Annotated in this window: 108 protein-coding genes, 1 tRNA gene, 1 other RNA gene and 3 pseudogenes (1 of these 113 cut by a window edge); 56 read left to right on the top strand and 57 right to left on the bottom strand. The window is 68.3% G+C overall.

Translation table 11 applies throughout. The annotated features are described in order from the left end of the window. Positions 1-909, bottom strand: the 5' portion of a protein-coding gene (locus NA8_RS04605) for a helix-turn-helix domain-containing protein (protein WP_245663672.1). Its footprint begins 294 nt before the window's first position; the window shows 909 of its 1,203 coding nt (coding positions 1-909); it begins with the start codon at positions 907-909; its stop codon lies off the left edge, out of view. Positions 910-1,153: 244 nt separating this feature from the next. On the opposite strand from NA8_RS04605, the gene NA8_RS04600 reads away from it, so the two are divergent. Together NA8_RS04600 and NA8_RS04595 are read left to right on the top strand one after the other, a co-directional pair. Then, entirely contained in the window at positions 1,154-1,528 is a 375-nt protein-coding gene (locus NA8_RS04600; protein WP_063049098.1) for a hypothetical protein, read from the top strand. After that, the gene (locus NA8_RS04595; protein ID WP_063049097.1) at positions 1,525-1,752 is read left to right on the top strand and encodes a hypothetical protein; all 228 of its coding nucleotides are present in this window, start codon (positions 1,525-1,527) and stop codon (positions 1,750-1,752) included. The genes NA8_RS04600 and NA8_RS04595 overlap by 4 nt, the downstream gene beginning before the upstream one ends. Before the next feature lie 125 nt (positions 1,753-1,877). Here the strand turns inward: NA8_RS04595 and NA8_RS04590 are convergent, their stop codons facing one another. Then, a complete protein-coding gene (locus tag NA8_RS04590; protein WP_063049096.1) occupies positions 1,878-2,720 on the bottom strand; it encodes a methyltransferase domain-containing protein in 843 nt (280 codons plus the stop codon). Positions 2,721-2,985: 265 nt separating this feature from the next. Between NA8_RS04590 and NA8_RS04585 the strand changes: the two genes are divergently transcribed. Further along, on the top strand, positions 2,986-3,804 hold the full coding sequence (locus NA8_RS04585) for a class I SAM-dependent methyltransferase (RefSeq protein ID WP_063049095.1): 819 nt from the start codon (positions 2,986-2,988) through the stop codon (positions 3,802-3,804). A 131-nt stretch (positions 3,805-3,935) separates the two neighbouring features. On the opposite strand, the gene NA8_RS04580 is transcribed toward NA8_RS04585, so the two are convergent. After that, on the bottom strand, positions 3,936-4,658 hold the full coding sequence (locus tag NA8_RS04580) for a hypothetical protein (RefSeq protein ID WP_063049094.1): 723 nt from the start codon (positions 4,656-4,658) through the stop codon (positions 3,936-3,938). 93 nt (positions 4,659-4,751) lie between these two features. After that, entirely contained in the window at positions 4,752-5,330 is a 579-nt protein-coding gene (locus NA8_RS04575) for a GNAT family N-acetyltransferase (RefSeq protein WP_063049093.1), read from the bottom strand. A 116-nt stretch (positions 5,331-5,446) separates the two neighbouring features. Here NA8_RS04575 and NA8_RS04570 point away from each other — a divergent pair, with 116 nt between their 5' ends. The 3 genes from NA8_RS04570 to NA8_RS04560 all read left to right on the top strand — a co-directional run bounded on the left by NA8_RS04570 (position 5,447) and on the right by NA8_RS04560 (position 7,094). Next, positions 5,447-5,923 (top strand): hypothetical protein, encoded by a 477-nt coding sequence (locus NA8_RS04570; RefSeq protein WP_063049092.1) that lies wholly within the window; start codon positions 5,447-5,449, stop codon positions 5,921-5,923. A gap of 163 nt (positions 5,924-6,086) precedes the next feature. Next, a complete protein-coding gene (locus NA8_RS04565) occupies positions 6,087-6,554 on the top strand; it encodes an allene oxide cyclase barrel-like domain-containing protein (protein ID WP_063049091.1) in 468 nt (155 codons plus the stop codon). Positions 6,555-6,635: 81 nt separating this feature from the next. Then, positions 6,636-7,094, top strand: a complete 459-nt coding sequence (locus NA8_RS04560; RefSeq protein WP_063049090.1) for a hypothetical protein — start codon at positions 6,636-6,638, stop codon at positions 7,092-7,094. 400 nt (positions 7,095-7,494) lie between these two features. On the opposite strand, the gene NA8_RS04555 is transcribed toward NA8_RS04560, so the two are convergent. The 4 genes from NA8_RS04555 to NA8_RS04540 all read right to left on the bottom strand — a co-directional run bounded on the left by NA8_RS04555 (position 7,495) and on the right by NA8_RS04540 (position 9,232). Beyond that, positions 7,495-7,566: transfer RNA gene (locus NA8_RS04555), tRNA-Val, on the bottom strand. A 17-nt stretch (positions 7,567-7,583) separates the two neighbouring features. Then, positions 7,584-8,048, bottom strand: coding sequence for a peroxiredoxin (locus tag NA8_RS04550; RefSeq protein WP_063049244.1), 465 nt, complete (start codon positions 8,046-8,048; stop codon positions 7,584-7,586). Positions 8,049-8,125: 77 nt separating this feature from the next. Then, positions 8,126-8,548: a DUF3052 domain-containing protein gene (locus NA8_RS04545; RefSeq protein WP_063049243.1), complete on the bottom strand. Its 423-nt coding sequence runs from the start codon at positions 8,546-8,548 to the stop codon at positions 8,126-8,128. Positions 8,549-8,674: 126 nt separating this feature from the next. Further along, a complete protein-coding gene (locus NA8_RS04540) occupies positions 8,675-9,232 on the bottom strand; it encodes an Rv2240c family protein (protein ID WP_063049089.1) in 558 nt (185 codons plus the stop codon). Positions 9,233-9,562: 330 nt separating this feature from the next. On the opposite strand from NA8_RS04540, the gene aceE reads away from it, so the two are divergent. From aceE to NA8_RS04505, 7 genes are all read left to right on the top strand, one after another. After that, a complete protein-coding gene (aceE, locus tag NA8_RS04535; RefSeq protein WP_218019404.1) occupies positions 9,563-12,361 on the top strand; it encodes a pyruvate dehydrogenase (acetyl-transferring), homodimeric type in 2,799 nt (932 codons plus the stop codon). 11 nt (positions 12,362-12,372) lie between these two features. Beyond that, positions 12,373-13,707, top strand: coding sequence for a PucR family transcriptional regulator (locus tag NA8_RS04530; protein ID WP_063049087.1), 1,335 nt, complete (start codon positions 12,373-12,375; stop codon positions 13,705-13,707). A gap of 128 nt (positions 13,708-13,835) precedes the next feature. Then, a complete protein-coding gene (locus NA8_RS04525) occupies positions 13,836-14,750 on the top strand; it encodes an ACP S-malonyltransferase (protein ID WP_084466523.1) in 915 nt (304 codons plus the stop codon). Positions 14,751-14,869: 119 nt separating this feature from the next. Then, entirely contained in the window at positions 14,870-15,169 is a 300-nt protein-coding gene (gene acpM, locus NA8_RS04520) for a meromycolate extension acyl carrier protein AcpM (RefSeq protein ID WP_040865735.1), read from the top strand. 10 nt (positions 15,170-15,179) lie between these two features. After that, a complete protein-coding gene (locus NA8_RS04515; RefSeq protein ID WP_063049085.1) occupies positions 15,180-16,430 on the top strand; it encodes a KasA/KasB family beta-ketoacyl-ACP synthase in 1,251 nt (416 codons plus the stop codon). Positions 16,431-16,552: 122 nt separating this feature from the next. Next, a complete protein-coding gene (locus NA8_RS04510; RefSeq protein WP_063049084.1) occupies positions 16,553-17,986 on the top strand; it encodes an acyl-CoA carboxylase subunit beta in 1,434 nt (477 codons plus the stop codon). Positions 17,987-18,174: 188 nt separating this feature from the next. Next, positions 18,175-18,660, top strand: coding sequence for a winged helix-turn-helix transcriptional regulator (locus NA8_RS04505; RefSeq protein ID WP_063049083.1), 486 nt, complete (start codon positions 18,175-18,177; stop codon positions 18,658-18,660). Between the two features lie 82 nt (positions 18,661-18,742). On the opposite strand, the gene NA8_RS04500 is transcribed toward NA8_RS04505, so the two are convergent. Further along, a complete protein-coding gene (locus NA8_RS04500) occupies positions 18,743-19,429 on the bottom strand; it encodes a nitroreductase (RefSeq protein ID WP_063049082.1) in 687 nt (228 codons plus the stop codon). A 174-nt stretch (positions 19,430-19,603) separates the two neighbouring features. On the opposite strand from NA8_RS04500, the gene NA8_RS34880 reads away from it, so the two are divergent. Next, positions 19,604-21,571 carry an Eco57I restriction-modification methylase domain-containing protein gene (locus NA8_RS34880; RefSeq protein WP_084466522.1) on the top strand — a complete coding sequence of 656 codons (1,968 nt, stop codon included), beginning with the start codon at positions 19,604-19,606 and terminating at the stop codon, positions 21,569-21,571. On the opposite strand, the pseudogene NA8_RS34875 reads toward NA8_RS34880, so the two are convergent. Next, positions 21,539-21,895 (bottom strand): annotated as a pseudogene (locus NA8_RS34875) (TetR/AcrR family transcriptional regulator); the annotation flags it as partial. The gene NA8_RS34880 and the pseudogene NA8_RS34875 sit on opposite strands and share 33 nt — an antisense overlap. 342 nt (positions 21,896-22,237) lie before the next feature. On the opposite strand from NA8_RS34875, the gene NA8_RS04485 reads away from it, so the two are divergent. Then, positions 22,238-23,050, top strand: coding sequence for an SDR family NAD(P)-dependent oxidoreductase (locus tag NA8_RS04485; RefSeq protein WP_063049080.1), 813 nt, complete (start codon positions 22,238-22,240; stop codon positions 23,048-23,050). Between the two features lie 70 nt (positions 23,051-23,120). Beyond that, positions 23,121-24,167, top strand: a complete 1,047-nt coding sequence (locus tag NA8_RS04480; protein WP_063049079.1) for a GAF domain-containing protein — start codon at positions 23,121-23,123, stop codon at positions 24,165-24,167. A gap of 25 nt (positions 24,168-24,192) precedes the next feature. Here the strand turns inward: NA8_RS04480 and NA8_RS04475 are convergent, their stop codons facing one another. From NA8_RS04475 to NA8_RS04465, 3 genes are all read right to left on the bottom strand, one after another. Further along, positions 24,193-24,378 (bottom strand): hypothetical protein, encoded by a 186-nt coding sequence (locus NA8_RS04475; protein ID WP_063049242.1) that lies wholly within the window; start codon positions 24,376-24,378, stop codon positions 24,193-24,195. A gap of 166 nt (positions 24,379-24,544) precedes the next feature. After that, the gene (locus NA8_RS04470; RefSeq protein ID WP_063049241.1) at positions 24,545-25,060 is read right to left on the bottom strand and encodes a gamma carbonic anhydrase family protein; all 516 of its coding nucleotides are present in this window, start codon (positions 25,058-25,060) and stop codon (positions 24,545-24,547) included. A 24-nt stretch (positions 25,061-25,084) separates the two neighbouring features. After that, the gene (locus NA8_RS04465) at positions 25,085-26,032 is read right to left on the bottom strand and encodes a GlxA family transcriptional regulator (RefSeq protein WP_063049078.1); all 948 of its coding nucleotides are present in this window, start codon (positions 26,030-26,032) and stop codon (positions 25,085-25,087) included. 71 nt (positions 26,033-26,103) lie between these two features. On the opposite strand from NA8_RS04465, the gene NA8_RS04460 reads away from it, so the two are divergent. Further along, a complete protein-coding gene (locus NA8_RS04460) occupies positions 26,104-26,871 on the top strand; it encodes an MBL fold metallo-hydrolase (RefSeq protein WP_084466521.1) in 768 nt (255 codons plus the stop codon). A 130-nt stretch (positions 26,872-27,001) separates the two neighbouring features. Then, positions 27,002-28,111 (top strand): alanine dehydrogenase, encoded by a 1,110-nt coding sequence (gene ald, locus NA8_RS04455; protein ID WP_063049239.1) that lies wholly within the window; start codon positions 27,002-27,004, stop codon positions 28,109-28,111. Here ald and sigJ read toward each other — a convergent pair whose 3' ends face one another. Next, positions 28,112-29,065 (bottom strand): RNA polymerase sigma factor SigJ, encoded by a 954-nt coding sequence (gene sigJ / locus NA8_RS04450; protein WP_063049077.1) that lies wholly within the window; start codon positions 29,063-29,065, stop codon positions 28,112-28,114. It lies immediately after the preceding gene. A gap of 149 nt (positions 29,066-29,214) precedes the next feature. Between sigJ and NA8_RS04445 the strand changes: the two genes are divergently transcribed. Beyond that, positions 29,215-30,132 (top strand): cobalamin biosynthesis protein, encoded by a 918-nt coding sequence (locus NA8_RS04445; RefSeq protein ID WP_063049076.1) that lies wholly within the window; start codon positions 29,215-29,217, stop codon positions 30,130-30,132. A gap of 124 nt (positions 30,133-30,256) precedes the next feature. Beyond that, positions 30,257-30,640 carry a VOC family protein gene (locus NA8_RS04440; RefSeq protein ID WP_218019402.1) on the top strand — a complete coding sequence of 128 codons (384 nt, stop codon included), beginning with the start codon at positions 30,257-30,259 and terminating at the stop codon, positions 30,638-30,640. Between the two features lie 57 nt (positions 30,641-30,697). Here the strand turns inward: NA8_RS04440 and NA8_RS04435 are convergent, their stop codons facing one another. Together NA8_RS04435 and NA8_RS04430 are read right to left on the bottom strand one after the other, a co-directional pair. Next, entirely contained in the window at positions 30,698-31,591 is an 894-nt protein-coding gene (locus NA8_RS04435) for an SURF1 family cytochrome oxidase biogenesis protein (protein ID WP_063049074.1), read from the bottom strand. Then, positions 31,591-32,109, bottom strand: a complete 519-nt coding sequence (locus tag NA8_RS04430) for a low molecular weight protein-tyrosine-phosphatase (protein ID WP_063049073.1) — start codon at positions 32,107-32,109, stop codon at positions 31,591-31,593. Before NA8_RS04430 ends, NA8_RS04435 begins: the two co-directional genes overlap by 1 nt. A 44-nt stretch (positions 32,110-32,153) precedes the next feature. Between NA8_RS04430 and cobC the strand changes: the two genes are divergently transcribed. The 7 genes from cobC (at position 32,154) to NA8_RS04395 (ending at position 47,550) form a co-directional block, all read left to right on the top strand. Continuing rightward, the gene (gene cobC / locus NA8_RS04425; protein ID WP_063049072.1) at positions 32,154-33,194 is read left to right on the top strand and encodes an Rv2231c family histidinol phosphate aminotransferase CobC; all 1,041 of its coding nucleotides are present in this window, start codon (positions 32,154-32,156) and stop codon (positions 33,192-33,194) included. Positions 33,195-33,437: 243 nt separating this feature from the next. Further along, a complete protein-coding gene (locus tag NA8_RS04420) occupies positions 33,438-34,547 on the top strand; it encodes a Nif3-like dinuclear metal center hexameric protein (RefSeq protein WP_063049071.1) in 1,110 nt (369 codons plus the stop codon). 136 nt (positions 34,548-34,683) lie between these two features. Continuing rightward, positions 34,684-35,328, top strand: a complete 645-nt coding sequence (locus tag NA8_RS04415; RefSeq protein WP_063049070.1) for a hypothetical protein — start codon at positions 34,684-34,686, stop codon at positions 35,326-35,328. Positions 35,329-35,400: 72 nt separating this feature from the next. Beyond that, positions 35,401-36,138 (top strand): zinc ribbon domain-containing protein, encoded by a 738-nt coding sequence (locus NA8_RS04410; RefSeq protein WP_063049238.1) that lies wholly within the window; start codon positions 35,401-35,403, stop codon positions 36,136-36,138. Between the two features lie 37 nt (positions 36,139-36,175). Then, the gene (locus NA8_RS04405) at positions 36,176-37,357 is read left to right on the top strand and encodes a bifunctional RNase H/acid phosphatase (protein ID WP_174550045.1); all 1,182 of its coding nucleotides are present in this window, start codon (positions 36,176-36,178) and stop codon (positions 37,355-37,357) included. Positions 37,358-37,664: 307 nt separating this feature from the next. Then, the gene (locus NA8_RS32445) at positions 37,665-40,136 is read left to right on the top strand and encodes an FAD-dependent monooxygenase (protein ID WP_084466520.1); all 2,472 of its coding nucleotides are present in this window, start codon (positions 37,665-37,667) and stop codon (positions 40,134-40,136) included. Between the two features lie 313 nt (positions 40,137-40,449). After that, on the top strand, positions 40,450-47,550 hold the full coding sequence (locus NA8_RS04395; protein WP_084466543.1) for a non-ribosomal peptide synthetase: 7,101 nt from the start codon (positions 40,450-40,452) through the stop codon (positions 47,548-47,550). 7 nt (positions 47,551-47,557) lie between these two features. Here NA8_RS04395 and NA8_RS04390 read toward each other — a convergent pair whose 3' ends face one another. Then, the gene (locus NA8_RS04390; RefSeq protein WP_063049067.1) at positions 47,558-48,373 is read right to left on the bottom strand and encodes a helix-turn-helix domain-containing protein; all 816 of its coding nucleotides are present in this window, start codon (positions 48,371-48,373) and stop codon (positions 47,558-47,560) included. Positions 48,374-48,500: 127 nt separating this feature from the next. On the opposite strand from NA8_RS04390, the gene NA8_RS04385 reads away from it, so the two are divergent. The 3 genes from NA8_RS04385 to NA8_RS04375 all read left to right on the top strand — a co-directional run bounded on the left by NA8_RS04385 (position 48,501) and on the right by NA8_RS04375 (position 50,579). Then, positions 48,501-48,908: a hypothetical protein gene (locus NA8_RS04385; RefSeq protein ID WP_063049066.1), complete on the top strand. Its 408-nt coding sequence runs from the start codon at positions 48,501-48,503 to the stop codon at positions 48,906-48,908. A gap of 337 nt (positions 48,909-49,245) precedes the next feature. Then, entirely contained in the window at positions 49,246-49,833 is a 588-nt protein-coding gene (locus tag NA8_RS04380) for a GNAT family N-acetyltransferase (protein WP_218019401.1), read from the top strand. Continuing rightward, a complete protein-coding gene (locus NA8_RS04375; RefSeq protein WP_063049065.1) occupies positions 49,830-50,579 on the top strand; it encodes a hypothetical protein in 750 nt (249 codons plus the stop codon). The genes NA8_RS04380 and NA8_RS04375 overlap by 4 nt, the downstream gene beginning before the upstream one ends. Before the next feature lie 6 nt (positions 50,580-50,585). Here the strand turns inward: NA8_RS04375 and NA8_RS04370 are convergent, their stop codons facing one another. The 3 genes from NA8_RS04370 to NA8_RS04360 all read right to left on the bottom strand — a co-directional run bounded on the left by NA8_RS04370 (position 50,586) and on the right by NA8_RS04360 (position 52,476). Further along, complete coding sequence (locus NA8_RS04370) at positions 50,586-51,047, bottom strand: GNAT family N-acetyltransferase (RefSeq protein ID WP_063049064.1); 462 nt, start codon at positions 51,045-51,047, stop codon at positions 50,586-50,588. A 64-nt stretch (positions 51,048-51,111) separates the two neighbouring features. Then, positions 51,112-51,570: an NUDIX hydrolase gene (locus tag NA8_RS04365; RefSeq protein ID WP_063049063.1), complete on the bottom strand. Its 459-nt coding sequence runs from the start codon at positions 51,568-51,570 to the stop codon at positions 51,112-51,114. Between the two features lie 18 nt (positions 51,571-51,588). Next, positions 51,589-52,476: an alpha/beta hydrolase gene (locus NA8_RS04360; protein WP_063049237.1), complete on the bottom strand. Its 888-nt coding sequence runs from the start codon at positions 52,474-52,476 to the stop codon at positions 51,589-51,591. Between the two features lie 36 nt (positions 52,477-52,512). On the opposite strand from NA8_RS04360, the gene rnpB reads away from it, so the two are divergent. Next, an RNA gene (gene rnpB / locus NA8_RS04355) (RNase P RNA component class A) lies at positions 52,513-52,928 on the top strand. A 49-nt stretch (positions 52,929-52,977) separates the two neighbouring features. On the opposite strand, the gene NA8_RS04350 is transcribed toward rnpB, so the two are convergent. Further along, positions 52,978-53,373 (bottom strand): hypothetical protein, encoded by a 396-nt coding sequence (locus tag NA8_RS04350; RefSeq protein ID WP_063049062.1) that lies wholly within the window; start codon positions 53,371-53,373, stop codon positions 52,978-52,980. A gap of 453 nt (positions 53,374-53,826) precedes the next feature. Here NA8_RS04350 and NA8_RS04345 point away from each other — a divergent pair, with 453 nt between their 5' ends. Both NA8_RS04345 and NA8_RS04340 read left to right on the top strand, forming a co-directional pair. Further along, positions 53,827-54,141, top strand: a complete 315-nt coding sequence (locus NA8_RS04345; protein ID WP_245663670.1) for a hypothetical protein — start codon at positions 53,827-53,829, stop codon at positions 54,139-54,141. A 15-nt stretch (positions 54,142-54,156) separates the two neighbouring features. Next, positions 54,157-55,608, top strand: a complete 1,452-nt coding sequence (locus tag NA8_RS04340; protein ID WP_084466517.1) for an RNB domain-containing ribonuclease — start codon at positions 54,157-54,159, stop codon at positions 55,606-55,608. 14 nt (positions 55,609-55,622) lie between these two features. Here NA8_RS04340 and NA8_RS34870 read toward each other — a convergent pair whose 3' ends face one another. The 6 genes and pseudogenes from NA8_RS34870 to panB all read right to left on the bottom strand — a co-directional run bounded on the left by NA8_RS34870 (position 55,623) and on the right by panB (position 59,626). Further along, positions 55,623-56,483: a CHAD domain-containing protein gene (locus tag NA8_RS34870; protein ID WP_169810460.1), complete on the bottom strand. Its 861-nt coding sequence runs from the start codon at positions 56,481-56,483 to the stop codon at positions 55,623-55,625. A 15-nt stretch (positions 56,484-56,498) separates the two neighbouring features. Continuing rightward, a pseudogene (gene pip / locus NA8_RS34865) lies at positions 56,499-57,452 on the bottom strand (prolyl aminopeptidase); the annotation flags it as partial. A gap of 13 nt (positions 57,453-57,465) precedes the next feature. Continuing rightward, entirely contained in the window at positions 57,466-57,915 is a 450-nt protein-coding gene (locus tag NA8_RS04330) for a hypothetical protein (RefSeq protein WP_063049060.1), read from the bottom strand. Positions 57,916-58,093: 178 nt separating this feature from the next. Further along, the gene (locus NA8_RS04325) at positions 58,094-58,495 is read right to left on the bottom strand and encodes a PIN domain nuclease (protein WP_063049059.1); all 402 of its coding nucleotides are present in this window, start codon (positions 58,493-58,495) and stop codon (positions 58,094-58,096) included. Beyond that, positions 58,492-58,710, bottom strand: a complete 219-nt coding sequence (locus NA8_RS04320) for a type II toxin-antitoxin system VapB family antitoxin (protein WP_063049058.1) — start codon at positions 58,708-58,710, stop codon at positions 58,492-58,494. Before NA8_RS04320 ends, NA8_RS04325 begins: the two co-directional genes overlap by 4 nt. A gap of 58 nt (positions 58,711-58,768) precedes the next feature. Further along, entirely contained in the window at positions 58,769-59,626 is an 858-nt protein-coding gene (gene panB / locus NA8_RS04315; RefSeq protein ID WP_063049057.1) for a 3-methyl-2-oxobutanoate hydroxymethyltransferase, read from the bottom strand. Positions 59,627-59,807: 181 nt separating this feature from the next. Here panB and NA8_RS04310 point away from each other — a divergent pair, with 181 nt between their 5' ends. From NA8_RS04310 to NA8_RS04300, 3 genes are all read left to right on the top strand, one after another. Beyond that, the gene (locus NA8_RS04310) at positions 59,808-61,352 is read left to right on the top strand and encodes an alpha/beta hydrolase (protein ID WP_084466516.1); all 1,545 of its coding nucleotides are present in this window, start codon (positions 59,808-59,810) and stop codon (positions 61,350-61,352) included. A 166-nt stretch (positions 61,353-61,518) separates the two neighbouring features. After that, positions 61,519-62,856: a type I glutamate--ammonia ligase gene (gene glnA / locus NA8_RS04305; RefSeq protein WP_063049056.1), complete on the top strand. Its 1,338-nt coding sequence runs from the start codon at positions 61,519-61,521 to the stop codon at positions 62,854-62,856. A gap of 57 nt (positions 62,857-62,913) precedes the next feature. After that, entirely contained in the window at positions 62,914-65,976 is a 3,063-nt protein-coding gene (locus NA8_RS04300; RefSeq protein ID WP_063049055.1) for a bifunctional [glutamine synthetase] adenylyltransferase/[glutamine synthetase]-adenylyl-L-tyrosine phosphorylase, read from the top strand. A 33-nt stretch (positions 65,977-66,009) separates the two neighbouring features. Here NA8_RS04300 and NA8_RS04295 read toward each other — a convergent pair whose 3' ends face one another. Next, positions 66,010-66,345, bottom strand: a complete 336-nt coding sequence (locus tag NA8_RS04295) for a winged helix-turn-helix transcriptional regulator (RefSeq protein WP_063049054.1) — start codon at positions 66,343-66,345, stop codon at positions 66,010-66,012. A 106-nt stretch (positions 66,346-66,451) separates the two neighbouring features. Between NA8_RS04295 and NA8_RS04290 the strand changes: the two genes are divergently transcribed. Both NA8_RS04290 and NA8_RS04285 read left to right on the top strand, forming a co-directional pair. Then, positions 66,452-66,778: a YciI family protein gene (locus NA8_RS04290; RefSeq protein ID WP_040865768.1), complete on the top strand. Its 327-nt coding sequence runs from the start codon at positions 66,452-66,454 to the stop codon at positions 66,776-66,778. A gap of 2 nt (positions 66,779-66,780) precedes the next feature. Next, a complete protein-coding gene (locus NA8_RS04285; protein WP_063049053.1) occupies positions 66,781-67,428 on the top strand; it encodes a cysteine hydrolase family protein in 648 nt (215 codons plus the stop codon). A gap of 111 nt (positions 67,429-67,539) precedes the next feature. Here NA8_RS04285 and NA8_RS04280 read toward each other — a convergent pair whose 3' ends face one another. Next, a complete protein-coding gene (locus NA8_RS04280; protein WP_157106527.1) occupies positions 67,540-67,929 on the bottom strand; it encodes a hypothetical protein in 390 nt (129 codons plus the stop codon). 47 nt (positions 67,930-67,976) lie between these two features. Between NA8_RS04280 and NA8_RS04275 the strand changes: the two genes are divergently transcribed. Next, the gene (locus NA8_RS04275) at positions 67,977-68,921 is read left to right on the top strand and encodes an endonuclease/exonuclease/phosphatase family protein (RefSeq protein WP_084466515.1); all 945 of its coding nucleotides are present in this window, start codon (positions 67,977-67,979) and stop codon (positions 68,919-68,921) included. Positions 68,922-69,072: 151 nt separating this feature from the next. Then, positions 69,073-70,512, top strand: a complete 1,440-nt coding sequence (locus NA8_RS04270; protein WP_063049050.1) for a neutral zinc metallopeptidase — start codon at positions 69,073-69,075, stop codon at positions 70,510-70,512. A 6-nt stretch (positions 70,513-70,518) separates the two neighbouring features. Here NA8_RS04270 and NA8_RS04265 read toward each other — a convergent pair whose 3' ends face one another. From NA8_RS04265 to NA8_RS33460, 5 genes are all read right to left on the bottom strand, one after another. Then, a complete protein-coding gene (locus NA8_RS04265; protein WP_063049049.1) occupies positions 70,519-70,971 on the bottom strand; it encodes a 6,7-dimethyl-8-ribityllumazine synthase in 453 nt (150 codons plus the stop codon). A gap of 9 nt (positions 70,972-70,980) precedes the next feature. Then, positions 70,981-71,868, bottom strand: a complete 888-nt coding sequence (locus NA8_RS04260) for an alpha/beta hydrolase (RefSeq protein ID WP_063049048.1) — start codon at positions 71,866-71,868, stop codon at positions 70,981-70,983. Beyond that, positions 71,865-73,235: a M20 family peptidase gene (locus NA8_RS04255; RefSeq protein ID WP_063049047.1), complete on the bottom strand. Its 1,371-nt coding sequence runs from the start codon at positions 73,233-73,235 to the stop codon at positions 71,865-71,867. Before NA8_RS04255 ends, NA8_RS04260 begins: the two co-directional genes overlap by 4 nt. Further along, positions 73,232-74,899 (bottom strand): CocE/NonD family hydrolase, encoded by a 1,668-nt coding sequence (locus NA8_RS04250; RefSeq protein WP_063049046.1) that lies wholly within the window; start codon positions 74,897-74,899, stop codon positions 73,232-73,234. Before NA8_RS04250 ends, NA8_RS04255 begins: the two co-directional genes overlap by 4 nt. Before the next feature lie 185 nt (positions 74,900-75,084). Beyond that, a complete protein-coding gene (locus NA8_RS33460) occupies positions 75,085-75,324 on the bottom strand; it encodes a hypothetical protein (RefSeq protein ID WP_157106526.1) in 240 nt (79 codons plus the stop codon). A 261-nt stretch (positions 75,325-75,585) separates the two neighbouring features. Between NA8_RS33460 and NA8_RS04240 the strand changes: the two genes are divergently transcribed. Together NA8_RS04240 and NA8_RS04235 are read left to right on the top strand one after the other, a co-directional pair. After that, complete coding sequence (locus NA8_RS04240) at positions 75,586-76,029, top strand: TY-Chap domain-containing protein (RefSeq protein WP_063049044.1); 444 nt, start codon at positions 75,586-75,588, stop codon at positions 76,027-76,029. 61 nt (positions 76,030-76,090) lie between these two features. Then, positions 76,091-76,825, top strand: a complete 735-nt coding sequence (locus NA8_RS04235) for a DUF4191 domain-containing protein (RefSeq protein ID WP_063049043.1) — start codon at positions 76,091-76,093, stop codon at positions 76,823-76,825. A gap of 110 nt (positions 76,826-76,935) precedes the next feature. Here the strand turns inward: NA8_RS04235 and NA8_RS04230 are convergent, their stop codons facing one another. Continuing rightward, positions 76,936-77,391 (bottom strand): RDD family protein, encoded by a 456-nt coding sequence (locus NA8_RS04230; RefSeq protein WP_063049042.1) that lies wholly within the window; start codon positions 77,389-77,391, stop codon positions 76,936-76,938. Positions 77,392-77,643: 252 nt separating this feature from the next. On the opposite strand from NA8_RS04230, the gene glnA (NA8_RS04225) reads away from it, so the two are divergent. Next, positions 77,644-79,080 (top strand): type I glutamate--ammonia ligase, encoded by a 1,437-nt coding sequence (gene glnA, locus NA8_RS04225; RefSeq protein ID WP_063049041.1) that lies wholly within the window; start codon positions 77,644-77,646, stop codon positions 79,078-79,080. A 15-nt stretch (positions 79,081-79,095) separates the two neighbouring features. Here the strand turns inward: glnA (NA8_RS04225) and NA8_RS33455 are convergent, their stop codons facing one another. From NA8_RS33455 to NA8_RS34860, 3 genes are all read right to left on the bottom strand, one after another. Then, entirely contained in the window at positions 79,096-79,353 is a 258-nt protein-coding gene (locus tag NA8_RS33455) for a tyrosine-type recombinase/integrase (protein ID WP_369690245.1), read from the bottom strand. 1,020 nt (positions 79,354-80,373) lie between these two features. Next, positions 80,374-80,790 (bottom strand): M24 family metallopeptidase, encoded by a 417-nt coding sequence (locus NA8_RS04220; RefSeq protein ID WP_063049040.1) that lies wholly within the window; start codon positions 80,788-80,790, stop codon positions 80,374-80,376. A gap of 113 nt (positions 80,791-80,903) precedes the next feature. Then, entirely contained in the window at positions 80,904-81,083 is a 180-nt protein-coding gene (locus NA8_RS34860; protein ID WP_245663669.1) for a hypothetical protein, read from the bottom strand. Positions 81,084-81,714: 631 nt separating this feature from the next. Here NA8_RS34860 and NA8_RS04210 point away from each other — a divergent pair. Further along, positions 81,715-82,071 (top strand): hypothetical protein, encoded by a 357-nt coding sequence (locus tag NA8_RS04210; protein ID WP_063049039.1) that lies wholly within the window; start codon positions 81,715-81,717, stop codon positions 82,069-82,071. A gap of 367 nt (positions 82,072-82,438) precedes the next feature. On the opposite strand, the gene NA8_RS04205 is transcribed toward NA8_RS04210, so the two are convergent. Then, entirely contained in the window at positions 82,439-83,377 is a 939-nt protein-coding gene (locus tag NA8_RS04205; protein ID WP_157106525.1) for a hypothetical protein, read from the bottom strand. 380 nt (positions 83,378-83,757) lie between these two features. On the opposite strand from NA8_RS04205, the gene NA8_RS04200 reads away from it, so the two are divergent. The 3 genes and pseudogenes from NA8_RS04200 to NA8_RS35665 all read left to right on the top strand — a co-directional run. After that, entirely contained in the window at positions 83,758-84,795 is a 1,038-nt protein-coding gene (locus NA8_RS04200; RefSeq protein WP_063049037.1) for a prenyltransferase/squalene oxidase repeat-containing protein, read from the top strand. A gap of 133 nt (positions 84,796-84,928) precedes the next feature. Continuing rightward, positions 84,929-85,195 (top strand): hypothetical protein, encoded by a 267-nt coding sequence (locus NA8_RS34535; RefSeq protein ID WP_174550039.1) that lies wholly within the window; start codon positions 84,929-84,931, stop codon positions 85,193-85,195. A gap of 34 nt (positions 85,196-85,229) precedes the next feature. After that, positions 85,230-85,514, top strand: a pseudogene (locus NA8_RS35665) (type VII secretion target); the annotation flags it as partial. Positions 85,515-85,591: 77 nt separating this feature from the next. Here the strand turns inward: NA8_RS35665 and NA8_RS34855 are convergent. Next, on the bottom strand, positions 85,592-85,840 hold the full coding sequence (locus tag NA8_RS34855; RefSeq protein ID WP_245663668.1) for a hypothetical protein: 249 nt from the start codon (positions 85,838-85,840) through the stop codon (positions 85,592-85,594). 55 nt (positions 85,841-85,895) lie between these two features. On the opposite strand from NA8_RS34855, the gene NA8_RS04190 reads away from it, so the two are divergent. Further along, a complete protein-coding gene (locus tag NA8_RS04190) occupies positions 85,896-87,230 on the top strand; it encodes a hypothetical protein (RefSeq protein WP_245663667.1) in 1,335 nt (444 codons plus the stop codon). Beyond that, positions 87,230-89,296, top strand: a complete 2,067-nt coding sequence (locus NA8_RS34615; RefSeq protein ID WP_063049035.1) for a hypothetical protein — start codon at positions 87,230-87,232, stop codon at positions 89,294-89,296. The genes NA8_RS04190 and NA8_RS34615 overlap by 1 nt, the downstream gene beginning before the upstream one ends. A gap of 5 nt (positions 89,297-89,301) precedes the next feature. On the opposite strand, the gene NA8_RS04180 is transcribed toward NA8_RS34615, so the two are convergent. The 3 genes from NA8_RS04180 to NA8_RS04170 all read right to left on the bottom strand — a co-directional run bounded on the left by NA8_RS04180 (position 89,302) and on the right by NA8_RS04170 (position 93,430). After that, complete coding sequence (locus NA8_RS04180) at positions 89,302-91,497, bottom strand: elongation factor G-like protein EF-G2 (protein WP_063049034.1); 2,196 nt, start codon at positions 91,495-91,497, stop codon at positions 89,302-89,304. 78 nt (positions 91,498-91,575) lie between these two features. Further along, complete coding sequence (locus NA8_RS04175; RefSeq protein ID WP_063049033.1) at positions 91,576-91,893, bottom strand: hypothetical protein; 318 nt, start codon at positions 91,891-91,893, stop codon at positions 91,576-91,578. A gap of 112 nt (positions 91,894-92,005) precedes the next feature. Then, entirely contained in the window at positions 92,006-93,430 is a 1,425-nt protein-coding gene (locus NA8_RS04170; protein WP_063049032.1) for a WGR domain-containing protein, read from the bottom strand. Positions 93,431-93,573: 143 nt separating this feature from the next. On the opposite strand from NA8_RS04170, the gene NA8_RS04165 reads away from it, so the two are divergent. Together NA8_RS04165 and NA8_RS32430 are read left to right on the top strand one after the other, a co-directional pair. Next, positions 93,574-96,018, top strand: a complete 2,445-nt coding sequence (locus NA8_RS04165) for an AAA family ATPase (protein ID WP_063049031.1) — start codon at positions 93,574-93,576, stop codon at positions 96,016-96,018. Further along, positions 95,994-97,022: a phosphotransferase family protein gene (locus NA8_RS32430; RefSeq protein ID WP_169810458.1), complete on the top strand. Its 1,029-nt coding sequence runs from the start codon at positions 95,994-95,996 to the stop codon at positions 97,020-97,022. Before NA8_RS04165 ends, NA8_RS32430 begins: the two co-directional genes overlap by 25 nt. A gap of 15 nt (positions 97,023-97,037) precedes the next feature. On the opposite strand, the gene NA8_RS04160 is transcribed toward NA8_RS32430, so the two are convergent. Further along, on the bottom strand, positions 97,038-97,556 hold the full coding sequence (locus tag NA8_RS04160) for a DUF5666 domain-containing protein (protein ID WP_157106523.1): 519 nt from the start codon (positions 97,554-97,556) through the stop codon (positions 97,038-97,040). A gap of 488 nt (positions 97,557-98,044) precedes the next feature. On the opposite strand from NA8_RS04160, the gene NA8_RS04155 reads away from it, so the two are divergent. The 4 genes from NA8_RS04155 (at position 98,045) to NA8_RS04140 (ending at position 100,811) form a co-directional block, all read left to right on the top strand. Continuing rightward, a complete protein-coding gene (locus tag NA8_RS04155) occupies positions 98,045-98,704 on the top strand; it encodes a YbaB/EbfC family nucleoid-associated protein (protein ID WP_063049029.1) in 660 nt (219 codons plus the stop codon). Between the two features lie 2 nt (positions 98,705-98,706). Next, positions 98,707-99,054, top strand: a complete 348-nt coding sequence (locus tag NA8_RS04150) for a type VII secretion target (protein WP_169810457.1) — start codon at positions 98,707-98,709, stop codon at positions 99,052-99,054. Beyond that, positions 99,051-99,947: a hypothetical protein gene (locus NA8_RS04145; protein WP_063049027.1), complete on the top strand. Its 897-nt coding sequence runs from the start codon at positions 99,051-99,053 to the stop codon at positions 99,945-99,947. The genes NA8_RS04150 and NA8_RS04145 overlap by 4 nt, the downstream gene beginning before the upstream one ends. A 405-nt stretch (positions 99,948-100,352) precedes the next feature. Further along, positions 100,353-100,811 (top strand): hypothetical protein, encoded by a 459-nt coding sequence (locus NA8_RS04140; RefSeq protein ID WP_063049026.1) that lies wholly within the window; start codon positions 100,353-100,355, stop codon positions 100,809-100,811. Positions 100,812-100,995: 184 nt separating this feature from the next. On the opposite strand, the gene NA8_RS04135 is transcribed toward NA8_RS04140, so the two are convergent. The 7 genes from NA8_RS04135 to NA8_RS04105 form a co-directional block, all read right to left on the bottom strand. Continuing rightward, the gene (locus NA8_RS04135) at positions 100,996-101,757 is read right to left on the bottom strand and encodes an ESX secretion-associated protein EspG (protein WP_169810456.1); all 762 of its coding nucleotides are present in this window, start codon (positions 101,755-101,757) and stop codon (positions 100,996-100,998) included. A 70-nt stretch (positions 101,758-101,827) separates the two neighbouring features. Next, the gene (locus NA8_RS04130; RefSeq protein WP_063049024.1) at positions 101,828-103,129 is read right to left on the bottom strand and encodes an RAD23 family protein; all 1,302 of its coding nucleotides are present in this window, start codon (positions 103,127-103,129) and stop codon (positions 101,828-101,830) included. A 14-nt stretch (positions 103,130-103,143) separates the two neighbouring features. After that, positions 103,144-103,518, bottom strand: coding sequence for a hypothetical protein (locus NA8_RS04125; RefSeq protein ID WP_063049023.1), 375 nt, complete (start codon positions 103,516-103,518; stop codon positions 103,144-103,146). Positions 103,519-103,533: 15 nt separating this feature from the next. Then, positions 103,534-104,226, bottom strand: a complete 693-nt coding sequence (locus NA8_RS04120; protein WP_063049022.1) for a DUF3558 domain-containing protein — start codon at positions 104,224-104,226, stop codon at positions 103,534-103,536. Positions 104,227-104,228: 2 nt separating this feature from the next. After that, on the bottom strand, positions 104,229-104,738 hold the full coding sequence (locus NA8_RS04115) for a hypothetical protein (RefSeq protein ID WP_063049021.1): 510 nt from the start codon (positions 104,736-104,738) through the stop codon (positions 104,229-104,231). 109 nt (positions 104,739-104,847) lie between these two features. Continuing rightward, positions 104,848-105,057, bottom strand: coding sequence for a hypothetical protein (locus tag NA8_RS04110; RefSeq protein WP_063049020.1), 210 nt, complete (start codon positions 105,055-105,057; stop codon positions 104,848-104,850). Beyond that, complete coding sequence (locus NA8_RS04105; RefSeq protein WP_157106521.1) at positions 105,054-105,248, bottom strand: hypothetical protein; 195 nt, start codon at positions 105,246-105,248, stop codon at positions 105,054-105,056. Before NA8_RS04105 ends, NA8_RS04110 begins: the two co-directional genes overlap by 4 nt. Before the next feature lie 294 nt (positions 105,249-105,542). Here NA8_RS04105 and NA8_RS04100 point away from each other — a divergent pair, with 294 nt between their 5' ends. Then, positions 105,543-106,766, top strand: a complete 1,224-nt coding sequence (locus tag NA8_RS04100) for a helix-turn-helix domain-containing protein (RefSeq protein WP_063049018.1) — start codon at positions 105,543-105,545, stop codon at positions 106,764-106,766. 439 nt (positions 106,767-107,205) lie between these two features. Here the strand turns inward: NA8_RS04100 and NA8_RS04095 are convergent, their stop codons facing one another. The 6 genes from NA8_RS04095 to sucB all read right to left on the bottom strand — a co-directional run. Continuing rightward, positions 107,206-107,793 (bottom strand): transglycosylase SLT domain-containing protein, encoded by a 588-nt coding sequence (locus tag NA8_RS04095; RefSeq protein ID WP_063049234.1) that lies wholly within the window; start codon positions 107,791-107,793, stop codon positions 107,206-107,208. 1,050 nt (positions 107,794-108,843) lie between these two features. Next, positions 108,844-109,884: a lipoyl synthase gene (gene lipA / locus NA8_RS04090; RefSeq protein ID WP_063049017.1), complete on the bottom strand. Its 1,041-nt coding sequence runs from the start codon at positions 109,882-109,884 to the stop codon at positions 108,844-108,846. A gap of 10 nt (positions 109,885-109,894) precedes the next feature. After that, positions 109,895-110,641 carry a lipoyl(octanoyl) transferase LipB gene (gene lipB, locus NA8_RS04085; protein WP_084466511.1) on the bottom strand — a complete coding sequence of 249 codons (747 nt, stop codon included), beginning with the start codon at positions 110,639-110,641 and terminating at the stop codon, positions 109,895-109,897. A 558-nt stretch (positions 110,642-111,199) separates the two neighbouring features. Then, the gene (locus NA8_RS04080; protein WP_063049016.1) at positions 111,200-111,736 is read right to left on the bottom strand and encodes a GNAT family N-acetyltransferase; all 537 of its coding nucleotides are present in this window, start codon (positions 111,734-111,736) and stop codon (positions 111,200-111,202) included. Continuing rightward, positions 111,733-112,641, bottom strand: coding sequence for a TIGR01777 family oxidoreductase (locus NA8_RS04075; RefSeq protein ID WP_063049015.1), 909 nt, complete (start codon positions 112,639-112,641; stop codon positions 111,733-111,735). The genes NA8_RS04080 and NA8_RS04075 overlap by 4 nt, the downstream gene beginning before the upstream one ends. A 19-nt stretch (positions 112,642-112,660) precedes the next feature. Continuing rightward, positions 112,661-113,713: 2-oxoglutarate dehydrogenase, E2 component, dihydrolipoamide succinyltransferase (sucB, locus tag NA8_RS04070; protein ID WP_084466510.1), on the bottom strand; the 1,053-nt coding region annotated here is incomplete at its 5' end.

Below are 113,713 nucleotides of genomic sequence, written 5' to 3'. Positions count from 1 at the left end.
TTCGACTCCGAGTGTCGTTGCGTGTGCTTGCATCACCGGGATGGAGAACGATGTCTGGACGTGCCGGTAGGTAGGCCCGAGGCGCTGGGCGATCCGATCGGCCGATTCCCAGTACGCCCACGCTTCGCCGTAGCGGCCGCGACGGGCATGTACATAGGCGATTTCGGCCTGCAGAGCCCCTGCGATCCCGTGCCAGTCGTCCGACGTGCCCGCCCGGTTCAGGTACGGTTCCACCTGCGCGATAGCCGTGCGGGCCAGAGCGATTCCCTCCTCCCAGCGGCCGGAGTCCCGCAGCGCCTGAACCATCGACCACGCGCCGCTCGCGATCAGGTACGGATCGTCTGCCTCATACCCCTCGTTCAGAGCGCGATCGGCGACGAGCCAGACGAGTTCCGGAGCAGGCTGGTACGCCACGAAGAAATCCGCGAGCTGGTACACCCCGGCCAGAACACGCCGGGCCGCCCGGCGACCATCGCCGGGAAGGCGCACGGCGTTCTGCGCGTCCCTGATCAGTCCAGGTAGTAGCGAACCGAGTTGCGACCGGTGATCGGGGCTCGCGTGTCGCACCTGCCACGCCTGCGCCAGTCGCAAAGCCAAGTGCTCGGTGCCCGCCGAGTTGTCCGCGGCCGCCAGGCGATAGTCCGTCAGCGCCGACTGCACATCGGTCAGGGCCGCATGGCGTTCGCCGGCGAAGACAGCGACCGGAACCGCATGCCCATCTCCGGTCAACTCGGCCAGATCGTCCAGTTCCAGGGCACGGGCGATACGAAGCAACATCGGCAGGCGCGGACTCTGCAGTCGACCGTTCTCCACGGCCTTCAACCACTCGGCGGAACGGCCGACCAGCCCCGCGAGAACCGGGCGCGACATACCGGCCCGCTCGCGGTGCCGCCGAATCCGCGCGCCCACCGGGGCATCATCGGAGCTGCACACGGCTGTCCCCTCTCGCCGCTGGTTCGACGAATCAAGCGTAGCCGACGATCTCGGCCGCAGAGGGATGAATCCGATGTCCACTGGACAGTATCGGGTACGAACCGTACCCGGCGACGCCTCCGTAGCTACCTAGCGTGCTGCGCAGCCCACCGTCAGGTCGATGCTCTTCATGCGTCCCTGGCGACTGGTGCCCACCGACAGGTCGAGCAGGGGAGTCAGGATGTACGAAGAGAATCGCTGTGGCACAAAGCCTCTGGGCCCGAACGCGCTGGGCTTCATTCGGCGCGAGGTTTCCGGTGCGGACGAGCAACGCGATAAGTGGCTGATCCGTGAAATAGTCACTGCACGTGGGTATTTCGTGGTGGAGCTGATCGTCTTCGCTACGGCGGTCCGGACGACGGCTCTGCTGGTGGTCGAGCATATCCGGGTGGCGGATGCGGTCGCGGTGATCGTGCCGGGGCCGGCTCATGTCGAGCCGTTCGCCCGTGCGGTCACCGAACTATGCGACCTGATCACTCCGGAGCAGACATATCCGCGCGGGTATCGGTGGCCGTCGCTGCTGCCCATCGATCACCCGTACCGGAGGTTGCCGTGACCGGGTGGCAACTGTTGGCGGTCGCGATCGGTGCGGTGCTGCTCACCGTGCTGGTCGGCATGACCTTGTGGCTGTGGCCTGTTCGGTTGCCGGAGGGGCGCAGCGTGGACGAGATCACCCGGCGAGTGGAACGGGAGCGCGGAGACATGGACACGACGGTTTGGCCGATGGGTTTCCCGCATGACGCCCCGATCACGCGATGGGCGTGGGGGAGGCGCAGATGACCATGCAGCGGCACCGTGCTTGTCGCGTGGGGGAATGTCCGCGCAAGACGGCTGCGTGGCGGGTCCTGGTGGAGGCCGGGCGTATCCGGCCGGATGCGGGGCGGCAACGGTGAGAGCCGGGCGGCTCACTCTCCTCGGTGGCCGAGCACAGCGAACATGGTGACCGAGAGGTGGTAGTCGCCTTTGGCGATGCCCGCCTCCATGGTGGCGGCCAGGTCGTCGCGTTCCTGCTCGGTGATCACGCCGTCGGCGCGGGCACGCTCGGTCATCTGGGCGAAGAGGGGGCGGATGGTCTGCGGATCCCAGATCACCGCCTCCGATCCGATGTCGTCGATAGCGAAACCGGCGGCCGTGAGCAGGCCGCGCAGGCTTCGGCCCGATTTGGGGTTCGGGGTGGTCGCGAGCAGCGACGTGGACAGGCGGGCCATCACGTCGTCGTCGCCGGGATGCGCGATGGCCGTGTGCCAGTCGCTATCGATGAGCAGCGCGCGCCCGCCCGGCCGCAGGACTCGAGCGATCTCGGCGGTGGCGGCGGCAGGGTCGTCGAGGTGCTGGTAGACGCGCTCGCAGCGCACCGCGTCGAAGTAACCGTCCGGGAACGGCAGGTGATAGGCGGTGCCTTCGACGAAACGAGCCCGAGAGTCGGCCGTCTCGGCGCGCCCACGGGCGATCGCGAGCATCGCAGGATTCGGGTCGACGCCGACCGCTTCGCCGCCCGGCCCGACTCGACCGGCCAGTTCGATCACTTCGGTGCCCGTCCCGGCGCCGATATCCAGTGCGCGCTCGCCCGGTTGGACGGCCAAAACCTCGTGCCCCCACGCGCGCATGCGCCGAATACCCGGCAGCGCCGCCTGGAGATCCAGGATGCCGACCAGCGCGGCCATCGGATCGTCGGTATTAGGGCGCGAAGCGTCGGGAATCGCGTTCACATGGAATGACGGGATGGACGGCGGGGGCTCACTCGGCATATCCCGACAGTAATCTCGGCACCCCGGCAGATGGCAACACGTCCTTCGCGTCGCCGGTAGCTGCCGTGGCCCTCGACCGGGGCGGATATCTTCCAACGGGCCGCACGAACTCTGCCGACAGCGACTCGACGGGCAGTAGCTGACCTGTCGCGGCAAGTGGCTCCGTTTGTTGCGACCTTTACCGGGTAACACTCGCTCGGCTCGCGCAGAAGATTCGATGGCCATTTCGGCGGTGTTCACGAGCCCGACTACAGAGGAGCGTCAGATGACCGAATCCGGCTCCGCTGATCTCAAGCGGCGGCATCGCGCGATGTGGGCCCTGGGCGACTATTCGTCCATCGCCGCCGAAGTCATCCCTGGGCTGGGCCGTCGGCTTGTCGAGGTCTGCCGTATCGGCCCGGATCAACGGGTGCTGGACGTCGCGGCCGGGTCGGGGAACGCCGCGATCCCGGCTGCCGAGGCCGGTGCGGATGTGGTGGCGAGCGATCTGACGCCGGAACTGTTCGAGGCGGGTCGGCGTATCGCCGCCGACCGGGGCGTCGACCTTCAGTGGCAGGAAGCCGATGCCGAGGCGTTGCCCTTCTCCGATGCCGAGTTCGACGCGGTGATCTCCTGCGTCGGTGTCATGTTCGCGCCGTTCCACCAGGCGGCCGCGGACGAACTGGTGCGCGTGGCCAAACCGGGCGGCACGATCGGGCTGATCAACTGGACACCCTCCGGATTCATCGGACAGATGTTCGCCACGATGAAACCGTTCGCTCCGCCGCCTCCGCCCGGCGCGCAGCCGCCCCCACTGTGGGGCGACGAAGCGCATGTCCGGTCGCTGCTCGGCGATCGCGTCACCGACCTGGAGCTACGCCGCGAGAACGCGGTCATCGACCGTTTCGCCGACGCCGCGGAGTTCCGCGACTTCTTCAAGACGTACTACGGACCGACGGTCGCGGTGTACAAGGCCATTGCGGGGGACCCCGACAAGATCGCGCAGTTGGACCGGGCTCTCGCGGACCTCGCGTCCCAGCACGATCTGGGCGACGGGCGGATGGAGTGGGAGTACCTGTTGGTCACCGGACGCCGAGCGGGCTGACCGCTCCACGGGCTGCTCGTTCGGCGTCCGCGCTCGGAACACTGAGGTCTACCCGGGCGTGGGCGCGATGCGCCGACCGCAGGTGTCTGGCGGTCCGGTGAAACCGTTGAGCAGCCGAAGCGGCGCGACCGTCATGCACCGGGGCGGGCCGGGTGATGGCGCGTCGGATCGTATTGTTCGAAATAGGACTCGCCCACGGCGAACACTCCGCGTTGCGGCAGCCAGAAGTCACCGAGTTTGGCCTGCTCGGCCAGCGGTCCCGGAGGACCGATATCTATTCCGTCGATCCGGGCGGTACTGTTCTCGACGGTCCACAGCATCCGGGGATTGGCCGAGAACCATTGACCGTTCGGGGACGTGCCGTTGAGCCGGACCCGCCCGACGCCGAGCGCCGGCCCCGCCACCCGCGACATGAGCGACAAGACGGCGGGACGTCGCCACAGAGCGGCGGGCATCATGCGGCCGAGACTCGTCATCGCGGCTGTCGCCACCGATCGTCCCAGCTGGAGATCCCACACGATCTTGTCGCCCACCCGCACGGTGAAGGTCGCGGGCCCGGTCCAATCCACCGAGATGTCCTCGGTCCGAGCGTCTTCGAGCGCTGATCCGAAATAGCGGGCGCAGCTGGTCGCGGGGGAAACACTGCTGTAGATCACCCATTTGCCGTCGGGGTCACGATGCCACACCGCGTCATACCCCGCACCGACCGAGCTGGCAGGGAAATGCCGCAGCGCCAAGTAGTGACCGCTGGCGAAGGGCATTCCCATCACCCCGTAGCCGGAGAATCGCTCCTCATCCGCACCGGGAGGGAGCGCTTTATCGGTCGCGGCAATCGATCGTGGGCTGTCGGTCATCGCTGACCTCCTCGAGGAGGGGACTCGTGCCGATTATTTTACGACCGCAGAAGGGAAGGCAGGAAAATTTCAGCCCCGACCGCCGGGTGGTCCTCACTGCCCCGGCGTCGTTGTCCGCTGTCGGCCACGGCGAGCGGGCCGCTGGTCATGAACACCGATATCGACCCAATAACGTCGTGCCGGACCGAGTTGGGTGTCCACGATGCGCTCGAGAACGCCGCCTCGGCGCTCGATGGTCTTCGCGGAGGCGATGTTGTCGGCCGCGCAGACGATCAGCACGCGATCCATGCCGAGCCTCCCCGCCTCGTCCAGCATCCGGCCCAGAGCCCAGCCGGCCAGCCCGCGCCGGCGCGCGGATGGTCGGATGCCGTAGCCGATGTGGCCGGCCCACCGCACGAAGTCGTCGAACCCATGCCGCAGAGCGATCCCGCCGAGCACTCGGTCGCCCTCGACGATCCATCGGTAGGTGCACTGCGCCCGGCCCGTCTCGACCACCGCCCGACCCGATTCGTCACCCAGCCGGGCCACCCAGGCCGCGAAACCGGTCGGCGATTTCACCTCGTCGGACGGCCGCAGCCCGAAGCCGTCCTCGTGTGGGCCGGGCCCCCACTCCTCATGCGCCTCGAGCCAGGCCGTATGCAGACGTGTCGTCGGAGCGATCAACGCGGGCATATCGCGACGATACCGACCCCGCTGCCTGCGATCATGGCAATGAACGCGCCGAACGAGCCGCGAACGCGCGGCGCGCCTGTTCCGCATCGCCGCCTGCCTTTGGAAGTATTCGGTTCGTGTCGGGCTGGGTGGAAGTGCTCCTCGATCGTGGGTCGCTGAACGCCGGCGACGACGCGCTCCCGCACGGCCAACGCTGGATGTTCCCGGCCACGTCCACGATCTCCGACTTGGTGGTCTGGATCGCTTCGCACTATGTGCCGCGGCTGCCCGGCGTTCACCACTGGGAGCTCTTCATCGATTCGGACGACACCCACGCCGGCTGGATCTCGGCAGGCAGCGAGGGTTGGCCGCACTGGGGGTGCCCGCTCGGCATCCTCTACACGCATACTCACGACGTGGGGCCCGTCGAAGAGTTGGAAGACCGGGTCGCTCTCTACTTTCCGGGACATCGGCAGCTGGGTGGGCTTGCCCGCTCCTCGCGCCTGAAAGTGACCGCCGGGCATACCTATGGAGATCCCGCGAAGCCGATCGGGATCGGCGAAATCCACTACGGCTCGTCCTTCGAGGGCGGCAGCCCCATCAGGGTGGACTGAGACGGCGGCGGCGCACCCGCCGATCCTGCCGCACGGCGGTCTCGCGAGGCCGGGTGAGACGAGAAACGCCGTCACATGCCGCGGTGGCGGCCGGAGGCGGCGGGTGCCGGATATCTTGTGCGGCTGTACCGCTTCAAACCGAACCGCACCGGGAGGTCTGTGAGTGGCGAACAGGATTCAGGGCGGGGCGCTCGCCGTGGTCGCGGCCGCGGTGGTCACCGGCCCTGCGGCGGCATCGGCGGCCCCCGAGGTGATCGAGTTGACCGCGATCGAGACGAGTTCCTCGTTTTTCGACCGGGATGGCGACCAGCGACTCGGTCCGGGCGATCAGGTGACCTACACCGACGATCTTCGGCGCGACGAGGCCGGGTTCGGCCGCGGCTCCGGGGTTTGTACGGTCGTGTCCATCGCCGAAAACGCTTCGGCGCAGATGCGGTGTGATGCCGCGCTGTCCCTGCCCGAGGGCCGGATCACCACCAAGGCGACGGTGACCGATCCCCGCACGCCCGGCGCGAGCGCCTACGACATCGCGATCACCGGGGGCACCGGCAAGTACACGGCGGCCCGGGGTTACATCCATGTCGAGGTCGTCACCGCGGGCCGAACCGAACTGACCCTCCACGTCACCTGACATCGACCGGACCCTCGGATTGTCCGGCTGATAGGTGTGAATCCGTGCGGTAAGTAGTGCCGAAGCGGGGCAAGATTGCGAGTGGGCTGGGAGGCCGGGGTGAGTGGGACGGAATGGGAGATGTTCTGCTCGGAGGTGTTTGCCATCGCCGAGCGTTATGCCATCCAGACGTTTTCGAATCCCGGCACCCTGGTGCTCTCCAGCGGATCCTCGTCCACGGAAGCCGAAGTGCGCGGGGCCAATCCACACATCAAACTGGTGGATATGGGCGACGCCGCGGTGCGCATCGAAACGGGCTGGTGCGTCCGCGCCATCGCCGACTACGAAATCCAATTCGAGGACAAGCCGTCCCAGGCGGCCGCGGCGGTCGAGGCGATAATTCTCGGGGGCGCCGAAGAGTATGTGATCACCGATGACGACGACCGGTGGGTGGCGTTCGGGTGGTGTATTCGGGGCAAGGATTCCCTGATGTCGCAACCCCCGCACATCACCTCGGGACGAAAGGCGGTTCGTCGGCTCCTGCCGTGGCGGTCGGCGTGACCGTGCGGCCAGGAGCTCGACCAAGCCGTCCCAGCTGCCGTCGGTGCAGCGTGCCCAGCCGTGGAGTCGGCCGGGCACGGTGGCGGTCAATTGAGGCCACCGACCTTCACGCGCATCGCACCTTGTCGCGTCCGAAGCCGTTGGGTGGAACGGTGGGGATGGCTTTGGATAGATCGACGAGGACGGGGATCGGGGATCGACAGACTGCTGCGAACCATTTTGGTGGTCGGATGTTCGGGCCCTAGTACTCGCTCGTAGTCGGCTGGCCTCGTCCAGTCGGCCCGCCGATCGGACGCGACACACAGCACTCCAACTCCGTGGCCCCACGTTTGCCCCACGGAGCGTGCGTGGGGCAAACGTAGTTTCCTTCGAGCGACTCTTCTAGCTGCACTCTCTTCGGTGGGCGCAGAGGGGATCGAACCCCCGACCGCTGGTGTGTAAAACCAGTGCTCTACCGCTGAGCTATACGCCCGGACCGTTACCGGCGGCTTATGAATCTAGCGCGGCGAGCGCTTTCTCCCAAGCCGCCTGGTCACGGGGCTCCCCGGGGCCGTTCATCTCGGCGAAGCGGATGTAGCCCTCGCGGTCGACGACGAACGTGCCACGGTTCGGGTAGCCGGACTTCTCGTTGAAGACTCCGTAGGCCTGGGCCACCGCGCCGTGCGGCCAAAAATCCGACAGCAGCGGGAAGGTGTAGCCCTGTTCGGCAGCCCAGATCTTGTGCGTGGGCGGCGGGCCGACCGAGATCGCCACGATCTCCGCCTTGTCGTTCTGGAACTTGGGCAGCTCGTCGCGGACCTTGCACAACTCGCCCTGGCAGATCCCGGTGAAGGCGAGTGGGTAGAAGACGATGAGGACGTTCTTCTTCCCGCGGAAGTCCGACAGGCTGACTTCCTGGTTGTTCTGGTCCTTCAGCGTGAAGTCCGGCGCGACAGTGCCAACCTCGAGCGGCATAGCGAATCCTCCATCGTGTGGGGTCTCCACCGGGCGGGCGTGCGACACCGCCCTGGTGGAAACCATAGCGCGGTGGCTCAGCGCTGCTTCGAAGGCGCCTTGGGCTGAACCAGCCTGCTACCCGTCCATGAGCCGAGGCTGATCGCCGAGGTCTGGGTCAGACCTGCGGTCGGTGCGGATTCGGCGATTTCGCTCGGCTCGACGTGGCCCGGCTGTCCGGTCTTGGGGGTGAGCACCCACACGAAACCCTCGTCGGCGAGGGGGGCGATGGCGTCCATCAAGGCGTCGACCAGATCCCCGTCCCCGTCGCGCCACCACAGCAGCACGACGTCGATCACCTCGTCGGAGTCCTCGTCGACGAGTTCGCCGCCGATCGCGTCCTCGACGTCGGCCCTCAGGTCGTCGTCGACGTCCTCGTCCCAGCCCAATTCCTGGACAACCAAGCCGTGTGAAATGCCAAGCTTCTGAGCGTAGTTCTGCGCGTCCGCCGCGGCGACCACGGTGGTGTCCTCCTCAACTCCCGACAGTAGATAGTTGCAAGCGAACATGGTTATGGGCTTCAGCGCAAGCCGATCCGGCGAAATAGCTACCGAATGTCGCGTTGCGATAGTGTGTCAAGGGCTTTCTCAGCGCTTCGGACATGAGTCGCGGACGGCGTTGCGCGCGTCGTTGACGCGCCTGCTGGCGTCGTTGAGCGCCGCGACGGGGGCGGTGTAGGTCATCTTGCGCGTCTCGGCGGCCAGCGCGCGTGCCGCGGTCACGTACTCGGTGAACATGCCGGCCAGGTCCACGGGCAGTGCGTCCCTGGCGGAGTTCACGCCGCTTTCCACCTTGTTGGCGGCGTCCTCCAGAGTCTGCACCGCCGACTCGCGCTTGGCGTCGTAGTCGGGCGCGTTCGAATCGTGCGCGTCGACGAAGTCGTTGTATTTGCTCACGCCCGCTCCGGTGATGGTGGGGAACTGGCCGCAGTTGTCGGCGATGGCCTTGCCCTGGGCCGCCGCGCGCCGGGAGGATGTCGCCGCCGCCGACGAGGACGCCGCCTCGGTCTTGTACGCCGCCAGATCGCTCGCGTTCGGACCGGCCACGCCGTCCACCCGGTTGGCGCATCCCGTGACGACCACTCCGATAGCGACCGCGCCGGTGGCGCACACCATTCCGAACCCGCGTGGGTTCAGCAGCTTCATCGTCCTCCCGCTCCTCAGGGCTGCCACGCTCTCATGCTCACCTTGCCTGTCGAACGGTACTGGATTTCCGGCTGACATGATGATTTGGGACGCGCCATCGGCAAGGATGGATGGTGCGCCCGAACCTTTCGTAAACGGGCGGTCCGCCAACCAGCGAACCTGCCCGGGGATACCGACGCCATCAGCATGTCCACCCCTGTACGAGGAGCAGATTTGACCGACCTGATCCACTCTTCCGCACCGGCGAAATCCGCCGGAACCAGCTCCGCCCCCGCGCCCGCCGCGAGCCGCGATCCGAACGGGTCGCAGGCGCCGCAGCCGGGCGGACGGGTGCGGGTGATCCGCGAAGGGGTGGCGTCCTACCTACCGGACATCGACCCGGAGGAAACCAGCGAATGGCTCGAGTCGTTCGATGAGATGCTCGACCGGGAGGGCCCCGGTCGGGCGCGTTACCTCATGCTCCGCTTGCTGGAGCGGGCCGGTGAACGTCGTGTCGCCATCCCGTCGTTGACCTCCACCGACTACGTCAACACCATCCCCACCGAGAACGAGCCGTGGTTCCCCGGCGACGAGGAGGTGGAGCGGCGCTTCCGCGCCTGGATCCGCTGGAACGCCGCGATCATGGTGCATCGCGCCCAGCGCCCCGGCATCGGCGTGGGTGGCCACATCTCGACCTACGCGTCCTCGGCGGCGCTCTACGAGGTCGGCTTCAACCACTTCTTCCGCGGCAAGGACCATCCCAGCGGCGGTGACTCGATCTTCATCCAGGGCCACGCCTCGCCGGGCATCTACGCTCGCGCGTTCCTGGAGGGCAGGCTGTCGGCCGATCAGCTCGACGGGTTCCGGCAGGAGTACAGCCACGGCGGTCCCGGCCACGGGCTGCCGTCCTATCCGCACCCGCGGCTGCTGAACAACTTCTGGGAGTTCCCGACGGTGTCCATGGGCTTGGGCCCGATGAACGCCATCTACCAGGCGCGTTTCAATCACTACCTGAACGACCGCGGGATCAAGGACACCTCCGACCAGCATGTGTGGGCGTTCCTCGGCGACGGCGAGATGGACGAGCCGGAGTCGCGCGGTCTCGCGCACGTCGCGGCCATGGAGGGTCTGGACAACCTGACCTTCGTCGTCAACTGCAACCTGCAGCGCCTGGACGGGCCGGTGCGCGGCAACGGCAAGATCATCCAGGAGCTGGAATCGTTCTTCCGCGGCGCGGGCTGGAACGTCATCAAGGTGATCTGGGGCCGTGAGTGGGACGCGCTGCTCGGCGCCGACCGCGACGGGGCGCTGGTGAACCTGATGAACAGCACTCCCGACGGCGACTACCAGACCTACAAGGCCAACGACGGCGCGTATGTGCGCGACCACTTCTTCGGCCGCGACCCGCGCACCAAGGCGCTGGTGCAGGATCTGTCCGACCAGGAGATCTGGAACCTCAAGCGCGGTGGCCACGACTACCGCAAGGTGTACGCGGCCTACGCGGCCGCGATGGCGCACAAGGGCCAGCCGACGGTGATCCTCGCCAAGACCATCAAGGGTTACACCCTCGGCAAGCACTTCGAGGGCCGCAATGCCACGCACCAGATGAAGAAGCTGACCCTGCAGGACCTCAAGGACTTCCGCGACCTGCAGCGAATCCCGATCAGCGATGCCGAGCTGGAGAAGGATCCGTACCTGCCCCCGTACTACCACCCCGGTATGGAGGCTCGCGAGGTCCAGTACATGCTCGACCGGCGCAAGGCGCTCGGCGGGTTCCTGCCCGAGCGGCGCGCCGCGGCCAAGCCGCTGAAGCTGCCCGGTGACGAGGCATACCGCTCGGTGCGCAAGGGGTCGGGCAAGCAGAACGTCGCCACCACGATGGCCCTGGTGCGGCTGATGAAGGAGCTGCTGCGGGACAAGGAGATCGGCAAGCGGATCGTCCCGATCATCCCCGACGAGGCCAGGACCTTCGGTATGGACTCGTGGTTCCCATCGTTGAAGATCTACAACCGCAACGGCCAGTTGTACACATCGGTCGACGCGGAATTGATGCTTGCCTACAAAGAGAGCACCATCGGGCAGATCTTGCACGAGGGCATCAACGAGGCCGGGTCGACGGCCTCCTTCACCGCGGCGGGCACCTCGTACGCCACGCACGGCGAGCCGATGATCCCGCTGTACATCTTCTACTCGATGTTCGGCTTCCAGCGCACCGGCGACGGACTGTGGGCGGCGGCCGACCAGCTCGCCCGCGGCTTCGTGCTCGGGGCGACCGCCGGGCGCACCACGCTGACCGGTGAGGGTCTCCAGCACAACGACGGGCATTCGCTGCTGCTCGCCTCGACCAACCCGGCCGTGGTGACCTACGACCCGGCGTTCGCGTTCGAGATCGCCCACATCGTGCGTGACGGCCTGCGCCGGATGTACGGCGGTGGCGCCGCGCCGAAGGGCGCCGCTCCGCTGCCCGGCACCCATCCGCACGGCAGCGCGGGCGAGTTCGGCGGCGAGGACATCTTCTACTACATCACCCTCTACAACGAGCCGTACCCGCAGCCGGCCGAGCCGGAAGACCTCGACGTCGCAGGTCTGCTCAAGGGCGTCTACCTGTACAAGCGCGGAGGCGAGGGCCAGGTGCGCGCCCAGATCCTGGTCTCCGGCGTCACCGTGCCGGACGGCTTGCGCGCGCAGGCGCTGCTCGCGCAGGAGTGGGGCGTCCAGGCGGACGTATGGTCGGTGACCTCGTGGGGCGAACTCCGCAAGGATGCGCTCGACAAGGAGATCGCCGCACTGCGCGATCCGGGCAGTGATCCCGGCCTCCCGTACGTCACCGAGGCGCTCTCGCGCGCCGAGGCCCCGTACGTCGCCGCCACCGACTGGATGCGCGCGGTGCCCGACCAGGTTCGCAAGTGGGTGCCCGGCGACTTCACCACGCTCGGCACGGACGGTTTCGGCTTCTCCGACACCCGCCCGGCCGCGCGACGGGTGTTCAACGTCGACGCGCAGTCCATCGTGGTCGCGGCGCTGGCCGGTCTCGGCCGCACCGGCAAGCTCGACCCGGCCAAGGCCGTGGAGGCGGCGGCGAAGTATGGGATCGCCGACGTGGACGCCGCGCCGAAGGCAGCGGTGAGTTCGGACGAAGACCTCGCGTAGCGGAATATTGGATGGTGGACCGTAAACCGCCGCGGCCGCGACGGATCTCCGAAGGCTCTTCCGAGCACGAGGTGTATCTGCCGACGGGCGCGCTCTCCCCGAACCGGCAGACCCGCGACCCCCTTCCGGACACGCTGCTCAAACGCGTGAAGCAGTTCTCCGGCCGCCTCTCCACCGAGGCGGTGGGGTCGATGCAGGATCGGTTGCCGTTCTTCGCCGATCTGGACGCCGCGCAGCGGGCCGGCGTGCAGATGCTGGTGCAGACCGCGGTGGTGAACTTCCTGGAATGGCTCCAGGACCCGGACAGCGACATCCGGTTCAGCCTGGACGCCTTCCAGGTCATCCCGCAGGATCTCGCGCGGCGGTTGACGCTGCGCCAGACCGTGGACATGGTGCGCGTCGCCATGGAGTTCTTCGAGCAGTGGCTACCCGCGCTCGCGCGCAACGACCGGCAGCTGGTCGCCTTGACCGAGGCGGTGCTGCGGTACGGGCGCGAACTCGGGTTCGCCGCCGCCTCGGTGTACGCCAGCGCCGCCGAGTCGCGCGGCGCGTGGGACACCCGGCTGGAGGCGCTCGTCGTCGACGCCGTGGTGCGCGGCGACACGGGTCCGGACATGCTCTCCCGGGCCGCGACGCTGAACTGGGACGCCACCGCACCGGCGACGGTGCTGGTGGGCACCCCGCCCGGCGAGCAGGGGGTGTCGTCGGTGGGGGCGGTGCATTCCATCGCGGCGCGGCACGGGCGGGCCGCGCTCGCGGTGGTGCAGGGCGCGAGACTGGTGATGGTCGTCTCCGGGCACCTGGGGGAGACCTCGCATGTCTCCCCGTTCCTGGCCGATCTGCTCGCCGAGGTGTTCTCCGACGGCCCGGTGGTGATCGGGCCGACCACCCGCACCCTCGGCGCGGCGCACGCCAGTGCGGTGGAAGCGCTGGCCGGGATGGAGGCCGTGGTGGGCTGGCGCGGGGCTCCTCGGCCGGTGCACGCGGCGGAATTGCTGCCGGAACGCGCTTTGTTGGGTGATCGAGCTGCGATCGACGCGCTGAACGAGTACCTTGTCCTACCGTTGGCCGCGGCGGGCTCGTCGCTGGCGGACACTCTCGACGCCTATCTGGATTGTGGCGGTGCGGTCGAGACATGTGCGCGTCAGCTGTACGTACATCCAAATACGGTCCGGTATCGCCTCAAGCGCATCGGCGAGATCACGGGCCGTGATCCGCTGAATCCGAGAGACGCGTATGTGCTCCGGATCGCCGCCACCGTAGGTCGTTTGACACGAACCCGTAACGAATCGTCGACTCCTGCCCCAGAGGTAACTCCGGTCGCGTTCAGCCCCGAGGGCTTGTAACGCATCCGCGGAATCGGTCGATTCGGACAGCCCACGTGGTCTTTTGTGGAACCCCCACAAAAGCGCTTCCGAACCTTCATTCGCGTCGACATCTCGTGCGGCCCGCCTCACAGTGTTTTCTTAGAGGCGTGATCGCGTTGTTCGCCCCTGGACAGGGCTCTCAGACACCCGGCATGCTCGCGCCTTGGCTCGACCTTCCCGGCGCGGCTGAGCGCCTGACGCTGTGGTCGAAGGCTTCCGGCCTCGACCTGGTCCGTCTCGGTACCACCGCGACGGCCGAAGAGATCACCGACACGGCCGTTACCCAGCCGCTGGTGGTCGCCGCGGCGCTGCTCGCGTTCGCGGAGATCTCGCCCGATGAGCTTCCCGCCGCTACCATCGTGGCCGGGCACTCGGTCGGTGAACTCGCCGCCGCCGCGGTCGCCGGAGTCATCTCCGCCGACGATGCGGTCCGGCTGGCCGCCATCCGCGGAGCGGAGATGGCCAAGGCGTGCGCACTGGAGCCGACCGGGATGTCCGCGGTGCTCGGCGGCGACGAAGCCGTCGTGCTGGAACGGCTCACCGAACTCGACCTCGTCCCGGCCAACCGCAACGCGGTGGGTCAGATCGTGGCCGCGGGTCGGTTGGACGCTCTCGCCGAGCTCGCCGCGAACCCCCCGGAGAAGGCCAGGGTTCGCGCGCTGCCCGTCGCGGGCGCGTTCCACACGGCGTTCATGGCCTCGGCGCAGGATGCTGTGACCGATGCCATAACGAAGATCACGCCGAACGAGCCGACCAGGACCTTGCTCTCGAACTTCGACGGCAAGCCTGTCGCGTCCGGACGTGACGCGATAGATAAGCTCGCCGCGCAGGTCACCCGGCCAGTTCGCTGGGACCTGTGCACCGAGACCGTCCGGCAAGCCGGCGTCTCGGCAGTGGCGGAGCTGCCGCCGGCGGGCACCCTCGTCGGCATCGCGAAACGGGAGCTGAAGGGCACGCCCACGCTGGCCCTGAAGACCCCGCAAGACCTCCCCGCGTTGGCTGAGCTGACCGTATCCGGCTAGCTTTCCTCCGCGACCATGCATTCAGATGCGAGGTCGTGACCGAGAGGCGGTAACCATTTCCGCGCTCGATCCGAAAAAACCAGTAGAGCCCTACAAAGTATCAAGAAGGGAGCCACGAAGTGGCCGCTCTGACCCAGGAACAAATCGTCGAGGAACTCGGCAAGATCATCGAAGAGGTGACCGGCATCGAGCCCTCCGAGGTGACGGTCGAGAAGTCCTTCGTCGATGACCTGGACATCGACTCGCTGTCCATGGTCGAGATCGCGGTGCAGACCGAGGACAAGTACGGCGTCAAGATCCCCGACGAGGATCTCGCCAGCCTGAAGACGGTCGGCGACGCCGTCGCCTACATCCAGAAGCTCGAGGCCGAGAACGCTGACGCGGCGGCCGAGCTCAAGGCCAAGTTCGACGCCGAGTAGGGCCGAAACAGTGACCACTCCTTCCACCTTGAACGGGAATTTCCCCAACGTCGTCGTAACCAGCCTTGCGGCGACCACGTCGATCGCGGGTGACGTCGATGCGACGTGGAAGGGACTCCTCAACGGCGAGAGCGGCATCGACGTTCTCGAGGATTCCTTCGTCGAGGAATACGACCTTCCGGTCCGCATCGGCGGTCACCTGAAGGTCCGGCCCGACACCCTGCTGTCTCGTGTCGAATGCCGGCGCATGGCCTATGTCGAGCAGCTCGCGACCGTGCTCGGTCGCGAGGTCTGGCGGAACGCGGGCAGCCCGGAAGTCGACCCCGAGCGGTTGGGTGTGGCCATCGGCACCGGATTGGGGGGCGGCGACGCCCTCATCGATTCCGTGGACAAGCTGAAGAACGGCGGCTATCGCAAGATCTCGCCGTTGGCTGTGCAGATGGTCATGCCGAACGGCCCTTCGGCCGTTGTCGGTCTCGAATTGAAGGCCAGGGCAGGAGTGGTCACTCCGGTCTCGGCATGCTCGTCCGGCTCCGAGGCCATCGCGAACGCCTGGCGCATGCTCGTCATGGGTGACGCGGACATCGTCGTCACCGGTGGCGTCGAAGGTTTCATCGACGCGGTGCCGATCGCGGCATTCACCATGATGCGCGCCATGAGCACCCGCAACGACGATCCGAAGGGTGCGTCGCGTCCCTTCGACAAGGATCGTGACGGCTTCGTCTTCGGCGAGGCGGGCGCGCTGATGGTCATCGAGACCGAAGAGCACGCGAAGGCCCGTGGCGCGACGATCCACGCGCGCCTGCTCGGCGCCGGCATCACCTCCGACGGCTTCCACCTCGTCGCCCCCGATCCCACGGGTGACGGCGCCGCGCGGGCGATGACCAGGGCCATGCAGTCCGCGGGTCTTACCAAGAAGGACATCACGCACATCAACGCGCACGCGACCGCGACGCCGATCGGCGACACCGCCGAGGCGAACGCGATCAACAAGGCCGTGGGCAGCCATGCCTCGGTGTACGCGCCCAAGTCGGCGCTCGGCCACTCGATCGGCGCCGTCGGCGCCCTGGAGTCCGTGCTGACCGTGATGAGCATCCGCGACGGCATCGTTCCGCCGACGCTGAACCTGGAGAACCAGGATCCGGAGATCGACCTCGACGTGGTGAAGGGCGAAGCCCGCCGTCAGGAGATCGAGTACGCGATCAACAACTCCTTCGGATTCGGTGGGCACAATGTGGCGCTCGCCTTCGGTCGGGCATAGCCGCGCGATCGACTGCACAACGATCCCGGCGGGGTCGGCCAGCTGAACTGGCCCGGCCCCGCCGTGGTTCGACATACGCAGCCGCAGCAGCGGCACACTCATCGAGGTGAGGAGACCACGCGATGACAATCATCGCTCCCGCGTTGCATCAAGAGACTGCGACAGACCCGCGTGATCCGCTCGGTCGACTCCAGCGCTTCTTCGATCCCGGCACCATTCTTCCGCTCCACCCGCGCGACAAGTCCGGCGTGCTCGCCGCCATCGGCGAGGTGGACGGCGTCCGCACAGTGGCCTACTGCTCCGACGCGACCGTCATGGGCGGCGCGATGGGCGTGGAGGGTTGCAAGCACATCGTCGACGCCATCGACACCGCCATCGACTCCGGTGTCCCCGTGGTCGGCCTGTGGCACTCCGGCGGCGCTCGCCTGGCCGAGGGCGTCGAGGCGCTGCACGCGGTCGGCCAGGTCTTCGAGGCCATGGTCCGCGCGTCCGGCCTGGTTCCGCAGATCTCCGTGGTGCTCGGCTTCGCCGCCGGTGGCGCCGCCTACGGCCCGGCGCTGACCGACATCGTGATCATGGCTCCGGAAGGCCGCGTCTTCGTGACCGGCCCGGACGTGGTGCGCAGCGTGACCGGCGAGCAGGTGGACATGGCCACCCTGGGCGGGCCGGAGACGCACGGCAAGAAGTCCGGCGTCACCCACATCGTGGCCGACGACGAGTCCGACGCGCTGCACCGCGCGCGCCGCCTGGTGTCGATGTTCGCCGAGCAGGGCGAGTTCGACCTGGTCGCGGCCGAGCACGGCGACGTGGACCTGAAGGCCATGCTGCCGGAATCGGCCAAGCGCGCCTACGACGTGAAGCCGATCATCCACGAGCTGCTCGACAACGTCGACGGCGAGTCGTCGTTCGAGGAGTTGCAGGGACTGTACGCCCGCAGCATCGTCACCGGTATCGGTCGTCTCGGCGGCCGCACCGTCGGCGTGCTGGCGAACAACCCGATCCGCCTCGGCGGCTGCCTGAACTCCGAAAGCGCGGAGAAGGCGGCGCGTTTCGTGCGGCTGTGCGACGCGTTCGGCATCCCGCTGATCGTGGTCACCGACGTTCCGGGTTACCTGCCCGGTGTCGGCCAGGAATGGGAAGGCGTCGTGCGGCGCGGTGCGAAGCTGCTGCACGCGTTCGCCGAGGCGCGCGTTCCGCGGGTCACCCTGGTCACCCGCAAGATCTACGGTGGCGCCTACATCGCGATGAACGCCCGTTCGCTCGGGGCGACGGCGGTCTACGCGTGGCCCGGTTCCGAGGTGGCCGTCATGGGCGCCAAGGCCGCGGTCGGCATCCTGCACAAGAAGGCGCTGGCGGCCGCGCCGGAGGAGGAGCGCGAAGCGCTGCACGAGCGGCTCACCGCCGAACACGAGCGCATCGCGGGCGGCGTGGAGCGCGCCATCGCGATCGGTGTGGTCGACCAGGTCATCGACCCGGCGAAGACCCGCAGCGTCATCGCCGCGGCCCTCGCCGCGGCCCCGGCCCGCGCCAGCCACCACAAGAACATCCCGCTCTGATTCATCCACCGAAGCGGGCCCCGGCACTCCCGGGGCCCGCTTCGCGTTTCCCGGCTGCGCGCAAGGGGCCGGCGAACCGGCGGTGGCGTGCGCCGATCAGGTGGCTTGGTGGGTGTGGGTGCCCGGGCAGGCGGAGATCGTGAAGTTTCACGGGGCGAGGGCGGCTCGATGGTCGGTAGCATCGGGAGGTGCGCTACGAAGAACTGGCCGACGTGCCGTGCTCGATCACGCGCCCACTCGTGATCTTCGGTGATCGCTGGACTCTGCTGATCCTCAAGTCCTGCTTCTCCGGTATCCGGCGGTTCAACGCTTTCCAGAGCGCCCTGGGGATCTCGCGCAGCAGGCTGCAGGACCGTCTGGACCGGCTGATCGACAACGGCATCCTCGTCAAACAGAAGGCCGCCGTGGGCGCGCACGAGGAGTACCGCCTCACCCCCAAAGGCCACGACATCTACCCGATTCTGCTGGCCATCCGCGATTGGGGTGACACCTACACGGCGCCCGAGGGGGCTCCGGTGCGCTACACCCATCGCGATTGCCCGGGCGAGGCGCACGTCAAACTCGAATGCGATTCGTGTGGAACCGAACTCACCGCACGGGAGGTCACCCCGGAACCGGGACCCGGTTTGCTGGGCGTCACCGGTAGCGAGGCCGCCGCGGGTCACGCGCGCTAGCGAAGGCGCGGTGACCGACGGCGGGCGCGGCGCGAATACTTCGTCGGCGCGACCCCGCCGGGCGAGGCCGCGCACGGCGGCATCAGTCGGCGAACCACGTGGCGACTTCGTCGGGCTCGGCCCGGGTGGTGCGGAAACCGTTGACAGGATGATCGAGGTCGGGGTATCCGAACGAGATTCCGGCGACGACCTTGCGATGCTCCGGGATTCCGAAGTACTCCCGGATGAACGGGGAGTATGTGGCCAGTGCGGCCTGCGGCGCCGCGCCGAGACCGAGGCTCTGGGCGCCCAAGAGGAAACTGCCGATGTAGAGACCGCAGTCCACCGCTCCGTATATGCCGAGATCGGCTTCGCTGGTCACGATCGCCACATGCGGCGCGTCGAAGAGTTCGAAATTCCGCACAGCCTGGCGCATGGTCTTCTCGTGATCGCCTTTGGCGATGCCGACGCTTTCGTAGAGTTGCTTTCCGCATTCCCGCCTGCGGTCCCGGTACGCCCCGGTGTATTGCGCCGGGAACTCGAAATCCGGTGCGGGCGTGGCGGTGGCGATGTGCTCGACGAGTTCCTTCCGGAAACGATCCGTGCCGGCCCCCTCCGTCACCACGACCTGCCAGGGCTGGGTGTTGCACCACGACGGCGTCCGCTGGGCCAGGCGCAACAGGGCATGGATGGTGTCGCGCTCGACCGGCTGCGGGCGAAATTGCCTGCAGGTCCACCGTTCGTCGAGCAACCGGCTCAGCGCCGTGAAGTCGTCTGTCGTCACTGTCATTCCCCCGCCTCCTTTGTCAGTCTTATTTCGAGACCAGACGCTAGCATCGAACACCTCGCCGCGAAAGCCGTGCGGTCACCGGAGGCGGGCGAGTCGGCCGCGACGCGCGCGGTTCCGCAATCCTGTTGTCCGAGTTACGGCGATCGGCACGGCGCGACGAGGCAGAATCCCGATATGGCGTCCGAAGCCCCCGCCGCGCGGGACCGCAAACGGCACGGCAGGCATTACACGCCCCCTGTGCTGGCCCGGTTCCTGGCGCAACGGCTGCTCCGCCATGTCGAGTTCTCGGACACGGGCGTCCTGCGCGTACTCGATCCGGCCTGCGGCGACGGTGAATTGCTGTTCGCCGTGCACCACGAGGTCGTGACCAGGTTCCCCGGCATTCGCCTGGTGCTGATCGGCTACGACCTGGATGCCCGAGCGCTCGCGGTCGCCCGCGAGCGCGCACGCGCGGCGGGGATCGCCGCGCAATGGCGCAGGGCCGACTTCCTCGCAGTGGAGGCCGAGCTCGCGGACGGCTCGTTCGACGCGGTGATCACCAACCCGCCGTATGTGCGCACCCAGCAGCTGGGCGGATCGACGGCGCAGTTGCTGAGCAAGCGGTTCGGGCTGCGCGGGCGGATCGACCTCACCCATCCGTTCGTGGCGACGCTGCCGCGGCTGCTGTCCGCGACAGGCGTGCTCGGCCTGTTGTGCGCCAACCGGTTCCTGACCACCAAGGCAGGCGCGAACATCCGGCGGCTGCTGGTGACCGAACTGGCTCCGGTCGAGCTGTACGACCTGGGGGACACCAAGCTGTTCACCGCCGCCGTCCTCCCCGCGATCGCCATCGCTCGGCGCGCCGGGCACGACGACGGCTGCCGCTACGTCTCCGCCTACGAGGCCACCGGCGAAACACCCGGTGCGAAGACGTTGTTCGAGGCGCTGGTCGACCCGGGCGGCTCGATCGTCGAGTACAACGGCCGGACCTTCGTCATCGAGGTCGGCGAGCTGGCGACCGAACCCCAGGAGCCGACGTCCCAGGACACCGCCGAAGCCGGGCGCGGCCGCGACGGCAGTTCGACCGGCGCGGTGACGCGCGAAGGGCCACCGGAGCTCAGGGCGCAACGAAGGACTCGCCGGGGTGTGGCGCGGGAACCGGAGGTCGCGTGGCGGATGTCGCACGACGCGATCGATTCCTGGCTGGCGCGGATAGCGGGGGCGACTTGGCGCAGTTTCGGCGATGTGGCGCGCATCCGAGTGGGCATCAAGACGACCGCCGACCGCGTGTTCATCTCCGACCGCTGGGCTCAGGCCGAGCCGTGTCCGGAGTCCGAATTGCTGCTCGATCTGATCACCCACCACGATCTCGCGCCGTGGCGAGCTACCCGCGCCCGAGAGCTTCGCGTGCTGTACCCCTACGATTTGGCCAGTTCACGCCGCACGCCGATCGATCTCGACGAATATCCCGCCGCGGCCGCGTATCTGCGGTCCCATCGGGAGACGCTGGCCGGACGCCGCTACGTCACCGAGAGCGGGCGCGCCTGGTACGAGATCTGGGTGCCGCAGCGCCCGCACCTATGGCGCGAGCCGAAGCTGGTCTTCCCCGACATCAGCGACCGGCCGCGTTTCGCGCTGGACGGTTCGCGCGCGGTGGTCAACGGTGACTGCTATTGGATCTCGCTGCCCGATCTGGCCGGTGTGCCCGCCGAGGCGACGCGCTTGGCGTATCTGCTGATGGGTGTGGCCAATTCGGCGCTCGGGTTGCGGTTCTACGACGTGGTCTGCGGCAATCGGCTGTACTCGGGCAGGCGGCGGTGGATCACCCAGTACGTGTCGCGGCTGCCGGTGCCCGACCCGGCGGCCGCCCGGTCGGGGGGTGTGATCGATCTGGTACGTGAGTTCGTGGAGGGCCGCGCGCCGGATCTCGCGGCGCAGGCCGAGCTGGACGAGCGGGTGGCCGCCGCGTTCGGCGTCGGACTACGCGCTGACCCCGACGCCGACCATCGGCAGGAGGGTGCGGCGGGCGAATTCGCGCGCCGCGCCGCGATCGCTGACCGGGATCAGACCGTCGGGGGTGAGAGCGAGCGACAGCGCCAGCCGGGCCATGATCTCGGCGACCAGATCGGCGTCGAAGTCGTGCGTGCCACCGGCATCCCGTAGCTCGCGCAGCTTCTCGGCCAGGTAGTCGCGGCCGACGGCGAGGATCGGCCCCGCCTCGGTGGTCAGCCGGGGCAGGATCAGGTCGGGCTCGGTCCGCAGCAGCCTGCGCAGCAGTTCGTTGCCCGCGATGGCGCCGATGAACGCCACGAAGATCTCGACCAGCTGATCGTCGTTGCCCGAGACCGTGCGCACCTGCTTCTCGATCGAGGCGACGAAGCGCTGTGCCTCCCGCACGCTGACCGCCTCGACCAGGTCGTTCTTGGACTCGTAGCGCCGGTACAGCGTGGCCGGGCTGATCCCCGCGCGGCGGGCGATCTCGCCCATGCTGGTCCGCTTGATGCCGAAATCCAGGAACGCCGAGAGCGCGCTTTCCAGGAGCTTCTCGCCGTCGGCGACCGGTTTCTCGAGGATGCGTTGCAGCATGGGCGAGATGGTTGGCATCGGCTCTCCAGTGGGTTCGGCGCGGCGGCCGGGCTATGGCCGGTGGGCGCGGCGTCGCGACGGGTGCGGGCGGGAACGTCCATTATTTCATCGAGTGGGCTGAGCGTGAGCGGGCATCGCCGGACGGTGTGGTCCCGCCGAGTCGGTCGCGTGTCCATATTCGACTGGCTAGCCTGTGGTTGGCGTCCGGCCGGACCTTCGGCCGGTGCGGAAAGGGATTGAGCCATGGGGTATTTCGCGAATCGGGTCGTGGCGATCACCGGGGCGGGTTCCGGTATCGGCCGGGAATTGGCCGTGGCACTGGCCGGTGCGGGGGCAAGTTTGGCGCTGTCGGACAAGTCGGCGGAGGCTGTCGCCGAGACGGGGGCGTTGTGCGCGGCCACAGGGCGGGAGCCGGAGGTGAGCACGGTGGACGTCACCGACCGCGCGGCCGTGTTCGCGTACGCGGAGCGGACCGTCGCGCGGTTCGGCCGGGTGGAGGCCCTGTTCAACAACGCGGGCATCCTGCACGTCGGCAGCGTGCTCGAGTCGCCGTTCAGCGACTTCGAACAAGTGATGGCCGTCGACTTCTGGGGTGTCGTCAACGGGACCAAGGCCTTCCTGCCGCATCTGCTGGCCGCCGATCGCGCACATGTCGTCAACATGTCCTCCGCCTTCGGCCTGGTGGCCGTGGCGCGGCACGCGCCGTACAACGCGGCGAAGTTCGCCGTGCGCGGTTTCACCGATTCGCTGCGCCAGGACATGCGGGCGGCGGGCGGCTCGGTTCGGGTCACCGGGGTGTACCCCGGTGGCGTGCTCACCGGAATCGCCCGGTCGGCGAGTGTCGCGCCGGGGATCGACGCGGAGGAGGTGGTGCGCCGATTCGAAGGGCACGTGGCGCGGACCAGTCCCGCCGCCGCGGCGCGGACGATCCTGCGTGGCGCCGCGCGAGGCGAGGCCAAGGTGCTGGTCGGGCTGGACGCCATCGCTGTGGACCTGGTCACAAGAATCGCCGGGTCGTACCACGAGAAGGTGCTGGACATGGTATTCCGTTCCTGACCGCGCGGAGGGTATCGCGGTCAGGGACGGGGATTGACGAAATGATAACCAGCCGAACATATTTCACTCTATGGGGGAAGCCGGACGGGTCGCGCGGCGGTGGAGCGCGGGGACCCGAGTGGTGACGAAATGGGTTCTCGTCGAGTGTTTCTCGGGTTCTCCGGGACGAGTGATCGCGGTGGGGTCCTCGCCGAAGTCGTTCGTGCCGCTGACCAACATCGTGCGCAATCCGCTGTCGCTGGCCGACGCGGAGGCGGCACTCGGGCGGGCATGCGCGACCGGTGTGCCGGTGGCGGAAGTCTCCGCTGACGGGCGGCGCACGGTGCTGGCCGAGCCGCTGCTCATCGCGCCGCGGCGGGCGCATGCCGTCCGCCTGTGGGTAGGCCCTCGGCGGGAGCCGGTCACGACGGCCGACCCGATGGGGGCGTGGTATTTCGATCTCACGACCCACCGCTCGGTGCGCAGTACCGACCTGCTGGACCTGTACGGCGTCGCGCCGGAGAACCGTGCCGCCGAGCTGGCCATCGCGGGCGCGTTCACCCGGTTGGTCACCAACCGCGACGAAAGCGAGGCGCTGGCCAAGATCGTCAACTCCGCGCCGGGCACCGAGCACCAGGCGGTATGGACCGTCCGACGGGACGACGACGCGTTGCGCGCCGCGCATTTCGCCTGCCGGATCGTCGCCGAGCCCGATGACCGCGGCGAGCGTCACGTGCTGCTGCGCGGCGTGACCCAGGACATCGGCGCGGCCACCGCGGTCCCCGCGGCGCCGCCGCCCGCGATCCTGGAGTACACGCTGCTGGAAGCCGCCACCGAGCCCGGCGAGTACCGCGCGATCGTCAATCTGCGCTCGTTGCGGCTGATCCGGTGGATCGGCGCGCCCATGCCGGAGATCGCCTGGGAGGACCGGCCGGGGCAGCCGAGGCCGCAGATCCATCCGGACGATCTGGCCACCGCGAAGACCATGTCACGGGACCTGGCGCGGCATCGCACCGAGGGAACGGTGCGTCTGCGCAGGCTCGACGGTGGTTGGCAACCGGTACGGATCCGGGCCGCGTTGATGGCGCTGGATCAGCACACCACGGCCGGACTGGCCACGGTCACCGCGGAATCGTGAACCCGCGGTGACCGTGGCAACGGAGTCATCGGCACGGCAGATCCAGCTCGACCATCTCCTTCTCGATCGCGTTCGCGGCGAAATCCACACCGCGGGAACGCAATTCATGAACCCGGCGCTGGAGTGCCTCGACTCCGCCGGGTTGGGCCGCGATGTCGGCGACGCTGATCCGGCCCTTGGGCCCGTGCACACCCGACTGCACGTACGACACCGTGATACCTCCTGCCTCACGCTCGCCCACCCACCGACCCGGGTGGGTTCACCACTGCGCTACAAGTCGCACGACAACCGTGTCGACAGGAGAGCCCGGGTCGCCGGGCACGCTGGCTGAATGCTATCAGCGATCTTGACTGGACACTTGATCAATGTGTCCTGTTTCACACCTGATTTCCCGTGCGATGTTGAGCTGTATTTGCTAAGTAGACAGTCGCATTCAGGCGAATGCGATCTTGCTCCTCGGCGCCGAGCTCCCGGCGCACCTTGCCGGGCACTCCCGCCACGAGGGAACCGGGCGGAATCCGTGCCCCTTCCGGGATCAGCGCGTTGGCCGCGATCAGACTGCCGGGCCCGACGACGGCGCCGTTGAGGATGGTGGCGCCCATGCCGACCAGCACGTCCTCGCCGATGGTGCAGCCGTGCAGGATCGCGTTGTGGCCCACCGAGACCCCCGCGCCGACGGTGAGCGGGAAGCCTGGGTCGGCGTGCAGCACGCAACCGTCCTGGATGTTGCTGCGCGCGCCGACCTCGATCGTCTCCAAGTCGCCGCGCAGCACCGCGCTGTACCAGACGCTCACCTCCGCGCCGAGCCGCACCCGGCCGATCACGGTGGCGTTCGGCGCGATCCACGCGCTCTCCTCGATCTCCGGCGCATGCTCGCCCAGCTGAATCCGCATGGTCACGAACTTAGTGGCAACCGCTCAGCTCTGCCCTTGGAAGCTGGCGCGGTGGGCGGCGGGGCTGGTGCCGAGGATGCGGTGGAAGTGGTGGCGCAGGCTCACCGCCGTGCCGAAGCCGGTGTCGACGGCGATGCGTTCCACGGTGTCGGTGGTGGACTCGAGCAGCAGCCGCGCCCGGTCGGTGCGCTGGAGCAGCAGCCACTGCTGCGGGCTGGTGCCGGTGCGGTCGCGGAAGCGGCGGGTGAAGGTGCGCCGCGACATGAGCGCGACGCGGGCCCAGCTGTCCAGGTCGACCGGGTCGCCGAGGTGGGTTCGCGCCCAGACCATGGCGCGCTCGATCGGATCGTCGTCGGCGGCGTCGGGGACCGCGACCGGGATGTACTGCGCCTGGGAGCCACTGCGGTGCGGAGCGGTGACCAGCGCTCTGGCCAGTTCGGTGGCCGCTTTGCTGCCGAGATCGCCGCGCACCAGGTGCAGGCAGCAGTCCAGCGCCGCGGCCACGCCCGCCGAGGTGACGACGTCGCCCAGATCCGACCACAGCGTGTCGGCGCGGACCCGGACGGCCGGGAACGCGCGGGCCAGTTCGGCGGCGGAGGCCCAGTGTGTGGTCACTTCCCGTCCGTCGGCCAGTCCGCTGGCGGCCACCGCCCACGAGCCGAGGCACAACCCGACGATCCTGGCGCCGCCCGCGTGGGCGGCGCGCAGGGCGGCGCTCAGTGCGCTGGACAGCGGTTGGCCTGCTCGCCAGCTCGGGATCACGACGGTGTCGGCGCGCGTCAGCGTGTCGAGTCCGTGCTGGACGCGGATGTCGAATCCGGCCGGGGTGGCCAGGCTTCCGGGCTCCTCAGCGCACACGTCCACCTGATATCGCGGGGGTCCTTCGATGCCGACTCGGCCGAAAACGAGGCTGGGCACCGACAGGTGAAATGGGCTGATTCCGTCGAACGCCAAGACGGCCACCGTATGCATGGCCCGATCTTAACGGTAAGCGGCTCACGGGCCACTGTTTCCTGGTCCGCGGGCGGGACAAGATCAACGGCATGAGTGACACGATCGAACGCACCGGCCTGGAAGTCCTGCACATCGGCGGGCCGACACTGCGGTTCCGCTACGCGGGCCGCACCTGGCTGACCGACCCCACCTTCGACGAGCCGGGTGACTACCCCGGCCCCGTCACCCTGCACAAACTCACCGGCCCCGCGGTGTCGGCCGAGGAGGTGGGTCCCGTGGACGTGGTGCTGCTCTCGCACGACGAACACGCCGACAACCTGGACGACTCCGGCCGGAAACTGCTGACCACGGTGCCGACCGTACTGTCCACGCCCGGCGCCGCGACCCGGATCGAGGGTGTGCGCGGACTGGAGAATTGGGAGACCGTGACGGTGCACGGCGTGCGGGTGACCGGCGTGCCCGCCCTGCACGGTCCCGAAGGTTGCGAGCCGTTCAGCGGGATCGTCACCGGCTTCGTGCTGCGTGCCGAGGGCGAGCCGACGGTGTACGTCTCGGGTGACAACGCCTCCGTCGACGTGGTGCGCGAGATCGTCGAGCGGATCGGCCGCATCGATATCGCCGTGCTCAACATCGGCGCCGCGAACATCGGGCGTTTCGGCGACACCGACGCCACCTTGAACGCGCGCACCGCGCTGCGGGCGGCCGAGGTACTCGGCGACGCGGTGATCGTGCCGGTGCATGCCGAAGGCTGGGCGCACTTCAGTGAGACCCTCGACTATCTGGGCCACGTGTTCCGTTACGGCGGCCGCGCCGAGCAGTTGCGGATACCGCCGCTGGGCCGCGCCGCGACCGTGTGACGAGTGCCGTCCGCGCTCAGCTGGGCAACGTGCCGAGAAACTCGCCCGCGGCGCGTGGCACGGGTGGTCGCCGTGCGCGCTCGGCGCGTCGGTCGTGGCGCGGACCCGGTGGCGGGGCGACGATGACGGTATGAGGATCGGAGTACCACGGGAGGTCAAGGAGCAAGAGTTCCGGGTAGCCCTGACTCCGGCGGGCGCCGGAGAACTGACCGGGCACGGACACGAGGTGCTGGTGCAGGTGGGCGCCGGCGTCGGATCGGGATTCCCCGACGCCGGCTACGCCGCGGCGGGGGCCCGCCTGGTCCCGGACGCCGACCAGGTGTGGCGGGAAGCCGAGCTGGTGCTGAAGGTGAAGGAACCGATCGCGCCGGAGTACCCGCGGATGCGCCGCGGGCAGGTGCTGTTCACCTTCCTGCACCTGGCCGCGTCGCGCGAGTGCACCGACGCCGTGCTGCGCTCGGGCATCACCGCGATCGCCTACGAGATGGTCCGCGCCGCCGACGGCTCGCTGCCGCTGCTGGCTCCGATGAGCGAGATCGCGGGCAAGCTCGGCGCCCAGGTGGGCGCGTATCACCTGATGGCCCCGCTCGGCGGTGCGGGGCTGCTGCCCGGCGGCGTCCCCGGCGTGCGTCCCGCGGAAGTCGTCGTGCTCGGCGGCGGCGTCGCGGGATCGAACGCCGCCGCGGTCGCCATGGGCATCGGCGCGCGCGTCAGCGTGCTGGACACCAACCTGCACCGGTTGCGCGAGCTCGACGCCCGCTTCGACGGGCGGATCACCACCGTCGCGTCGAATGCCACGGAGATCCGGCGGGCGGTGCTGTCGGCCGACCTGGTGATCGGCGCGGTGCTGGTCCCCGGCGCGCGTGCGCCGGAACTGGTCTCCGACGACCTCGTCGCCGGGATGCGCCCCGGCGCGGTGCTGGTGGACATCTCCATCGACCAGGGTGGCTGCTTCGCCTCCGCGCGCCCGACGACGCACGCGGATCCCACGTTCCGGGTGGCGGATTCGCTGTTCTACTGCGTCGCCAACATGCCCGGCGCGGTACCGCACACCTCGACGATCGCGCTCACCAACGCGACCCTGCCCTACGTACGGGCGATCGCCGACCTCGGCTGGCAGGAGGCATGCGCCACGCACCCCGATCTGGCTCACGGGCTCACCGCGGACGCCGGGCGGCTGCTGTCGGCGGAAGTCGCCGCCGCGCACGGGTATTCGCGGCCGCTCGGCGTCGCGGGCTGACTACTCCTGCCCGGCGAGGCCCTCGCCCAGGTACCAGTCCGGCTCGCCGCTGGTGGGCAGGTCACGCAGCTTGTCCGGGTTGCGGACCACGTCGATCGACACGATGCGACCATCGTCGACGGTGAAGGCGAAGACGCCCGTGTGGGTGCCGTCGAAGACCACCAGCCCGGGCTGGCCGTTGACCAGCACCGCGCGGCCCCAGCCGCCCACCGCGGACGGCGCGTGGTACCAGCCGAGCAGCAGCTTGGCCACGATCTCGGCGCCGTGCACGGGCTGCCGGATCGCGGGAACCTTGCCGCCGCCGTCTGCGGTGAGGCTGACGTTCGCGTCGAGAACACCGAGCAGAGCGCTGAGATCGCCGGACCGCCAGGCCAATGCGAAGGCCGACACCACCTTCTGCTGCTCGTCCGGAGAGGCCGGGAAGCGCGGAGTGCCCTGTTCGACGTGCTTGCGAGCCCGGGAGGCGAGCTGGCGGACGGCGGCCGGGGTGCGGCCGACCACCTCGGCGACCTCCGGGCCGCTCATGCCGAACACATCCTGGAGCACGAACGCGGTGCGCTCGGCCGGCGACAGGGACTCGAGCACGACCAGCAGCGCGGTGGTGACCCGCTCGTCCTGGGTGATCCGGTCGGCGGGGTCCTCCCAGCTGGTCACCTCCGGCTCCGGCAGCCATTCGCCCACGTACTGTTCGCGGCGCACGCGGGCGGAGCCGAGGTGGTCGAGGGCGAGGCGGCCGGTCACGGTGGACAGCCAGGCGCGCAGGTTGTCGATCTCACCCGCGGCGCCCGCCTCGTACTGGCGCTGCAACCGCAGCCACGCCTCCTGCACGACGTCGTCGGCGTCGCTGAGACTGCCCAACGTGCTGTAGGCGAGCCTGCGCAGATACCCGCGGTGCTCCTCGAACTGCCGGGCCAGCTCGGCTTGATCGAGGGGCTCACGCTGTTCGGAAGTCACTTCTGGTCGCCTGTCGTCGTTCGGCCCCGCTGCGGGGGCGAGTCTATGGTGCGTCACCAGGTCGACGACGCAGGGGAACAGAGTGTGACATGGCCTCGAGCGGTGAGCCGTCGGCGCGGCGACGGTCGCCCGGCCGATAACCTCACAGGGTGCAGAAGGGAACCTCCACCGCGATCGGGTTGCTGCTCGGATTCGCGCTCGACCGGGCGTTGGGCGATCCGCGGCGGTGGCATCCGGTGGCCGGATTCGGCTCGGCGGTGGCGGCGCTGGAATCGGTGACCTACGCCGACCGGCGCGCGGCGGGTCTGGTGCACGAGGCGCTGGCCGTCGGCGCGGTGGTCGGGCTCGGCGTGGCCGTGCGGCGCGGCGGGGTGGTGTCGACCGCGGTCGCGACCTGGACCGTCCTGGGTGGACGCAGTCTGGCCCGAACCGGTCACGCGATGGCCGATCGACTGGCGGGTGGCGACATCGAGGGGGCTCGCGCGCTGCTGCCTTCGCTGTGCGGTCGCGACCCGCAGGCGCTCGACGCCGACGGGCTCGCCCGCGCGGCCCTGGAGTCCATCGCCGAGAACACCTCCGACGCGGCCGTGGCACCGGTGGTCTGGGGTGCGATCGCGGGCGTCCCGGGTCTGCTCGGGTACCGCGCGATCAACACGCTCGACGCGATGATCGGCTACCGCAACCAGCGCTACCGGCGTTTCGGCTGGGCCGCCGCGCGCGTCGACGACGCGGCCAATCTGATCCCGGCGCGGGTCACCGGTGTGCTCACCGCCGCGCTGGCCCCCTTGATCGGCGGGCGGCCCGCTGCGGTCCTGGCGGCATGGCGGCGTGACGCGGCCGGGCATCCGAGCCCCAACGCGGGAGTCGCGGAAGCGTCGATGGCCGGTGCGCTCGGCGTCCGGCTGGGCGGCCGTACCGACTACCCGCACGGTGTGGAGATGCGCCCGGTGCTCGGAGACGGCCCGGCTCCCACCGTGCACGACCTGCGCCGCGCCGTTCGCCTTTCCGAGGCCGTACAACTCACCGCCACTCTGCTCGCCGCCGCCGTCGCCGCGACCAGGCGCTGAATGATTCGCCGTGGGTCGCCGCCGCCCCCGCGATACCACCCTCGAGCCGGCACTCGCGAGGCCGGCGAATTCTTCGGATGCGGTCGATGGGGCCGGATAGGCTTTCGCGGTGCGGATCGGGCTCATGACCCTCGTTGTCGCGGAGTACGACTCCGCGATCGAGTTCTTCGTCGACATACTGGGATTCGAGCTGGTCGAGGACTCGGCGGCGCTCACGAACGACGGCCGCCCGAAACGCTGGGTGGTTGTACGGCCGCCCGGTGCGGAGACGGGCATCCTGCTCGCCCGAGCCGACGGTAGGGCGCAAGCCGCGGTGATCGGAGCGCAGGTGGCGGGTCGGGTCGGGTTCTTCTTGCAGGTGGAGGACTTTCAGTCGGCGTACGACCGGATGGTCTCGCGCGGTGTCGAGTTCGTGCGCGCGCCGCGCAGCGAGCCGTATGGCCGGGTGGCGGTCTTCTCGGACATCGCGGGGAACCGGTGGGATCTGCTCGGGCCGCATCAGCCGTAGCGCGAACCCCATCGCCCTCCAACCGCGGCGTATCGCCGAGTGGCCGACGCGCCGGGATCAACCGCGGCCGCGGCCGTAGCGGTCGGCGAGGCGGGCTTCGGTAGTCGGTGCGGCGGCAGCGGGCGAGGGAATCGACCCGGACCGGGCCGGCTCGGTGGGCGACGCCGCGCGGGGTGGCTCGGCGGAGCCCTTCTCTTTCCTTCTTTCCCGGATCTCGGCGTAGACGAAGTAGCCGAGGCCGAGGGGAGCCATGATGCCGAAGGCCAGCCATTGCAGGCCGTAGGACAGGTACGGGCCCGCGTCGAGTTGGGGCAGCGGGGTGGGGGTGAACGCGCCCGGTTGGTTCTCGCCCAGCTGGAGGTATCCGCCGCGCTCGCCTCCGGTGGGCACGGGGGTGAGGGGCTGCCCCAGGACCGCCGACTCCTGTGTGGTGTCGATGGAGTACACCTGGCGATAGCCGTCCTGGACGCTCGGGTCCTTACCGGGTGTGACGCCCTCGGACATCCGGACCCTGGCCTCGATGCGCTGCGGCCCGGGGGGCGGCGCGGGGATCTGCGGCGGGCGCGTTCCGTCGACGGCCGAAACCAGCCCGCGGTCGACGAGCAGCAGGGGGCCGTCGGCCAGACGGAACGTCGCGAGCACGGCGTACCCCGGAGCGCCGTCGAGGTGGCGCAGCCGCACCAGCACCGTCGAGTCCGGCACGTAACTGCCGGTAGCGGTGACCCGCCGCCATTCGGTGTGCGTGCCGTTCCCGGTGTCGGAGAGCACGGTGGTGACGTCGACGGGATCGGCTCGCACCGAGTCGGCGATCAGCTGGTTGCGGTGCGAAGTGGCCGTGTTCTTGCCGAGCTGCCACGGCGCGAGCACGGTGAAACACAGGTAGGCGAACGCGGCGACCAGCACCGCCAGGATCAGCCAGCTGGGGCGCAACAGGAACGCGAGCCTGCGCATCACGGTCGCTCGTCGGGGACGGGTCGCAGGCCGGGCGGTTCGGCGGCCAGTTCGGCGCGTACCCAGTCGAGCAGGCCGGGGACGGCGGCCTCGATCTGGGCGCGCACGAGCTCGAAGTCCGCCGCGTCGCCGTAGTAGGGGTCGGCCACGTCGTGGTCGTCGGCGTCGGGGTCGAAGGCGCGCAGCAACCGCAGCCGCTCGGCCGGGATACCGAGGCGGATCAGGTCGCGCTGATGGGAGCGGTCCAGGGCGACCACCAGGTCGGCGTCGCTGTGCTCGGCGCCGAACACGGCGGCGACGTGCCCGGTCGGGTATCCGTATTTGCGCAGGGTGGCGCTGGTGCGAGGGTCGGCGTCGGCGCCTACGTGCCAGGAACCGGTGCCCGCGCTGCTCACCCGGACCCGGTTGGCCAACCCGGCCCGGTACAGGTGCGAGGCGAAGATCTTCTCCGCCATCGGAGAGCGGCAGATGTTGCCGGTACAGACGAACGAGACGTGCAGCTGACCCACGCCTGCCATTCTGGCCGGTTCTGCTCCGGCACCGCCACGTAGGGTGTGCTCTCGTGGCCGAGGACACCGTCGATCGCGCGAAACTGCGTCACCACGGCGACGTGGACGCGCGTGCGGGCATGCTCGATTTCGCGGTCAACGTCCAAGGGCTCGCACCCCCGGAGTGGCTGCGGCGGCGTCTGGCCGAGCGGTTGTCCGATCTGGGCCGCTATCCGAGCGCCGAGGACGCCGACGCGGCCCGTCGCGCGGTCGCGGCCCGGCACGGCCGTAGTCCCGGCGAGGTATTGCTGCTGGCTGGCGCGGCCGAAGGGTTCGCCCTGCTGCCCCGCCTGGCGCCGCGCTCGGCCGCGGTGCTGCACCCGTCGTTCACCGAGCCGGAACTCGCGTTGCGGGAGGCGGGCGTCCCGGTCACCCGGGTGGTACTGGAAGCGCCCTACCGGCTGGATCCCGCCGTGGTGCCCGCCGAGGCCGACCTCGTGGTGCTCGGCAACCCCACCAACCCGACCTCGGTGCTGCATCCCGCCGCCACCATCCGCGCCCTGCGCGGGCCAGGCCGCGTCATCGTGGTCGACGAAGCCTTCGCCGACGCGGTGGCGGGCGAGCCGGAATCCCTCGCCGCCGACTCCGCGCCCGACCTGCTCGTGCTGCGCAGCCTCACCAAGACGTGGGCGCTGGCGGGGCTGCGCTGCGGCTATTTCCTCGGCGCACCGGAGGTGCTCGCGCGCCTCGACCACGGGCGGGCGCACTGGCCGCTGGGCACCCTGCAACTGGAAGCCATCATCGCCACCGCGAGTCCCGCGGCCATGGCGGAGTCCGAGCGCCGCGCGGGGACGCTCGCCGTGCACCGCGCCGCGATGATCGAACGCCTGACCGGCCTGGGCGTCGAAGTCCACACGCCGGCGGCGGGCCCGTTCCTGCTGCTCCGCGTGGCGGACGGTGAACTGCTGCGCAAACACCTGGCTGCCGAGGGCATCGCGGTCCGTCGTGCGGACACCTTCCCCGGTCTCGGCCCGGACCACCTGCGCGTCGCGGTCCGTGGCGTCGAGGAGGTCGATCGGCTGGTCGCCGCGATCCGGTCGGCCGATGTCCGGTAGGCACACGGCTTCGATCAGGCGGGGCAGTATGGGTTCGATGCTTCGCCCCGGCTGTGCACCGGATACGGCGTTTCCCCCGCGGCGGAGGTCTCGGCGGTCTCGGCCGGAATCGCCGTCGACTCCGGACTTGCGTCAGCCATACGGCGATCGCGCGCTCGGGACACGGGCGAGTGCCCGGAATCGAAGCCGATCCGGACAAGAACCAGTGCAGCAGTGCAGGACGGAAGCGAAGGAAGGTGGACGATGACCACGCTCGCGGATCTCATCGGGGTGCTCGACGCGGCGTACCCGCCCGCGCTGGCCGAGCCGTGGGACTCGGTCGGCCTGGTCTGCGGTGATCCGGCCGAGGAACTGACCCGCGTGCTGTTCGCGGTCGACGCCACCGCGGCGGTCGTCGACGAGGCGATCGACTGGCGCGCACAGGCCCTGGTGGTGCACCATCCGCTGCTGCTGCGCGGTGTCGACACCGTCGCGGCGAGCACGCCGAAAGGCGCGCTGCTGCACCGGCTGATCCGCTCCGGATGCGCGCTGTTCACCGCGCACACCAACGCCGACTCCGCCGACCCCGGCGTGTCCGACGCGCTCGCCGCGGCGCTCGGTCTCACGGTGACCGGCCCGCTGGACGCGAAACCCGAATCCGCCGTGGACCACTGGGTGATCCAGGTGCCACGCCCGCACACCGACGCGGTGCTCGCCGCGCTCTTCGCCGCCGGAGCGGGCGGGCGGGAACACGCTTGCGACTGTGCGCTGCGGGTGCCCGCGACAGGGCAGTTCCGGCCGACTCCGGAGCAAGGCACCCTGACCGAACTCCAGCACGTCGAGGAGGACCGGGTGGAGGTGACAGCACCGCCCGCGGCGCGTTCGGCCGTGCTCGCCGCGCTGCGCGCCGCCCATCCCAGCGCGGACCCTATCTATCACATCAGTGAACGCGCCCAACTGCCGTCGTCGCTCGGCATCGGCCGCGTCGGCACCCTGCCGGAACCGGAATCGTTGCGCGCCTTCACCGAACGCGTAGGCCGCGCCCTCCCGCCCACCGCGTGGGGTGTTCGCGCCGCGGGGGATCCTGACCGCACCGTCTACACCGTGGCGGTGTGCGGGGGAGCGGGTGACTCCTACCTGGGCAGGGTCGCGGGGCTCGGCGTCGACGTCTACCTCACCTCCGACCTGCGCCACCATCCGGTCGACGAGCACCTGCGCAAGGGCGGTCCCGCCGTGGTCGACGCCGCGCACTGGGCGACTGAATTCCCTTGGTGCGCGCAGGCCGAGACGGTGGTGCGAACCGCCCTGCCCGGCCTGGAGACCAGGGTGTCCACGCTGCGCACCGACCCGTGGACGGTGCGCGCGCCGGGCTGAGCGCCGCACGTCCGCGTCCGAAGCCGTTGTCGCGGCGACGAACCGGCAACGGCGTGTCGGGGCGTATCCGCGCCGCGCCGGAAAAGGTTGGGCGGTTTGGGTGAATCGAGTAGTTCGTGCGGGGTACAACTACCGCATGAACTTCCCGGTTGATTTCGGGCTCGTGCAGATCGGGCTGATCCTGCTGCTGGTCGCCGGTGTGGCGCTGATCGTCTCCGGCCTGATCGCCGCGCGCCGGGTCGGGATGCGGCCGCTGCTCGCGCGCGGGACCGGCGGGCTCGCGCTGCTGCTGGTCGCGGCGGTGCTGCTGTGGGTCGCGACCCTGCTGCAGACGTACCTCGGCCTGACCGGGGAGATCAAGGCGGCCCACGTGGTGGCCGAGCCGGTGGCGGGGCAGGAACACCAGCTCGACATCGATCTCATCCTGTACGGCGACGACGACCATCCCGAACAGCGGGAGACCTACCGCGTCGAGGGCGACATGTGGGTGCTGCAAGCGGGCATCGTCGAGCTGGAGCCGTGGGTCAACGCCCTGGGCTTCCACTCCGGCTACCGGATAAGCCGCCTGTACGGACAGCGCCTCGACGGCGTCGCGACCCAGCAGAACCAGATCTTCCTCAACGACGGCGACCAGGACTTCTTCGCCGACATGCGCGAGGGCCGCTGGTGGACTCAGCCGTTCGTGCGCTCGGCCTACGGCAACGCGGTGATCGCGGTGCCCGGCGAGTACGACGTGTACATCTCCCGCGACGCCATCAAAACCCGCACCGTCGGCGGCTGACGCGGGTCCGCCGGTCCGGCGGGGTACGGTTGAACACCAGTCCCGTCCACACCGTCCAGGAGTTTGCCCGCGTTGAATGTCGAACCCCCGCTCCAGGCCGAGTTGCTGCGGCTCGCCGCCGTCGACGCCGAGCTGACCCGGATCGCGCACCGCCGCACCGTGCTGCCCGAGCAGCAGGAGGTGGCGCGACTGGAGGCCGAGCGCAACGCCCACTCCGACGCCGCGGTGGCCGTGCAGATCGCGCTGGACGATCTCGACCGCGACATCCGCAAGCTGGAGGGCGAGGTCGAGGCGGTGCGCAAGCGCGAGGAGCGCGACAAGGCCATGCTCGCCGCGGGAACGGTGAACGCCAAACAGCTTTCGGAGATCCAGCACGAGCTGGGCAGCCTGGAGCGCCGTCGCTCGGTGCTGGAGGACGAACTGCTCGAGGTGATGGAGCGGCGCGAAGCCTCCGCCGCCGACTACGAGCACGCGGGCGCGCGGTTGAGCAAGACCGAGGAGGAACTCGCCGTCGCCCTGCGTCAGCGTGACGAGGCGCTCGCGGATCTGGACGTGGCCCAGACACGCTGCGCGACCGATCGCGCGGGTTCGGTGGCGAAGCTTCCCGGCGAACTCCTCGCTATCTACGACCGGCAGCGCGAACAGCACGGCGCGGGCGCCGCGCTGCTACAGGCTCGCCGCTGCGGCGCGTGCCGCATCGAACTCGATCGCGGCGAGATCGCGCGCATCGCCAAGACCGCACCCGACGTGGTCGTGCGCTGCCCGGAGTGCGGTGCGATCCTGGTCCGGACCAAGGAATCGGGGCTGTGAGTTCACCGCGACCGATTGCCCGGGCACCGCGGTGAGCTTGCCCGAGGTGATCGTCGAAGCCGACGGCGGATCGCGGGGCAATCCCGGTCCGGCCGGATACGGTGCGGTGGTCTACGACGCAGGCCGCGTCCGGGTGCTCGCCGAGCGCCAGGAGTTCCTCGGCATCGCCACCAACAACGTCGCCGAATATCGCGGACTGATCGCCGGATTGGAGGCGGCGGCGGAATTGGGCGCCGAGTCGGTGGTGGTGCGCATGGATTCCAAACTGGTCGTCGAGCAGATGTCCGGTCGCTGGAAGATCAAGCACGCGACCTTGATCCCGCTCGCCGATCGAGCCCGCAGGATCGCCGCCGGATTCGGCCGGGTGACCTACAGCTGGATTCCGCGCGCGCAGAACTCGCACGCCGACCGGCTGGCGAACGAGGCCATGGACGAGGGCGCCGGCGTCGCGACGAGCCCTGCGCAGGCCGCGGACGCGCGGGAGGCCGCGGACCCCGCCCTCGCGGTCACCGAGCGCGATCTGCCGAGCTGGATCGATGAGGTCAGGGACGCGAACGCCGAGCAGTCCGAGTCCGCGCAGCACGGCCCGGGGTGGACTGGTGCCACCGGTCGTCCCACCCGGTTGCTGCTGCTTCGCCATGGTCAAACCGAGTTGTCGCTGCAGCGCCGGTATTCCGGGCGCGGCAATCCGCCGCTTACCGCCTTGGGCCGGGAGCAGGCCGCGCGGGCCGCGAAAATGCTCGCCGCCAAAGGCGGTATCGCCGCGGTGATCAGTTCTCCGCTCGGCCGGGCCAGGGAGACCGCGGAGGCGGCTGCCGCCGCACTCGGGGTGCCCGTGGAGGTCCACGACGGGTTGATCGAGACCGACTTCGGCGCGTGGGAGGGGCTGACCTTCGCGGAGGCCGCGCAGCGCGACCCCGGCCTGCACGCCCGCTGGATCGGCGATCCCACCGTCGCAGCGCCCGGCGGGGAGAGCTTCGAGGAGGTCTTGCAGCGGGTGGAGGCGGTGCTGCGCGATCTGCTCGGGCGCTATCGCGGCGCCAATGTGGTTGTGGTCAGCCACGTGACCCCGATCAAGACATTGCTTCGGCTGGCCCTCGATGTCGGCCCCGCGTTGCTGTACCGGTTGCATCTGGATCTGGCGTCGCTATCGATAGCGGAGTTCTATCCCGACGGCGGGTCTTCGGTGCGTCTGGTGAACGATACGTCCTACCTCTGAGGCCGCCGCCGTGCCCGAATCGAGGGCGAATGTGATGCGCGGAGGGCGAATTATGCCCCATTGCAACACATTTGCGTTTCACAATCGCGCGATGCGGTGAATCTCACTTCAACTCTGCCTTGCGCGGCGAGTAGCGGTAGGCTTCCGGTCGGTCAGGCACAGGCGTCCAGCTGCCTGGTCGGGGTCGCCGCAGTGGCCTCGATCAGTGCTGCTCGGTGGGACGGTTTCGCGCGGGCAGTGTCGCTCGCGCCGCGTCGCGGTAGGAAGCCCCTGTGCCGTCGAGTGGTTCGATGAGAGTGCAGGTTCGATGAGCAGTCCGATCAAGGTTGTCGTTCTCGGGGCAGGGATCGGAGGACTCACCACCGCGGCTGCTCTGCGGCAGGCGGGTTTCGGCGTCGAACTATATGAAGCGGGTCCCGAGCTGCGGGCTCAGGGCTTCGGACTTTCCGTGCAGGCCAACGGGATCAACGCATTGCGCACTCTCGGTCTCGGGCTCGACGAGCAACTGCTCGAACGCGGCGGCCGGGTAGAGACCTTCCGCTTCTGCAACCCCGACGGCAGCCCGATCCGGGTGCTTCCGGTGCACCGGCTCGACGCCCAACTGGGCGCTCCCGCCGTCGCGCTGCACCGTACCGATCTGCACGATGTGCTGCTGCGCGAGATCGGTGACACACCGACGTTCGTGGGGGCGCAAGCCACCCGCTTCGTCGACGACGGCGAGCACGTGCGCGTCGAGTTCGCCGACGGCCGGGTCGCCGAGGGTGATCTGCTCATCGGCGCCGACGGTATCCGCTCGGTGGTGCGCGCCCAATTGCACGGCCGCGCCGAGCCGCGCCCCGGCAATTTCGTGTGCTGGCTGGCCTGCATCCCGTTCGAGCATCCCAACGTCGCCCGCGGCCTTTCGGCGCATTTCTGGGGCACCGGAATGCGTTTCGGCATCCACGACATCGGCCACGGCCGGGTGTACTGGTGGGGCACCAAGACGTTGCCCGCCGACGAGGCCGCGAACTGGCAGGGCGGTAAGGAAGAGCTGCTGCGCCTGTACGCCGATTGGGCGCCGGAGGTGCGCGCCTGCATCGAGCAGACCGACGAGGCGGCGATCCTGGCCGTGCCCGCGCAGGACCGTCCGCCGCTGGCACAGTGGGGCCGCGGCCGGGTGACGCTGCTCGGCGACGCGGCGCACCCGATGCTGCCCAGCCTCGGCCAGGGCGCCAACGCCGCCATCGAGGACGCGGTGGTGCTGGCCGATGTGCTGCGCAACTCCTTGGATCCGGTCGCGGGACTGCGTCGTTACGAGAAGCTGCGCGCCGACCGCACCGCCATGTTCGTCAACGGCTCGGCTTCGCTGGCCAAGATCGAGCAGACCACCGACCCGCGCCTGGTGCGGGTGCGCGACACCTACTTCCGGCACGCGCCCACCGAATTCTTCCTGCGCGAGCTCGGCAAGCCGATGTCCTTCCCGGCGCTGGACGGACCGACGGCGCGGCTGCCGCGTCCGCTCTCGCCGGTCGAGCGCTGGCACTGGATCGCCGATCAGCTGGCGCCGCTGCACATCCTGTCGCGCGTGCGGATCCGGGGGCACGTCGAGGTCGAGCGGATCCGCGCGGGCCTGGACGAGGTGCAGCGCCGACATCCGCTCCTGCGGGTCGCCGTCGCCGCCGAACCCGACGGCACCGCACCGCGTTTCGTACCGGTGCAGGCGCCGATTCCACTGCGCGTGATCGAATCCGAGGACAGCACGAACTGGCTGGCCGAGGCCGACGAGGTGGAACTGCGCGAGCCGTTCGACTGGCGCGCCGGCCCGCTGGTCAGGGCGGTGCTGATCAAGGAGACCGATGGCACCAACGAGCTGATCGTCACGCTGCACTACGCCATCGCCGACGGCGAGAGCGCTCTGTCGGTGGCGAAGCAGGTGCTTCAGGTGGCCGCCGGGGAAGCGGCCGATTTCTCGCCCGCGCCGGTGCGGCCGGGCCCGGAGGAACTGTTCCCGCCGCGCTTCCAGGGCGCGGGCGGTGCGCTGCGCACCGCGGGTTCGTTCCTGCGCGACCAGAAGTCGCAGCTGCGCAAGCCGCGCAGGCTGGAGCCCACCACGCTGGCGCCGCCCGCGCAGCGGCGCAGCCGGGTGGTGCACCGCAGCCTCGACGCCGACCGGCTCGACGCGCTCACCGTTGGCTGTGATCGCCACGGCGTCGGCCTGCAGGCCGCCCTCTCCGCCGCGCTGCTGATCGCGGCGGCCAGGGAGGCGGGTACCGAGAAGGCCACCTGGTACACCGTCGGCAGCTCGGTCAACTTCCGCGACCATCTCGACGGCGCCGCGGGAGACACGGAGGTCGGCACCTATCAGGGCATGATCGCCACCCCGGCGAAGTACGCGCCGTGGGCGTCGCTGTGGGAGGTCGCCGCCGAGATCGAGCGGGAGTACGGTGCGCGGATGGATCGGCGCGACCATCTGTCCGCGTTGAACCTGCTGAAGGTGGCCGCGCCGAAGTCGGTGTCGGCCAGTGCGTCCACGGTGAAACTCATGGACACCCGCGGCCCGGGTCATCTCTGTATGACCTACCTGGGCGACTACCCCTTCCCGGACAAGATCGGCTCCTGGCAGCTGGAGGGCGCGCAGTTCGTCTCCGGCATGTCCGTCAGCGGTTTCATCATGGCCACCGCCAACGCGACGCACAACGAACTGTCCCTCAATATCGGCTACGTCGAGCCCGCCGTATCGCGCGACCGGGCCGACCGTCTCGCCGACGAAAGCGTGCGCGCGCTGCTGTCGGCCTGCTGACCGGCGCGCATACACCGCGATAACAACAGCAGAGTCGCGGCATCGGCAGAGCCGATGTCGTGATTCGCGATATCGATAACTTGATAAGTGTGGTAGCAGCTTTGCGTGACAGTGATCAGGGTGGGCTTGGGTAGATCTGCGCACGGCCGGTGCCGCGACTGTCGCGATAGGAGTGACTGTGCCATTCGAACCGAGTGCTACTTCCGAAAGACCCCCCGAAGCCTGGCCGGTCAGCGCGTATCAGCGCGATGTGTTGTCGGTCTCCTACCGATATTCCCCGGCGCCGGTCACCCGAAACGCCTACTGTGCGTTCATGGACGAGCCTTTCGATATGGCCCGGTTGCGCGCGGTGGTTCGCAGGGCGCTGCTCGGTGACGCCGCGCTGCGCCTGAGGTTCGAGTTCTCCGAAGGCCGCTTCTGGCAGTGGGTCTGCGACGAGCTACCCGAGGTCGAGCTGGTCGATCTCAGCTGGGCGTCGGATCCCGCCGCGGCGCGGCGCGACTGGGTGAACCGGGCGAACGTGACGCCCTCCCCGCCGCGCCAGCCGTTCCGGATCGCCGCGCTGGTCGACGGGCCCGACCATTTCCATCTCTACGTGGCGATGCACCACGCGATGATCGACGGCTGGGGTGTGAACGCGCTGTGGAGCGCCCTGGTGGACAACTACAGCCGCAAAGACCTGTCGCTCGAACAGCTCGCCGAGCCGGATTCGGTCACCGAGCAGACCGATCGCAGCGCGGCGACCTATCGCAAGATCGCCGCCGAGCACGAGGAGTATCTGTCCTCGGCGCAGTGGGTGGCGGATCGGGACGCGCTGGTGCGCCGCTTCGAGGGCGTGGTCCCCGCGCTCTTCTCCGGCCGCGCGAGCACCCCCGACGTCAACCGGGGACGCCGGCGCGTAGTGGTGGAACCCGCGTTCCTCGACCGTATCCGGGCAACCGGCTTCTCCGTCTTCGCGTTCACCGTTTCGGCGCTGGCCGCCTACTTGACCACCATCCACCGCTCCGAGGAGGTGGTGATCGGCGTCCCGATGCTCAACCGGCACAGCGCCGAGACCTTCCGCACCGCCGGGCACCGGACGAACGTGGTGCCCCTGCGCATCCGGGTCGACCCGGACCAGCCGCTGTCGGCGGTCGCCACCGAGGTGGCCGCGCAGATCCGGGAACTCAAGCGCTACGAGCGTTTTCCATACGGTGACCTGGCGCGCGCGCTCAGCAGCGACCCGACGGCGCCGCCACTGTTCGACGTGGCGTACTCCTACATCAAGATGCCGCCGTCGGATCACCTGGACAAGATCCTCGGCACCCTCGACATCGTCAATCCCGGCACGGTGCTCGAGGCGCTGAACATCCTCGGCGTCGAGCACGCCCGCGACGGCTCGCTGAACCTCCAGCTCTACTACGACAAGGATGTCTTCGACGAGAACTTCCCGTTCGAGTCGGTCGTGCGCGGCATCGGCGCGCTGCTGGTGGCGGCGCTCGACCGGCCCGGGGTGCCGATCTCGGCCTTGCCGCTGATGCCCGCGCGGGAGCAGGCCGCCATCGCCACGTTCGAAGCGGGTCCGCGCGAGGAGTTCCCGTACACCACCGTCGACCGGCTGGTCGCCGACGTGGCCGCCAGGCACCCCGAGCGGATCGCGATCGAACCGGTAGCGGGCTCGGGCGAACAGCCGCTGCGCTACGCCGAATTGGCCGCGCTCGCCGATGGATTCGCCGCCCGACTGCACGCGCTGGGCGCGACCGGCAACGAGTGCGTCGCCGTCGTGCTGTCGCGCTCGACCGAGATGCTCGTCGCTATCTTCGGCGTGTTGCGGGCCGGTTGCGCGTACGTGCCGCTCGACCCGGAGTTCCCGTCCGCCCGCATCGGAACCGTGCTCGCCGACTGCGGGGCGCGCTTCGTCGTGGCGGGGCCGCGGCATCGAGCGGTCTTCGACGAGCTGGGCGTCACCAGCATCGCGGTGGCCGACACCGTCCCGGCGCGCGGCGTCGAAAGCGTCTCGCATCCGGCCGATCTCGGGTACCTCATCTACACCTCGGGCTCCACGGGCGTGCCCAAGGGCGTGATGATCGAGCACCGGTCGGTGGTCAACCGCCTGACCTGGATGCAGCGGCGTTACCCCCTGCACGCCGCGGACGTGATCTTGCAGAAGACGCCGGTCACCTTCGACGTGTCGGTGTGGGAACTGTTCTGGTGGGCGATCACCGGCGCGCGGGTGGCCTTGCTGGAGCCCGGCGGGGAGCGCGATCCGCGCCGCATCGCCGACGCGATCGCCGCGCACGGCGTGACGGTGCTGCATTTCGTGCCCTCCATGCTGGCCGCGTTCGTCGACGAGCTGGCCGCCGACCCGGCGACGGTCGCGCGGATCGGCAGCGTGCGACGGGTGTTCTGCAGCGGCGAGGCGTTACCGCCCGCGCTGGTGCGCCGGTTCCACGCCGTCTTCGCCGCGGCCGGGGACACAGCGCCGCAGCTGGTGAATCTCTACGGCCCGACCGAGGCCACCGTCGACGTCTCCTATTTCGACTGTCCGGCCGACGAGTCGCTGGACGTGGTGCCGATCGGCCGTCCCATCGCCAACATCGACCTGCTCGTGCTCGACCACATCGGCCGCCGGGTGCCGGTCGGGGTGCCGGGGGAGCTCAATATCGCCGGTGTGGGCGTGGCCCGCGGTTATCGCGGCAGGCCCGAGCTGACCGCGGCGGCGTTCGTCGACGACCGCGGGGTGCCGGGCCGCCGCCGCTATCGCACCGGTGACCTGGCGCGATGGCTGCCCGACGGCAACCTCGAGTACCTGGGCCGCTTCGACGACCAGGTGAAGATCCGCGGCAACCGGATCACGCTCGGCGAGGTGCAGAACGCCATGCTCGGCTGTGCCGGGGTGCGTGCGGCGGCCGTGGTGGACGAGGTCTCAGAGGCGCACGGCGTGCAACTGGTCGGCTATTTCGTCGGCGCCGACGTCTCCGGCGAGCAGATCGCCGACCAACTCGCGGCCCGGCTGCCCCGCTACATGGTGCCGTCCCGGTTGATCCGGGTGGAGCGGATACCGTTGACCCGCAACGGAAAACTGGACCGGCGCGCACTCGCCGAACAACTCGTCCTCGGCCACGGCGCCGAGCCGGCGGCGGGCGGCGCGCCGCGCACCGCTGTGGAGACCGGGCTCGCGCAGGTGTGGCGCACCGTGCTGGGCGTCGAGTCGATCGGCGTGCACGACAACTTCTTCACCCACGGCGGCGATTCCATCCTCGCGCTGGCCGTGCGCACCGCGGCCGAACGCGCCGGGCTGTACTTCGACGTGGACGCCTTCTACCAGGCGCCGACCATCGCCGAGCTGGCCAGGGTCGTGCGCGACGACCGCCACGATGAGCGCGGGCGCATCGTGGCCCCCTTGCAAACGGTGCCGCTGATCGACCGCGCCGCGCTGCACCAGGCCGAGGACGCGTTCCCGGCAACGGCCCTGCAACTGGGCATGCTGTATCACAGCATCGAGCGCGCCGACTCGGTCACCTATAAGGACGTGTTCCGCTATCGGCTCGAAATCCCCTGGGACATCACACAATTTCGGAGCGCCGTGGACCGGCTGGTGCGGCGGCAACCCGCGCTGCGCTCGTCGTTCGAGCTGAGCAGGTACTCGGTCCCGCTGCAGATCGTGCACGTCGCGCCACCCTACGAGCTGGAAATCGTCGACCTCGGCGACATGGGCGAGGCGGACGGCGAAGACCTGATCGAGATCTATCTCCAGGAGCGCGCCCACGCGCAGTACGACATCGCGCTCGCTCCGCTGTTCGCCATCCGGGTCTTCGTCCGCCCCGGCCCGCAGGAGCCGGTCGGCACGGTGGACCTGGTACTGAGCTTCCACCACGCCATCCTGGACGGCTGGAGTGTGGCCACGTCGGTGCTGGAACTGCTGCTGGACTACCTCAACCACATCGGCATGACCCGGACACAGGTGGAGGCCACTGCCCATCCGGCCACCGTGCTCGCCGAGTACGCGCAGGCCGAGCAGGGCGCGGCGCACGACGCCGCGGCCCGCGAGTACTGGTCGAGCGCCCTGGCCGGGGCCGAACCCACCGCGCTCACCGCGCTCGGGGTGCACCAGCCCGTGGTCGCGGGCGTGCCGCAAGCACGGGCGCTGGTGCCGCGCAGGCTGGCCGAACGGGTCTGCGCGTTCGCCGCGCGCCACCAGGTGCCGGAGAAGGCGGTCTATCTGGCCGCGCACTGCCTGGCGCTGCGGGCGCTCACCGGCCGCACGGACGTCACCACCGGCGTCGTGAGCCACGGTCGCCCGGATCGCGCGGGCGCCGAACGCGTGGCGGGGCTGTTCCTCAACACGCTGCCGATCCGGCTGGACAGCACCGCGACCACGTGGCGCGCCGCGGTGGAGCAGCTCGCGCGCCGCGAACGTGAGGCATATCCGTTCCGTCGCTACCCGCTGCGGTCGATCCTCGCCGACGGCGGGCCGGTCTTCGAGACGGCGTTCAACTTCGTCAACTATCACGTCTTCCAGCCCATGCTCGTGCTCGACGGCGTGCGCCTGCTGGACTTCGACGCCCGCGAGGAGACCAACTTCCAGCTGCTGGTGACCGCGGCGACCGACCCGCGCGACGGGCGGATGTGGTTGCGGGTCGACGGTGATCACACGCTGACCGCCGAACAGTGCGAAACCGTGGCGCTGACCCAACTGCGCATGCTGGCAGGCATCGTCGCCGACCCCGACGCGGTGATCGACCGTGGCGCGGGCCCCGCGACCGCCCGCGACGTGGGCACGCTGGTGGCCGAGGCTGCGGCGCTGCATCCCGCCCGCGTCGCCCTGGCCGGCGACGACGAAACGGTCACCTATGACGAGATGATCGAAAGCTCCGATCGGCTGGCCCGGCGTCTGGCCGCGCTCGGCGTGTCACCGGGCGACCGGGTCGGCATCCTGATGGGGCGTCGTCCGCAACTGGTGTTGCTCGTGCTCGCCCTGACCAGGCTCGGGGCCGCGTGCGTTCCACTGGATGTCAGTTACCCGCGGGCCAGGCTGAACCTGATGATCGACCGCGCCCGCCCGCACCGGGTGATCGTCGACGGCCCCTATCGCGACATCGTCGACGATGCCGCCTTGGTCCTGGACAGCGCCGCGCTCTTCGACGACTCCGCGCCGGAGCCGGAGGTGGCGCTGCCCGACCACGTTTCGCCCGACGCGGTGGCCTACGTGCTGTTCACCTCCGGGTCGACCGGTGAGCCCAAGGGCGTCGCGATGCCGCATCGCGGCCTGGCCTCCCTGGTGGATTGGCAGAATCGCGCGGCCACCGGCACCGGTCTGCTGAGCACACTGCAGTTGGCGCCGTTGAGTTTCGACGTGTCGTTCCAGGAGATCTTCACCACCCTCGCGGCCGGGTCCACCTTGCGGGTGAGTTCGGCAGATCTGCGCTCGAACGTCGAGCAATTGCTGAACACCGTGGTGGAGGAGGGCATCGAACGGCTGTTCCTGCCGTACGTGGCCTTGCAGGCGTTCGCCGAGGCCGCCGTGGGGCACCGGATGTTCCCGACCGAACTGAAGGTGCTGATCTCCTCCGGCGAACAGCTGCGCATCACCGACGAGATCCGCGCGCTGTGCAAAGTGGTTCCGGGCTTGGTGCTGGAGAACCAATACGGTCCCACCGAATCCCACGTCGCGACCAAGTTCACGCTCACCGGTCCGGCCGACGAGTTCCCCGCGCTGCCGCCCATCGGCCGCGCCGTCGACGGTGACACCGTGGAACTGCTCGACAGCGCGCTGCGGCCGGTGCCGGACGGCGTGATCGGCGAGATCTATCTCGGCGGCCGCAGCATCGCCCGCGGCTACGAGGGCAGGCCCGCGCTCACCGCACAGCGGTTCGTCGCCACGCACGCGGGCGGAGTCCGGTACCGCACCGGTGACCTGGGTGTCCGGCTGTTCTCCGGTGACATCGTCTGCCTGGGCCGCAGCGACAGCCAGGTCAAGATCCGCGGGTTCCGGGTGGAGCCTGCCGAAGTCGAACTGTGCATCCTGAGCCTGGTGGAGAAGTTCCCCGGCATCACCGAGGCCGCCGTGGTGGCCCGCGGTTTCGGCGGTATCGACGGGTCGCTGATCGCGTTCCTGGTCGGCGCGGCCGAGCAGACCGACCTCGCCGCACTGCGGCACGACCTGCGCTCGATGTTGCCCGCGCACATGGTGCCCTCACGGTTCGCCTGGCTCGACGAACTGCCTCGCACGCCCAGCGGTAAGCGCGACGACGCGACGCTGCGCGCCTACGGTGCGGACGCCGCGGAGTCGGTGGCGGCGCGGCGAGAGCCCGCCGACGAATACGAGCGGTCGGCGGTCGAACTACTGGCCGAGTACGCGGGCCTGCGCTCGATCGGCGTGGACGACGACTTCTTCGCGGCGGGTGGCACCTCGATCGGGGCGATGCGCGTGGTGATGGCGCTGTCGCGCCGATGGGGTGTCGAGGTGCCGCTGGACGCGTTCATCGGCGCGCCCACCGCCGCCGGGCTCGCCACGCTGGTGCGCGCGGGTGACGTGCAGCGCACGTTCGACCCGCTGGTGCCGATCAGCGTGGACGGGGTCAAGCCGCCGCTGTTCCTGGTGCACCCCATCGGCGGAAACGTGCTGTGCTACCTGGCTCTCGCGCGTCACCTGGATCCGGACCGCCCGGTGTACGGGCTGCAGGCGGCGGGCGCGGATTCCGGCAGCGCGCCGGAGAAGTCCATTCCCGCGATGGCGGAGTCGTACCTGGAGGCGGTGCGGCGAGTGCATCCGACCGGCACGTATCACCTGGCGGGCTGGTCGTTCGGCGGCTATGTCGCCCTGGAGATGGCCCGCAGGCTCCCCGAGCACGAGGTGTCCAGTGTGACGCTGCTGGACACGATGGCGCTGCGCGAGCGTACGCGAACACCGATCCCGGAGGAGAAACTCATCCGGTGGTTCTTCCTGGAACTGCTGTGGTACGCGCGCGGAAGCCAGTCGGCGCTGGTCGATTTCGAGCCCGACGTGCACAATTCCGAGGATTTGTTCGCGGCGATGCTGGCGGAATCGGTGCGCTCGGGCATCCTGCCCGCCGACAGCTCCCCGCAGGCGATCCGGCGGCTCTACGAGGTGTTCTTCGCCAACTACTCATCGATGCTGGACTACAAACTCGAGCCCTACGACCGCGACATCACGCTGCTGCGCGCGACCGAGGGGCTGCCGCCGGGCGTCGACCTGGCGCACAAGACCGTCGGCAGCATGTTCGACAGCGCCGACAACGGGTGGAAACAGTACGCGGCGCGCCGGTTCACGGTGATCGACGTGCCGGGCGATCACCTGAACATGATGTCCGAGCCGAACATCGGCGAGCTGGGTCTGCGGCTGGACGAGGTGCTGTCGGCCGCCGACCCCGATCTGGACCGTGAGTGGGACGAATCCATGCTGGACGCCTGAGGTCCGCTCACGCCTTCGCCGCGGCCGACCCGCGCAGTACGGCCGCGGTGAAATCATCCAAGGGATAGAACAATTCGATGGCCAGCTCCGACAGCGTCACGTCGGCGGGTGCGCCGAAGGTGGCCATCGTGCTGAACATCGACAGCTCGCCGGCCGGAGTGCGGATCCGGATCGGCACCTCGAAGGGGCCGGGTGGTGCGCCTGCCCCCGCTTCCGAGCCGTCGATTCCGGCCGGCTCGGGATAGGCCGCCACCTCGTCGTGAAGCGCGGCCAGTTCCGCGTCGCCGCTCGCGCTGACCTGCCTGCCGAGCCGCTCCAGGAACAGGGCACGGACCTGGGCGAGGTTGGCCAACCGGCCCGCGAGCCCGTCGGGGTGCAGCACCAGCCGGTAGACGTTGAGCCGCGGCGCCCGCACGTGTTCGGGAACGCCGTCCATCAGCACGCTCATCGCCGCGTTGCCCGTCACCACATTCCACAGCCGATCGATGACCACCGCCGGGTACGGTTCGTGCGCCGTCAGCATGGTGTTCAGGGCGGTGCGGACCGCCGCGAGATGGGCGTCGTCGAAACCGCTCTCCAGGTAGGCGGGGGCGAAACCGGCTGCCACCAGCAGGGTGTTGCGTTCGCGCAGCGGCACCTCCAGCGCGTCGCACAGCCGCAGCACCATCGCCCGGCTGGGCGCGGCGCGGCCGGTCTCCAGGTACGACAGGTGACGCGCCGAGCTGTCCGCGGCCAGCGCCAGATCGAGCTGGCTCAGCCTGCGCCGTTGCCGCCATTCACGCAGCAGGATGCCCGCTCTCGATGGTGTCCGCACCGCTGTCATTCGACCAGCTAAGCACTCGGTCGTGCGGTGCGGCCATGACCTCCGAGGTCATTGCGACGCCGACCTGCGGCCAGCAGGGTTGGCGGCGGGAGCCGATAGGCCCCGCCGGATCGATGAACGGAGTGCTATGAGACCAGCCACCCTGGCTCGCCGCGAGGGGAGCGCCGCGTTCCTGCGAACCGCGCTGCGCGTGGACGGCTGGAGCACCGGGATCTTCGGCGGGGTGCTGCTGGCCGGAGCAGGAGTGCTGCGCGACCCGCTCGGGCTGCCGGTCGGCTGGAGTATCGCGTTCGGAGTGGCCATGGTCGGTGGCGCGCTCGCACTGCTGACGCTCGCACGACGCCCCGTGGTGTCCGCGCGCCACGCGCAGGCGGTCGTCGCGGTCAACGCGCTGTCGGCAGTGGGGATGATCGGACTGGCCGGTACGAACGTCCTGGCGTTGACCGGTCCGGGCGTGGCTTTCCTGCTCGTCGGCGCGGCAGTGGTCGCGATCTTCGCCGGACTGGAATCGGCCGGGCTCCGCAGGCTCGGGTGAGCACCCATGTACCGACCGATCTCGCCTCGCCGACGAGTCCGGCCTCGGCCGCTTGCTCGACGCGCGGATCACCGTGGGCGGGCCGGTGATGCGGTCACGGCATTCGGTCCCCCCCGGATTTCGCGGAACTGGTGACCAGCAGCGGCTGCGGGCTGGGCAGGGACAGCGACGAGCGCCGTCCGGATCAGGATGGCCGTACGGCAGGCCCGACGGTGGCTGTTCACACCGTCCCAGAACACAGATCGTGCCGGTCACGGGTGAGGGGGCACTCTGCGTCCTCGACGGCTCATCGGAATTCCGTTGTGCCTGACTCCGCCGACCGGGTAGAGACATGCGGATGGATGTCTCTATGCCGGAGATCGGATTGCTCGTGCCCGATGACTGGGCGGTATTCCGGCGTATCAGGCTCGCGGCGCTGACCGACGCGCCGCAGTTCTTCGGTAGCACCCTCGCCGAGGCCCAGGCCCGGACCGAGAGCGATTGGCGGCGCGCGCTGTCGGATCGGGCGCAGTTCGTGGCCCGGTCGGACGGCGCAGAAGTGGGGACCGTCGCGGGCATGCCCGACCCGGAACGCGGCGGGGTGCACCTGATCTCGATGTGGGTGGCCCCGTCGGCGCGGGGGACCGGGGTGTCCGACCGGCTGGTGCGCGCGGTGCTCGACTGGGCGGTCGAGGGCGGGCACGACGTGGTCCACTTGGAGTTCGCCGAGCACAATGCCTTCGCCGAGCGGCTGTATCTGCGCAACGGCTTCGTGCGGACCGGGGGCAGCGGGCCGATCGCACCGGGCGACCCGCGAGTGGAATTCGAGATGGCGTGGCGGCCGCCGACGCCCGGTTTGCCCGCCCATCCGCAGGGTATCCGGGCCGCGACGGCATCCGAGACATCCGTCCCGTACCGCGACGCCGAGCACAGGAGGCAGCCATGACCGATCGCAATTCCGCGGACAAGGGGACCGACGACGTGCGGGGCACCGGTGATGTGCCGGCCGAAACCGGGCAGCCGTCCAAGGGTGCGGCGGTGCCGAGCGGTGCCGCTGGTGCCGGCGGGAAGGCCGAGTCGGTGAGTTCGGCCCAGGTTTCGGAGAATGCGTCTGCTGAGGCGCGCAGTTCGGCGGAGAAGTCGGAGCCGGCTGCCTCGGCACGGATCTCGAAGGATGCCGCTGCGCGGCCGGGCGGCGCCGCAGGCGCGGCGGGGGAGCCGGAGACGGTGACTTCGCGGTTGTCGGAGGGCCCGTCCGCGGAGGCTGATGGCGCTGGTGCGGGAGGAGGGACAGAGTCGGTGAGTTCGGCTCAGGTCTCGCAGGATGTGCCCGCGGCAGCGGGCGGCGCTACCGGCGCTACGGGGAAACCGGAGACGGTGGCCTCGGCGCAGGCACCGGAAGGCGCGGGCGCGACAGGAAATGCGGATCCGGAATCCGTGCGGCATTCGGCCGCGGAGGGCAGCAGGAAGGAAACACCGATATACGAGTCGGTTCGCCGCGCCGCCGAGCGTGCCGAGCAGGTACAGGCGGACGCCGCCACCGCCGCCGAACGCGGCGCCGCGGGAATCCCCGGACCGGGGGGCGGCCCTGGCCGCACCCTTCTGGAAATGCTTCGCGACAAGCCCATCCTCGCCGCGATCCCGGCGTCCACCCTCGCCTTCATCCTCTGGCGCGCGTTCCACCGGCGCTGACCCAGTTCACACGCGCCGTCGATAGACCTGCCGGGATCCACCCTCCGGGCCGGGAGCCGCCTCCTCCGCCGGGTGGAAACCCAACTTCTCGTAGAACGCGCGCGCGCCGCCCGCGACCGCGCCGGGGTGATCGAGCCCGAAGGTGACCGCTTCCAGCGTTCCCGGGTTCGGCACGTACCGGCGAATCGCGTCCGCGATGAGCGCCCGGCCGATGCCGTGCCCGCGAGCCTGTTCCGCGACGACCAGCCAGCGCACCCGGTAGACCGGCGGGTTCGACCCGAACAGGATGCCGCCGAGCACCTCCGCCCCCGCGGATCGAGCGACGAGTGCCGTCCCGCGCCCGATGTGCCGCAGCACCGCGGCACGAAACTCGGCATCCTCGGCGGACGCCCCGAACCAGTGCTCGACCTGCCCCGCCAGTTCGAGAAAACCGGCGAGGTCGTCCTCTCGCGCAAGCCTGACAATCATCCGCGCCATCGTGACAGCATCGGTCGGCCGCGTCGACTCGAAGCGGCCCTCAGACTGCGGTGGCTCACAGAGCGGTGTCCAGTTTGGCGAGGAAACGCGCGAAGTGGGGATCGGTGTCGGGCAGGGCGAACCCGGCTATGTCCCACCAATGTTCACCGTCGAACTCACGCGGGTCGAGGGCGTGGCCGCGGGCGCGGTCACCGCGGATCACGTACCAGAGGCTGACGTCTTCGTGCGGGTCGGAGCCGACGGTGGTGGTGACGGTGAGGAACAGCGGATCGGGCCCGACGACGTCGAACCGTGCCTCGACGCCGATCTCCTCGGCCGCTTCCCGCCGTGCCGCGTCGAGCGGATGCTCGCCGGGATCGACGTGTCCTCCGGTCGGCAGCCACAGTCCGGCGAGGCGATGCCTGCCGAGCAGCACCGCCCGCGCCGCCGGATCGACCAGCACGGCATAGGCGACCAGGTGTCGCGGCGGCGTGGCCGGTTCGGCGCGCGGCTGTTGTCGTGCGGCCCGGCGCACGGCCGGGCCGCGGACAATTCACGGTCGCAGTACCGACACCAGGAATTCGGTCTGGTCGTACACGGTCTTCTCGAAGACCTCGTCGAAATAGATATCGAAATGTCCTGCGGGATATCGCTTCACCACCGCGTGCTTGGTGCGTTCGGCGGCGCGCAGCGCCGATTTCACCGGCGCGACGGAGTCGTCGTCGCACAGTGCGTACAACACCGGCATCTTCAGGGCCTTCGCGCGACGCCCCGGCGCGTCGAACAGGGCGGAGAATGCCACGCGCGCGGCGACTTTCGGCTCGTAGGTCTCGCTCTCGTCGGTCAGCCTGCGGAAGCCGTCCGGCACGTCCGGTGCGCTCATCAGCGCCGCGGCCCGCTTGCGCCCGGCGAGCCGGATGCGGACCGGCTTGCGCCGGATCGGCCCGAGCAGCAGGTCGGCGGCCGCGATGGCGGAGACCTTGATCAGGCTGATCGGCCCCTTCGCCAGCGCCGAGGACAGTCCGCTGGTGAACGGCGCCTGCGCGACCACGGCAGCGATGTAGGCGTCGTCCGGCGCGACCGAGAGCACGTGCCCGCCGCCGAACGACGTGCCCCACAGCGCGATCCGGGTCGCATCGATGCCGCGCAGTGTGCGCGCGTACGCGATGGCGGCATGCCAGTCTTCGCGTTGCCGCGCGATGCTCAGCAACTGGCGAGGCGTGCCCTGACTGGCGCCGAAATGCCGATAGTCGAATACCAGGACCGCCATCCCCGCGGCTGCGAAACGCCGCGCGTACCGATCCAGTCCCATTTCCCGATTGGCCCCCAAGCCGTGTCCCATCACCACTAGCGGGCGGGGTTTGGGTGCGCCGTCCGGGCGATATAGCCACGCCGCGCACTGTTCGCTTCCGGATGGGAAGCCGACCTCGACACGTTCCATGGCCACCAACCGTACCCAGTATCCTGGGACGGCGGACGAGTTGGTCGGGCGGCCGCGGCGCTGGGAACGGGCACGGTTGTGCCGCCGCCCGGCGCCGAGGAAAGTCCGGACTCCACAGAGCAGGGCGGTTGCTAACGGCAACCCGGGGTGACCCGCGGGAAAGTGCCACAGAAAACAGACCGCCCACGGCCTCCGGGCCGTGCGGTGAGGGTGAAACGGTGCGGTAAGAGCGCACCAGCGCCCCGGGTGACCGGGGCGGCTGGGTAAACCCCGCCCGGAGCAAGGTCGAAGGTCGCACCGTTCGCGGTGCGGCTGCGCAGGCGCTCGAGGGCTGCTCGCCCGAGCCTGCGGGTGGACCGCTCGAGGCACCCGGCGACGGAGTGCCCAGATGGATGGTCGCCCCCCGGCCCCAGGGCCGGGGACAGGATCCGGCTTACAGACCAACTCGTCCGCCCGCCGGGCGTGCTTCGCAAGTGCGAAGCCCGCCTGGACAGAGCAGGGTCAGCACATGAGTTTGGCCATTTGATAGATCGCCTTGGCCTCTTCGGAGCTGGGCTGGGTGGCGCCGCCCGCGCGCTTGGTGATGTTCGCGACGACGTCGGCCTCCGATTTACCGGCTTTGATGTCCCCGCATGTCTCGGTCAGGACGCTCGCGATCTTCGCGTCGTCCTTTCCTTCGGACAGCTTGGGGAACGCGCCGCGGAAGCTGACGAGGAACGCGCCCGCCTTCACGCTGTCGACCTGCGCGGCGGCCTGCGTCGCGGTCGTGCCGGTGGGCGAGCCGGCATCGCTGGTCTTGTCGTCCCCGCAACCGGTGAGGAGCAGGGCGAAGAGGGTGGCGCCTGCCGCGAGCGCGGCCGTGGTTCTGGCCGCGAACGCGGCGGTAGTTCTGGTCACGCAGCGGCATGCTAGCGGCCTGTCACCACCGTCGCCTCCCGTCAGGTGAACGGGAGGCGACGAGTAGTGGGAGAAAAGAATCGCGCGGTCAGATCGGGTTGATCACGAAAACCTGCGCCCAATAGGCGGCCTGCTCCGGGCCGAGCAGAGGCAACAGGTAGTCGAACAAAATCGATGACATAGGTATGGAGCTCCCAAATTGTCGACGTGTGGGACATTTCGAAGGCGCGGGCGAACCCGACGCCCGTCACGGCGGGCCACGTTAGCAGCGCGGGCGCGCTCGTGTCTCGGGGCGAGAATTTCCGCTGTCCGATTCGTGCGGAACTGGCCCCGATCGTGATCGACGTCATAAAGTAGTCGCCGTTGGCAAGGCCCGGCGCAGGGCAGCGCCGGGCCATTCATACTTCGATCGCGGGAAAGCAGGTCTCAACACATATGCGAGTAGTTCGCTCCATGGTCGCCGGCGCATTGGTCGCCGGCGCCGCTTCGGTTTGCGCGGTGCTGGGTGCGGGTTCCGCAGGCGCCGTCGCGGTGACCCCGCTGCAGGGTGGGGTTCAGGTCGACCTGAGTCCCGCCGACACGGTGTGGGTGCACCAGAACCACGTCGGCCTGGCTCTCGCCGGGTTGCCGCATCCGTCCGCCGCCTCCTTCGGCGAGGCGCTGGACGCCGCGGCCGGGGTCTCGTCCTCGGTGCCGGGTGGCCGGGTCACCTTCACCGTCTACGGTCCGTTCGATCAGTTGAACGGCACCATGCTGGCGCTGCAGTAGGACCGGCGCCTCAGCGTGGAACTCCACCCGCGGATCGTATCGGCGCCGGTCGATTTCGGCGCCATACGTTCCGAGTTCGGGCTGGCGTCGGCGTATCCCGCCGAGGCCAGCGCGGAGGCCCGCGACGCGGTGGACGCGTTCGCGGGCATCCGGGTCGATCGCACGGACATCCCGTTCGTGACGATCGACCCGCCCGGGGCCATGGATCTGGATCAGGCCCTGCATATCGAACGCACCTCCGGCGGCTTCACCGTGCATTACGCCATCGCCGATGTAGGCGCCGTGATCACCCCCGACGGCGCGCTGGCCGAAGAGTCCGGCGCCAGGGGGCAGACCTTCTATCTTCCCGACGGCACCGTGCCGCTGCACCCGCCCGTGTTGTCGGAAGGCTCCGCGAGCCTGCTTCCGGAGCGCACGCGCCCGGCCGCGCTGTGGACCATCGACCTCGACGAGCAGGCCGAGCCGGTGCGGTTCTCGGTGGTCCGTGCCCTGGTGCGCTCGCGGGCCCGGTTCGACTACTTCCGCGTGCAGGCCGACGCGGAGTCCGGTCGGCTGCATCCCTCGATCGCGGCACTGCCCGAATTCGGAACTCGGCGCATCGAGGCGGGGCTGGCGCGCGGCGCGATCGGGCTGCGGTTGCCCGCGCAAGCCGTGGTCGAGGACGATCGCGGCGACGGGCATTGGCGGCTGGTGGTGCAACCGCGTACCGCCGCCGATGACTGGAACGAACAGGTCTCGCTGCTGACGGGCATGTGCGCGGCGCGGATCATGCTGGACGCGGACGCGCCCGCCCGGGAGCGGGTCGCGCTGCTGCGCACCATGCCGCCACCGTCGGAATCCGCGATCGATTCGATGCGGCGAACCGCGCAGGCGCTGGGCGTGGCGTGGTCCGACGGCGAATCGGTCGGGCGGATGCTGGCAAAACTGGATACCGGCACACCCGCGGCGCTGGTACTGATGTCCGAGGCGACAACCCTGCTGCGCGGTGCCTCCTACACCCTGGTCGACGGGGTGTCAGGGGAGCCGCTCGCGCCGGAGAATCTGCGGCACAGTGCGATCGGCGCCCCGTACGCGCATGTCACCGCCCCGCTGCGGCGGTTGTCGGACCGGTTCACGACCGAGATCTGTCTGGCCAGGTGCGCGGGAACCGAGGTGCCGCGTTGGGTGCGTGAGGGGCTGGCGGGCGCGGCCGACGCCATGCGACGCAGCGACAACGTCGCGGGCAAGATCGAACGGGCCTGTATCGACCTGACCGAGTCGAGCCTGCTGGCGCCGCGAACCGGCGCGGAGTTCGACGCCGTGGTGGTGCGCGAGGCCAACGGCAACCGGCCTGCCGTGGTCTTCGTCGCCGACCCGCCGGTGCTCGGGTCGTGCGTGGGGAATCCGCCGGAAGGCGAGACGGTGCTGGTGCGGCTGCTGTCGGCCGAGCCGGTGGAGCGGAAAGTGTCGTTCGAGTATCCGGCGTGAAGGCCGGGGTTCGATTACCCGAACAGCGCGGCGGCGGTGGCCGGATAGCGGCTCAGTTCGCGACCTGCCGCCGCGTCCTCCGCGGCCGCGAGAATCTCGTAGAGACCGGCGTCCTCGCCCGCCGCCGCGGCCTCGGCCGCGCGGTGCAGGATCGCCTCGTGCGACTCCACCGCGTCCCGGTGATCGCCGAGCACGGTTTGCAGCTTCTTCGCGCGGCTGCCGCGCTCGGCGGCGTCGTCCCCGAGCACCTGCTGCGCCGCCTCGCACGCATACCGCAGCCGCTTGGCGCTCTTGCGGATATCGTGCAGCAGCTCCACCCGGTGCAGCGGGTCGACGGTGGGCTCGGCGCGAACCAGGGACTGCACCCGGTCGAGGTCGCGCCGCAGCACCTCGCCGAAGAAGTCCGCCGCGGACGCCGTGGCGCGGGAGTGGCGCAGCGGCGGATCGGTGCGCCACCCGTCCAGTTCGTCGCGCAGCTCGCGGTAGCGCGCGCCGTTCAGCGCGGCCAGCACCTCGTCGTGCGCCGCGCGATAGCGCTCGCGCTCGGCGTCGACCAGACGCTCGGTGACGGCGTCGAGGCCGGCCCGCTCGGCATGCTCGGTGAGCAGTTCGGCGAACCGATCGGCGCGTACCTCCGCGTCCCGCGCCGCCCCGAGCAATCCGGCCAGCCACTTGAGTTCCGCGCCCATCGCGGCGGCGGGTTTCTTCACGAGCAGTCTGCCGTAGGACCGCAGCACGCTGCGCAGCCTGCGGGTGGCCACCCGCATCTGATGGACCGAATCCGCTGCGTCGGCACGGACCTCGGGCTCGGCGGCCAAGAGCCGGTCGATGTCCTCGCGCAATGCGGCGACCAGTGCGTTCCCGGCCGTGACCACCGAGCGGGCCCCTGCTTCGGCGAATCGGTCGGTCGCTTCGATCAGGTGGTGGGTGATGCCGGGTTCGCTCGCCGCGTGCCCGGCGTCGTCGACGATGTGCAGGACCGAGCCGGGCCAGGCGCGATGCAGATCCCATGCGCTGACCGTCGGGCAGACGATGTCGTGACGGCCCTGGACGATCACGGCGGGAATGTGGGCGATGGCGCCGATATCGCGCAGCAGCTGGCCCTCGTCGAGGAACCCGCCGTTGCGGAAGTAATGGTTCTCGATGCGCGCGAACGCGAGGGCGAATCGGGGATCGGAGGTCTCGGCCACCCGATCCGGGTGCGGCAGTAGCGAACTCGTCGCGCCCTCCCAGCTGGACCAGGCGATCGCGGCCGTACGAGCGAGCTGCTCGTCGGGCGCGTGCAGCAGGCGGTGGTAGACCTCGACCAGATCACCGTCGCGTTCGGCCTCGGGCACCGGCGCGAGGAACTTCTCCCACTCGTCCGGATAGACAGAGCCTGCGGCGCCGTTGTAGTACCAGTCGATCTCCTTGCGCCGCAACAGGAAGATCCCGCGCAGCACCATTTCGGTCACGCGGTCGGGATGCCGCTGCGCGTAGGCCAGCGCGAGCGTGGACCCCCACGAGCCGCCGAACACCTGCCAGCGATCGATGCCGAGATGTTCGCGCAACGCCTCGATATCGGAGATCAGATGGCCGGTGGTGTTGTACTCCAGACTCGCGCCGTCGGCCAGGTGCGGGGTGGATCGGCCGCATCCGCGCTGGTCGAACAGCACGATCCGATAGGCGGCCGGATCGAAGAATTGCCGATGGAACGGCGCGGTCCCGCCGCCGGGGCCACCGTGCAGGAACACCACCGGCTTGCCCTGCGGGTTGCCGCTGACTTCCCAGTAGACCGACTGGCCGTCGCCGACCGCCAGCATGCCGGAGTCGTACGGCTCGATCGCGGGATAGCGGGTGCGCATCCGACCGCCCGGCTCAGAACGCCAGACCGGAGGCCAGATCCGGGATGCCGAGTGCCTCCACGGCCTGCTGACGCACGTCCGGGCAGCTCTTGGTGGTGAGGCGGTCGACGATCGGCTTGTCGGCCAGTACCGCGCCGTTGATGCCGCCGTTGCGCAGCGCCCACTCGTGCACCAGGGCGTTGAGCCCGATCTTGCCCAGGGTGCCGCCCTGGATCCGCCAGTTGGACAGCTCCGGCCGGATCATGTCGCACAGCTGGACCGCGGCGGCGTCGGAGATCTCCGGGGCCGTCGGCGTGACGCGGCCGGAGGTCGTGCCCGGCGCGGCGGTGGCCGACACCGTGGTCGAACTCGAGCTGCCGGTGGGGGCCGGGTCCGAGTCGCTGCCGCAAGCGGTCAACGCCCCGGCGGCGAATACGCCCGCCACCAGCAGGGTGCTGCGTGAAATCCAACGGCTGTACGGCATGGGTACCTCTGGTCGTGTCGGTAATGTCGGCATCGAGTCTGCCATTGATTCCGGCGACCGGCCCGAACCGGCCGTTTTCGGTGGGAATAGGTCAGCGCAGACGCCGATGTGGCTCGCCGAGCAGACCTTGCGGCACATACGGCACTGCTACGCCCGGGAGTCCCCCGTGCCGTCGGGTCTATCGATCGACACGGATCATCGGAAGTTCTGGTCGTACCTTCGCGATGGAGTCGTAGTCGGCGTCCGCGTGAAGGAGTGTCAGGCGATGCTCGAGGGCGGTGAGAGCGATGACGATGTCCATCGGCGACGGCCCGCGATGATGGCCGATTCGGATCAGATCACGCTGCACCGCCAAGACTTGACGCCAAGGATCGTCGAGCGCGGGGTACCAGCCGAAGGTGCGTCCGAGAACCGCGAAGAACGGTTCGAAATCCTTGCCCGACCGAACGGAAACCATGAGTTCGGCTTCGACCGGCGGGCAGATCGCGACGAGTCCTTGCGCCACCTGGTGTGGCCATGGGTCGTGTACCTGGCCGCGGAGCAGTCGCCACACGGCCGAGGTGTCGGCGAGGTAGGTCAACGCCGGGACCGCTCCTCGCCGGCCAGCACGTCGAAGTCCAGGATTTCTTCGGCATTGGCCTGCAGCCAGGCCAAGCCGCGGGCGCGATCATCCGCGGACAACCCCGCTGCGATGGCCAATGCCCGGTTGATCGTGTCACGCTTGGTTCGTGTGCCCAGCTGCTGCTGCGCGAACTCCAGCGCGGCATCATCGAGATCGACTACGGTCCGCGACATATTCCGCACCTCCTTTGATATAAGGATATACAACAGTATATCAAGAGAGGTCGCGGTGTCAGAAGCTGTGTTCCGGCCCGGGGAAGCTGCCGCGACGCACTTCGTCGGCGTAGGCCGCGGCGGCGGCGCGCAATTCGTCACCGACATTGCCGAAGCGCTTGACGAATTTCGCGGTCTTGCCGCTGGTGTAGCCGGCCATGTCCTGCCAGACCAGCACCTGCGCGTCGGTGTCCGCGCCCGCGCCGATGCCGACGGTGGGAATGGTCAGTTTGCGGGTGACCTGCCCCGCCAGCTCGGCCGGGACCATCTCCATGACCACGGAGAACGCGCCCGCCTCCTGGACCGCGATGGCGTCGGCGATCAGTTGCTCGGCGCCGTCGCCGCGGCCCTGCACCCGGAATCCGCCCAGCGTGTTCACGCTCTGCGGGGTGAAGCCGATGTGCGCCATGACCGGGATGCCCGCCGCGGTGATGAGCGCGATCTGCTCGGCGACGCGCTCGCCGCCTTCCAGCTTCACCGCGTGCGCCCCGCCCTCCTTCATGAACCGGGTCGCGGTGGCCAGCGCCTGCTGCGGGGAGGACTCGTAGGTGCCGAACGGCAGGTCGGCCACCACCAGGGCGTGCGGCGCGCCGCGCACCACGCCGCGCACCAGCGGGACGAGTTCGTCCACGGTGATCGGTACGGTGGTGTCGTAGCCGTACACGACATTGGCCGCGGAGTCGCCCACCAGCAGCACCGGAATGCCTGCTTCTTCGAACAGCCGCGCCGAAGAATAGTCGTAGGCGGTCAGCATCGCCCAGCGTTCGCCGTCGGCCTTCATCTGCTGCAAGTGGTGCACCCGGGTCTTGCGCACGACCTTCTCGGTCTTGCCGGGCACCGCACCGTAGGCAGGGGTTTCCGAATCGGATACGGACATCATCGTCCCTTTCGTCTGTGTCGCCTCGGGGCCCGTCCGGGTCCCCGGGATTGTCTGACGAGTATCAGTGTGCCACTCGCCGCCGAGGCGGATTAAGGCCGATGACCGGTGCAATTGGTCACAGCGCCCGTTGGTCGCCCGGGGGCGGTGCCCGCGGTGACTCGATGGCAATATCGACGGCATGTCGACGGTGCGAAGTGGGCGCGGTGTGTTCCCGGTGGCGGTGCTGGCCTCGGTCGCTGTCCTGATGTCGGGGTGCGCCGTCACCCGCACCGAATCGGGGCAGCCTACGCCCACGCCGCCCAGCGGCCTGGAGAGGTTTTACGGGCAGACGGTGCAGTGGGGCGACTGCGCCGGATTCGGCGGACCCGACGACCGGCTCCCGCCGAGTACCGAGTGCGCGCGGATCAGCGTGCCGGTGGACTACGCGGCGCCCGACGGGCCGACCGCGCAGCTTGCGGTCTCCCGGATCCGGGCGACCGGGCGGCGGGTCGGTTCGCTGGTGATGAACCCGGGCGGGCCGGGGGAGTCCGGCCTCGGCCTGTCGTCGCTGGGTAACAAGACGGAGTTGGCCGAGCGCTTCGACCGGGTCGGTTTCGACCCGCGCGGTGTCGGCTCCTCCACTCCCGTGATCGTCTGCCAGACGCCGCAGGAGCAGGACGCCGAGCGCGCCGAGCCGGAGGAGGACTACACCCCGTCCGGCATCGCCGACGCGGAGGCCGACAACCGCCGGTACGCCGACCGTTGCGCCGAACGCACCGGAAAGGACTTCCTCGCCCATGTCGGCACCCGCGAGGTCGTCCAGGACCTCGACGTCATGCGCGCCGCGCTGGGCGACGCGAAGCTGACCTACGTGGGGTATTCCTACGGCACGAAGATCGGTTCGGCGTACGCGGAGAAGTTCCCCGATCGGGTGCGCGCGATGGTGCTGGACGGCGCCATCGACTCCTCTCAGGACCCGGTGCAGGAGTCGCTGCGGCAGGCGGCGGGCTTCCAGAAGGTGTTCGACGCCTACGCCGCGGACTGCGCGCAGCAGCCGGACTGCCCGCTGGGCGCCGATCCGGCGCAGGCGGTGCCGCGGTTCCGCGCGCTGGTGAACCCGCTGTGGGACAAGCCCGCGCAGACCACCGATCCACGCGGGCTGACCTACGGTGACGCGCTCACCGGCGTGCGCCAGGCGCTCTACACCGACGAGTTGTGGAAGGTGCTCACGCTGGGGCTGTCGGAGTTGCGCGACGGGCGTGGCGATACGTTGCTGGCGCTGGCCGACCTCTACGACGGCCGTCGCGACGACGGCAGCTACGCCAACACCACCGACGCGTTCAACGCGATTCGCTGCGTGGACGATCCGCGCGTCACCGATCGCGAGGTCACCGGACGTCAGGACGCGCAATACCGTAAGGCGGCCCCGTTCCTGGACGACGGCCACGCCACCGGCGCCGCGCCGCTGGAGCTGTGCACCGCCTGGCCGGTGCCGAACACGAGTGAACCGCATCGCATCTCCGTGGCCGGGCTGCCGAAGACTGTGGTGGTCTCGACGACCGAGGATCCGGCGACGCCGTACCAGGCCGGGGTCGACCTGGCCGGACAGTTGGGCGCCGCGCTGATCACCTACCAGGGCAACCGGCACACGGTGGCGCTGGCCGGCGGCGTGCCGTGTGTGGACGACGCGGTCATCGCCTATTTGGTCGACCTGACCGAACCCGCTCCCGGTCTCACCTGCTGAGCGGGGCGGGCGCGGTTGCTGGTCGGTGACACCGTCCGGCCCGAGTCCGGAAAAAACTCACAAACGGGACAATACGGCTGTGCGGAGTCTTCCGAAAAAATCCAGGTCAGCAATCTTAAGCGTGTATGTAACACAGATTTAACGCCGGATGCTTACGCTCGCGGGCATGGATCGCCAGAAGGAATTCGTGCTGCGGACGCTCGAAGAGCGGGACATCCGCTTCGTACGTCTCTGGTTCACCGACGTCTTGGGTTACCTGAAGTCCGTCGCGATCGCGCCCGCCGAACTGGAAGGCGCGTTCGAAGAGGGTATCGGCTTCGACGGCTCGGCCATCGAGGGCTTCGCCCGGGTCTCCGAGGCCGACATGGTCGCCCGGCCCGATCCGTCGACCTTCCAGGTGCTGCCGTGGGCCACCAGCAAAGGTCACCAGCACTCCGCGCGCATGTTCTGCGACATCACCATGCCCGACGGCTCGCCGTCCTGGGCCGACCCGCGCCACGTGCTGCGCCGCCAGCTGAACAAGGCGGGCGACGTCGGCTTCAGCTGCTACGTGCACCCCGAGATCGAGTTCTTCCTGCTGGAGAACGGTCCGCACGGGGCCGCGCCGGTGCCCGCCGACAGCGGCGGCTTCTTCGACCAGGCCGTGCACGATTCGGCGCCGAACTTCCGCCGCCACGCCATCGACGCGTTGGAGTCCATGGGCATCTCCGTGGAGTTCAGCCACCACGAGGGCGCTCCCGGCCAGCAGGAGATCGACCTGCGCTACGCCGACGCGCTGTCCATGGCCGACAACGTGATGACCTTCCGCTACCTGATCAAGGAAGTGGCCATCGACGAGGGCGTGCGCGCGACCTTCATGCCCAAGCCGTTCGCCGAATACCCGGGCTCGGCGATGCACACGCACATGAGCCTGTTCGAGGGTGAGACCAACGCCTTCCACGACCCCGACGATCCGCAGAACCTGTCGGAGACGGCGCGCGCGTTCATCGCGGGCATCCTCGAGCACGCGCCGGAGATCAGCGCGGTCACCAATCAGTGGGTGAACTCCTACAAGCGCCTCATTCACGGCGGCGAGGCTCCCACCGCCGCCTCGTGGGGCCGGTCCAACCGCTCGGCCCTGGTGCGCGTGCCGATGTACACGCCGAACAAGTCGTCCTCGCGCCGCGTCGAGATCCGCAGCCCGGATTCCGCGTGCAACCCCTACCTGACCTTCGCCGTGTTGCTCGCGGCCGGTTTGCGGGGCATCGAGAAGGGCTACACGCTGCCGCCGGAGGCGGAGGACGACGTGTTCGCGTTGACCGTCGCGGAGCGGCGCGCGATGGGCTTCCGCGAGTTGCCCGGCACGCTGGACGAGGCGCTGCAAGCGATGGAGCGCTCCGAACTGGTCGCCGAGACCCTCGGCGAGCACGTGTTCGACTTCTTCCTGCGCAACAAGCGCCGGGAGTGGGCGGATTACCGCAGCCAGGTCACGCCGTTCGAGCTCAAGGAATACCTGGGGTTGTGATCCGGGCGATGTCCGGGAGCGGCGTGCCCCCGGTCGCGGCCATGTAATTTGAGAACCATGGTCCGGCCCCCGTCTGCGCGCTCCGCCGTCCCCGGTGTCGGTCGGCTCGGATTGCTCGAGCCGTCCGCCGCCGCGTCGCTGCGCGAATTGGGCTGGGACAACGTCGAGAGCATTCCCGTGCTGTGGGCCCTGTCCCGCGCGCCGGACGCCGACCTCGCGTTGAGCACGCTGATGCGGTTGCGCGAGAGCATCGCCGACGGCTGGGACGCCATCGATTCGGCGATCCGCACGGACAGCTCCCTGCGGGGCAGGCTGTTCGCGCTGCTCGGCTCGTCCAGCGCGTTGGGCGATCATCTCGTGGCGGCGCCGTCGGCATGGGAGGTTTTGCGCCGCAAGGAGTTGCCCGACCGCGACGAGCTTGTCGCCGACCTGCTCGCGGTGGTCGAGGCCGAGCCTGCGCAAGGACCCGGCGCAGCCGAGCCAGCGTCGGACCGCGACTCGATCGGGGGCGGCGGTCGCGCCTCGGGCGAGTTGCTGTTTCGCGCCGGGCTCTCGGGACCCGACGTGGTGGCGTCGTTGCGCAAGCGGTACCGCGACCAGCTGATGCTGCTGGCCGCGCTGGATCTGGCGGCGACGGTGGAGAACGAGCCCGTGCTGCCCTATCAGGTGGTCGGCCGTCACCTCACCGACCTGGCCGATGCCGCCCTGACCGCGGCGCTGGCCGTCGCGGTGGCGCGGGTCTGCAAGGACGAGCCGGTGCCGGTGCGGTTGGGCGTGATCGCGATGGGCAAGTGCGGCGCGCGCGAGCTGAACTATGTCAGCGACGTCGACGTGGTGTTCGTCGCCGAGCCCGCCGACGCCACCGCCACGCGCTTGGCGGCGGAGATGATGAGCGTCGCGAGCCAGGCGTTCTTCGAGGTCGACGCGGCGCTGCGGCCGGAGGGCAAAGCTGGTGCCTTGGTACGAACGCTGGATTCGCACATCGCCTACTACAAGCGGTGGGCCAGGACCTGGGAGTTCCAGGCGCTGTTGAAGAACCGACCGGCGACAGGTGATCTCGCGCTCGGCGAGCAGTACCGCGCCGCGCTGATGCCGATGGTGTGGTCGGCGTCGGAACGCCCCGATTTCGTCGCCGACGTCCAGGCGATGCGCCGCCGCGTGGAAGATCTGGTACCCGCCGATCTGCGCGAACGCGAACTCAAGCTCGGTCGCGGCAGCCTCCGGGACGTCGAGTTCGCCGTGCAGCTCCTGCAATTGGTGCACGGGCGGGTGGACGAGACACTGCACGTGCAGAGCACCGTCGAGGCGCTCGGCGCGCTGGCCGCGGGCGGATACGTCGGCCGCGACGACGCGGCCAATCTCACCGCGTCCTACGAGTTCCTGCGGTTGCTGGAACACCGGCTGCAACTCCAGCGGCTGCGTCGCACTCATACGCTGCCCGCCGCCGACGACGAGGAGGGCATGCGCTGGCTGGCCCGCGCCGCGCATATCCGGCCCGACGGCAGGCAGGACGCGGTGGGCGTGCTGGACAGCGAGATCCGCCGCAACGCGGTGCGCGTCCGGCGATTACACGCCAAGCTGTTCTACCGTCCGCTGCTGGAATCGGTGGCGCGACTGGACTCCGATGCGCTGCGCCTGAGCCCCGAGGCCGCCATCCGGCAGCTGGCCGCGCTCGGTTACGCGGCGCCCGAACACGCGCTCGGCCACCTCAAGGCCCTGACCGGCGGCGTGTCCCGCAAAGGCCGCATCCAAGCCCTGTTGCTGCCGACGCTGCTCGAATGGCTCGGCGACACACCGAATCCCGATGCGGGCCTGCTGGCCTACCGCCGCGTGTCGGAGGGGCTGGCCGATCAGATCTGGTTCCTGCGCGAACTACGCGACGAGGGCGCGATCGCCCAGCGGCTCATGATCGTGCTCGGCTCCTCGGAGTATCTGCCCGATCTGCTGATCAACGCGCCCGAGACGATCCGGATGTACGCCGACGGGCCCGGCGGTCCGCTGCTGCTCGGCCCGCAGCCCGACGAGGTGGCTCGCGGCATCCTCACCGCCGCCGCTCGCTACGAGGAGCCCAAACGCGCGGTAGCCGCGGCGCGTTCGCTGCGCAGGCACGAACTCGCGCGGGTGGCGTCGGCCGATCTGCTCGGCATGCTCGAAGTGCCGCAGGTGTGCCGGGCGTTGTCATCGGTGTGGGTCGCGGTGCTCGAGGCGTCGTTGCGCGCGGTGATCCGGGCGAGCGAAGCAGACTTGGGCTGCCGTGCGCCCGCCGACATCGCGGTGATCGGCATGGGCCGGCTCGGCGGCATGGAGCTCGGCTACGGCTCGGACGCGGACGTGCTGTTCGTCTGCGACCCGAGGCCGGGGGAGGACGAGACCAAGGCCGTCAAATGGGCGATCGGGGTGGCCGACCGGGTGCAACAGCTGCTCGGGGCGCCGAGCACCGACCCGCCGCTGCACGTGGACGCCGGGTTGCGTCCGGAGGGGCGCAACGGCGCGCTGGTGCGCACGCTGGCCGCCTACGCCGCGTACTACGAGCAGTGGGCGCAGCCCTGGGAGGTGCAGGCGCTGCTGCGCGCCAACCAGGTTGCCGGTGACGAGGAACTCGGGGTGCGATTCCTGCACGTCATCGACAAGGTGCGGTACCCGGCGGGCGGCGTGTCGGCCGAGTCGGTGCGCGAGATCCGGCGGATCAAGGCCAGGGTGGACGCCGAGCGGCTGCCCCGCGGGGCCGATCCGGCCACACACACCAAGCTGGGGCGCGGGGGGCTGGCCGACATCGAGTGGACGGTCCAGCTCGTGCAGCTGCGGCACGCCCACGAGGTGCCCGGCCTGCACAACACCTCCACGCTGGAAGCGCTGGACGTGATCGAGCAGACCGGCCTGCTGGACGGGCAGGACGTGGCACTGTTGCGCGACGCGTGGCTGACCGCCACCAATGCCCGCAACGCCTTGGTGCTGGTGCGCGGCAAGCCGACCGATCAGCTTCCGGGGCCGGGCCGCCTGTTGTCCGCCGTCGCACGCGTCGCGGGGTGGCCCAACGACGACGGCAGCGAATTCCTCGATCACTACATGCGCGTCACCCGGCGCGCCAAAGCCGTCGTCGAACGAGTCTTCGGCGCGTGAGCGGTTCCGGCACGGGCTCTTACTCGGGCGGTGTCACGAACCGAGGGTGAGACCGGTGCGGGCCGCGCGTTGTTCGCCCCAGTCGTAGAGCGCGGTGAGGACGGGCACGAGAGTGTGGCCTTCACCGGTGAGGGTGTATTCGACCTGCGGCGGCACCGTGTCGAAGACGGTACGCCGGACCAGGCCGTCGGATTCCAGTTCGCGCAATTGCTGGACCAGCATCTTCTCGCTGGTGGTCGGCATCCGCCTGCGCAGCTCGCCGTAGCGGTGCACGCCCTCCTTCAGGTGGGCGAGGATCACCGGCTTCCATTTGCCGCCGATCAGGTCGACGGTCACCTCCACGGCGCAGTGGTAGCGCTTGTCGGGCACGTGTCCTCCGGGTACTCACTGAAAAGTGCGTTCTTGTAACACTGTAATCATCGCGATTCCATGGATGCCGTTCAGCGGAACCATCACGGACATGGAGTGAAAATCTATGAAGGTCATCGTTTTCGACCGATTCAAGCCCGGCGTCACGCTGGAGACGATCAACCCCTATCTGCCCGAGGAGGTCGCCAATGTGTGGCGGCTGTGGAAGGCGGGCATCGTCCGGGAGAACTACGCCCGCGCCGACGAGCCCGGCGTGGTCATCGTCTTCGAGGTCGACAGCGTCGAGGAGGCACGGAAGTACGTCGCGGACTTTCCGCTGACCAAGGCCGGATACCTGGAGTGGACCTTCGTGCCGGTGCAGGCGCCATTGCCGCTGGAGGCGCTGATGGACCCGGCCGTCGACGTCGCCGAGCCCTACGACCGGACTGCGTGAGCATGCGACACGCCTTCGGCCTGAGCATCCCGGGGACCGTACCCGAGGCCTGCGATCCCGCGCGGATGGCGCTGCTCATCTACGACATGCAGGTCGGCATCGTGCGGCAGATCCCGGAGGGCGAGAAGATCGTGCGCGCCTGCGTGCGCCTGCGCGACGCCGCGCGGGCGGGCGGTTTCCGGGTCTTCTACACCCGGCACATGTCGCTGCCGGTCGCGGCCTCGGGCGTCGCCCAGTTGCGCACCGCCATGTCCTGGCAGCGCGTGGACGACCCCGCCGAGCTGCGCTCCAGCTTCCCGCAGGGCTCCGCGCAGTTCCAGCTGGTACCCGAGTTGACGCCCGGCCCGGACGAGGTGGTGTTCGACAAGATCACCATGTCGGCGTTCGCGGCGACCCCGCTGGATTTCGCGTTGCGCGACTGCGGCATCGACACCTACGCCGTAGCGGGCATCGCCATGGAGGTCGGTATCGAGCCGACCGTCCGCCACAGCCTGGATCTGGGTTATCTGCCGATCGTCGTCACCGACGCGTGCGGCGCCGGACATCCGGAAGCGGCTGAAAGGTCGCATGCCACATTGCAATTCGCGGGCGGCTCGCTCACAACGGACACCGCTGTACTCATCGAGTCCATGAGTCGGCCCTCCCGCTGACGCCGTCGGGTCCGCCGAACCGCTGCGCGCCGACAGGGTTGTGGCCATCAGCTCGTTCGCCCGGTCGATTGGGCGCGGGCATCAGGCCGACTGGCGCGTGTACATTCCGGCTCACCGATGCCTGTGGGCGAGGCCGCCTTGCGGCGGGCTGCTCGCAGCACCGGTCAAGGATTGGAAGCGTTCGACGAACCGGCGGATCGCCAACCGGTCCTCGTCACCGAGCCCGTTCGCGGCCGTGACGGTGACCATGGTGCCGGAGTCGATCCGCAGGACGTCCCAGGCCACCGGCAGGACGGGCGCGTGCACGCTGCGCCCGTTACCGCTGACCGTGATGGCCGAACGGTAGACACCCGGAATCCAGGCCAGCTCTTGGGCGATCTCGGCTGTGAGCGGCCCCTGCGCGGGAAATTCCTCGACGTACATCCTCGACCTCGTCACGTCGCCGATGGTGGTGAGCCAGTGTAGCCGGGCCGGAATCCGCTCGGACCACACAGAACGCACACCTGCGCTCCATCGCGTCTTCTCGGACCTTGCCTAGGCTCGACCACATGCGTGAATGGATGGGCCGGGCACTGCTCGGTGTGGGGTGGTGCGCTGTCGCTGTGGGCGCCGTCGGACTCGTGCTGCATTTCGGCGCATGGCAGCGGCGCGGGCTGGTGCTGCTCGCCTCGGGGGCGACGTACTTGATGATCGGCGCCATCGCGGGTGTGGTGCTGTTGCTGATCGCGCGCGGGTGGCGCAGTGCGGCCGTCGCCGGGGTGCTGGCGGCGGCGGTGTTGTGGACGCTGGTGCCCGCCTTTGTGCCGGAAGGGCGGGCCGCGAACGGTCCGCAGCTCACCGTCATGCAGTCGAATCTGCTGTTCGGCGGCGCCGATCCGGCCGCCGTGGTGCGCGCGGTGCGGGACAACCACGCCGACGTGCTGACAGTCGACGAACTGACCGGCGCCGCGGTCGAGCGGCTGGCGGCCGCGGGCCTGCTCGGTGAATTGCCCTATCACTACACCGAGCCCACCCGCGACGGCGGTGGCGGCACCGGCATCTACAGCCGATACCCGCTGCGGGACAACAGAAAGTACGACGGATACATCCTCAACAACGTGTCCGCGACGATGGATCACCCCGAGCGCGGGCCGATCACCGTCTTCGCGTTCCATCCCGTCCCGCCGCCGTTCGATTTCCCGGCGTGGCAAGCGGAAATGCGCAGAACCCGCGAGATCCTCGACGCGCATCGAGGTCCCGCCATCGTGGGCGCCGACTTCAACGCGACTCGCGACCACGCGGCCTATCGTGACCTCTTGCGCGGCGGCTTCGCCTCGGCCGCCGATCAGACCGGCGCAGGCCTGCTGCCCACCTTTCCCGAGGACCGGGTCTGGGGCCCGGTGATCGGCATCGATCACATCCTCCTGGCCGACGCCACCGCCGAGGAGTTGCGGACGCTCTCCATCCCCGGCTCGGATCATCGAGCGCTGGTTTCTCGCATCCGCCTGCACTGACCGGGAGCTCGCATCCACCTGCGCGAAGACATTGCGCGCCTTGCGAAGCCGGCGACAGCCGTGGCCGCGATGATGCGCGAAGCCGGTCCGCGGCGATTACGATGTGAGCGCTCGGCGGGCCCGAGACGCGGTACTCGGGGAGGCGAGTTCGATGACGAAGAACAGGGGATTGGGCGCGGTGGCCGTGCTCGCGGTGGTGACCGCCGTGCTCGCCGGTTGCGCAGCGGGAACGAAGAATTATGCGGCGCAGCAGGTCTCGCCGCCGGCCGACACCTGGGAGCTGGCCGGATCCATGACGGCTTCCGGCCCGAACGGCCCGCGCGAGGGCGTGGTGGACGCGCCGCTCACGGCGGAGAACGGCGACGGCGGCGCCATCGACAAGCTGGCCCTCAATGCCATCGCCGACGTGCAGGACTTCTGGGCCGGCGAGTACCCCCAACACTTCCCGGGCACCTTCAAGCCGGTGACCAGGTATATCTCCTGGGACGCCAAGGCGCCGAAAACCCAGTCGGTCAAGTTCTGCAAGTCCGACACCTACCAGGTGGTGAACGCCGCCTACTGCGGCGGCGACCACACCATCGGCTGGGATCGGGGCGTCTTGCTGCCCAAACTGGTGCAGAAGTACGGTGAGATGGCGGTGGTGATGGTGCTGGCCCACGAGTACGGGCACGCCATCCAAGGGCAGGCGAAGCTGGCGGGTCTGCTGACCCCGCCGCTCGTGCAGGAACAGCAGGCCGATTGCCTCGCCGGTGTCTTCCTGCGCCACGTGGCCGAGGGGAATTCGGCGCACTTCGCGCTCAATACCACCGATGGCCTCAACGCCGTGCTCGGCGCCACGGTGGCCGTGCGCGACCGGGACCCCAACGATCCGGAGAACGTGCACGGCTCGGCCTTCGAGCGGGTGACCGCGGTGCAGATCGGCTACACCGACGGCGCGGACGGATGCAAAAAGATTTCCGGGAAGGAGATCGCGCAGCGCCGCGGCAATCTGCCCACCACCTTCGAGCCCGGCGAGGAGCAGGCCCAACTCCCGGTGGATGCCGCCGCACTGACCAGTCTCAGCCAGGCGCTGACCGTGATCTTCCCCGTCACGCGGCCGCCGCAATTCGACTACTCCGGGGTCGGCCGCGGTTGCTCGGATGTCACGCTCACCCGGCCGGTGTCCTACTGCCCTGCCGTCAACCGGATCGGCACGGACGTCCCCGCCCTGGCCCGGCGCGGCGGACCGATGGCCGGCGACGACCCGCTGTCGGCGGTGGTGGACGGCGACTACAACGCGTTCGTCGTCTTCGTGTCGCGGTATGTGCTTGCGGTGCAACAGGATCGCAAGCTGTCGCTGACCGGCGCGGAGACGGCCGGTCTGCGCACCGCCTGCCTCAGCGGCGTGGTGACCACCGAGCTGAGCCGCCCGGGCAGCGATCCGCACCTGTCCGCGGGCGATCTGGACGAAGCGGTCTCCGGTCTGCTCGCCGACGGCTCGGCGGCCGCCGATGTGAACGGCAAGGTTGTGCCGAGCGGCTACCAGCGGCTGGAAGCTTTCCGCACCGGTGTCCTGGACGGCGAGAGCGCCTGCCTGTCCAGGTTCCGGTAGTGGGTACTACACCGGCAGCGACCGCAGTGAGCTGAGCGTGCCCGCCAGCGCGCGGGCCGCCTCGGCGCCCTTGGTCAGGAAGTGCTCGGTGAAGTACGTGACGTGTTCGCTGTGCTCGTGGAAGTTGTGCGGGGTGAGCACCACCGAGAACACCGGTACGTCGGTGTCCAGCTGCACTCGCATCAGCCCGTCGATCACCGCCGACGCCACGAAGTCGTGCCGGTAGATGCCGCCGTCCACCACCAGCGCGGACGCGACGATCGCCGCGTATCGGCCGGAGTGCGCGAGGCGCTTGGCGTGCAGCGGGATCTCGAAGGCGCCCGGCACCTCGTAGACGTCGATGGTGGCGGGATCGAAACCGAGGTCGGCGTATTCGGTGCGGAAGCCCTCGTAGGCCTTGCCGACGATCGAGCTGTGCCAGCTGGCGCGGATGAACGCGATGGATCCGGTTGTACTCATGCCGGGATACTACTTTCCGGTAAGATGCGCTTCCAGCCAGCCGACGATGTCGTCGAGGACCTTCTGCTGCTCGGGCTCGTTGAACACCTCGTGGTAGAGGCCCTCGTAGCGGATCACCGTGAGATCGGTCGACCCCGCCCCCCGCTCGATGAGATCGGAGCTGGACGGCGCGGCGATCGCGTCGGCGGTGCCGTGCAGCACCAGCACCGGCACGGTGAGCCGCGCCAGTCGCTGCTTGACCGTATCCGTCGCGCTCAGCACCTCCGCGCCGGTGCGGGCGGGCAGCTTGCCCCGGTAGACCAGTGGATCGTTGTCGTAGGCCGCGACCACCGCCGGGTCGCGGCTGATCTGCGACGAATCCAGTTTCAGCACACCGAGATTCGGGGTGAACCGGCTCAACACCGGTGCCAGCGCGCGCTGCACCGGATTGCCCGCCGAGATGTCCAGCGGCGGGGCGGACAGCACGATGCCCGCGACGTCGAGCGGTGCGCGGGTGGCCAGATACAGGGTGATCAGGCTGCCCATCGAGTGCGCGACCACGAAGCGCGGCATGCCGGGCTGCTCACGGCTCGCGAAGGCCAGCATGGCGGCGACGTTGTCGGCGGCAGCCGCCATGGAGCCGATGTTGGCCTTGCCGCCCGCGGACTTCCCGTGCCCGATGTGGTCGAGGGCGTAGACCGCGAAACCGGCGCCTGCCAGCCACCGGCCGACGTGGGCATAGCGGCCGGAATGCTCGGCCACGCCGTGCACCAGGACGATCACGCCCCTGGCGGCGCCCTCCGGCAGCCACGCGCGCCAGGCGACTCCGTTGCCTGCTGCGTCGAACTCACCGGACTCGGTGCGGATCGCGGGCGGCTCGGTGGGCGTGGCGTCGCCCGCCGTCGGCTCGGTCGTCATGCCTCGGCTCCTGACGTTTCTGGCGCGCCGACCGTCGCGAAATGCTCGATCAGCCGCCGGTTGAACTCGATGAGCCGAGCGTAGTTGACGCGGGAGAGGCGCTCGTCGGTTCCGTGGATCGAGGCCAGGTCGCCCGCCTCCAGCACGATCGGCGCGAAATTGCACCGGGTGCCCGCCAGGTCGTCGTAGTGCCTGGAGTCGGTCGCGCCGGGAACGATGCCGGTGGTCACCGCGATATCCGGGACGATGGCGCGGGCGATACCGGCGATCAGCTCGAAGGCGGGGCCGGGCCCGGTGATCCGCGACGGCTCCGACGACATACCGATCAGCTCGAAACCGATCCCGCTGTCGCGCACCACTTTCCGGCAGTGCGCAAGCACCGAGGCGACCGTGTCGCCGGGCAGGATGCGGAAGTTCACCATGGCCTCGGCCCGCTGGGGAAGCACGTTCGCCCGCACCCCGCCGCGGATCACCGTCGGAGCCGTGGTGGTGCGCACCATCGCCTCGGTCTGTGGCTGGGCCGCCATCACCCGGGTGATCACCGGCGCGGCGACGCCCGCCAGGCCGAGCAGCCGCCGCCGCGGTCCCGGCATGACCTCGCGCATCCTGGCCAGCATGTCCGCGATCACCGGGGTCAGCCGCAGTGGCATCGGATTGTCCTGGATGCGGGCCACGGCCCGCGCGATCCGGCCGACCGCCGTCTGCTTGCCCGGCATGGACGAGTGCCCGCCCACCTCGGTGACCGACAACCGTACCGTCGCGTAGCCCTTCTCACCGAGCATGATCGTCGCCACCGGCTGCCGCACACCGTCGACGATGCCCGAAGTGATCACCCCGCCCTCGTCCAGCAGCAGATCCGCGCGCACGCCCGCCTGTCGCAGGTGGTCGGCCATCCGCTCGGCGCCCTCTCCGCCGAAGACCTCCTCGTCGTGCCCGAACGCCAGGTACACGGTGTGCCGGGGCCGCAGCCCTGCGGCGAGCGCGGACTCGACCGCCTCCAGGATGGCCAGCACGCGGCTCTTGTCGTCGATCGCGCCCCGGCCCCAGATGTATTCCTCGTCGACCACTCCGGCGAATGGCGGGTGGGTCCAGCGCTCGAGGTCGTCAACCGGCACCACGTCCTGGTGCGCGAGCAGGATGGCGGCCGCCCGGTCCGGTTCGACGCCCGGCCAGCGGTAGAGCCTGCTGTGCGCGAACCGTCGCAGTTCGAGTTCGGCGTGTACCCGGGGGAACGATGCCCGCAGGTGCGCGTCGAGGCGTTCGAACGCCGCGCCGTCGGCGTCGCGCGGGTCGTCGGTGGACACCGTCGCGCACCGCAGCGCGGCGGCGAGGCGTTCGGCGGTCTGGTCGTCGACCGGTTCCGTCATCGGTCACCGGTACGGTCGGGCAGATTCATGGACACCGTTGCATTGTTCAACATGCTCGGGTCCAGGGCGATCGTCTTCTCGTTTCGCCACTTCACAATGCCTTCGGTGAGCCCACCCGGTAGATCCGGACGGCGCGTTCCGGTCAGCAGGGGCAGTTCGATGCGCGCGGACGTCACCGTGACGGAGGCGAAGGCGGGGGAGTGCGACCACACGTCGTCGACCACGTCGGTGACCCGCACGCCGATCCGGTGACCGGCCGCGATGGGCCAATCCTGAGCCAGCAAGCGGACCTCGGCAACGTCGCGGACGGGCGCGATCCCGCGGGTGATGACTGTCGCGCGCAGGTCGGGTGCGATGTCATAGAGCTCGACCGCGACCGTCGCGCTCGCCGGGCCGCTCAGCCGCAGGGTGGCGGTGGGGATGCCGGACAGATGCTGGTCACCCGTCAGCGGCGCGGAGACCGACCAGAGTTCCCGGTCCGGTCCGGGGACCAGCCCGCGGTCGGTGTACTCGCCGGTCCGTAGTTCGACCGGGACTCGCCGCGCGTCGGCGGGCGGCCACGCGGCCTCCGCGCGCCAGCGGCCGTCGAATTGGCCGACGGTGATCCGCGGTCCGGGAACCACCACGTCCCGACCCGCGACGTGCTTGTCGAAGAACGCGAGCAGCTCGGTGTCGAAGTGGGGTGTGCCGCATTTGTCGTGGCAGGTGCGATGCCCCCACTGACCGAACCAGGCCCGGTGCTCGCCGGGCCCGAGGCCGTTCCACAAGTCGAACACACGGAAGGCCCGGGTGTTGTAGTCGACGAAGCCCTGGCCGAGGAACAGCGGGATCGTGTTGCCGCGCAGTCGCGCGACGAGGTCACGGTCGCGCCAGAAGGCGGTGTCGGGGTTGTGGTCGCCGATCTCGGCCAGGTACCGCTGATAGCACTGCCACGGCAACCGCGTGGCGTTCGCCTGGTATTCGGCCGAGTCCTCCGGCCGCGGCGGGGTGGACGCGATGAGCAGGTGCTCCAGCCCCGCGAAGTCGGCGGGGCGCACACCGCTCTCGGTGATCGGCTTGCCGGAGAACTTCCACGAGACGCCCTGCATGTACAGGTAGGAGTACGGGTCGACGACCGGCTCGAACGCGCCCACCGCGGCGAGGCCCTCAGGGGCCATGGCGGAGCCCATGAGACCGGTCCAGGCTTCGTACGACGTGCCGAACAACCCGACCTTCCCCGTCGACCAGGGCTGACCCGCCGCCCACTCCACGGCCGCGGCGACATCCGCGCGTTCCCCGGGGCCGCCGAAGTCCGGGCAACCGTTGGAGCCGCCGAATCCGCGCAGGTCGACGATGACGTAGGTGTAGCCCGCGTTCAGGAACAGTTCGGCGGTGAGATTGTCGGTGGACGGGCCCCCGGTCAGGCGCGGCTCACTCAGGTACGCCAGGTGCGCGCGATACGGGCTGACGGTGAGGATGACGGGTGTGCGGGTCTCGTCGGAGACACCGGCCGGGCGCAGGATGTCCGCGTGCAGCCGGCCGCCGTCCTGGCCATCGATGAACGCTTGCTTCCACTGGTAGGGCACCGGCAGCGGCTCGGCGGCGGCGGTCACCGGAGTGAACGCTGCCAGCAGCAACAGCAGGCCGCACAGGGCACGCGACAGGACGACTCGTTCGGTCACCATAGGACTATCGAGTGTGCCGGGACAGCCGTCCAGCCCCCGGAATCGGGGTGGCCATCCCAGTAGCCGGCAAACGCCATCAGCTGTTCATGAGCAGACCGCATCCAGGCGGCCGTGCCGGAGTGCGGTTCCGCGGTTGCCACACACGGAGGCTTCGGCGGTCGTACCGATGACGCCGCGGCCGAACGTTACCGCCGTGCGCGCATCGGTGCCGCGAAAGCATGGACGATGGCAGAGAACATCGAGCCGGGATATCCGGCGTACGTGCTGACCATTCTCGGATTCTGGAAGATTCTCGGCGCGACGGCGATCGCGGCGCCGTGTTTCCCGCTGTGCAGGAATGGGCCTACGCCGGTGCGTTTTTCGACCTCGCCGGTGCATTCATCTCGCACATGGCGCGAGCATCGGCGGTCGTCCATCTTTTCCACACGGGATCTTTCGCGGTCTGCGTGGTCGCGTCCTGGACGTTGCGCCCGGCGAGCGGCAAGCTGAGCATGCCGGCGTTCCGGCGATACGGGCAGGTCACGTGGGTGGAGGAGACATAACGGGATTCGGTGGCGGCGTAACGACGGGGCAGGCCATGGTGAATGGCTATGGCTCGGTCCAACTCTTCGGTGACGCAAGGTAATCCATCCGGTGTCCGATGGGCTCGGCGTATGATCATGCCAGTGCGAATACCCGGGGGAAGAGTGGACGAGCAGGCTGTCGCGGACTGGGAACGGTTCGTGCGAGCGCTGGCGCATTGTCTTTCGGAGTTGCCCTCGCGGGCAACCCTGATCATCGCCGCACCCGGAAATCGCTATGTCCAATTTGTCCAATACGACATCAAATTGTCCGCTGAGCTGGCCGGGAACCATTACCTGAGCAACCCCATACCGGAGCCGGCCGCGCAGGAGTTGCGCGCACTGGGCTGGCACGAGCCTGCGGTGCGGCGCGACGCGGACAACTGGACCAGGACCCTGTTCTGGCCCATCGCGCCGAACAGCCTGGTCGAGTTCGCCCGCTCGGTCGTCGTCGGCCTGCGCGACGCCCTCGGTGTGGCGACCCCCGTCGAGTTGCGCGCGATGGGCTGGACCGAGGCGTCGGGTGACCTGGATCTCACGGTGCTCGGCCCGATCGCCCGGCGCGGGTAGAACCGACCAGGCCGCTGTCCCACGGCAAAGCCGCGACTACCTGGGCACTATTCTGAGAGACATGGCAGCAGGCAAGCCCACCAAGGAAGCGAAGGCCGCGGCGAAAGCGGCCCGCAAGCAGCAGTCGAGAGAACGCCGCAAACAGCTGTGGCAGGCGTTCCAGATGCAGCGCAAGGAAGACAAGCTGCTGCTGCCGCTGATGATCGGCGCCTTGGTCGGCATCACCGCCGTCTTCGTCGTGATCGGCCTCGTCTTCGGGCTGACCTGGTTCCTGGTTCCGCTGGGCGTGGTGCTGGGGGCGCTGGTGGCGTTCATCATCTTCGGCAGGCGGGTGCAGAAGAGCGTCTACCGCAAGGCCGAGGGCCAGGCGGGCGCCGCGGCCTGGGTGCTGGACAACCTCCAGGGCAAGTGGCGGGTGAGCAACGGCATCGCCGCCACCACCCAACTGGACGCGGTGCATCGCGTGATCGGCCTGCCCGGCGTGGTGCTGGTCGCCGAAGGCTCCCCGCAACGGGTCAAGTCGCTGCTCGCCCAAGAGAAGAAACGTACCGCCCGGCTGATCGGCGATACCCCGATCTACGACGTCGTCATCGGGAACGACGAGGGCCAGGTTCCGCTCAAGGACCTGCAGCGCTACCTCACCAAGCTGCCGCGCAACATCGACACCAAGCGGATGGACCTCATCGAGGGCCGGTTGTCCGCCCTCAGCGCGCGCGGCGGGCCCGCCCTGCCGAAGGGGCCGATGCCCGCGGGCGCCAAGATGCGCGGCGTGCAGCGGACCATCCGCCGTCGCTGATCCTGCTCGGCCGAAAGGCCCGCGTCCGAGGACGCGGGCCTTTCGACTGCAACCGTGGCGAGGACTGACTCGAGCCGCGCCCGGTTCGCGCTACCGGCCGAAACCGGCGCTCAGCGGGAACGCACCAGTGCCGTGCCGGTCGCGCGGTCGTGCATGCCGCGCCCGTCGGCGTCGGTGAACAGCGCTGGCACCACGAACAGCAGCAGGACCTGCCTGGCCAGCGCCCGGACGAACCCGACAGGCGCGTCCGCGTCGATGCGCACCGTCCGCAGCCGCAGGAAATACTGTCCCGGCGTGAACCCGAACAGCGTGACCGCGCCGACGCCGATGACGAACCAGATGAGCAACGTCACACTCGATGCCGAACCGCCGCGGACGAGCAGCGCGGCGATGCCGAGCGCGATCATCCAGTCCACGAACAGGGCGGCGATGCGGCGCCCCATTCCGGCCAGCGAGCCCGCCCCGGTCTTCGGCAGGCCGAGTTCGGCACCGGGGAACTCGGGGGTTGCCGGGCCGCCGGAGTCGGCCGGGGGTCCGGAGAGCCAGGAGCCGGTGATGCGTGCCATGCCCCCAGAATAGGCGCGACCGGACCGGCGCCCGGGATCGCATAAGCGCCAGTTCAGCGTCGGCGAGCATGTCGGCGGGGGCAGGACTACCATGCAAGTCGAGTCCGGGTGGTCAGCACCACGCGGCCTGACGCACGTGTAACACCGGCGAAACACATCCTTGACTGCGGGGAAACACGGCATCCATAGCGTCTGGTCGCGACGAACCCATGCAAGCGACACTGGCTGGGAACCGATCCGTAAGGAGAACAAGTGACGTTCAGCACGGCCGACGAGGTCATCAAATTCATCGCTGATGAGGACATCGAATACGTCGACATCCGGTTCAGCGACCTGCCCGGTGTGCAGCAGCACTTCTCGATCCCGGGGAAGGCCTTCACCACCGACCTCGCCGAGGAAGGGCTAGCGTTCGACGGCTCCTCTGTTCGTGGGTTCCAGTCCATCGACGAGTCGGACATGCTCCTGCTGCCCGACTTCTCCACCGCGCGCGTCGACCCGTTCCGCGCCGCCAAGACGCTGAACCTCAACTTCTTCGTGCACGACCCGTTCACCCGCGAGGCCTACAGCCGCGACCCGCGTAACGTCGCGCGCAAGGCGGAGGAGTACCTGCGCTCCACCGGCATCGCCGACACCGCGTACTTCGGCCCCGAGGCGGAGTTCTACATCTTCGACTCGATCCGCTACGACTCGGCCATGAACGGCGCCTTCTACGAGATCGAGTCGGTCTCCGGTTCCTGGAACACCGGCGCGGAGTTCAACCCGGACGGCACCCGCAACCGCGGCTACAAGGTCCGCAACAAGGGTGGCTACTTCCCGGTCGCGCCCTACGACCACTACGTCGACCTGCGCGACAAGATCTCGACCAACCTGCAGAACTCCGGCTTCGAGCTGGAGCGCGGCCACCACGAGGTCGGCACCGCCGGTCAGGCCGAGATCAACTACAGGTTCAACACCCTGCTCGCCGCGGCCGACGACCTGCAGCTGTTCAAGTACATCGTCAAGAACACCGCGTGGCAGGAAGGCAAGACCGTCACCTTCATGCCGAAGCCGCTCTTCGGTGACAACGGCTCGGGCATGCACGTGCACCAGTCGCTGTGGAAGGACGGCAAGCCGCTGTTCCACGACGAGGCCGGCTACGGCGGCCTGTCCGACCTGGCGCGCCACTACATCGGCGGCATCCTGCACCACGCGCCGTCGCTGCTGGCGTTCACCAACCCGACGGTGAACTCCTACCACCGCCTGGTCCCCGGCTACGAGGCCCCGATCAACCTGGTGTACTCGCAGCGCAACCGCTCCGCCGCGGTCCGCATCCCGGTCACCGGCAACAACCCGAAGGCCAAGCGCCTCGAGTTCCGCGCGCCGGACTCCTCGGGCAACCCGTACCTTGCCTTCGCCGCCATGATGATGGCCGGCCTGGACGGCATCAAGAAGAAGATCGAGCCGCTGGCCCCGGTCGACAAGGACCTCTACGAGCTCCCGCCGGAGGAGGCCAAGAACATCCCGCAGGCCCCCACCAGCCTGGCGTCGGTCATCGACCGCCTCGAGCAGGACCACGACTACCTCACCGAAGGCAACGTCTTCACCGAGGACCTGATCGAGACCTGGATCACCCTCAAGCGCGAGGGTGAGATCGCCCCGGTGAACCTGCGGCCGCATCCGTACGAGTTCGAGCTCTACTTCGACGTGTAAGCCTGACCTGCGTGTTTAGGCCTGATTCGGGCCTTCGGTACGCAGCGGGTACGCAGTAGACGGATTCGAGTCCATTCGCTCAGTGATCACAGCAGCGATCACCTGGCGGGTGGACTCGTCCGTATCCGGCCACAGATGGCCGTAGGTATCGAGGGTGGTCTTGGCGTTCGCGTGCCTCATGCGCGCCTGGACGACTTTGATGTTCGCGCCGTTCGCGATGAGCAGCGACGCGAGATAGTGACGCAGGTCCTGAAAGGTGAACTCTTCCGGCAGCCTCGCTATCTTCGGGCGGATCGTGCGTATGGCGCGAGGGGAACGCGCCGCGGTGTTGGTTGTCGTAGCGCAGTTCCCGTTCCGAGCGCCAGTCGTAGAACCCGGTCGCGCCCAACGCGATCCGGACTTTGGCGACGGCGCGGCCTCGGGCAGGCCACAAACGGGAGGGCTGCCAGTCCGGCATTGGGTGGCCGAACACCTGCGCCACGGCCGCGCGGGTCGGCACGATCCACTTCGGGCCGGTGTGGACCTTCATCAGCGGGTGCACCATTCCGCCGGCGCGCAACCGGCCGAGCATCTCGTAGACGTGGTTGCGGCCGGTGCCGAGGAACTCGGCCAGCACATCCGGTTGCATCGCACGGTGCTGCACCAGCGCGTAGATGGTGCCGGACTCCCGATGAGTGGAGGTTGCTCGATCGTTTCGAAGACTTGGACTGGAACCTCCGAGCGTTCGAAGCCGAGGAACTGCCTCGGTATGTGACGCGGTGCGCGGCCTGGCTTGAACGAGACCGTAACCGCGTGTGAGGTGCCGCCGCGCGCCGGACAGATGCCTGTTTGTTCCGAAGTTGTTCCGAAGACGGTTGGTCCCGTCGAAGTGTGGAACAGTTCTTCTCGATCTTGCGTTGCCCTGCGCCTTCGGCGCAGGGAGAGCCAGTGGGTCAAGTAGGTGGGGAAGTGGATAGTGGGGGGACCATAAGAGGAGCCGGGTGGGTGGCTGCGTCGGGTGCGGAAGTTGCATTTGAAGCTGCGCGAGTTTGGACGGGTTGCGTCATAGACCGCGCGGAGGGTTCCGGGTGGGACAGGCAGGACCACAACGGGAGGGTGTCGGCTGGCGTAGTTGATGCGTATGCATCAAGCGGGACCCCCTCTTATGTTCTCCGGACTAGCTGAGATCTCGGTCGGTGGAGTGACTTTTGTCCGTTGCCAGTTGGGGACGGTGCGCCAGGCGCGGCCCCGGTCTTGGTGTAGCCATGTTTTTTGTGACCGGACCCGGGAAGGCCTCCAGATAGGCGGGTCGATTTAGTCCCAGTAGTTGAAGAGGGCGTCACCGACAGTCTCTGGTTTCCAGAACCGGATGTCGGCTCGGTCTAGCTCGGGCCAGGCCGCCGCATCGAAAGGCCGAGCGAGCTCAGCCGCAGTGAGTATTTCGAACCCTGCTTGCTCGGACAGGGCTGTCACCAGGTCGGGAGCCTCGACAAAGGTGAGGGGACCAGCCTCGATCGCACCCTCATCGAAATCGATCGCCCGTGGCTCGGCGACCGCGAGCACCGCAGAATCGCGCAACGCAACCACTGCGACGTGCCGGTCTCGGTAGGTGATGACTCCTTGATGGAAGTTTGGAGTCACGCCCTCACCCACTCGGAATTCGATCACCGTGCCACCGGTGCGTCGAGCAGCTTCGTAGCACGCTTGACGGAAGGCGCGGAGTTCGGTCACAACTGCGAAGGTATCCGGCGGTGTCGGAATTCGCGACCATAAACATCCGCCGCCAGCGGATGGTGCTGAGATTCACGATCACTTGGTGTCCGGATTCGCGATCAGAAGCAAACTCACTGCTGGTTGATGACGGGAATCCCGAGGTCGGTCGTCGTTGTGCTCGTTCCGCTCTCGCGAGCGCGCATCCGGTCGAGGGTCGCGATTTTCCCGGCGGCGGCGTTGAGACTGACTTGTAGTCCCTCGACCTCACCGGTCCAGCCATTGGCGGGGGCTTCGGTGATGCGGTCGCGCAAGTTGGCGGCGATCTCGGCGAGCCGGTCGCGGGCGCGGAGGTCGACGCGCAGGCTCGGGCATCGGATGCAGGCGTGTTCATGCTGGCAGGGGCTCCCATAGGGGCGTCCGCAGGTGCCCAGTTCCAGCTTTCGGAGTTCGAAGTGCTGCTGGAAGTGCTTCCATTCCTGTTCGGTGGGTTCTCGGTAGTCCGATTCGGGGCGCAGCCCGAAGTCGGTGCGCAGCTACGCATTTGCGCCAACGGCTGTGATTGATGCATAGGCGTCAACCGCCTAGATGACGACTCCAATGTAGGTAACGCATAGCACCCGGGCAGCGAACTAGTGCAGAGACGACCCGCGCAATCAGCCGGAGCAGCAGAGGCATGGCAAAGCTGTCATCGACCGAGACGCTGGAACGGTTCGTCCTACGAGCACGACGCATCGTCGGGCACTCACTCCTCCGTGATCAGCGCGAGCTGATGGACCGCGTTCGTAAAAGTGAGATGCAACTTCACTTTGGGCCGGTGGATCCTGAAACGAGGCAGCGTGCCGTAACCTTCGCCAACGGTTCCCTGAGGAGGAGGCTCTTGAGTCGCTAGCCGCCCGGATTCGTCCGCTCATTCTCGACGGCGAGCCGGTCTACTACGAGAGTGTGCTGGATGTGCTCGGCGAGCTAGTCTCGCCCGATGACTTCGCGGCAGTGAGCGGGCAGTCGCTCGATTGGTGGCGGCAGAAATGGACTCACGCGGTTAGTCGGAAAGATCCCGCAGCGCAGGCGTACATGATCCTGACGGACAATAGCTCAGTGACTGATCGGCAGCTCATGTACGCCTGGCTCTACGGGGACATCGTGCACGCCGACGACGTGGACAAGCGACACAAGGTAGACGGACTCAGCTTCAACGAAAGGTACTGGGCTGCGGCTGGCATGGTCGCACGGATCGCAGCCTGGACCGAAGACACTCTCAAGTTATCCGGAGGCTTGCTGACTGCGGCCACCTCTCGCTGAACGAGGATGTTTGGACGCGGGCGGTGGCTGTAGATGACCCGAACCGGGAAACTGAGGTCGCCGGTGCCTACCTTGCTAACGGCGTCAACGTACCCATACCCACGAACGCAACCGACCCGCTAGACCCTGAGGTATGGCGAAGGGTCGGCGGTTCGGGTGTCGAGCCGGACCCGAACGAATAGTACGCAGCAAGGTCACGAGCGGCACCCGTCAACCAACGCCGCCAACGCTGAACGCGCAGGTCGTTCCGGCCCGTGCGGGAGCGCCTATTCAGGCGCCCCTCGGCGCTGGCCGACGAGTCCATCTGGTCCGTGGTCCTCCGAGATCGCGAAGCAGATGGACTCGTCGGCGTTCGGGCGTCGACGGACTACACAGTGCTCCAAGTGGGTGTGCCGTAAACGTTGAGTTTGTCGATGCCGTGGTCGGCGGAGAAGCCCAGTCCGACAGCGGAGTAGCGCCAGGCGGCACCGGACGACTTCGCAGCCTGGGCGAGTGCGTCGACGGCGTATGTGGTGCCGTGGTGGCGAGATGCGAGTTCGGTCACGAGATTGCCGAAGTCGGTATGTTGCCGCGACCCGAGAGAGAGCCCGAAACCGGTGCCGCCCGCGCTTCTCGAACAGCAGACGAACCAGTCGTGTCGGTGGAGTTCGGCTGCGTCGATGCCACTCCGGACGAACTCGGACAGCAGTTCCCAGGCCGGATGCCCGAAGTAGCGGGACAGTTTCATCGGCACAGCTACGTCGTCGTAGCGTGCCTTCAAGTAGATCTTGTGGTTCACATCGCCGCGTGCATCCACCTCGAGCGCGGCGGCCACCGGGGTGATGAGTTTCTCGTGATCGGGCACGGTGACCAATCCGGCGAAGCCGGGCCAGGCACTGCACAGCCTGTCCAGTGCCCCCGGCACGATCTTGAGGCCGCCGTAAACCTTGAGGCGAGCCGCATGACGTGGCGCCTCGACATGATGAACAATCCCCGTCCACGTCGCCGAACGATGCTGTGCGGGCACTGTGGCAGGGTCCGGATACAGCGTCGTGACAAACGACTGCAGCATCTCGACCACGCTCTCATCACCGTTGGGCAGCCATGCGACCAGATCCCGTATCGAGGCCAGGTGAGCGGCGACGCGAGAAGCGAATTGCGTCTCCTGCGTCGCGATCTCGGTGATGTAGCGAACGGCGGGCGTGAACTTTCCCCGGCCGCCGCTGACACTGGCCTCGAACGGCGTGCCAGAAATCGTCAACATGCTGGCCCGGTGACCATCCGGCCCCAGCGCGTCGAGTTGACCTCCGCAGGCTCGTTCCATCATGGCGCGGATGGTCGATGGGTCACTGCCCGGCGACAATCGATCGGCCACGTCGACCAGGAATTCTCCGATAGGTCCAGTCATCGAGATCGTCAGGATCGCCTGGCGTGGACCGGGCCTGCGGACGGCGCAGCGGCACTTCTACCCATATCGGCAGACTCTCTCACCCCAGCGCCGCGCCTCCTCGGGACGCTGTTCTCAATTCTGGGAATGGCGAGTCCGTCGGGCCCTGCTGTGCTCGAGAGTGGCATGTCTTTCGATCGGCAGGGGGCGCGACCTTGCCGGGTGGTGGGAGCCTGCCGCCGATGTCCGCGTACACCGCCGGGGCGGCTTGCGCGCGTCGTGGCCCGGCCGGTCCGATCTCAGAGGGAAAGCAGGGTGTCGTGGACAGTGATGTCACCGAAATGATCGCCGCGGCGTGCGAGTTCTTGGTGAGCCACCAAGATGCCGATGGCCATTGGCGCGACTATGAATTGCCTCCCGGCAGATCCGAATCCTGGATCACCGGATGTGTGGGTGTCGCGCTGAACTCGGCCGAGGATCTCCTCGTGCCCGATCCTCGCCGTACCCTGGCCCTCGACCGTGCCGTCGCGACGTTGCGTGACTCGCAACGACCGGGCGGGTGGGGATACAACCGATCAGTGTCGTGCGATGCCGACACGACCTCATGGGTGGTGCGCTTAATGGCCACACGCGATCCTGGATATCCCCTGACGGCGGATGTTTTTACCGGCTACATCACACCGGTCGGCGCGGTGCGCACCTTTCCGTCGCCGGTATTCGGTTCGTGGGCAGAGGAACACGACGAGGTTGCTCCCATGGCAGGGCTCGCGCTTCTCGCACTAGGTGACACGCTCACGATCGAGACCATCCGCGCGCATACTGTGAGCCGCCACCTGGACAACGGAAAGTGGGATTCGTTCTGGTGGCGCTCGGACGCTTACGTCGCCGCACACAACTTGACGTTTCTGGCACTTTCCGGCGGCATACCGCGGGGGATCGCCGAAGCGGAGCAGGAGCGCTTGAGTGAAGCTGTCGGCCCGGCGAGCGGATGGCTTGATCCCGGCTGTGAGCCATCCTTCGACATCGCTCAGCGCCTGATCACAGCCGTGCGGCTAGAGGCATTCGGCTACGTCGCCCTGCTATGTCAGGCGCTGCTGGCGGCGCGGCTACCGGACGGCGGCTGGCCGGCCTCGATGGGGCTGCTCGTTCCGGGTCAACGGACGCCGACCACCGAGATGTTCGCCGATGATCGCAGGCTACTCAGCACGGCGATGGCTGTGCTAGCCCTGACGGATGTCGTGCGCGCAGCACGGCTCGGGCTCACCACGACAGATAAGTCCACGACCGCTGCGCCGACGGCCGAGCCCGTAGGATCGTCGGTCAGTCGCAGTGCAGCCGGGCGTCCTGCCGGCGGATGAGTGAGGATCCATGCGAGAAATTCACCCCAACGTACGCGCCGCACTCGGCCTGGGGCGGGAATTGCGACACCGCATCGCCGCAATGCGCGAACGGTCCGACGGGATCGTCGCACGCCGACCGTCCCCGAGCGGCTTGGTCATTCCCGAAGTCGACGCGACCGGCCGGTTGCTGGACCTCTACCTGGCGCCCGGAACCTGCGCCCGGTTCGACAATGGAGAGCTGGCCGCCGAAATCATGGCCGCCGTCACCGAGAGCGTGGAGGATGCGCGGCGGCAATACCACATCGCGATGAACGACACCGACAATCTGCCGCGGCCGCTGTCGGAGGTCATGCGGGAATGGCAAGGCGAAAAGGGTCCGGACCAGCAGGTCCCCAACTTTGGGAAGGCGGAACAATGAGCCTGAGATAGCTGGCGGGAGGGATCGACCGAGCATGCCGAATTACCTGGATGTCGAGCCGGATCAGCTGCGCGCGATCGCCGAGCAGCACGATCTGGCCGCCGCGAACATCCGGAAGTGGGGTGAAATCCCGCACAGGTGGCTCGCCGACTTCGAGCCTACCTACGGCATGATCGCCGATCCAGTGCGAGCGGCTCTGGTGGACTACTACAACAGGCGCCATGACACCGCCGAACGTCTCGCCGCCAACCATGAACGGTCGCGAGACGAACTGATCGCCGCTGCGAGGGCGCTCGAGGCTGCCGATCAGTCCGGCAGACATCGGATCGGAGGCGCCGGAGATGGTTTCGGCGACGCAGTCCCTCGTGTCGGCCCGACACCCGGCGCGCCTACGGATCACACTGCCCCGGTGGGAGACAGCGGGGACACGCCCTCCACGAACGGCACCCAGCCGCCGCCTCGGCCTTCCATCGCGCCCGACGCGGCAGGTGCGCCGGGCGTGCCCGACGGTGACGTCGGACACTCCGACCAGCCGCTTCCGCCATCGGTCTCCTCGGTGCCGCAGGCGTCCGACACCGCATCCACCGGGATCGCCGCGCCGGGCGGAGCGATACCGCATTCGGTCCGTGGATCGGAGCCGGACATCGGCGATTGGACCGATGCGGCTCCCGTTGTCGACGGCTCGAGTAGCACGACAGGCATGACCGGCGTGGCCGGCGATTCGGATAGTGCCGCAAGTGCAGTCGGTGGGCTGGGTGCGCCACCGGTGCTGGAACCGCTCCCGGCGATTGCTCCCGGCGATGCCGCGGGAATGGCCGCGGGGATGCCCGCGCCTCTGGCAACAGGTCCTTTCGCTTCGGTGGCGCATGCGTCCGAGAACAGGCGGCGCCTCCCGTCGTTGGTAGTGGGTGGACAGGTCGGAGAGGATCTGGCACTCGCCCGTACCTTGCTCGCCGCTACTCTCGCTGCCGTAGCCGAATCGGCGCATGGTCTGGAATGGGCCGTGGCGGTGATGCGGACTCCGATCGGGCCTATCATTCTGCTGACTACCACCGAGGGCCGTGGTTGGCTGCCGTCCGGTCTGTTCCTGCCGTCCGAGGTCACCCTCCCGTGGAAATGGGACGCCGTGCTGGACAACGCGGCCCGGAGAGCCACCGCGGCGCTGGAGAGCACAGCGGACCCTGCCAGGATGCTCGCGGAGTTCGGCTCGGTAGGCCGACTCAGGAGCGCTCGAATCAGTGCGATGGTCTCGTCTGCGGCCATCTCCGACGACCTGTTCGCCATCCTCGGCGATGATGTCGCTGTCGAGGGCGGGGTATCGCCTGCCGAGTCCGCCGTCGACTTCACCACCCCCGGTGTCGGACTCGTCGATCGCTTGACACTTGCCGGTTCGAGCGAATTGCTGCTACAGGCGGACGCGGTGCCCGAAAACGAAATCCGGGCAAAGTGTCTCGAACTGGCCCGAGTGGCGGATGCCCGGGTCCGCGCCGCCGTCCCGCACATCGGTGGTGAGTTTCCTGTCCACCGTGCCGCGCGGCAGCAGATCTTCGATGCGATGCACACGGGTCGGCCTGTTCCGGCGATCTGGTTGGAGGAGATGCTCGCCGCCGACAGCAGGACGGCGGCTGAATTGCGGTCGCGGCAGATGGGGATTTCCTACGCTCCGCCCGGGGGGCCTCCCTCGGACGTGTCGAGCGCGGCAGCGCTGCGGGCCATTATTTTCGAGCGTCGTGCCAACGAACTGCTGTTGCTGGCCGCCGCGGGCGAACCAGATCGGCAGACGCTGCGCGACGCGCTCTATGCGTACGGCCAAATCGCTGATCACCCCCAGCTACCAGCGGTCGCGCGCGTGACGGTGGAGGCGACCGACACCGCCCTTGCGCACCCCCACGCTGGAATGACGCGCGATGCCGGGACGGATTTGCACGGCGTAAGCGTCAGTCCCATCGGCTCCGACGGGGTGCCCCCGCGCATTACAGAATTGTTGAACGGTTCGGCGGGGTCCAAGGGCTCCAGTGAGCAGAGGAGCGCCTGATGAGCAAGGTAGACGACGCCGTCAACAAGATCAACAAGCACTACGAGTCGAGCACGTGGGACGGGGTCGGTTTTCAGGACGGCCAAGCCGAAGACTCGTTGAAGGCGCTGGACGGACTGAATTCGACCGAGTTCAAAGAAGCCTTCGACAAGCTGGAGCCCCAGGTGCGAGAAATGCTCGCCAGGGACACGTCCGGCAATGTTGCCGAAAAATACCCGAAGATCATCGATGCGCTGAAAACCGGACACCCGGAAGATGTCGTAGCCGCGAAAAAGACGAAGGAAGACGAGGCTGCCACGCCGAAGTTCGCGGACGGCTACGGCTGGGAGTTGCCCGACGAGAAAGAACATTTGTATCGGGTCGACCTGTATCAGCCGAAGGGCGCTAGCGCCTCCCTGATCAGCCTGATCGAGGACACCGAGTTCACGATGCAGTGGGGCTTCGACACGTTGGGTGCTCGTGATCCGAAAGCCGCTCCCGACTTCACCAACGTGCTCGACGGCCAGCAGGTCACGAGTGCGGACGGATGGTCCCAGGTCAGAGATAAGCACGACACGCTGAAAGAGCAGTTGAGCAAGCGGCAGACCGAGTACACCGACGCGCACAAAAACGTCAAGGTAGACACAGACGACTCGGCGGTGCTGAACTCGGATACTTTCAAGAAGCTCAAGCGGATCACCGAAGAACTCAACGAGAAGCTGCAATTCGCGTTCCCGGGCGCCAAAGTGGTCGACGGCAAGATGAAATACAGCTTCAAAGATGCCGACAATTCTATGTCAGAGATCGTGGCTTATGAGAAGAACAAGGATTCGGGAAACTACTTCCTGACGGCACAAGCGGAGCAGTCGTACTATGTGCGACACATAGATGCTGCTGCCGAAAATTGGGACAATGAATACGAGCACGCGACGAAGGAATTCCAGAAGAAATCCGAGAATATCGACAACCAAAACAACAATAACAACAATAACAACAACTCGAACAACAACAACAACGCCAACAACAATAATAACGCCAACAATAATAACGGCAATAATAATTCCAACAACAACAGTCCCTATGTGCCGCCGCCGCAGCAGAATTCCACCCAGCAGACCGGCGCCACGAACGACGACTGGAGTTCCACCTACGACGACCTGATCAATGGTTCTACCGACACCTCGGCGACCGAGACGGGTACGGGCACCCAGCCGATCTCCGACAGCGGAAGTGCGGACACGTCCTCGTTGGGCATGAACCCGGCCGCCACTCAAGCAGGCTTGCAGACCGGTACCGGCATCGGGACCGGATCGGGGACGACGGGTACGAACACCGGCAGCGTCGCGCCCGCGGCCAACACCGGCGACAACGGTATGGCCAACGCCATGCAGCAAATGGCGATGATGAGCGCCATGAGCGGGATGATGAACCAGGGTAATCGTCAGCCCGACGACGACCGGGCCTACGACCGGGCCGCGGAGCGGGAGCGGCGCGAGGACCGGGAACGGGAACGGGAACGCAACCGCAACGCCCAGACGGCCACTGCGAATCAAGCGGTCCAGCAGACGGCTCCTCCCGGCGTGACTGCGCCGGCGTACGCGGGCACTCCGCCTGCGGTGACGACACCGGGCGGAATGGTGGATTACAAGATCGGCAACTCGACTGTGCAGGTATCCCAGCCGATCGCGGAAGCGTTGCAGCGGCAGACGCAGAACACCGCCACCGACGCGGCGGCCGCGTACGCCGGGACAGCGGGCGAGTCGACGGCGGACCATCCATGGGCGACGGTCAACGATGTCGCCCAGTTGAAGACCGGCGACGTCGTGCAATGGGAGAAGCACAGCGCGCTGATCGTCAAGAACGAGACAGGGCTGAACATCCTGGACAACGGTCTACTCGTTCCCTTGGACCCCAACAACCCGCCGCTGACCGAGAAGTACGGCGGTTTCACCGGCTACGCGCATCCGACGGGTTTGGACGTCGGTTCCAACACCGCCGATCCCGGAGTTGCGGCGCCGCCTCCGCCGACGTTGAGCACGGCGCAACCGTCGGGCCCGCCTCCCGTCGGTCCACCACCGCAGGTCTGAGCAGGCTACGCGCGCGCCTTTTCCCCGCGCACCGACGCGGCGACCTGGTTCGGCATCGGCTCGTGGTGGGCGTAGGTGCGGGTGAAGTCGCCGGTGCCGTGCGAGATCGAGCGCAGGTCGATGGCGTAGCGGCTGAGCTCGAGTTCGGGAACCTCGGCGTGGACGCGGGTGCGGCCGGTGCCGTGCGGCTCGGTGCCGAGGACGCGGCCGCGGCGGCTGGACAGGTCGCTGAGGACCGGGCCGACGTAGTCGTCGGAGACCAGTACCCAGACTTCGGCGAGCGGCTCCAGCAGTCGGATCCCCGCGGCCGCCGCTGCCTCGCGGAGGGCAAGGGCGCCTGCGGTCTGGAACGCGGCGTCGGAGGAGTCGACGGAGTGCGCTTTGCCGTCGAACAGGGTGACGCGCACGTCCACGAGGGGATATCCGGCGGTCAACCCACGGGAGGCCTGTGCTCGAACGCCTTTCTCCACCGACGGAATGAATTGGCGCGGAACAACGCCACCGACCACTTTGTCCACGAACTCGATCCCGGCCCCTTCGGGCAGCGGTTCGACCTCGATCTCGCACACCGCGTACTGCCCATGCCCGCCGGACTGTTTGACGTGCCTGCCGCGCCCGGTGGCCTTGCCTGCGAACGTCTCCCGCAACGCCACCTGGTGATCGGTCACGTCGACCTGCACGCCGAACCGGGTCCGCAACCGTTCCAGGGCGACGTCGCGATGCGCTTCGCCGAGACACCAGAGCACCAGCTGATGGGTCTGAGCGTTGTGCTCGAGGCGCAGCGCCGGATCTTCGGCGGCCAGGCGGGCAAGGCTTTGGGAGAGTTTGTCCTCGTCGGCTTTGCTGTGCGCGCGAATGGCGATGGGCAGCAGCGGGTCCGGCATCGGCCACGGCTCGATCCGCAGCGGGCTGTCGGTGGACGACAGTGTGTCGCCGGTTTCGGCGTGTCCTAGTTTGGTGACGTAGGCGATGTCGCCCGCGATCGCCTGCCGCAGCGGGCGTTGCTGCTTGCCGAAGGGGGCCGAGATCGCGCCGACCCGCTCGTCCAGTTCGTGGCTCTCGTGGCCCCGATCCTCCAGGCCGTGTCCGCTGACGTGCACCGTGTCGTCGGCATGCAAGGTGCCGGAGAAGACGCGGACCATGCAAACCCGCCCGACGTACGGGTCGGACGCGGTGCGGATGACCTCCGCGGCCAACTCTCCATCCGGGTCGCAGCGCAGCGGATGCGGTTCGGCGCCGTTGCTGGCGGTGATGGCGTGCTCGGCTGGTGTCGGAAAGCCGCCGGTGATCAACTCGAGCAATTCGACCGTCCCCAAACCTTGCTTGGCCCCCTCCGGCGCGGGCGCGGCGAACAGCACGGGATGGAAGCTGCCGCGGGCAACCGCGCGCTCCAGGTCGGCGACCAGCGTCGCCAGGCCGATCTCCTCGCCCTCGAGGTAGCGCTCCATCAGGGTCTCGTCTTCGCTCTCCGCGATGATGCCCTCGATGAGGCGGTTGCGCGCTTGCTCCAGAGCGGGTACCTGATCGGGCGAAGGGTCGCCCTGCACCTCCTCCCCGGAGGAGTAGTCGCCCACGCAGTGCGGCAGCAGCTCCACCATGCCGGTGACCGGCCGGTGGCCGTCCGGGTTCTTCGGGCCGTACACGGGCAGATGCAGCGGCAGGATGTTCTCCGACGATCCGCCGCCCAGCACGGTCCGGCAGGTCTCGGTCATCACGTCGAACTCGTCGCGCGCCGTGTCCAGGTGGGTGATCACGATCGCGCGCGGCATCCCGACCGCGGCGCACTCCTCCCACAGCGCCCTGGTCGCGCCCGCGATTCCGTCCGCGCCCTCGGCCGCCGAGATGACGAACAGCGCCGCGTCGGCCGCGCGCAGTCCCGCCCGCAGCTCGCCCACGAAGTCCGCATATCCGGGGGTGTCGACCAAGTTGACCTTCATCCCGGCCCATGCCACCGGCACGACCGACAGCTGCACCGACCGGTGCTGGCGATGCTCGATCTCGTCGTAGTCCGACAGCGAGGTGCCGTCCTCCACCCGTCCGGCCCGGTTGACCGCCCGCGCGGTGAGCGCCATGGCGTCGACGAGCGTGGTCTTGCCCGACCCGCTGTGCCCGACCAGGACGACGTTGCGGATCTGCTCGGGCCGGTCCGCGGTCACTACGCCGCCGTTGCCCGCGGCAGCTCCGTTGGTCTTGTCCACCATGTGTCTCGCTCCTCTGCTGACACCTGCCGTACGTCCACCTTCCCACCGGGCGTTGCGTTCCGCCGACGAATCGGCAGATCAGGGGTGTGCGCGGTCGAATGCGCAGGCGGGGGGCTCGCCGGTGCGAGGCTCGTCGCGCGGGCTCAGCCCGCGGCGGTGCGCTACGAGCCGCCACGCGATACGAACGGCACCATGCCCGGTAGCGGCGTTTTCCGGCCCGGTGGACGTCACGGTCGCGATGAGCTGACCGGGCTCGGTGGCGGTCACCTCGATAACCGTCGAAATGACCGAATCGAGGGCCGGCGCCACCCGCGCGATCAACTCCGGGTCCGCCTCGTCTGCGAGCCGCAGTGGCTTCACCGTCGGCGCAACCGCCGGGTCGAGCGCCTGCCGCAACCAAGCGCGCGAGCCACTCAGCCGAGCCCGCGGGAAGCCGAAGTCCGACCGGAGACGTTCCCCGCACACGATGTGCGAAGAACGCTCTCACGAGAACCCGATGCGGGTTCGGTCAGGACAGCCGGCGGATGTCTCCGCGGACGCGGTAGAAACCGCCGCGCGCCGACTCGGCGATGCCGTCGACTACGTAGCGAGCACCCGGTCGCCGGATGTCCTTGGGGAACTGGACATTCCATCCCTGGTGGAATCCGGGGGAGACGACACGTACGCGCAGCGAACTGCCGTGACTCACGCATTCCACGATCACGCCGGTGCCCGCGTCGGAGGTGATCTCGACGGTGTCGCTGGGCACCACCGCGGAGATCTCGGGTGCTTTCACCGACACCGTCTGCGGCAGCACGCCCTGCTCGGCATCGCGGATGGCGGCTTCGCCGACGTCGAGACAGGCCAGCGTGCCCGTCGTGGTGACGAGGTACAGCTTGTCGTCGTGGTACTGCATGGAATAGGCCGAACCGCAGCCGGTGGCCAGCTTCCACACGCGGTTCCCCGCGGCGTCGAAGCAGTACACCGACGAGTAATTGTCACCGGCGAAGACGTAACGGCCGTCGGGCGAGGTGGCACAGGAGAAGACCGCGGCATCGCACTGGTAGATGCGCTCGGCTCGGCCGTTCTTGGCCACCATGCGGACCTGGTTGCGGGAGGTGCCCGCGTAGACGGCGTCGGATTCCTGCCAGCCGAACAGGACGTCTCCTCCGGTGCCCGCCTGCCACAGGGGATTCCCGCTGTCCAGGTCGTACTTGGTGACGCCCGCGGAGTGCCCGTGGTAGACGCCGTGCGCGTCGATGCGCACCATCCAGCCCGAATCGCCGGTGCTGCGCCGGGTCCACAGCGACTCTTCCTCGTAATCGATCACGGTGATGCCGCCTTGGCGGTCGGAGACGCCGAGGATGCCGTCGTGGATGTCGAGCCAATAGATGTCGACTTCGGCCGCGATGTCGTAGGCCGCCCGCGGCACCTTGCCCGACAAGTCGTAGACACGGCCGTCGTCACATCCCGCGTAGATCCAGAAATCATCGGCCACAATGCATTTGACGGCGTCGGGCAGGCGGTACCGGCCGGTGACCACGCCGTCCGGGGTCAGGGTGAACACGTCGCCGCTCTCGTTGCCCACCCAGCAGCGGCGCTCGTCGACGAAGATGCCGAAGGCGGCGGCGCCGGAGTCGAAACTCCACAGCACGGGCGCGGCCGTCGCGGTCGAGCGGCCGCTGCTGATCGCCCGCCTGGTCACCGGACGTCTGCCCCGCGCTCCCATCACAGCGGGCGCATAGCCCTTCCGCACCTTCTCGCCGACCTTTTTCGCCGCGGCCGCCTGCGCCTTCTCCTCGGTGGCGAACGAACTGACCTTCGTCTGCCCCTGCTCGCCGATGCGGCCGAAACGGACACTCACTTGCGTGCCCGCGACGATCACCTCGTAGAACTTGTGCGCGGTACCACTGTCCTCGGACAGTTCGAGATAGGTGGTTCCCCCGATTGTCATAGCGCCTCGCCTGTTTTCGTCAGATCAGAACGAAGCGAAAGTTAGCAACAGGCACCGACATTCAGCGATTGTCAGGCGCGGTCCCGACCGGAGCGGTAACGGGGTCTGGCAGAATCGTGCCCGGCTCGTCACGAGGGGGACACATGGTGTTGACCGCACGATTCCAGCCGGGATCGACCAGTCGTCCGTTCGTCGACCGTGAGCCGGTCCTGACGCGGTTCGAGGAACTGCTGGCCGACGCCGATGAGCATCCCCGGGTCATGCTGCTCAACGGTGTCGGCGGGATCGGCAAGTCCCGGTTGGTCACCGAGTTGCGGGCGCGGGTCGAGAAGCGTCATCCGGCGGCGGTGCTCGATCTGCAGGTGCCGAGCCATCGGCAGGCCGCGGACGGGCTGGCCGTGCTGCGCGTCCAGTTCGGCGCGCAGAAGATCAAGTTCCATCGCTTCGACATCGCCTGCGCGGTGTTGTGGCAGCGCATGCACCCACATCTGCGCCTGACCTCGGACTCGCTGGCGCTGGCCGAGCACAGCGAGATCCTGACCGAAATCCTCAACGACGCCACCGGTATCCCGGTCTTCGGCACCGCGACCCGGCTGCTCGACCTCGGTGCGCGCCGCGCCATCCGAACCCACCGGATACGCCACGACCCCGTCCTCCAGGAACTCGACCGACTGAGTCTCGCGGGTTTGGAAGAAGCCGTCTCCTACCTGTTCGCCGAAGATCTCAAGAGCGGGACGGAGGGCAAGAAGCCCTACGTGGTCTTCCTGGACGCCTACGAAGCGCTGATGGGCGGCACCGATCGCGAAGGCCGCGCGGCGGCGTCCGACGCCTGGTTGCGCGATGTGGTCGCGCAGCTGGACACCGGCCTGGTGGTGATCGCCTGCCGCGAGCCGCTCGGTTGGGAGCGGCACGACCCGGAGTGGTCGACCCGGATTCGCGCCGTGCCGGTCGACGACCTGCCGATGGACGCCCGCTTCGAGCTGCTCGACTCGTCCGGTATCGAGGATCCCGCCGAGCGCGCGGCGATCGCCGCTTCGAGCGCGGGCGTCCCGTTCTATCTGCATCTGGCCATCGATGCCCGCACCCGCGCGGGCTGGGTGGCGCCCGCCGCACTGGTCTCGCCCGAAACGCTGCTCGAGCGCTTCCTCCAGCACGTGCGTCCCGACGAGGTCCGGTTGCTGGAACTGCTCGGGCTGCCTCGTACCTTCGATCGGGAGATCTTCACCGCTGTCGCGGAGCAGTTCGAGCTACCTCATCACATCGCGGCATGGAAATCCCTGATCGCGTACTCGTTCGTGTACGCCGCCGACGAAAGCGGCGAAGGCGAGCGCTTTCAGCTGCACCAGCTGATGGTGGACGCGCTGCAGCGGCGCTTGGATCCGGATGTTCGGCGCACCCTGCATGCGGTGCTGCACAACCTGTGGTTCATCCGTGCCGAACGGCCGACCGGCCGGGTCGCCGCTCTGCGCGAGGCGGGATACCACGGTGTTCGTTCGGGCATGCTTTCCGCGGTGACGTTGCTGCACTACGTCGACCGGATCGAAGCGGCAGGTGGCAGCCAGGGTATCGGCGGAGTGATCAGCGATCTGGACCGCTACCTGAGCGATCCGCATGAGAACCTGGCAGGTATGGCGGAACTGTCGGAACTCACGCGGTGCCTGGAAGCGGAAGCGGCGGTGCTGCTCGGCGACGCCAAGCAAGCCGATCGCCTCACTCGGGACGTCGCTCTGGATCGGACCGGACCCATCGCGGAGCGGTTGGCCGTCGCCGCGGCGAACGCGCGCCGCATCCTCGGTGACACCGACGAGGCGTTGACCATCTACCAGGACGTGTGGGCGCGAGGATCGGGGCGGGCCCGGCTCGTCGCCGGTCAGTGGGCGGCCGACCTGCACATGTGCCAGGGCCGATTCGGTCAGGCCTTGACCATGTGCGAGGAACTCGTGACGATGGCCGACGGTGACGACCGCGAGTTCCTGGGCGATGTGGCGCGGTTGCGACACCTCGCCTACCGGCTGGCGTTCGACACCGACCGCGCCGCACAGTATCTGGCCGAAGCCGACACCCATTACCGCGCCGCGGGCAGCGTCGTCGGACAGGCCAATATCGCGACGAACGTGGCCGAGCTGCTGGCGCTCACCGACCCGTCGCGGGCGATCGCGGCCGCCGGAGCCGCGATCGTGCAACAGCGTGAGCTGGGCGCGCTGCACGAACTGGGAAAGGCGTACACCGCACTCGGTTTGGCGCGGCTGTCGCTCGGAGAACTGGACGCCGCCGAGCACGCGCTCGCCGAAGCATGCGAGATTCTCGAACAAGCCGGGTACCGGTCGGGCCGCGCCAGGGCGGAGCTGTTTCGTGCCGGCGTCTCGCACGCCGCGGCTTACGCGACGATGCCGTCCGCAGTGCGCGCTGGGCCATCGCGGAATTCGAGGGCGCGAACGTCTACCCGGGGTTGGTGCTCGTGGCGCGAGCGGTCCTGGCGCTGTACGGCTGGACCGAACCCGACATCTCCAAAGCCGCCGCGGCGGCGCGGTCGCGTATCCAGCCGCCGACGCCAGGATCGGGCGTGGACCGCGACGCGGCACGGGTGATCGCACGGGTGCTCGGTATCGACGCGGAGGCGATGTACCACGACGCGCTGTCCCGCGCGCAGTCGGCGGCTGGTTACTACAACCACAATGTTCGGGTCGACGGCATCGCGGGCGCGGTGAACGTGCGGATTGCCGTCGAGGGCGCCGATGTGATGGATCTGCGGCAATGGCCTGAGCCAGCGATCTTGATCGCGATCGAGCCCTTCGTCGCCTCGGCGCCGAAGCTGCGCTGGGAATCGGTACGCCCCGCCTACCAGATCCACGACTACATCGACGGCGACCTGCTGGATCGCCTCGCACCTCGCGGCGTCCCCGTTCCGGCTCATGTACCGGCGGATGTGGCGGCGTTGTTCGCCGAACTTCGCCGTATTCCTCGGGAACTGCTGCCGCCGAGCGAGCCGGGCCGGGACGACGATCCCGCTGGGTTCGCTCGCCGATTGTCCGCTGTCACCGCGCGGGTGTACCGCGACAGCAGCGCGGATTTCGGCGAACTGTACCGCAGGCTGGGCGTCCCGGATCAGCCGCTCGGGCACGTCATCGCGTCGTGGAACACGCTGGAAGCCAGACCGTTTCGGATGGTGCACGCCGACGTGCACCGGAAGAACATGATCGTGCGGAACGGCCGGGTCGTGTTCCTCGACTGGGAATTCGCCCTGTTCGGCGACCCCGTGTACGACGTGGCCACCCATCTGCACAAAATGGGCTACCTCCCGCACGAGCAAGACGCGTTCCTGGCCGAGTGGATCGCCGCCGAACCCGAGGCCGCGACCGGCGAGTGGCGGCGTGACCTGCAAACCTACCTCGATCACGAGCGGGTCAAATCGGTCGTCGTCGACGCGGTTCGCTACAGCAAGGCGCTCCGGCAGGGAGCGGGGGACGCGGCGGCGGAAGCGGCGTTGGTGGACAGCATGGCCGGGAAGCTGCGACTGGCGCGCGAGGTGTGGGGGCAGAGCGAGCCGGTCGACGAGGTGCTGGTGGAAGCGGCGCTACGCGGACGACGATGACAGGGCGAGCCGAAATCACTTGGGCAGAGTGCCGATCGAGATCCCGGTGATGACCTCGGCCACTATCACACCATCGGGATATTGCCGCCCGTAGACGCCGACCAGGGCGCCCACGCGTATCTCGGTCGCCCGCTTGGCGAGCAGGACATGCACCTTGGTGCCGGTGTCGGTACGGACCTTGACGCTGTTGCTGGTGAACGCGTTGCGCACCACTATGGTCGTGCCGTCGTTGGCGGTGACCTTCCCGAACGTGATCCCGATGCCCGAGCGGCCGGCAGGAGGAGCGGCGACCGAAGGTGTCGTCGCGCGCACGGTGGACGAAGGCTGCGAGGTGCTCGGGGCGCTGGTGCGGACCGGTGTCGTCGTCGATGACGCGGCCTTTTCCGCTGGGCCGCCGACGAATAGACACCCCGACACCACCAAGATCACCACGCCGATGCAGAGCCCGACGAATGCGGCCGCTCCCGTGTTCTGCAGCCGATGCGGTTCGTCGTCCCCACGTCGTGGCGGCAGCGGTGGCATTCCCATTGCCATAGTTCGAGAGACGGTTTCGGACCGCGGCGCGAGCGCACCCGGATGCACTCCGGACCGGACCGGACGCGAGGCTTCGCTGTCGACACGTGGCCGCGACCCGCTCGAAGCAGTGGAGTTCGATCTCGTTCTCGCCATCGAAATAGTTGTCGCCGAGAGTGTTTCGGGATCTCCCCCAAGCCGTGCGAGCCGGCCTACTCGCGCCGACTTCCCACTGTGCGTACTCCAGCGAGGCATATGGCAAGGGTAGGTGTGCCTTTCGTGTGCTTGTTGTCACTGGCGGGGAGTACCGGCGTCACCAGCATCGACGAGTGGTCGACCGGTTTCGCCCGGCCGCTCCGGTCGTGCACTGAATCGCAACCTGCCCGATAGTGTTGTGCGACAGCAGCATTGCGGGTCGGTGGCGGCGTGCATCTGGATTGGCACAGGGGCGATTCCGGGCGCTCGGCCCGCACCCCGATCGATCACCGATCCGAGGGGCGCGAACTCCGATGGAACCGATCGGCGGCCTCCTGCGTCAGTGTCGATGTAAGAAGCGCGAACAGGCGAATGCGAAGTGGGAGGTGTTGGTGACCGAATTCGATGTGCACCATGCTGCGGATGACTTGGTGCGAATGGCGGCGGACTTCGAGCGCCGGGCCGGACGTTTTCAGGAGTTGGAAGGCCGGATGCAGGCGCTGACCGTCACCGAGTCCGGCAAAGATGGGCGGGTCCGGGTCACTGTGGACAGCAGCGGCGCACCGACGGCGATCGATCTGTCACCGAGTTCGCGCGGTCTGGACCCGGCGGTGTTGTCCGCCGAGATCATGTCGTGCCTGCGGCAAGCGCAATCGGCGTTGCGGACACAGGTCATGGAACTCGTGCGGAATACCGTTGGTGACGACGAGGCGGGCGTCGCGATCGTCGCTCAATACATCCAGCGTTTCCCCGATCCAGAGCCGCAGTCGGACACGTCGTTCGAAGACCGGACGTCGTCATCGTCCGGCCACAGTCCATCCATGACACCGGCTCATTCCCCCGCGCCGCAGAGCCCGGCGTCCTCGGAGGCGACGCCTCCGTCGCGAAGCCGCAAACCAAACCGCGACCAGGTAGTCATCCCGGATGAACCGGATCCGGAGACCGAGTACTACAACCGCTCCTGGCTGGTGTGACCGTGACCAATCCTGACGCCATCTCCGTCGATCCCGACGAAGTGCGCAATCATGCCGCGAAGCTGCAGAAACTCATGGAGAGCTTGACCCTGTCGCTCGAAGCGGCCGCCTACCTGGGTTCGGCCGACGACGGCTTCGGTGAGATTCCCCGCCCATTTGTGAAGCTTGTGCTGGACGCGAAGCATCGGAACACCATCGACGTGATTCGCAAGCTCGCGGAGCACGTCGCGGCGCTGCCGGACAAACTCGACACCGTCGCAGCGGCATTCGAAGGCAAAGACAGCGCCTTCGGCAGATCGGTGACCGAATTGCGCGAGACCATCGCCGAGGCACCGGGAGGGTCGAAGTGAGCACGGGAATCGGCGACTGGCTCAACGAGAACACTCCTGGTTTCGACGATCGGAAGAAGCCCGAGAACAATCCACTGATCGCCGAGGGGACCGATTACCGGGAGGAGTACTTCCAGGAGACGGTCTTCTGGATGCACGACATCGGTCTGAAGCGGGATGAAGAGACCAAGCTGCCGGGGGTTCTGTCCGGCACCATCGCCGGAGACGCATGGGAGGCTTACGCCAACTTCCGCAACGCCAAGACATTCGACTCGATCACGGGCGGCATCGCGGTCGGCGCGACCGTGTCGGACGCGGTGTTCGACCCGTTCGGATTCGTGGGTGATCAGATCGCCGGATGGATGCTCACGCACGTCGAGCCCTACCGCAAGGTGCTGGACGGGCTCGCCGGAAACGACAAGATGGTGGGGGCCTATTCCGAGAGCTGGAACCTTATCGCCAAAGAACTGACCGACATGAGCACGACGTGGCAGTCGAGTCTCGAGGCCGACATCGCGACGTGGACCGGGAGCGCGGGGGACGCCTACCGGAACCGGGCGACGGATCTCATCGACCAGATCGCTGGCGCGGGCGGGGTAGCGGCCACGCTCGGCGAGATCGTGGATACCGTGTCGAAGATCATCAAGGCGTTCCGGAAGATGGTGCAGGACATCCTGACCAGCCTGGCCGGAGCACTGATCGGATACACCTTCGAACTGGCGGCATCCCTCGGCGCGGCAGGGCCACATGTCGCCGCCGCGGTGGTCGCCAGGATCGGGCGCGATGGCTTGAAGATCTCGAAGTTGCTGCTCGACATGGCGAGTGCCTTCAAGGACGTCCAGACGCTCACCCAGGCGGTTGCCGCTGTCATCTATGCCCTTCTGGGCAAGGAAAACCAGCCCGCCAAGGGCTGACGATCTGGATCCGGCTTCGCGAAGGCAATCTTTGCGAACAGCATCATCAACGAAGGGAATCCAAGCACTGTGAACGATCAGCACGCGCCTTATGCGGGCTTCGGTGGCCCACAGCAACCTCGACAACCCGGTGCAGGCGCTCTGCACCAGCCGGGCCAGACGGGTTGGAGTAGTCCATTGCCATACGGGCAAGTGGGCTCAGGAACGGCGGCGCAATCGGGACAGGCAGGCTTCGACGGAGCACCGCATCGGAACGGTGGCCCACTACCGCACAACGCGTTCCATCCGCAGCCGTATGCGCCGGAGGCCCATTCGTATGGCGGGGTCACTCACCGTGTGCCGCCGCCGATCCATACCGTTGACCGGCCGAGACTTCGGTTCTTCCAGAACGTCGAGCGTCACCCGGTGGACGCATACCGGCCAGAACCGGGCGAGACCGGGATCGTGGTCGACACGTCCTACTTTCGATGGTGGATCGCGGGCCCTGTGTACGCGTCCACCGGGCCGCGCATTTACGTGAACGGCAACGAAATACCGAACGCCTCCTGGGGCCCCACCTACATCCCGGTGGCACCTGGGCTCTACCGGATCGAGGTTCTGACACGGGGTGTCCACTTTCTCATCAGGTTCTTCGTCCGGGCGTGGGACTCCGATATGGGTCCGGCGGACACCGTCGTGCCGGTAGACCCCGGATGCCGAACGACCGTCTACTACCGCTCTCCAGCGTTCTATCTTCTGCCGGGCGCAATCGCCCCGAAGCCGCCGAGGTGGCCGGGTCTCAACTGGATCCGCACCAGCTGGGTCGTCTTCGGCGCTTTGTTCGCCCTGATGCTCTCGGCGGTGGTGTTGAACATGCTCGACTGAGTCGTCGAACGTCTACCGCTGTGGCAGGACGGTGCTGGTGCGGATCAGTCGTTATCTGCCGTCAGGGCTGGGGGTTTTGCTGAATAGACGGGGAATTGGCCTGGTCGAAGTCCGGCTGGCTCGTTGGCTGATTTCTTCGGTCGCTCGATTCCGGTTGCACCTGTGGAGGACGGTTCCCGATGCGTCAGGTGTAACTGGGATCGTTTTCCTCGCGGAAGGCCGCGACTGTTGCGTGTACGACCCGGTCGAGTTGGGATCGAATTTCGGTGGCGTCGGCCGGGACAGCTTTGATGGTGGTTCCGCTGCGGACGAGATAGCGGCCGTCGGGATAGTCCATTACGTGGAACCCGCGCGCGGGTGCCGGGCGATTGTCCCAGGCAGGGCCCGCGTACACCGCGACGTGGGCGACGGTGGTGCGCGGGCGTTCGAAGAACTGCTCGGCTCGGGCGCGGGGCGGGGGCGGCGCGCCCATGCGGTACGGTTCCTCGTCTTCGGCATCGAGGTCGTGCCGAGAGATCTCGATGCCGGGGCCGTTGCCGCGTGTGGCGTCGGGCAGGTGGTCGATGACCCGACGGCTCACGCCCTCCGCATCGATCAGTGTCATGTGCACGGCCCCACCGCGATCCGGCGACGACGTGGGCTCCTGTACGAGTAGCACCGCATGCCGATAATGCACGGCCGCGTGCACGCGAAGTTTCTCTTTCCCGCTGAAACCCGCCATCTCGATGCGTGCCTCGGGCTCGGCAAGCACCCGAAGTGCGCTGTACAGGGACTCGTCGAGGCGACGGTGCAGTCCGGCGGCTTCGGATTTCCATTCCGACTCGTAATCGGCGACGGTCTCGGCGGTGGATCGGTACTGCAACGGGTATGGCAGCACGTCGCGCTCGACCGCCCGCCACAGCACCGTGAAGCCGAGCGCGGTGAACGACCATTCCCGTCGGCTCATGAAGCCGGCTCCTTCGTCGTGCACCATGGTCGTGGCGTGTGTTCTCGCGTAGCGCCGATACGGGCTTCGCTCATTCGCCGATCACCGGTGGCACGGACTTCACTCTGTTCTCAGCGCCGAGGCCGGTGAGTTCCTCGCCATTGTGCTGGTTGATCAGGTAGTCCTTCGTCTGGTGCTCTTTGTCGTCGTCGCCCTTGCCGCGAGCGCCTGGTGCCATCATGCCCGGCGTGCCGCTCGTTCCCGGACGACCGGTGCCAGGACGCGCGGACGCGGCGGCGGGAACGCCGCCCGGAACACCGGGCACACCGCTGATGCTGCGACCCGGCGCGGGATTGCCGAGGCCGGGGACGCCCGGGCTGGGTGTGCCCGGACTGGGTGTGCCCGGACTGGGTGTGCCGGGGGATCCGGGACTCGGTGTTCCGGGGCGGGTCAGTGATGGATCGGTGCCGGGATTGGTGCTCGCCGGTTGGGTCGACGGATTCGCGCCTGCGGGCGTGGTGGTGGTCTGCTCGGACGTATTCTTCTGCTCGGCAGCAGGATTCGTGCTCGACGTTACAGTGCTTTCCGGGGTGTTGTCTGTGCCCGGTAGCTGTGCTGGGTCCAGCGTGGCGGTTTTGTCGGCGGCGTCGGTACCGGACGACGACGGCTGCCAGCCGTTGTTCGGCGCGGACAGCTGATCGCCCGAATTGTGCACCGGGTTGTACGGCTTGGGTACCAGCGGAACGCCGGTGTCGGCCTCCCGGACGGCAGGGTAGAAGACGTTCTTGACGACGTTCACGGACGCATCGTGCGCGGAGTCGTCGCGGTGCTGGTTCAACTTCCAGGTCGGGCCCGGCACCCAACTGGCGACGTTGCTGGTCCACGAATGGGTCGGCGCTTCTTGCACGGCAGGCCGGGTGACCTCGATGCCCGATCGGATGATCTTCACCTTCTCGGCGACGATCTGCACCGAATTGATCAGTCCGCTGGATTTGTCGACGTATTCCTTGATCCCGTCCGCCGCGGCCTTCGCCGCCGCCCCCTCCCACTTGCCTTCCATCGCCTTGCCGATCTCCGGGCCAAAGCTCTGCAAGCCCTGCTCGAGCCGATTGCGAATGGACTCCCACCGTTGATGCAGCGCGACGACATCGGTGATCGACATCGCCTGCACGCGTTGATAGAGATCGTCGATGCCGTCCGGGTTCTTGTAGGCGCTTTCCGGCACTTTCGGCGACTGGGTCTGCACATCGGTTCCGGCGCGCATGATTTCAGCGATGCGGTTGCGCGCGATGGCGGCGTCGGGGCTCTCGTCGCGCGAACCGCTGTCGGGCGGGCCCGATTTCGACTGCTCGAAAAGCGCGGCGCCGATCGCTACCAAGAACGGCAGGCCCATGATTATCCCCCCGGTCAGTTCAGCAGATTACTCGTGTCTTGCGCGTTGGAGTCGTCCTGCGCGCCGATGCGGTCCACGGAAATTTGGATCGTATCACGCATCAAGGTCAGTACTTCGATGTGTTCTTTGAGGGCGGAGTCCACATCGCCGTCGCCACCGACTGCCTTGGCGCCCAGCATCCTTGCTAGCTCGTCGGAGCAGTCGAAGCGGCCGAGGCCGCTCACCTTGCTCACCCACTGCAGGTCATCGCGAATCTGGTTGTAGAGGTCGATCTGGCGGTTGCACGCGTCACGGCATGCCTGTGCGACTGACTGATCGAGATATAGCCGACCTGCCTCCGCCTCGCCAGCGAGATACCGCCATCGTGATAAGTCTTCGCCCAATGCCACTGGCTGCCCCTCTGCTCAGCGTGGAAACGTCGGTACAAGAATTGCCGCCGCTGCCCGCGCGCTCGAGCACGGCTCCGCAGGATTCTTTGCTGACGCGCGATTGGAAATCGTCACTCCGTACGATCCAGAGTTTGCTGGAAATATCAGATCGCAAAGCTCGTTGAACCGGTCGGACGTTCTGCGATGCTGGACACCATCGCGCCCGGCGATCGAGATGTCGGAGAAGTCAATGTTGTCCGGCTTGGCCTTGAAATCATCGACTGTGTGGATTGTCGTGGAAACTCCAAGGTTGAAATCATCGTTGTTCCACGAACACACCTTCCATCCGGGCTCCTCGACACCCGCAACCCCCGACCTTTTGGTGTCCAGTCGGACGCCGATCTGCTGCAACGTGCTGTTCGGCACCTGCGTGCACGGATCCCACAGCGCGGCCGTGGCCGCCGAGATGTCGGTCGCCGTGTTGGGTGTGGCAGTCCCGTCCGTGCCCGATTCGCACCCCGAAGCGACCAGCGCCACCCCAGCGAGCGCCGCAACCGTCGCCGTTGTCCGTCGTCCCACCGAAGCCTCCCGATCCGGGCCGTCAAAGTTGTCCCTGAAGTCTATGACGCACTTACGGGGGCTCCGGTTCCATCGCATTCGGCTTGTTCGGATCAGGAGACTCTGGCCCTTGCGGCGGCCGATCGACCGGGAGCGCAGCTCGGTGATCATTGCTACGAGTGGTCTCGCGGCCGATCTGGTCCCTGAAAACCATAGTCATGGGGCGGAGTTCGGTCCGCACAGATGATGATCGACTGCACGACGGTGCTGATGTGTGGGCGGAACGCGTCGCGTGGTGCGACGACCCACCAGCGGTATCCGGTTCGTTCGTCAGCGGGCGAGGGCAGCAATATCTCGCCGCCCTCGGGGACGATCGTCGCGCGGGCGCGCAGTAGTGCGATGAAGATGTCGCTGTCGTTGGCGAGCTGGTGGGTCTCGTCGGGACGGACGAGGATCGTCCATCGGCCGGAGCCGTGAGCGATGACGGGGCCGAGCAAGTACTGCCTGGCGAGGTCGCTGTGGACCATTCTGCCGAGTTGTTCGGGTACCGTGACCGCGCTTACATCTCCTGCGCGCAGCGTGATTCGTCGCGTTTCCTCGTGTACGTAACTCGGCAGGCCGTAGACGTGCCGGTAGCGCTGGCAGCGGGTGAGTGTCGGGTCGGCGGCGGGATCTGTATTCATGGCCGCTCCGTCAGCACGGGTCGGGAGGAATCCGGCCTTGTTCGAGGGTAAGCGGATTTCACCGATGAACTCTCCGTTCCGGTTCGGAATATGAATGGCGGGGAAGCGTTCAGTCCCACAGCCGTGCGCAGGGGAGGTGTGGGAGGTCGTCGTCCAGGTTGTCGTCGACAGTTACGGTGATGTCCGGGAACCGTTGTGCCAGCGCGCGTGCGACGCTTTCGGCCTGTTCGGCGCTCGCCTGGTAGTCCAGGCGCAGCGGACCGGTTTCGATCTGGATGCGGCGGCGTCGGTGCGGCGATCCGGGAGCGGTTTCCTTCACTGCGGCTTACTCGGATCCGGCACCATTCGTCCGCTGTCGATCAGCACCTGTCGCGCCGCAGCCTTGCGTGCGCAATGTTTCGCGCGGCAGGTCACGTGAATCTGCATCACGTCATGGGCCTGGGCGATGCTGAACGGCATCATCGGCGCTCGATGGGCGGCTGCGTCACACAGGGCGATGAGTTGGTACATGGCGAGGGAATGCGGGGACACGGGAAACCTCTCTCCTTCGAGGATCGGCCGGCGCCCGGTACCGGGGGCTCTCGCCACCAGCCCGCCACTCTGGCGGCCGGTGCGCCGCAGACAGTCCGGCGTCGGCCCGGTACCGGCACCTGCGGCCGAACGTATGCGCGGCATTCGGTCAAGTGGGAGCGCGGATTTCGGTTTCCGTTCCGACTATGCGAGGAGCCGTATATCCTGCGCGGGCACCCGTTTCGGGGGTGAATGCTCAGGGGAACGACAATCGACAATCGGGGGGGCTGGGCCATGTACATGACGACCGGCGAAGTGATCCGGCGAATCCGTAAATCGGTCGGCATGACTCAGACCGAACTGGGCGCGCTCATAAATTTCTCCCAGCCTGCCGTCTCGCATCTCGAACGCGGCGGCCCCGCCTCCCATGATGTTCGCGTTCTTCGGCTCGTAGCCCGTGCGCTTCAGGTTCCGCTTGCCATACTGGTAGTGGAGTCGGACCGGGAGGCAGATGTGGACCGTCGCAACTTCTTCAAAGCAGGGGCATTGGGGAGCGCGGGGGCCGCCATGATGTCGGTTTCCGCCCCCGCGAACGGCGCTTCGGCGTCCGCCGGGAGAGTCGGCGCGAGCGACGTGGAAGCCATCATCGACAGCGTGAACCAGATCCACGAACTGGATCTGGTGGTCGGCGGCGACCGGTTGTGCCGGGTGGCGGCCAATCAAGTCCGCTATGTCGAGCAGCTTCTCGACCACAGCGGTTACACCGAGGCGGTCGGCCGGGCGCTCACCAGCGCCGCCGCCGAGATGATGACCGCCGCCGGGTGGGTGCACTACGACGCGGGGCGTCTGGACGATGCGCGGCGGTACTACGCGGACGCGGCGAACGCCGCGAATGCGGCAGGTGACGGGATCGCTGCGGCGCATGCGCTGGGGAATGCGAGCTGTCTGATGGCGAGTCGTCCGGGAGATGACGCGAAAGGCAACCCTCTGGCCGTGCAATACGCACAGGCTGGGGCGCGGGCCTCGCTCCGCGACGGCGGTCCGAAACTGCGTGCGTTGATGGCGATCAGAGAAGCCGAAGCGCATGGGGTTCGCGGTGACAAGTCGGCGATGACGGCGGCGATCAGCCGGGCGCACCGTGCGTACGAGTCGACTCGTGGGCACGACCCGGATTGGGTTTACCTGCCGGAGGCCGAATTCGTCGGTGGCATCGGCTGGGCGCAGATGCGGCTAGGCGAGCACTCCCAGGCAACCACCAACCTGCAAGCCGCAATCGAAAGTTCGTCGGCCTGGCCCAGGGAGCGCGCCGCGTGGCAGGTCCATCTCGCGGAGAACTTCAGTACATCCGGCGATGTCGCACGGGCAAGTTCACTGCTTGCCGACAACTACGACACCATCGCCGGACTAGCGTCTACCCGCCTCCACCAGCGCATCGATGCCATCGCGAATACGGTTCGCAGTCACGCCGGGGTTCCCGAGGTTCGTGAGTTCTTGGCGCGGCGCGCGGCACAGGCCTGATACCCCGTATCCGTTCGTCAGCATCTATGGCTCACGGAAATCGCCAACAAGACTCGCCGCATCGCGGTCTGGCTCGAAGGTGGGTCATGGCGAGCTGCGCCGTGGCCGGTTCCGATCAGCTGGCTTCGAGTGAGTGTCCGCTCATGCCCTGCGTTCTCAGGCGGTGTCCTCAGAAGCCAGCCCTGTGTGCCGCTCTGTCCGGTGTGCTGGAAGTCGCCGGGGATCATTGCCGCCGAGTCGATCGAACGCCGTACGCATATCACCGCTCCTGGAGACCCGGATTCATTGTCCGGCCCGCGGCGATCCCAGCGCGCTGCTGGACGATGGCGGTGCCGCAGGGCAATGCCCGCTTCGTGGTGAGCGCGAGTCGCACCCGGAAACGGCAGCGCCTCCGCGTCGAGGTGACGAGGAGGCGCTTGCTCGGATTCGAGTTCGAGGCTCAGTAGGCCCCGTTGACGTTGTCCATCGAGCCGTACCGGTGTGCCGCGTAGTTGCAGGCGGCGGTGATGTTGGCGACCGGGTCGTAGATGTCGAAGGCGGTGCCGTCGACGTGGTAGGCGTTGAAGGTCGGGTCGATCACCTGGAGCAGACCCTTGGAGGGGGTGCCCTTGGCGGCGTTGGAGTCCGACAGGTTGATGGCCCGGGGATTGCCGCCGGATTCACGCATGATGTTGCGGTGAATGCCCTCGTAGCTACCCGGGATGCCGTGGATACGCATGACGTCGAGGGACTGGCGGATCCAGCCGTCGAGGTTGTTCTCGTAGACCGGGGGAGGCGTGGGCACGATTCCCTCGGGCGCCACCCCGGGTAGCCCTGGCAAACCTGGCAGCGCAGGCAGTTCGGGCAGCACAGGCAGGCCCGGGAGGTCGATCGGCGCGGCAGCGGCGACCGGGGCCGGAGCGCTGTCGTCGGCCACCGCGACTCCGGCGGAGAAACCAACGGCGATCACGCCGACGGTGGCGGCGATGGCCGCGCCCTTACGAAGGGACGATGAGCGGCGGAGAAAAGAAGAGTGTGCGTCAGGCATCGAGAAATCGGTTCCTTGTTCGTGCGGCGATCCGGCCGGAAAAGCCAGCGCGGATCTACGGTCGGACACCAGGTAAGGTGTTCGCCATCTCGGCTCGTGTGCGGTTTTCGGATTTCGTTGTGAGCCAGGGTTCGAATTCCTGGCGGCGCGACGCGGTGCACAAGTCGGGGCGGTGCCCTTCGGTGCCGCTGCCGTACCCGGAGAGAAACAAGCCGGTGAAGCTGGGGAGCTGGTTTCTCGGGTCTCTTCCGGACCTGATCTCAGCTTGATCACGACCGGTTAACATTTGGCAAACGGTAAATTAAGGCAAAGAATTGCCGATCTTGGAGCGCTGCGTTTCATCCTTGCTGTGGGGCGCTGAGCAGGTATTTTACGCGTAAACGTGATTTATGTCACAAACAGCTCGTTTGCAGTAACGAGACCGAGTTTGTCTCGGTCCGATCACTGGAACGACGGGACCGGCCGGATTCCGACCGCCCGACGCAAGCTATCGGCATTTGTTTACGGCTCAAGTGACGGCGATCGAAATGCTCTTCCCAAGTTGCACCCGATTGTGTTGCCGTAATAGCGGTTCAGTGCCTCGAACGCGTCCTGCTGAAACAGAAGCGACCGTATGGCGGTGGATCACGCCCAGGCTCGGACCAGATCCTCTGGCCCCCAATGCATTGCCAGCGGCAAGGTCTCTGCGACCAGCGGGTTCGCGGCCGCGTGGCGCAGGAAGCGACCGGCGTGCGCCCGCGCGTCGCCTGGAAGACCAGATAGCTGTGATCGGACCGGTCGCAGAATTCCTGGACGAGCCGCGAATTCCCGACCCGCCGGCGACCGGTCACGATGACGGCACGTCCACGGTGGCACTGGTGCCCTCGATCACCGAGTTCAGCTGGCGAGCGAGCAGGTCGAGGTCTGCGGATCTTCCGGCGAACTCGATACCCGTTTCCTGAACTGAGGCGAGATCTCAGTAAGAGGTGCGCGGTTCGACGGTGTGGCTTGGATATGCGTCGGGCCTCGCGCGAGAAGAGTGTGCGAGGCCCGAAACTGCTCGGAGGTAGATCAGCTGCCGAAGCGGGCCAGCACGGAGCTGGCTTCCTGGGACGCGGTGCCTTCCTCGGCGAGGTGCGCCATTTCCGGAGCGATCTCACGGCCGTGGTGCGCCATCGCCTGGGCGTACAGCCGTCCGGCCCGGTAGGAGGAGCGGACCAGGGGGCCTGCCATTACCCCGGCGAAGCCGATTTCCTCGGCCGTCTTGGAGTGCTCGACGAACTCCTCCGGCTTCACCCAGCGGTCGACCGGGTGGTGGCGGGGGGACGGGCGCAGGTACTGGGTGATGGTGAGGATGTCGCAGCCTGCCTCGTGCAGGTCGCGCATGGCCTGAGTGACTTCTTCGGGGGTCTCGCCCATGCCGAGAATGAGGTTCGACTTGGTGACCAGACCGGCTTCGCGGGCGGCGGTCAGGACCGCGAGGGAGCGCTCGTAGCGGAAGGCCGGGCGGATGCGCTTGAAGATGCGGGGAACCGTTTCGAGGTTGTGCGCCAGCACTTCCGGGCGGGCGGAGAAGACCTCGGCGAGCTGGTCGGGTTCGGCGTTGAAGTCGGGAATCAACAGTTCCACGCCCGTGTGCGGGTTCGAACGCTTGATGGCGCGGACGGTTTCGGCGTAGAGCCAGGCGCCGCCGTCGTCCAGATCGTCGCGGGCGACGCCGGTGATGGTGGAGTAGCGCAGGCCCATGGCCTGGACGCTTTCGGCGACGCGGCGGGGCTCGTCCCGGTCGAGGGCGGCGGGCTTGCCGGTATCGATCTGGCAGAAATCGCAGCGGCGGGTGCACTGTTCGCCGCCGATCAGGAAGGTGGCCTCGCGGTCTTCCCAGCATTCGAAGATGTTGGGGCAGCCCGCTTCCTCGCAGACGGTGTGCAGGCCCTCGCGCTTCACCAAGCCTTTGAGTTCGGAGTACTCGGGGCCCATGGTGGCGCGGGTGCGGATCCACTTGGGCTTGCGCTCGATGGGGGTTTCCGCGTTGCGGGCTTCGATGCGCAAGAGCTTGCGGCCGTTGGGTGCGGCGGCGTTGTGTGGTGTCGGGGTGTCGACTGAGGTCACTCGATCGACCTTACGCCGTCGTGCTCGGGGACTGCGGGGTGGTGTCACCAGGAGTGACACGCGGAATATTGTGCTCGGCGACCGGCAGGTCGCCGTCCAGCGCGCGGACGATGGCGGCGGCCACCAGCGGCTTGATCTCGGCGACGGTCACCTCGCGATCGAGTTCGCGGGTCAACGTGGTGACGCCCGCGTCGCGGATGCCGCACGGAACGATCGCCTGGAATCCATCCAAAGCGGCGTTGCAGTTGAGCGAGACGCCGTGCAGGGCCACACCGCGCTGCACGCGCACGCCGATCGCGGCGATCTTGCGTTCGGCGTACAACTCGGTGGCGGGCAGCCAGACGCCGGAGCGGCCCTCGACGCGGCCACAGATCAGGCCGAGGCCGGTGCACACGGTGATCAACGCCTCCTCGAGGCGGCGCACGTAGTCGACGACGTCGACCGGCTCGGCGAGCCGCACGATGGGATAGCCGACCAGTTGGCCGGGACCGTGCCAGGTGATCTTGCCGCCACGATCGACCTGCACCACCGGGCTGCCGTCGATCGGCAGATCGTCGGTCTCGGTGCGGCGGCCCGCTGTGTACACCGACGGGTGCTCGAGCAGCAGCAGATGATCGGATCCGTTGCCCTCGGCGCGCTGCTCGGCGATGCTGCGCTGCAGCTCCCAGGCGGCGTGGTAATCGATGAGTCCGAGATCCTCGACCATGACCGGGGTCGTGTCGAATCGGGCGGACAGGGTGGTGCGCGTGTCGTTCACAGCGATGACGGTACGCCCACGGGGGCAGCCCGTTCCAGCACCTCGATGGGGGGAATTCGCACGGGCGGACGGATAGCCAGGGGGAGAGCTGGAAGGTTGCGCGGTCAGGAACCGTGGGCAGGTTCCTGCGTCGCGTGGGTCACCGGCGTGAGCAGAGCCCGGTAGCGGCGGCGAGCATCCACACCGCCTTCGTGAGCCACCGCGTCGGACGGTCTTGCCCGATGTGAGATACGGCGTGAGCGTGCGTTTCCGTCGCGAAGAGTGCGACGTCTTCCATGGCGCCGATTGTCCGATCGCCGTATGCCGAGCTGAAGGCATTACCGCTTCGGGCGGACGTCGAAGAGTGCTCGCGTCGACCGTGTCCCTCGGATCGACCTGGCGTCACGTGCTGAAATGCACCGTGCCTCCAGATACGCCCATCCGCGTAGGGACGTCGAGCGTCCGAGCGTCCGAGCGTCCGACTGCGGCACGGTCCACCACTGCGTAGACCCGCGTAGCTCCCACCACCCGGTACGTCCGCGAGTGGGAACGCGGCACGTCGGCGGCCGGGGAAGTGCGTCAGCCGACGTCGATGGGGAGGGTGAGTTGCATGAGCGTCAGATCCATCCAGCGACCGAATTTGTGCCCTACCTCGGGCAGGACGCCGACGGTGCGGAAACCGAAGCGTTCGTGCAGGAGGATCGAACCGGCATTGCCGGATTCGATGGCGGCGATCATGGCGTGCACCGTGCCCGCGCGGCGAGCGCGTTCGATCAGCTCGGTGAGGAGGGCGCTGGCGATGCCGCGACGCTGGAAGCGTTCGTCGACGTACACGGAGTTCTCGACCGTGTAGCGGTAGCCGGATTTGGTGCGCCACGGGCCGTAACTCGCGTAACCCGCCAGCGCGCCGTCGATCTCGGCAACCAGCACGGGCAGGTCCGCCCCGGTGCGGGCCTGGAACCAGCCGAGGCGCTCGTCCAGGCCGACTCGCTCGGTATCCCAGATCGCGGTGGACGTGGCGATATTCGCGTTGTGGATGTCGAGTATCGCCGGAAGGTCGGCGGTGGTCGCGTCGCGGATGACAGTCGCGGGCCTGGTGTCGAGTCGGTCGGTCATCGAGCATCTCCGGGTCGTCCCACTGCGGCGGCCAGCGCGGCGCCGATGGTGGGATGGTGGAACTGGTAACCCGCTGACTCGAGGGCGGTGGGGATAGCCCTCGGCCCGCGCAGAATCGCCTCCTGCGCCATCTCGCCGACCAGGGCATTCAGCGCGAATGCCGGAACGACGAGGGGAGTGGGGCGATTCAGCGCCCGGCCCAGCGCGCGGCTGAACTCGGCGTTGGTGACCGGCGCGGGGCCGACCACGTTGATCGGGCCGAACACCGTGTCGTGGGTGAGCGCGAAGACGATCGCGCCGATTTCATCGGCCATCGAAATCCACGGCGTGTACTGGCGACCGTTCCCCAGCCGGCCGCCCAAGCCGAGCGCGTACAACGGGTGCAGCATGCCGAGCACGCCTCCGGTCCGGGACAGCACCGCGGCGCTGCGCAACAGCACCGTGCGCACACCGGCCGCGGCGGCGGGCTCGGTTGCCTTCTCCCAGTCCCGGCACAGAGCGGCCAGGAAACCCGCACCGGCGGGGGAGGTCTCGTCCACCACACGATCGCCGGTGTCGCCGCCGTAGTAATGCACGCCGCTGGCATTGAGCAGCACGGGCACGCCCGCGGCGACCACCGCACCGGCCAGGACATCGGTCGGTGTGATGCGGCTGTCGCGCAGTTCCTGTTTGAAGCTGCCGGTCCAGCGTCGCCGCCCGACGTTCGTACCACAGAGGTTGACGACGGCGTCGGCGCCGCGAAGCGCCCGCTCGTCCAGGTGCGCACGAGCGGGGTTCCAGGCGAATTCGTCCGGGCCCGCCGCTTTTCGGCGCACCAGCCGAGCGACCTCGTGCCCGTCGCGGCGCAGTGCCGCGACGAGCGCTGTCCCGATCAACCCGGACGAGCCGGCGATCACGACCTTCATAGGTGCCGCGGGACCTTCCTCACAGACCGAGATCGGCCTCGAACGCCGCTTCCTCGAGCCGGTGGCGGATCGTGGTCAGGAAGCGTCCGGCGTCGGCGCCGTCGATCAGGCGGTGGTCGTAGGTGAGCGGCAGGTAGCACATCGAGCGGACGCCGATGGACTCGTTGCCGGTCTCGTCGGTCACCACGACCGGGCGCTTGACGATCGCGCCCGTGCCCAGCATGGCCGCCTGCGGCGGCACCAGGATCGGGGTGTCGAACAACGCGCCCTGGCTGCCGATGTTGGTGATGGTGAAGGTGCCACCGGCCAGCTCGTCGGGCTTCAGTCCGCCGGTGCGGGCGCGGTTGGCGATGTCGCCGATGGCGCGCGCCAGTCCGGCCAGCGACAGGTCGCTGGCGTTGTGGATCACCGGGGACAGCAGGCCCTGTTCGGTGTCGACGGCGATGCCGAGGTGCACCGAGGCGTGGTAGGTGATCTCCTTGCTGGACTCGTCGTAGCTGGCGTTGACATTCGGGTGCACCCCGAGCGCCTCGACCACGGCCTTGGCGAAGAAGGGCAGGAACGTCAGGTTGACGCCCTCGCGGTCCTTGAACGCCGCCTTGGCCTGCTTGCGCAGCGTCGCGATCTTCGTGACGTCGGCCTCGTGCACCTGGGTCAGCTGCGCGGTGGTCTGCAGCGACTCGCGGGTCTTGGTCGCGGTGATCTGGCGGATGCGGTTGGCCTTCTGCACGGTGCCGCGCAGGTGAGCCAGTTCCGGGCTCGCCACGGCGGGCGCCTTCGCCGCGGCCGGAGCGGACGCGGCCGGAGCGGCGGCCGGAGCAGGGGCCTTCTTGGCCTCGGCGGCGGCGAGCACGTCCTGCTTGCGAATGCGGCCTCCGACACCGGAACCGGTGATCGCGGCGAGGTCGACCTTGTTCTCCTCGGCCAGCTTGCGGACCAGCGGTGTGACGTAAGGGGTTGCGCCGTTGGAGGATTCGGCAGCCGGAGCGGCGGCGGGCGCGGGGGCCGGTGCGGGCTTGGGCGCCGGAGCGGGGGCCGGTGCCGGAGCAGGCGCGGCGGCGACCGGGGCCGG

Source organism: Nocardia arthritidis NBRC 100137 (genome assembly GCF_001612765.1).
In the GTDB taxonomy this organism is placed as follows: domain Bacteria; phylum Actinomycetota; class Actinomycetes; order Mycobacteriales; family Mycobacteriaceae; genus Nocardia; species Nocardia arthritidis.
Note: the sequence above shows the minus strand (reverse complement) of the source record. Positions and strands in the feature narration are given on the sequence as shown.

Coding starts and splice junctions, on each gene's coding strand:
- NA8_RS04600 (WP_063049098.1), top strand. CDS start 1,154: ATGTACGAAGAGAATCGCTGTGGCACAAAGCCTCTGGGCCCGAACGCG.
- NA8_RS04590 (WP_063049096.1), bottom strand. CDS start 2,720: ATGCCGAGTGAGCCCCCGCCGTCCATCCCGTCATTCCATGTGAACGCG.
- NA8_RS04585 (WP_063049095.1), top strand. CDS start 2,986: ATGACCGAATCCGGCTCCGCTGATCTCAAGCGGCGGCATCGCGCGATG.
- NA8_RS04580 (WP_063049094.1), bottom strand. CDS start 4,658: ATGACCGACAGCCCACGATCGATTGCCGCGACCGATAAAGCGCTCCCT.
- NA8_RS04575 (WP_063049093.1), bottom strand. CDS start 5,330: ATGCCCGCGTTGATCGCTCCGACGACACGTCTGCATACGGCCTGGCTC.
- NA8_RS04550 (WP_063049244.1), bottom strand. CDS start 8,048: ATGCCGCTCGAGGTTGGCACTGTCGCGCCGGACTTCACGCTGAAGGAC.
- NA8_RS04540 (WP_063049089.1), bottom strand. CDS start 9,232: ATGAAGCTGCTGAACCCACGCGGGTTCGGAATGGTGTGCGCCACCGGC.
- NA8_RS04530 (WP_063049087.1), top strand. CDS start 12,373: ATGGTGGACCGTAAACCGCCGCGGCCGCGACGGATCTCCGAAGGCTCT.
- NA8_RS04510 (WP_063049084.1), top strand. CDS start 16,553: ATGACAATCATCGCTCCCGCGTTGCATCAAGAGACTGCGACAGACCCG.
- NA8_RS04500 (WP_063049082.1), bottom strand. CDS start 19,429: ATGACAGTGACGACAGACGACTTCACGGCGCTGAGCCGGTTGCTCGAC.
- NA8_RS34880 (WP_084466522.1), top strand. CDS start 19,604: ATGGCGTCCGAAGCCCCCGCCGCGCGGGACCGCAAACGGCACGGCAGG.
- NA8_RS04485 (WP_063049080.1), top strand. CDS start 22,238: ATGGGGTATTTCGCGAATCGGGTCGTGGCGATCACCGGGGCGGGTTCC.
- NA8_RS04480 (WP_063049079.1), top strand. CDS start 23,121: ATGGGGGAAGCCGGACGGGTCGCGCGGCGGTGGAGCGCGGGGACCCGA.
- NA8_RS04470 (WP_063049241.1), bottom strand. CDS start 25,060: ATGCGGATTCAGCTGGGCGAGCATGCGCCGGAGATCGAGGAGAGCGCG.
- NA8_RS04465 (WP_063049078.1), bottom strand. CDS start 26,032: ATGCATACGGTGGCCGTCTTGGCGTTCGACGGAATCAGCCCATTTCAC.
- NA8_RS04460 (WP_084466521.1), top strand. CDS start 26,104: ATGAGTGACACGATCGAACGCACCGGCCTGGAAGTCCTGCACATCGGC.
- ald (WP_063049239.1), top strand. CDS start 27,002: ATGAGGATCGGAGTACCACGGGAGGTCAAGGAGCAAGAGTTCCGGGTA.
- NA8_RS04440 (WP_218019402.1), top strand. CDS start 30,257: ATGACCCTCGTTGTCGCGGAGTACGACTCCGCGATCGAGTTCTTCGTC.
- NA8_RS04435 (WP_063049074.1), bottom strand. CDS start 31,591: ATGCGCAGGCTCGCGTTCCTGTTGCGCCCCAGCTGGCTGATCCTGGCG.
- NA8_RS04430 (WP_063049073.1), bottom strand. CDS start 32,109: ATGGCAGGCGTGGGTCAGCTGCACGTCTCGTTCGTCTGTACCGGCAAC.
- NA8_RS04420 (WP_063049071.1), top strand. CDS start 33,438: ATGACCACGCTCGCGGATCTCATCGGGGTGCTCGACGCGGCGTACCCG.
- NA8_RS04415 (WP_063049070.1), top strand. CDS start 34,684: ATGAACTTCCCGGTTGATTTCGGGCTCGTGCAGATCGGGCTGATCCTG.
- NA8_RS32445 (WP_084466520.1), top strand. CDS start 37,665: ATGAGCAGTCCGATCAAGGTTGTCGTTCTCGGGGCAGGGATCGGAGGA.
- NA8_RS04395 (WP_084466543.1), top strand. CDS start 40,450: ATGGACGAGCCTTTCGATATGGCCCGGTTGCGCGCGGTGGTTCGCAGG.
- NA8_RS04390 (WP_063049067.1), bottom strand. CDS start 48,373: ATGACAGCGGTGCGGACACCATCGAGAGCGGGCATCCTGCTGCGTGAA.
- NA8_RS04385 (WP_063049066.1), top strand. CDS start 48,501: ATGAGACCAGCCACCCTGGCTCGCCGCGAGGGGAGCGCCGCGTTCCTG.
- NA8_RS04380 (WP_218019401.1), top strand. CDS start 49,246: ATGGATGTCTCTATGCCGGAGATCGGATTGCTCGTGCCCGATGACTGG.
- NA8_RS04375 (WP_063049065.1), top strand. CDS start 49,830: ATGACCGATCGCAATTCCGCGGACAAGGGGACCGACGACGTGCGGGGC.
- NA8_RS04370 (WP_063049064.1), bottom strand. CDS start 51,047: ATGATTGTCAGGCTTGCGCGAGAGGACGACCTCGCCGGTTTTCTCGAA.
- NA8_RS04360 (WP_063049237.1), bottom strand. CDS start 52,476: ATGGAACGTGTCGAGGTCGGCTTCCCATCCGGAAGCGAACAGTGCGCG.
- NA8_RS04345 (WP_245663670.1), top strand. CDS start 53,827: ATGGTCGCCGGCGCATTGGTCGCCGGCGCCGCTTCGGTTTGCGCGGTG.
- NA8_RS04330 (WP_063049060.1), bottom strand. CDS start 57,915: ATGCCGTACAGCCGTTGGATTTCACGCAGCACCCTGCTGGTGGCGGGC.
- NA8_RS04320 (WP_063049058.1), bottom strand. CDS start 58,710: ATGTCGCGGACCGTAGTCGATCTCGATGATGCCGCGCTGGAGTTCGCG.
- panB (WP_063049057.1), bottom strand. CDS start 59,626: ATGTCCGTATCCGATTCGGAAACCCCTGCCTACGGTGCGGTGCCCGGC.
- NA8_RS04310 (WP_084466516.1), top strand. CDS start 59,808: ATGTCGACGGTGCGAAGTGGGCGCGGTGTGTTCCCGGTGGCGGTGCTG.
- glnA (WP_063049056.1), top strand. CDS start 61,519: ATGGATCGCCAGAAGGAATTCGTGCTGCGGACGCTCGAAGAGCGGGAC.
- NA8_RS04300 (WP_063049055.1), top strand. CDS start 62,914: ATGGTCCGGCCCCCGTCTGCGCGCTCCGCCGTCCCCGGTGTCGGTCGG.
- NA8_RS04290 (WP_040865768.1), top strand. CDS start 66,452: ATGAAGGTCATCGTTTTCGACCGATTCAAGCCCGGCGTCACGCTGGAG.
- NA8_RS04285 (WP_063049053.1), top strand. CDS start 66,781: ATGCGACACGCCTTCGGCCTGAGCATCCCGGGGACCGTACCCGAGGCC.
- NA8_RS04275 (WP_084466515.1), top strand. CDS start 67,977: ATGCGTGAATGGATGGGCCGGGCACTGCTCGGTGTGGGGTGGTGCGCT.
- NA8_RS04270 (WP_063049050.1), top strand. CDS start 69,073: ATGACGAAGAACAGGGGATTGGGCGCGGTGGCCGTGCTCGCGGTGGTG.
- NA8_RS04265 (WP_063049049.1), bottom strand. CDS start 70,971: ATGAGTACAACCGGATCCATCGCGTTCATCCGCGCCAGCTGGCACAGC.
- NA8_RS04260 (WP_063049048.1), bottom strand. CDS start 71,868: ATGACGACCGAGCCGACGGCGGGCGACGCCACGCCCACCGAGCCGCCC.
- NA8_RS04255 (WP_063049047.1), bottom strand. CDS start 73,235: ATGACGGAACCGGTCGACGACCAGACCGCCGAACGCCTCGCCGCCGCG.
- NA8_RS04250 (WP_063049046.1), bottom strand. CDS start 74,899: ATGGTGACCGAACGAGTCGTCCTGTCGCGTGCCCTGTGCGGCCTGCTG.
- NA8_RS04235 (WP_063049043.1), top strand. CDS start 76,091: ATGGCAGCAGGCAAGCCCACCAAGGAAGCGAAGGCCGCGGCGAAAGCG.
- NA8_RS04230 (WP_063049042.1), bottom strand. CDS start 77,391: ATGGCACGCATCACCGGCTCCTGGCTCTCCGGACCCCCGGCCGACTCC.
- NA8_RS04205 (WP_157106525.1), bottom strand. CDS start 83,377: ATGATGGAACGAGCCTGCGGAGGTCAACTCGACGCGCTGGGGCCGGAT.
- NA8_RS34855 (WP_245663668.1), bottom strand. CDS start 85,840: ATGTCCGGCTCCGATCCACGGACCGAATGCGGTATCGCTCCGCCCGGC.
- NA8_RS04190 (WP_245663667.1), top strand. CDS start 85,896: ATGACCGGCGTGGCCGGCGATTCGGATAGTGCCGCAAGTGCAGTCGGT.
- NA8_RS34615 (WP_063049035.1), top strand. CDS start 87,230: ATGAGCAAGGTAGACGACGCCGTCAACAAGATCAACAAGCACTACGAG.
- NA8_RS04180 (WP_063049034.1), bottom strand. CDS start 91,497: ATGGTGGACAAGACCAACGGAGCTGCCGCGGGCAACGGCGGCGTAGTG.
- NA8_RS04170 (WP_063049032.1), bottom strand. CDS start 93,430: ATGACAATCGGGGGAACCACCTATCTCGAACTGTCCGAGGACAGTGGT.
- NA8_RS04165 (WP_063049031.1), top strand. CDS start 93,574: ATGGTGTTGACCGCACGATTCCAGCCGGGATCGACCAGTCGTCCGTTC.
- NA8_RS04160 (WP_157106523.1), bottom strand. CDS start 97,556: ATGGCAATGGGAATGCCACCGCTGCCGCCACGACGTGGGGACGACGAA.
- NA8_RS04155 (WP_063049029.1), top strand. CDS start 98,045: ATGGAACCGATCGGCGGCCTCCTGCGTCAGTGTCGATGTAAGAAGCGC.
- NA8_RS04135 (WP_169810456.1), bottom strand. CDS start 101,757: ATGAGCCGACGGGAATGGTCGTTCACCGCGCTCGGCTTCACGGTGCTG.
- NA8_RS04130 (WP_063049024.1), bottom strand. CDS start 103,129: ATGGGCCTGCCGTTCTTGGTAGCGATCGGCGCCGCGCTTTTCGAGCAG.
- NA8_RS04120 (WP_063049022.1), bottom strand. CDS start 104,226: ATGATCACCGAGCTGCGCTCCCGGTCGATCGGCCGCCGCAAGGGCCAG.
- NA8_RS04115 (WP_063049021.1), bottom strand. CDS start 104,738: ATGAATACAGATCCCGCCGCCGACCCGACACTCACCCGCTGCCAGCGC.
- NA8_RS04105 (WP_157106521.1), bottom strand. CDS start 105,248: ATGTACCAACTCATCGCCCTGTGTGACGCAGCCGCCCATCGAGCGCCG.
- NA8_RS04100 (WP_063049018.1), top strand. CDS start 105,543: ATGTACATGACGACCGGCGAAGTGATCCGGCGAATCCGTAAATCGGTC.
- NA8_RS04095 (WP_063049234.1), bottom strand. CDS start 107,793: ATGCCTGACGCACACTCTTCTTTTCTCCGCCGCTCATCGTCCCTTCGT.
- NA8_RS04080 (WP_063049016.1), bottom strand. CDS start 111,736: ATGACCGACCGACTCGACACCAGGCCCGCGACTGTCATCCGCGACGCG.
- NA8_RS04075 (WP_063049015.1), bottom strand. CDS start 112,641: ATGAAGGTCGTGATCGCCGGCTCGTCCGGGTTGATCGGGACAGCGCTC.